Source organism: Leifsonia sp. Root1293, assembly GCF_001425325.1.
Lineage (GTDB): Bacteria > Actinomycetota > Actinomycetes > Actinomycetales > Microbacteriaceae > Orlajensenia.
This window is the reverse complement of the sequence record NZ_LMEH01000002.1, coordinates 565,065-677,559: the sequence shown is the minus strand read 5'-3', so window position 1 is coordinate 677,559 and position 112,495 is coordinate 565,065. Positions and strand designations below refer to the sequence as shown.

109 protein-coding genes and 3 tRNA genes (2 of these 112 only partly in view) are annotated in these 112,495 nt (G+C 68.9%); 56 read left to right on the top strand and 56 right to left on the bottom strand.

Features of this window, described 5'->3' with window-relative positions; translation table 11 throughout:
• Both aceA and ASC59_RS15035 read right to left on the bottom strand, forming a co-directional pair.
• On the bottom strand, positions 1-234 hold the 5' portion of the coding sequence (gene aceA / locus ASC59_RS15040; protein WP_055824617.1) for an isocitrate lyase. The gene continues 1,092 nt to the left of window position 1, outside the view; 234 of the gene's 1,326 nt are visible here — the first part of the coding sequence; it begins with the start codon at positions 232-234; its stop codon lies beyond the left edge, outside the window.
• Between the two features lie 171 nt (positions 235-405).
• A complete protein-coding gene (locus ASC59_RS15035) occupies positions 406-723 on the bottom strand; it encodes a hypothetical protein (RefSeq protein WP_055824615.1) in 318 nt (105 codons plus the stop codon).
• Between ASC59_RS15035 and ASC59_RS15030 the strand changes: the two genes are divergently transcribed.
• Both ASC59_RS15030 and ASC59_RS15025 read left to right on the top strand, forming a co-directional pair.
• Positions 722-961, top strand: coding sequence for a hypothetical protein (locus ASC59_RS15030; RefSeq protein WP_157488165.1), 240 nt, complete (start codon positions 722-724; stop codon positions 959-961). The two genes, ASC59_RS15035 and ASC59_RS15030, sit on opposite strands and share 2 nt — an antisense overlap.
• 168 nt (positions 962-1,129) lie before the next feature.
• Complete coding sequence (locus tag ASC59_RS15025) at positions 1,130-1,600, top strand: SRPBCC family protein (protein ID WP_055824612.1); 471 nt, start codon at positions 1,130-1,132, stop codon at positions 1,598-1,600.
• A 30-nt stretch (positions 1,601-1,630) separates the two neighbouring features.
• On the opposite strand, the gene ASC59_RS15020 is transcribed toward ASC59_RS15025, so the two are convergent.
• Positions 1,631-3,289 (bottom strand): amidohydrolase, encoded by a 1,659-nt coding sequence (locus tag ASC59_RS15020; RefSeq protein WP_055824610.1) that lies wholly within the window; start codon positions 3,287-3,289, stop codon positions 1,631-1,633.
• Positions 3,290-3,437: 148 nt separating this feature from the next.
• Here ASC59_RS15020 and ASC59_RS15015 point away from each other — a divergent pair, with 148 nt between their 5' ends.
• Positions 3,438-3,983: a cysteine hydrolase family protein gene (locus ASC59_RS15015; RefSeq protein WP_055824607.1), complete on the top strand. Its 546-nt coding sequence runs from the start codon at positions 3,438-3,440 to the stop codon at positions 3,981-3,983.
• 105 nt (positions 3,984-4,088) lie between these two features.
• Here the strand turns inward: ASC59_RS15015 and ASC59_RS15010 are convergent, their stop codons facing one another.
• On the bottom strand, positions 4,089-4,619 hold the full coding sequence (locus ASC59_RS15010) for a hypothetical protein (RefSeq protein ID WP_055824606.1): 531 nt from the start codon (positions 4,617-4,619) through the stop codon (positions 4,089-4,091).
• Positions 4,620-4,849: 230 nt separating this feature from the next.
• Between ASC59_RS15010 and ASC59_RS15005 the strand changes: the two genes are divergently transcribed.
• From ASC59_RS15005 to ASC59_RS14975, 7 genes are all read left to right on the top strand, one after another.
• Positions 4,850-6,334, top strand: a complete 1,485-nt coding sequence (locus ASC59_RS15005; RefSeq protein ID WP_055824604.1) for a helix-turn-helix transcriptional regulator — start codon at positions 4,850-4,852, stop codon at positions 6,332-6,334.
• Between the two features lie 129 nt (positions 6,335-6,463).
• Positions 6,464-7,894 carry an NAD(P)/FAD-dependent oxidoreductase gene (locus tag ASC59_RS15000; protein ID WP_055824602.1) on the top strand — a complete coding sequence of 477 codons (1,431 nt, stop codon included), beginning with the start codon at positions 6,464-6,466 and terminating at the stop codon, positions 7,892-7,894.
• A gap of 100 nt (positions 7,895-7,994) precedes the next feature.
• The gene (locus tag ASC59_RS14995) at positions 7,995-9,113 is read left to right on the top strand and encodes an ABC transporter ATP-binding protein (protein ID WP_082513723.1); all 1,119 of its coding nucleotides are present in this window, start codon (positions 7,995-7,997) and stop codon (positions 9,111-9,113) included.
• 1 nt (position 9,114) lies between these two features.
• The gene (locus ASC59_RS14990) at positions 9,115-10,278 is read left to right on the top strand and encodes a polyamine ABC transporter substrate-binding protein (RefSeq protein ID WP_055824600.1); all 1,164 of its coding nucleotides are present in this window, start codon (positions 9,115-9,117) and stop codon (positions 10,276-10,278) included.
• Positions 10,278-11,234 carry an ABC transporter permease gene (locus tag ASC59_RS14985; RefSeq protein WP_055824598.1) on the top strand — a complete coding sequence of 319 codons (957 nt, stop codon included), beginning with the start codon at positions 10,278-10,280 and terminating at the stop codon, positions 11,232-11,234. Before ASC59_RS14990 ends, ASC59_RS14985 begins: the two co-directional genes overlap by 1 nt.
• Positions 11,231-12,160 carry an ABC transporter permease gene (locus ASC59_RS14980; RefSeq protein ID WP_082513722.1) on the top strand — a complete coding sequence of 310 codons (930 nt, stop codon included), beginning with the start codon at positions 11,231-11,233 and terminating at the stop codon, positions 12,158-12,160. The genes ASC59_RS14985 and ASC59_RS14980 overlap by 4 nt, the downstream gene beginning before the upstream one ends.
• 2 nt (positions 12,161-12,162) lie before the next feature.
• Positions 12,163-12,528, top strand: coding sequence for a cupin domain-containing protein (locus tag ASC59_RS14975; protein ID WP_055824596.1), 366 nt, complete (start codon positions 12,163-12,165; stop codon positions 12,526-12,528).
• A gap of 124 nt (positions 12,529-12,652) precedes the next feature.
• Here the strand turns inward: ASC59_RS14975 and ASC59_RS14970 are convergent, their stop codons facing one another.
• Positions 12,653-14,329 carry a PucR family transcriptional regulator gene (locus ASC59_RS14970; RefSeq protein WP_082513721.1) on the bottom strand — a complete coding sequence of 559 codons (1,677 nt, stop codon included), beginning with the start codon at positions 14,327-14,329 and terminating at the stop codon, positions 12,653-12,655.
• Positions 14,330-14,422: 93 nt separating this feature from the next.
• On the opposite strand from ASC59_RS14970, the gene ASC59_RS14965 reads away from it, so the two are divergent.
• Together ASC59_RS14965 and ASC59_RS14960 are read left to right on the top strand one after the other, a co-directional pair.
• On the top strand, positions 14,423-15,907 hold the full coding sequence (locus tag ASC59_RS14965) for a CoA-acylating methylmalonate-semialdehyde dehydrogenase (RefSeq protein ID WP_055824592.1): 1,485 nt from the start codon (positions 14,423-14,425) through the stop codon (positions 15,905-15,907).
• 108 nt (positions 15,908-16,015) lie between these two features.
• Positions 16,016-17,419, top strand: a complete 1,404-nt coding sequence (locus ASC59_RS14960; RefSeq protein WP_055824590.1) for an aspartate aminotransferase family protein — start codon at positions 16,016-16,018, stop codon at positions 17,417-17,419.
• Between the two features lie 103 nt (positions 17,420-17,522).
• Here the strand turns inward: ASC59_RS14960 and ASC59_RS14955 are convergent, their stop codons facing one another.
• Genes ASC59_RS14955 through ASC59_RS14945 form a run of 3 tightly spaced genes read right to left on the bottom strand, consistent with a single transcriptional unit; the run spans position 17,523 to position 21,522 of the window.
• Positions 17,523-19,019 (bottom strand): aldehyde dehydrogenase (NADP(+)), encoded by a 1,497-nt coding sequence (locus ASC59_RS14955; RefSeq protein WP_055824588.1) that lies wholly within the window; start codon positions 19,017-19,019, stop codon positions 17,523-17,525.
• Positions 19,016-20,221, bottom strand: a complete 1,206-nt coding sequence (locus ASC59_RS14950) for an acyl-CoA dehydrogenase family protein (protein ID WP_055824586.1) — start codon at positions 20,219-20,221, stop codon at positions 19,016-19,018. Before ASC59_RS14950 ends, ASC59_RS14955 begins: the two co-directional genes overlap by 4 nt.
• Positions 20,218-21,522, bottom strand: coding sequence for a CaiB/BaiF CoA transferase family protein (locus tag ASC59_RS14945; RefSeq protein ID WP_082513720.1), 1,305 nt, complete (start codon positions 21,520-21,522; stop codon positions 20,218-20,220). The genes ASC59_RS14950 and ASC59_RS14945 overlap by 4 nt, the downstream gene beginning before the upstream one ends.
• Before the next feature lie 90 nt (positions 21,523-21,612).
• Here ASC59_RS14945 and ASC59_RS14940 point away from each other — a divergent pair, with 90 nt between their 5' ends.
• From ASC59_RS14940 to ASC59_RS14930, 3 genes are all read left to right on the top strand, one after another.
• Positions 21,613-22,422: a FadR/GntR family transcriptional regulator gene (locus ASC59_RS14940; protein ID WP_055825705.1), complete on the top strand. Its 810-nt coding sequence runs from the start codon at positions 21,613-21,615 to the stop codon at positions 22,420-22,422.
• Positions 22,391-23,113 carry a cache domain-containing protein gene (locus ASC59_RS14935; protein WP_055824584.1) on the top strand — a complete coding sequence of 241 codons (723 nt, stop codon included), beginning with the start codon at positions 22,391-22,393 and terminating at the stop codon, positions 23,111-23,113. Before ASC59_RS14940 ends, ASC59_RS14935 begins: the two co-directional genes overlap by 32 nt.
• 118 nt (positions 23,114-23,231) lie before the next feature.
• Positions 23,232-24,599: an NAD-dependent succinate-semialdehyde dehydrogenase gene (locus ASC59_RS14930; RefSeq protein WP_055824583.1), complete on the top strand. Its 1,368-nt coding sequence runs from the start codon at positions 23,232-23,234 to the stop codon at positions 24,597-24,599.
• 672 nt (positions 24,600-25,271) lie between these two features.
• On the opposite strand, the gene ASC59_RS14925 is transcribed toward ASC59_RS14930, so the two are convergent.
• Genes ASC59_RS14925 through ASC59_RS14915 form a run of 3 tightly spaced genes read right to left on the bottom strand, consistent with a single transcriptional unit; the run spans position 25,272 to position 27,539 of the window.
• Complete coding sequence (locus tag ASC59_RS14925) at positions 25,272-26,042, bottom strand: amino acid ABC transporter ATP-binding protein (RefSeq protein ID WP_055824582.1); 771 nt, start codon at positions 26,040-26,042, stop codon at positions 25,272-25,274.
• Positions 26,029-26,694: an amino acid ABC transporter permease gene (locus ASC59_RS14920; RefSeq protein WP_055824581.1), complete on the bottom strand. Its 666-nt coding sequence runs from the start codon at positions 26,692-26,694 to the stop codon at positions 26,029-26,031. Before ASC59_RS14920 ends, ASC59_RS14925 begins: the two co-directional genes overlap by 14 nt.
• A 35-nt stretch (positions 26,695-26,729) precedes the next feature.
• Positions 26,730-27,539, bottom strand: coding sequence for an amino acid ABC transporter substrate-binding protein (locus ASC59_RS14915; RefSeq protein ID WP_055824580.1), 810 nt, complete (start codon positions 27,537-27,539; stop codon positions 26,730-26,732).
• Positions 27,540-27,781: 242 nt separating this feature from the next.
• On the opposite strand from ASC59_RS14915, the gene ASC59_RS14910 reads away from it, so the two are divergent.
• The gene (locus ASC59_RS14910; protein WP_157488163.1) at positions 27,782-29,290 is read left to right on the top strand and encodes an APC family permease; all 1,509 of its coding nucleotides are present in this window, start codon (positions 27,782-27,784) and stop codon (positions 29,288-29,290) included.
• 191 nt (positions 29,291-29,481) lie between these two features.
• On the opposite strand, the gene ASC59_RS14905 is transcribed toward ASC59_RS14910, so the two are convergent.
• The 7 genes from ASC59_RS14905 to ASC59_RS14875 form a co-directional block, all read right to left on the bottom strand.
• The gene (locus ASC59_RS14905) at positions 29,482-29,673 is read right to left on the bottom strand and encodes a hypothetical protein (RefSeq protein WP_055824579.1); all 192 of its coding nucleotides are present in this window, start codon (positions 29,671-29,673) and stop codon (positions 29,482-29,484) included.
• A gap of 141 nt (positions 29,674-29,814) precedes the next feature.
• Positions 29,815-30,186 (bottom strand): iron chaperone, encoded by a 372-nt coding sequence (locus ASC59_RS14900; protein ID WP_055824578.1) that lies wholly within the window; start codon positions 30,184-30,186, stop codon positions 29,815-29,817.
• Between the two features lie 85 nt (positions 30,187-30,271).
• Positions 30,272-30,961, bottom strand: coding sequence for a 50S ribosomal protein L1 (rplA, locus tag ASC59_RS14895; protein WP_055824575.1), 690 nt, complete (start codon positions 30,959-30,961; stop codon positions 30,272-30,274).
• Between the two features lie 117 nt (positions 30,962-31,078).
• The gene (gene rplK / locus ASC59_RS14890) at positions 31,079-31,507 is read right to left on the bottom strand and encodes a 50S ribosomal protein L11 (protein WP_055824574.1); all 429 of its coding nucleotides are present in this window, start codon (positions 31,505-31,507) and stop codon (positions 31,079-31,081) included.
• A gap of 129 nt (positions 31,508-31,636) precedes the next feature.
• Complete coding sequence (nusG, locus tag ASC59_RS14885) at positions 31,637-32,614, bottom strand: transcription termination/antitermination protein NusG (RefSeq protein ID WP_055824573.1); 978 nt, start codon at positions 32,612-32,614, stop codon at positions 31,637-31,639.
• An 80-nt stretch (positions 32,615-32,694) separates the two neighbouring features.
• The gene (gene secE, locus ASC59_RS14880) at positions 32,695-32,967 is read right to left on the bottom strand and encodes a preprotein translocase subunit SecE (protein ID WP_055824572.1); all 273 of its coding nucleotides are present in this window, start codon (positions 32,965-32,967) and stop codon (positions 32,695-32,697) included.
• Positions 32,968-33,010: 43 nt separating this feature from the next.
• Positions 33,011-33,083, bottom strand: a tRNA-Trp gene (locus ASC59_RS14875).
• A 164-nt stretch (positions 33,084-33,247) separates the two neighbouring features.
• On the opposite strand from ASC59_RS14875, the gene ASC59_RS14870 reads away from it, so the two are divergent.
• The 5 genes from ASC59_RS14870 to ASC59_RS14850 all read left to right on the top strand — a co-directional run bounded on the left by ASC59_RS14870 (position 33,248) and on the right by ASC59_RS14850 (position 37,016).
• Positions 33,248-33,682 carry a YbaB/EbfC family nucleoid-associated protein gene (locus ASC59_RS14870; RefSeq protein ID WP_055824570.1) on the top strand — a complete coding sequence of 145 codons (435 nt, stop codon included), beginning with the start codon at positions 33,248-33,250 and terminating at the stop codon, positions 33,680-33,682.
• On the top strand, positions 33,679-34,005 hold the full coding sequence (locus ASC59_RS14865; protein WP_055824568.1) for a hypothetical protein: 327 nt from the start codon (positions 33,679-33,681) through the stop codon (positions 34,003-34,005). The genes ASC59_RS14870 and ASC59_RS14865 overlap by 4 nt, the downstream gene beginning before the upstream one ends.
• Positions 34,005-35,384, top strand: a complete 1,380-nt coding sequence (locus tag ASC59_RS14860) for a hypothetical protein (protein WP_055824567.1) — start codon at positions 34,005-34,007, stop codon at positions 35,382-35,384. The genes ASC59_RS14865 and ASC59_RS14860 overlap by 1 nt, the downstream gene beginning before the upstream one ends.
• A complete protein-coding gene (locus tag ASC59_RS14855; RefSeq protein ID WP_055824565.1) occupies positions 35,381-35,644 on the top strand; it encodes a hypothetical protein in 264 nt (87 codons plus the stop codon). Before ASC59_RS14860 ends, ASC59_RS14855 begins: the two co-directional genes overlap by 4 nt.
• A 172-nt stretch (positions 35,645-35,816) precedes the next feature.
• Positions 35,817-37,016 (top strand): pyridoxal phosphate-dependent aminotransferase, encoded by a 1,200-nt coding sequence (locus tag ASC59_RS14850; protein ID WP_055824563.1) that lies wholly within the window; start codon positions 35,817-35,819, stop codon positions 37,014-37,016.
• Positions 37,017-37,182: 166 nt separating this feature from the next.
• On the opposite strand, the gene ASC59_RS14845 is transcribed toward ASC59_RS14850, so the two are convergent.
• Positions 37,183-37,869 (bottom strand): TetR/AcrR family transcriptional regulator, encoded by a 687-nt coding sequence (locus tag ASC59_RS14845; protein ID WP_055824561.1) that lies wholly within the window; start codon positions 37,867-37,869, stop codon positions 37,183-37,185.
• Between the two features lie 89 nt (positions 37,870-37,958).
• On the opposite strand from ASC59_RS14845, the gene ASC59_RS14840 reads away from it, so the two are divergent.
• The gene (locus tag ASC59_RS14840) at positions 37,959-38,681 is read left to right on the top strand and encodes a DUF4386 family protein (RefSeq protein WP_055824559.1); all 723 of its coding nucleotides are present in this window, start codon (positions 37,959-37,961) and stop codon (positions 38,679-38,681) included.
• Positions 38,682-38,760: 79 nt separating this feature from the next.
• Here ASC59_RS14840 and ASC59_RS14835 read toward each other — a convergent pair whose 3' ends face one another.
• Entirely contained in the window at positions 38,761-39,663 is a 903-nt protein-coding gene (locus ASC59_RS14835; protein WP_055824557.1) for a LysR family transcriptional regulator ArgP, read from the bottom strand.
• 72 nt (positions 39,664-39,735) lie between these two features.
• Between ASC59_RS14835 and ASC59_RS14830 the strand changes: the two genes are divergently transcribed.
• From ASC59_RS14830 to ASC59_RS14795, 8 genes are all read left to right on the top strand, one after another.
• Positions 39,736-40,497, top strand: coding sequence for a LysE/ArgO family amino acid transporter (locus ASC59_RS14830; protein ID WP_055824556.1), 762 nt, complete (start codon positions 39,736-39,738; stop codon positions 40,495-40,497).
• A gap of 114 nt (positions 40,498-40,611) precedes the next feature.
• Positions 40,612-40,959, top strand: coding sequence for a YciI family protein (locus ASC59_RS14825; RefSeq protein WP_055824554.1), 348 nt, complete (start codon positions 40,612-40,614; stop codon positions 40,957-40,959).
• A 5-nt stretch (positions 40,960-40,964) separates the two neighbouring features.
• A complete protein-coding gene (locus tag ASC59_RS14820; RefSeq protein WP_055824552.1) occupies positions 40,965-41,312 on the top strand; it encodes a YciI family protein in 348 nt (115 codons plus the stop codon).
• Positions 41,309-42,598 carry an RNA polymerase sigma factor gene (locus tag ASC59_RS14815; RefSeq protein WP_235492748.1) on the top strand — a complete coding sequence of 430 codons (1,290 nt, stop codon included), beginning with the start codon at positions 41,309-41,311 and terminating at the stop codon, positions 42,596-42,598. The genes ASC59_RS14820 and ASC59_RS14815 overlap by 4 nt, the downstream gene beginning before the upstream one ends.
• A 139-nt stretch (positions 42,599-42,737) precedes the next feature.
• Positions 42,738-43,613, top strand: a complete 876-nt coding sequence (locus tag ASC59_RS14810) for an ABC transporter ATP-binding protein (protein WP_055824550.1) — start codon at positions 42,738-42,740, stop codon at positions 43,611-43,613.
• Entirely contained in the window at positions 43,610-44,419 is an 810-nt protein-coding gene (locus ASC59_RS14805; RefSeq protein WP_055824547.1) for an ABC transporter permease, read from the top strand. The genes ASC59_RS14810 and ASC59_RS14805 overlap by 4 nt, the downstream gene beginning before the upstream one ends.
• 44 nt (positions 44,420-44,463) lie before the next feature.
• Positions 44,464-45,642, top strand: a complete 1,179-nt coding sequence (locus ASC59_RS14800; RefSeq protein WP_055824546.1) for a sensor histidine kinase — start codon at positions 44,464-44,466, stop codon at positions 45,640-45,642.
• A complete protein-coding gene (locus ASC59_RS14795; RefSeq protein ID WP_055825697.1) occupies positions 45,623-46,297 on the top strand; it encodes a response regulator in 675 nt (224 codons plus the stop codon). Before ASC59_RS14800 ends, ASC59_RS14795 begins: the two co-directional genes overlap by 20 nt.
• Before the next feature lie 97 nt (positions 46,298-46,394).
• On the opposite strand, the gene ASC59_RS14790 is transcribed toward ASC59_RS14795, so the two are convergent.
• The 3 genes from ASC59_RS14790 to ASC59_RS14780 are packed head-to-tail and all read right to left on the bottom strand — an operon-like array spanning position 46,395 to position 48,727.
• Positions 46,395-46,781 (bottom strand): DUF1304 domain-containing protein, encoded by a 387-nt coding sequence (locus tag ASC59_RS14790; RefSeq protein ID WP_055824544.1) that lies wholly within the window; start codon positions 46,779-46,781, stop codon positions 46,395-46,397.
• A gap of 43 nt (positions 46,782-46,824) precedes the next feature.
• On the bottom strand, positions 46,825-47,490 hold the full coding sequence (locus tag ASC59_RS14785; RefSeq protein ID WP_055824541.1) for a LuxR C-terminal-related transcriptional regulator: 666 nt from the start codon (positions 47,488-47,490) through the stop codon (positions 46,825-46,827).
• Positions 47,483-48,727, bottom strand: a complete 1,245-nt coding sequence (locus tag ASC59_RS14780) for an ATP-binding protein (protein ID WP_082513718.1) — start codon at positions 48,725-48,727, stop codon at positions 47,483-47,485. Before ASC59_RS14780 ends, ASC59_RS14785 begins: the two co-directional genes overlap by 8 nt.
• A 114-nt stretch (positions 48,728-48,841) precedes the next feature.
• On the opposite strand from ASC59_RS14780, the gene ASC59_RS14775 reads away from it, so the two are divergent.
• Together ASC59_RS14775 and ASC59_RS14770 are read left to right on the top strand one after the other, a co-directional pair.
• A complete protein-coding gene (locus tag ASC59_RS14775) occupies positions 48,842-50,746 on the top strand; it encodes a PspC domain-containing protein (RefSeq protein WP_055824539.1) in 1,905 nt (634 codons plus the stop codon).
• A gap of 86 nt (positions 50,747-50,832) precedes the next feature.
• Entirely contained in the window at positions 50,833-51,177 is a 345-nt protein-coding gene (locus ASC59_RS14770) for a hypothetical protein (RefSeq protein ID WP_055824537.1), read from the top strand.
• 180 nt (positions 51,178-51,357) lie between these two features.
• Here the strand turns inward: ASC59_RS14770 and ASC59_RS14765 are convergent, their stop codons facing one another.
• From ASC59_RS14765 to gabT, 5 genes are all read right to left on the bottom strand, one after another.
• A complete protein-coding gene (locus tag ASC59_RS14765; protein WP_082513717.1) occupies positions 51,358-52,929 on the bottom strand; it encodes an APC family permease in 1,572 nt (523 codons plus the stop codon).
• 11 nt (positions 52,930-52,940) lie between these two features.
• Complete coding sequence (locus tag ASC59_RS14760) at positions 52,941-53,816, bottom strand: universal stress protein (RefSeq protein WP_055824534.1); 876 nt, start codon at positions 53,814-53,816, stop codon at positions 52,941-52,943.
• A complete protein-coding gene (locus ASC59_RS14755; protein ID WP_268765499.1) occupies positions 53,813-55,207 on the bottom strand; it encodes a flavin monoamine oxidase family protein in 1,395 nt (464 codons plus the stop codon). Before ASC59_RS14755 ends, ASC59_RS14760 begins: the two co-directional genes overlap by 4 nt.
• A 119-nt stretch (positions 55,208-55,326) precedes the next feature.
• Positions 55,327-56,805, bottom strand: coding sequence for an NAD-dependent succinate-semialdehyde dehydrogenase (locus ASC59_RS14750; RefSeq protein WP_055824531.1), 1,479 nt, complete (start codon positions 56,803-56,805; stop codon positions 55,327-55,329).
• Entirely contained in the window at positions 56,802-58,184 is a 1,383-nt protein-coding gene (gene gabT / locus ASC59_RS14745; protein ID WP_055825688.1) for a 4-aminobutyrate--2-oxoglutarate transaminase, read from the bottom strand. Before gabT ends, ASC59_RS14750 begins: the two co-directional genes overlap by 4 nt.
• A 101-nt stretch (positions 58,185-58,285) precedes the next feature.
• Between gabT and ASC59_RS14740 the strand changes: the two genes are divergently transcribed.
• Entirely contained in the window at positions 58,286-59,854 is a 1,569-nt protein-coding gene (locus ASC59_RS14740; protein ID WP_235492747.1) for a PucR family transcriptional regulator, read from the top strand.
• Here ASC59_RS14740 and ASC59_RS14735 read toward each other — a convergent pair.
• The 3 genes from ASC59_RS14735 to ASC59_RS14725 are packed head-to-tail and all read right to left on the bottom strand — an operon-like array spanning position 59,851 to position 61,895.
• Positions 59,851-61,029, bottom strand: coding sequence for a UDP-N-acetylmuramate dehydrogenase (locus ASC59_RS14735; RefSeq protein ID WP_055824528.1), 1,179 nt, complete (start codon positions 61,027-61,029; stop codon positions 59,851-59,853). The two genes, ASC59_RS14740 and ASC59_RS14735, sit on opposite strands and share 4 nt — an antisense overlap.
• A gap of 3 nt (positions 61,030-61,032) precedes the next feature.
• Complete coding sequence (locus ASC59_RS14730) at positions 61,033-61,449, bottom strand: MaoC family dehydratase (protein ID WP_055824526.1); 417 nt, start codon at positions 61,447-61,449, stop codon at positions 61,033-61,035.
• Entirely contained in the window at positions 61,449-61,895 is a 447-nt protein-coding gene (locus ASC59_RS14725; protein WP_082513716.1) for an FAS1-like dehydratase domain-containing protein, read from the bottom strand. The genes ASC59_RS14730 and ASC59_RS14725 overlap by 1 nt, the downstream gene beginning before the upstream one ends.
• A gap of 128 nt (positions 61,896-62,023) precedes the next feature.
• Between ASC59_RS14725 and ASC59_RS14720 the strand changes: the two genes are divergently transcribed.
• The gene (locus tag ASC59_RS14720) at positions 62,024-62,797 is read left to right on the top strand and encodes an SGNH/GDSL hydrolase family protein (protein ID WP_055824520.1); all 774 of its coding nucleotides are present in this window, start codon (positions 62,024-62,026) and stop codon (positions 62,795-62,797) included.
• Between the two features lie 249 nt (positions 62,798-63,046).
• Here the strand turns inward: ASC59_RS14720 and ASC59_RS14715 are convergent, their stop codons facing one another.
• The 6 genes from ASC59_RS14715 to ASC59_RS14690 form a co-directional block, all read right to left on the bottom strand.
• Positions 63,047-64,243 (bottom strand): hypothetical protein, encoded by a 1,197-nt coding sequence (locus ASC59_RS14715; protein WP_055824518.1) that lies wholly within the window; start codon positions 64,241-64,243, stop codon positions 63,047-63,049.
• 157 nt (positions 64,244-64,400) lie between these two features.
• Entirely contained in the window at positions 64,401-66,497 is a 2,097-nt protein-coding gene (locus tag ASC59_RS14710; protein WP_055824516.1) for an alpha-galactosidase, read from the bottom strand.
• Positions 66,498-66,504: 7 nt separating this feature from the next.
• On the bottom strand, positions 66,505-67,833 hold the full coding sequence (locus ASC59_RS14705; protein ID WP_055824513.1) for an ABC transporter substrate-binding protein: 1,329 nt from the start codon (positions 67,831-67,833) through the stop codon (positions 66,505-66,507).
• An 82-nt stretch (positions 67,834-67,915) separates the two neighbouring features.
• Positions 67,916-68,851 (bottom strand): carbohydrate ABC transporter permease, encoded by a 936-nt coding sequence (locus ASC59_RS14700; protein WP_082513715.1) that lies wholly within the window; start codon positions 68,849-68,851, stop codon positions 67,916-67,918.
• A complete protein-coding gene (locus tag ASC59_RS14695; protein WP_055824510.1) occupies positions 68,848-69,756 on the bottom strand; it encodes a carbohydrate ABC transporter permease in 909 nt (302 codons plus the stop codon). Before ASC59_RS14695 ends, ASC59_RS14700 begins: the two co-directional genes overlap by 4 nt.
• The gene (locus ASC59_RS14690) at positions 69,753-71,795 is read right to left on the bottom strand and encodes a beta-galactosidase (RefSeq protein WP_055824508.1); all 2,043 of its coding nucleotides are present in this window, start codon (positions 71,793-71,795) and stop codon (positions 69,753-69,755) included. Before ASC59_RS14690 ends, ASC59_RS14695 begins: the two co-directional genes overlap by 4 nt.
• Before the next feature lie 163 nt (positions 71,796-71,958).
• Here ASC59_RS14690 and ASC59_RS14685 point away from each other — a divergent pair, with 163 nt between their 5' ends.
• Entirely contained in the window at positions 71,959-72,981 is a 1,023-nt protein-coding gene (locus ASC59_RS14685; RefSeq protein WP_055825680.1) for a LacI family DNA-binding transcriptional regulator, read from the top strand.
• A gap of 141 nt (positions 72,982-73,122) precedes the next feature.
• Here the strand turns inward: ASC59_RS14685 and ASC59_RS14680 are convergent, their stop codons facing one another.
• Positions 73,123-73,614 carry an FBP domain-containing protein gene (locus tag ASC59_RS14680; protein WP_055824506.1) on the bottom strand — a complete coding sequence of 164 codons (492 nt, stop codon included), beginning with the start codon at positions 73,612-73,614 and terminating at the stop codon, positions 73,123-73,125.
• Between the two features lie 110 nt (positions 73,615-73,724).
• Here ASC59_RS14680 and ASC59_RS14675 point away from each other — a divergent pair, with 110 nt between their 5' ends.
• The 3 genes from ASC59_RS14675 to ASC59_RS14665 all read left to right on the top strand — a co-directional run bounded on the left by ASC59_RS14675 (position 73,725) and on the right by ASC59_RS14665 (position 76,272).
• The gene (locus tag ASC59_RS14675) at positions 73,725-74,066 is read left to right on the top strand and encodes a hypothetical protein (RefSeq protein ID WP_055824505.1); all 342 of its coding nucleotides are present in this window, start codon (positions 73,725-73,727) and stop codon (positions 74,064-74,066) included.
• A gap of 117 nt (positions 74,067-74,183) precedes the next feature.
• The gene (locus ASC59_RS14670) at positions 74,184-75,797 is read left to right on the top strand and encodes a molybdopterin-dependent oxidoreductase (protein WP_082513714.1); all 1,614 of its coding nucleotides are present in this window, start codon (positions 74,184-74,186) and stop codon (positions 75,795-75,797) included.
• Positions 75,798-75,954: 157 nt separating this feature from the next.
• Positions 75,955-76,272, top strand: a complete 318-nt coding sequence (locus tag ASC59_RS14665) for a ferritin family protein (protein WP_055824503.1) — start codon at positions 75,955-75,957, stop codon at positions 76,270-76,272.
• Between the two features lie 31 nt (positions 76,273-76,303).
• Here the strand turns inward: ASC59_RS14665 and ASC59_RS14660 are convergent, their stop codons facing one another.
• From ASC59_RS14660 to ASC59_RS14645, 4 genes are all read right to left on the bottom strand, one after another.
• On the bottom strand, positions 76,304-76,678 hold the full coding sequence (locus tag ASC59_RS14660; protein WP_235492745.1) for a putative quinol monooxygenase: 375 nt from the start codon (positions 76,676-76,678) through the stop codon (positions 76,304-76,306).
• Entirely contained in the window at positions 76,675-77,478 is an 804-nt protein-coding gene (locus tag ASC59_RS14655) for an ATP-binding cassette domain-containing protein (protein ID WP_055824501.1), read from the bottom strand. The genes ASC59_RS14660 and ASC59_RS14655 overlap by 4 nt, the downstream gene beginning before the upstream one ends.
• Positions 77,475-78,521 (bottom strand): ABC transporter permease, encoded by a 1,047-nt coding sequence (locus tag ASC59_RS14650; protein ID WP_055825671.1) that lies wholly within the window; start codon positions 78,519-78,521, stop codon positions 77,475-77,477. Before ASC59_RS14650 ends, ASC59_RS14655 begins: the two co-directional genes overlap by 4 nt.
• Positions 78,522-78,630: 109 nt before the next feature.
• Positions 78,631-79,728 (bottom strand): substrate-binding domain-containing protein, encoded by a 1,098-nt coding sequence (locus ASC59_RS14645; RefSeq protein WP_055824499.1) that lies wholly within the window; start codon positions 79,726-79,728, stop codon positions 78,631-78,633.
• Positions 79,729-79,895: 167 nt separating this feature from the next.
• Here ASC59_RS14645 and ASC59_RS14640 point away from each other — a divergent pair, with 167 nt between their 5' ends.
• From ASC59_RS14640 to ASC59_RS14615, 6 genes are all read left to right on the top strand, one after another.
• Positions 79,896-80,894, top strand: a complete 999-nt coding sequence (locus ASC59_RS14640; RefSeq protein WP_055824497.1) for a LacI family DNA-binding transcriptional regulator — start codon at positions 79,896-79,898, stop codon at positions 80,892-80,894.
• Positions 80,881-81,813, top strand: coding sequence for a PfkB family carbohydrate kinase (locus tag ASC59_RS14635; RefSeq protein WP_055824495.1), 933 nt, complete (start codon positions 80,881-80,883; stop codon positions 81,811-81,813). Before ASC59_RS14640 ends, ASC59_RS14635 begins: the two co-directional genes overlap by 14 nt.
• A 101-nt stretch (positions 81,814-81,914) precedes the next feature.
• On the top strand, positions 81,915-82,268 hold the full coding sequence (locus ASC59_RS14630; RefSeq protein ID WP_055825669.1) for an iron chaperone: 354 nt from the start codon (positions 81,915-81,917) through the stop codon (positions 82,266-82,268).
• A gap of 130 nt (positions 82,269-82,398) precedes the next feature.
• Positions 82,399-82,968, top strand: a complete 570-nt coding sequence (locus tag ASC59_RS14625; RefSeq protein ID WP_055824493.1) for a hypothetical protein — start codon at positions 82,399-82,401, stop codon at positions 82,966-82,968.
• Between the two features lie 50 nt (positions 82,969-83,018).
• Positions 83,019-83,330 carry a DUF6412 domain-containing protein gene (locus tag ASC59_RS14620; protein WP_055824491.1) on the top strand — a complete coding sequence of 104 codons (312 nt, stop codon included), beginning with the start codon at positions 83,019-83,021 and terminating at the stop codon, positions 83,328-83,330.
• A 72-nt stretch (positions 83,331-83,402) separates the two neighbouring features.
• Entirely contained in the window at positions 83,403-84,224 is an 822-nt protein-coding gene (locus tag ASC59_RS14615; protein WP_082513713.1) for a YidC/Oxa1 family membrane protein insertase, read from the top strand.
• Positions 84,225-84,345: 121 nt separating this feature from the next.
• Here the strand turns inward: ASC59_RS14615 and ASC59_RS14610 are convergent, their stop codons facing one another.
• Together ASC59_RS14610 and ASC59_RS14605 are read right to left on the bottom strand one after the other, a co-directional pair.
• Entirely contained in the window at positions 84,346-85,116 is a 771-nt protein-coding gene (locus ASC59_RS14610) for a 3-hydroxybutyrate dehydrogenase (protein WP_055824489.1), read from the bottom strand.
• Positions 85,109-86,515 carry an MFS transporter gene (locus ASC59_RS14605; RefSeq protein WP_055825666.1) on the bottom strand — a complete coding sequence of 469 codons (1,407 nt, stop codon included), beginning with the start codon at positions 86,513-86,515 and terminating at the stop codon, positions 85,109-85,111. The genes ASC59_RS14610 and ASC59_RS14605 overlap by 8 nt, the downstream gene beginning before the upstream one ends.
• 151 nt (positions 86,516-86,666) lie before the next feature.
• Here ASC59_RS14605 and ASC59_RS14600 point away from each other — a divergent pair, with 151 nt between their 5' ends.
• On the top strand, positions 86,667-87,614 hold the full coding sequence (locus ASC59_RS14600) for a LysR family transcriptional regulator (protein ID WP_055824487.1): 948 nt from the start codon (positions 86,667-86,669) through the stop codon (positions 87,612-87,614).
• A gap of 34 nt (positions 87,615-87,648) precedes the next feature.
• Here ASC59_RS14600 and ASC59_RS14595 read toward each other — a convergent pair whose 3' ends face one another.
• Both ASC59_RS14595 and ASC59_RS14585 read right to left on the bottom strand, forming a co-directional pair.
• Positions 87,649-93,093: a CARDB domain-containing protein gene (locus tag ASC59_RS14595; RefSeq protein WP_157488159.1), complete on the bottom strand. Its 5,445-nt coding sequence runs from the start codon at positions 93,091-93,093 to the stop codon at positions 87,649-87,651.
• Between the two features lie 349 nt (positions 93,094-93,442).
• The gene (locus tag ASC59_RS14585) at positions 93,443-94,321 is read right to left on the bottom strand and encodes an LLM class flavin-dependent oxidoreductase (protein WP_055824481.1); all 879 of its coding nucleotides are present in this window, start codon (positions 94,319-94,321) and stop codon (positions 93,443-93,445) included.
• A gap of 111 nt (positions 94,322-94,432) precedes the next feature.
• Between ASC59_RS14585 and ASC59_RS14580 the strand changes: the two genes are divergently transcribed.
• Entirely contained in the window at positions 94,433-95,047 is a 615-nt protein-coding gene (locus ASC59_RS14580) for a flavodoxin family protein (RefSeq protein WP_235492744.1), read from the top strand.
• A 43-nt stretch (positions 95,048-95,090) separates the two neighbouring features.
• On the opposite strand, the gene ASC59_RS14575 is transcribed toward ASC59_RS14580, so the two are convergent.
• From ASC59_RS14575 to ASC59_RS14565, 3 genes are all read right to left on the bottom strand, one after another.
• On the bottom strand, positions 95,091-96,752 hold the full coding sequence (locus ASC59_RS14575; RefSeq protein WP_055824476.1) for an alpha-amylase family protein: 1,662 nt from the start codon (positions 96,750-96,752) through the stop codon (positions 95,091-95,093).
• Positions 96,749-97,717: a TIGR03885 family FMN-dependent LLM class oxidoreductase gene (locus ASC59_RS14570; RefSeq protein ID WP_055824473.1), complete on the bottom strand. Its 969-nt coding sequence runs from the start codon at positions 97,715-97,717 to the stop codon at positions 96,749-96,751. The genes ASC59_RS14575 and ASC59_RS14570 overlap by 4 nt, the downstream gene beginning before the upstream one ends.
• Before the next feature lie 130 nt (positions 97,718-97,847).
• A complete protein-coding gene (locus ASC59_RS14565; RefSeq protein WP_055824471.1) occupies positions 97,848-98,306 on the bottom strand; it encodes a hypothetical protein in 459 nt (152 codons plus the stop codon).
• A gap of 169 nt (positions 98,307-98,475) precedes the next feature.
• Between ASC59_RS14565 and ASC59_RS14560 the strand changes: the two genes are divergently transcribed.
• On the top strand, positions 98,476-98,955 hold the full coding sequence (locus ASC59_RS14560; protein ID WP_055825660.1) for an SRPBCC family protein: 480 nt from the start codon (positions 98,476-98,478) through the stop codon (positions 98,953-98,955).
• Positions 98,952-100,415, top strand: a complete 1,464-nt coding sequence (locus ASC59_RS14555) for a phytoene desaturase family protein (protein ID WP_055824469.1) — start codon at positions 98,952-98,954, stop codon at positions 100,413-100,415. Before ASC59_RS14560 ends, ASC59_RS14555 begins: the two co-directional genes overlap by 4 nt.
• A gap of 207 nt (positions 100,416-100,622) precedes the next feature.
• On the opposite strand, the gene ASC59_RS14550 is transcribed toward ASC59_RS14555, so the two are convergent.
• Positions 100,623-101,015: a (R)-mandelonitrile lyase gene (locus tag ASC59_RS14550; RefSeq protein WP_055825657.1), complete on the bottom strand. Its 393-nt coding sequence runs from the start codon at positions 101,013-101,015 to the stop codon at positions 100,623-100,625.
• A gap of 156 nt (positions 101,016-101,171) precedes the next feature.
• A complete protein-coding gene (locus ASC59_RS14545) occupies positions 101,172-102,041 on the bottom strand; it encodes a helix-turn-helix transcriptional regulator (protein WP_055824467.1) in 870 nt (289 codons plus the stop codon).
• 163 nt (positions 102,042-102,204) lie between these two features.
• Between ASC59_RS14545 and ASC59_RS14540 the strand changes: the two genes are divergently transcribed.
• The 4 genes from ASC59_RS14540 (at position 102,205) to ASC59_RS14525 (ending at position 105,831) form a co-directional block, all read left to right on the top strand.
• Positions 102,205-102,585 (top strand): DUF2255 family protein, encoded by a 381-nt coding sequence (locus tag ASC59_RS14540; protein WP_055824465.1) that lies wholly within the window; start codon positions 102,205-102,207, stop codon positions 102,583-102,585.
• Positions 102,586-102,690: 105 nt separating this feature from the next.
• Positions 102,691-104,121, top strand: coding sequence for an ATP-binding protein (locus ASC59_RS14535; RefSeq protein WP_082513711.1), 1,431 nt, complete (start codon positions 102,691-102,693; stop codon positions 104,119-104,121).
• Positions 104,118-104,627, top strand: a complete 510-nt coding sequence (locus ASC59_RS14530; RefSeq protein ID WP_055824463.1) for a hypothetical protein — start codon at positions 104,118-104,120, stop codon at positions 104,625-104,627. The genes ASC59_RS14535 and ASC59_RS14530 overlap by 4 nt, the downstream gene beginning before the upstream one ends.
• A 163-nt stretch (positions 104,628-104,790) precedes the next feature.
• Positions 104,791-105,831, top strand: coding sequence for an NAD(P)-dependent alcohol dehydrogenase (locus tag ASC59_RS14525; RefSeq protein ID WP_055824461.1), 1,041 nt, complete (start codon positions 104,791-104,793; stop codon positions 105,829-105,831).
• A 68-nt stretch (positions 105,832-105,899) separates the two neighbouring features.
• Here ASC59_RS14525 and ASC59_RS14520 read toward each other — a convergent pair whose 3' ends face one another.
• A complete protein-coding gene (locus ASC59_RS14520) occupies positions 105,900-106,499 on the bottom strand; it encodes a fasciclin domain-containing protein (RefSeq protein ID WP_055824458.1) in 600 nt (199 codons plus the stop codon).
• A 379-nt stretch (positions 106,500-106,878) separates the two neighbouring features.
• Here ASC59_RS14520 and ASC59_RS14515 point away from each other — a divergent pair, with 379 nt between their 5' ends.
• The 4 genes from ASC59_RS14515 (at position 106,879) to ASC59_RS14500 (ending at position 109,921) form a co-directional block, all read left to right on the top strand.
• Positions 106,879-107,433: an RNA polymerase sigma factor gene (locus ASC59_RS14515; RefSeq protein ID WP_055824456.1), complete on the top strand. Its 555-nt coding sequence runs from the start codon at positions 106,879-106,881 to the stop codon at positions 107,431-107,433.
• Positions 107,414-108,163, top strand: coding sequence for an anti-sigma factor domain-containing protein (locus ASC59_RS14510; RefSeq protein ID WP_082513710.1), 750 nt, complete (start codon positions 107,414-107,416; stop codon positions 108,161-108,163). Before ASC59_RS14515 ends, ASC59_RS14510 begins: the two co-directional genes overlap by 20 nt.
• A gap of 100 nt (positions 108,164-108,263) precedes the next feature.
• Entirely contained in the window at positions 108,264-109,493 is a 1,230-nt protein-coding gene (locus ASC59_RS14505) for an AI-2E family transporter (protein WP_082513709.1), read from the top strand.
• A gap of 2 nt (positions 109,494-109,495) precedes the next feature.
• Positions 109,496-109,921 carry a DUF1801 domain-containing protein gene (locus ASC59_RS14500; RefSeq protein ID WP_055824452.1) on the top strand — a complete coding sequence of 142 codons (426 nt, stop codon included), beginning with the start codon at positions 109,496-109,498 and terminating at the stop codon, positions 109,919-109,921.
• A 34-nt stretch (positions 109,922-109,955) separates the two neighbouring features.
• Here the strand turns inward: ASC59_RS14500 and ASC59_RS14495 are convergent, their stop codons facing one another.
• The 4 genes from ASC59_RS14495 to ASC59_RS14480 all read right to left on the bottom strand — a co-directional run.
• Entirely contained in the window at positions 109,956-110,357 is a 402-nt protein-coding gene (locus ASC59_RS14495; RefSeq protein ID WP_055824450.1) for a hypothetical protein, read from the bottom strand.
• Between the two features lie 91 nt (positions 110,358-110,448).
• Positions 110,449-110,522: transfer RNA gene (locus tag ASC59_RS14490), tRNA-Met, on the bottom strand.
• A gap of 36 nt (positions 110,523-110,558) precedes the next feature.
• Positions 110,559-110,630 (bottom strand) — tRNA-Thr (locus ASC59_RS14485).
• 98 nt (positions 110,631-110,728) lie between these two features.
• Positions 110,729-112,495, bottom strand: partial view of a glycoside hydrolase family 13 protein gene (locus tag ASC59_RS14480; RefSeq protein ID WP_157488157.1) — the 3' portion only. Its footprint extends 198 nt past the window's final position; only the last 1,767 of its 1,965 coding nucleotides appear in the window; its start codon lies beyond the right edge, outside the window; the stop codon is at positions 110,729-110,731.

The following is a 112,495-nucleotide window of genomic DNA, read 5'->3' as shown; positions in this document are numbered from 1 at the left end:
CGCGAAGGCCGTTCCGGAGGTCTGCTGGATGAGCTCCCAGAGCTTCTCGGCACCGCGCCTGGCGAGGGTGCGCTCCTCACGAACGGGACCGCGGAGTTCGATGACGTCTGCTGCGCTGTAGTCACGACGGATGCCGTCCCATCGCGGGTCGGCCTGCCACTCGAGTTCGAGTTCCGTTGCGCTCTGCGTCTGGTCGCCCGGGCGGCTCTGCGTGGGGCGGGGCGAGGTGCTCATGGGGTGTGCCTTTCGGATCGGACGCCGCCAGGAGGCTGCGGCGCTGGTGTGTTGCACCAACACTGCGGCCGGGCGGTATCCGTCGATCCGAAAGCGTGCACAGAAATAGAGCCGGTCTTCTGCCGGAGAGAAGAACCGGGGCTCGACGCGGCTGCGCGAGCCTCATGGGTGCTACTCGGTGACTCCGCAGAGCTCCTGGACGCCCACGATGCTGTCGGAGAATGCCGTGAGCTGGTCGCCGAATGCGTCGACGTCGATCGACTCCGGATCGGTCGAGAAGGCGATCAGGTAGTCGAAGTACGACTGGCTCGAGGCGACGACGGCGTCGGCGGCGGGCTTCACGTCGGCGTTGGTGACCTTCGCCGCGGCGGCGGTCAGGTCGGCGCTGGCCGCGTCGATGGCGGCCTGCGCTGCGGCAGGATCCGTTCCGAGCATGTCCATGTTCTCGTCGGTGTCGAGACCCGACAGCGAGGTGATGGCGTCGTTCATGATGACGCAGGCCTCCTCGACCGTCTGCGCGGCCGCGGCAGGTGCGCTCGCCGACGGCTCCGGTGGAGTGCTCGCCCCATCGGTGGCCTCGGGAGTGGCAGTCGAACTCGGCGTGGCGGACGGCTTCGGTGTGGCCGATCGGGACGATGCCGGTGATGACGTCGGCTCAGGGGACCCCGAGCATCCGGTGAGCACGAGCGCCCCCGACACGACGACGACGGCGATGACACTGCGATAGCCCACGGATCCCCCTGATCAACTTCGTTCCGATGTACTGCCGACCCTATGTCAGGGGGCAGTCCTCTGCCAGTGCGAGGGTCGCGGATGCTGCGAGAAAGCGCACTGACCCCCGAAAGGGGGTTGCCCCCGATGACTCCATCCGGCCGTGCGCATAGCGTCAGAGATCATGCCGACCCGAAACTCCCGCCTCATCGCAGTGCGCGCCGAGCGCCTCATCCCCCTCGACGCATCGACCGTCTGGACGATGCTCGCCGACCACAGGTTCGACGCCCTCTGGCGCGAAGGGGTCGAGGAGATGAGCCAGGACACGATCGGGACCGTCGGCAACGGCACCCGCACCGTCGAGCAGTTCCGCGTGCTCGGCCAGCGCATGACGACCACGGCCATCGTCAGCCGCGTCGACCCCGGAGTCGCCTTCTCCTGGGCGACGACCTCGGGAACGGATGCCGACGGCGAACGCCGGATCGAGCCGTTCGAGGGCGGCGTGCGCGTCGTGATCACGACGACGTCCCGGCCCGGCACCCGCATCGAGCGGATGCTGAGTCCGATCATCACAGCGTCACTCCAGCGCGCACTCGACCGCAGTCTCGAGCGTTTCGAGGACCTCGTGCTCGACTCCGCGTCTCTGCGACGCTGATCTCGGTCGCTGGCTCCCCGTCAGGGAACCTCAGTCGGCGGAGTACACCTGCACGCCGTCGACCCAGGTGCTGAGCACCCGCGTGTCGGCGATCTCCGTCGCCGGTCCGGAGAACGGATCCCGGTCGAGCACGACCAGGTCGGCGAGCCGGCCGGGCTCGATGCGGCCCGTCGACTCGTCCCGGCCGTTGATCCAGGCGCTGCCGGCCGTGTAGGCGGTGAGTGCCGTCGCGAGGTCGAGCCGTTGCTCCGGCGCACCCAGCGGTGCGGCATCCGAGCCGGGACCGACGCGGTTGACGGCGACGTGAACGGCGGCGAGTGGATCGGCCGTCGACACCGGCCAGTCGCTGCCGGCGCCCAGCAGCACCCCCGCGCCAGCGAGCTCGCCGAACGGGTAGTGCCGCGCCTCGAGGTCGGCGTCCAGGAACGGCAGGGCCAGCTCGTCGAGCTGCGGCTCGTGGCAGGCCCAGAGCGCCTGGAGGTTGGCCGCGGCACCGAGCTCTGCGAAGCGGGCAACCTCGACCTCGTCGACGATCTGCAGGTGGGCGAGGTGATGGCGGCGCGGCGAGGCGTCATCCGCACGGGAGGGCAGCGCTTCGAGGGCGTCGAGCGCCTCACGGACGGCCCTGTTGCCGAGGGCGTGGAAGTGCACCTGGAATCCGGCGGCGTCGGCTTCGAGCACCGCGGCGTTCAGCGCCTGGGTCGTGAGGAACGAGTGCCCCGTGTTCGCGGTCGGATGACCGTGCGCGTCGCGGTAGGGGGTGTTCATCGCCGCCGTGAAGTTCTCCGCCACCCCGTCGACCATGATCTTCACGCTGTCGGCACGCAGCCGCTCCGGCACCCCCAGGGCGGCGACCTGGTCTCGGCGGCGCGACATCTCGTCGAGCTGACCGGTGTCTCGGTCCCGCTCCCACCACAGCGCCGCAACGACCCGGGCGATGAGAGTGCCGTCGGCGACGGCCCGCAGGTACACGTCGAGCGTGTCCGGCAGCCCGAGCACCTCACCCACCATGGCGTCCTGCCACCCGGTGACGCCCTGGGCGAGCAGGGCCTCCTGGGCGCGCAGCAGTCCGCGGTAGGCCAGGTCAGGGTCGACGTCCGGGGCGTGCGCCTCGACCAGGGCGACGGCGCCCTCATGCAGGGTGCCAGCGGGTGACCCTGCGGCATCCCGCTCGATGCGGCCGTCAGCCGGGTCCGGTGTCTCGGCGGTGATCCCGGCGACCGACAGTGCCAGCGAGTTCGCCCACGCGCCGTGGTGATCACGGTTGCTGAGCAGCACCGGGCGATCGGCCACAACGGCGTCCAGATCGGCTGCCGTCGGCGTTCCGCCCGGGAAGAACTCCATCGACCACCCGCCTCCGCGGATCCACGGCTCGTCGGGGTTGGCCGCCGCGTACTCCGCGATCATCCGGAGGCAGTCGGCGGCATCCGACGCGCCGGTCAGATCGCACTGGAGGATCTCGACTCCGGCACCGATCGGATGCACGTGGGCGTCCTGGAAGCCGGGAACGAGCAGCCGACCGGAGGTGTCGACGAGGGTCGTGCCGTCGCCGATCCAGTCCCGCAGCTCGGGCGAGGGGCCGACGGCGACGATGCGTCCGTCGAGCACGGCGACGTCGGCGGCGACGGATGCCGGCAGGCCGGCGCTGAACACGGCTCCTCCCGTGAAGACGACGTCGGCATTCGGCATGGGGCCTCCTCGAGTGCGGCCCGGTGCGGGCCCTTCTGCGAGCGTAGGCAGGTGGCGGTGCCGGTGGCCAGCGCACACCGGCGGATAGTCGGCCGACCGTCGGTCAGAGTGTCAGGATGGAAGCCGCATCCGTCTCGAAAGGCTCCCAGTGTCTCGTCTGCTGCTCATCATCGACATCCAGAACGACTACTTCCCCGGTGGAGCGTTCCCGCTGGTCGAGCCGGAGGCTGCTGCCGCACGCGCCGGTGAGCTGCTGGCGGCGTTCCGTGCTGCCGGGGACCCGGTCATCCATGTGCAGCACGTCTGGGATGCCCCGGATGCCACCTTCATGCGACCCGGTACACCGGGGGTCGAGATCTCCGACCTCGTCGCGCCGCTCGCCGACGAGCCCGTCGTGACGAAGGCGTCGCCGAACTCGTTCCTCGACACCGACCTCCTCGAGCGGCTCTGCGCCGCCGAGCCCGATGAGCTCGTCGTCGTCGGCATGATGAGCAGCATGTGCGTCGACGCCACCGTGCGAGCCGCGAGCGACCTCGACTTCACCGTGACCGTCGCCCACGACGCCTGTGCAGCTCCCGACCTCGAGTTCGACGGCGCCGTCGTGCCCGCGGCCCAGGTGCACGCCTCCTTCATGGCTGCGCTCTCCGGAAGTTACGCGACGGTGACGACCGTCGGCGAGTTGCTCGGTCGCTAGCACCGCACCCGAAAACGGGCCCAGGCGTCGAGAACAGGCCAGACGGGCCTGTACTCGCGGCGGATGCTTGCTCCGGCCTGTTCTCGCGTGCGGGCCTCGTCGGCGTCAGCTGGTGCAGGCGGTCTGCAGGTCCATCATCGCGGTCGTGAAGGTCGTGACCTGGCCGCTGAACGCGGCGGCGTCGAAGCCGGCGGGATCGGCGGTCACGTCGGCCAGGAACTCCGCATAGCTCGTCGTCGCCGTGGCTGCGGCAGCAGCCGCGGTCGCGATCTCCGCATTCGTGACGCTCGACGCCGCTTCGCTCATGGCCGTGGCCGCATCCGTCATCAGCGTGACCCCGGCCGCCGGGTCCGCCTGCATCGCCGCCAGCTGCTCGGGAGAGTTGAGGGAGGCGAGGGCGTTGACGGGCTCGTACATGATGTTGCACGCCGCGACGGCGGACTGCGCCTCTGCTGCCGGCTCCACGGCATCCTCGTCGCTGGGCGCACTGGCTGCCGTCGTCTTCGGCGCGGTGGGCTCGGCCGAGCCAGACCGAGCGGCACCGGCGATCGCATCCCCAGCCCCCGAAGTCGTGCAGCCGGAGAGCAGGACGGCCAGCAGAGCAGCCGCGCCGATGGCGCCGAACGTTGTCTTCATGATGTCCCCCAGGAGTCGGCGCAGGCGATCCGCGACCGATGACAGCCCATTCCAGCACAGGGTTCCCCTCCCCCGCGCCGAGGGCGCCACCCCCGATGCGGGGACGAGGGGAGCGGTGGTCAACCGAGGCGGGTGAGCTACCGGAGCTCGACGCGCGATGTCACCTGAGCAGCAGAAGAACTGCGCTTCTTCTGGTTGCCGCATCCGTGGGGCCGTGGCACGATCGGTCCATGATCAGCGCGGATGAGCTCGCTTCCGAGACCCTCGACGAGGAGTCGGGTGTCGACGCGCTCACCCTCGGTCGCCGCATCCGGGCCCGTCGACTGGCCCGCGAGCTGACCCTCGAGCAGCTCGCCGCGGCCGTCGACCGAGCACCGTCGCAGGTCTCGATGATCGAGAACGGCAAGCGCGAGCCCCGGCTCTCGATGCTGCGCGCCATCGCGCTCGCCCTCGGAACCACGGTCGACGACCTGCTGCGAACGGATGCGGCCCCCGATCCGCGCGATGCCCTCGAGATCGCGGTCGAACGCGCCCAGCGCGGCCCCGTGTTCGAAGCGCTCGGAATCCCCCGCATCCGCGTCAGCAAGGGCCAGAGCGACGAGACACTGCAGGCGATCCTGTCGCTTCACAACGAGATCTCCCGACTCCATCGGGAACGAGCGGCGACCCCAGAGGAGGCCCGCCGGGCCAACGTCGAGCTGCGCGCGACCATGCGTGCCCGCGACAACTACTTCTCCGAACTCGAGACCCTGGCCACCGAGCTGCTCACGGCCGTCGGCCACAACGGCGGGCCGGTGTCGCAGCAGGTCGTGGCCGACATGGCCAGCCACCTGGGCTACTCGCTGCACTACGTCGGCGACCTGCCGCACTCGACACGGTCGGTGACGGACAAACGCAACGGGCGCATCTACCTGCCCACCGAGCAGTCGGCATCGCGCGACTCGAGGTCGCCCATCCTGCAGGCTTTTGCGACGCACCTCTGCGGTCACGACGAGCCGCGAAATTACGCAGACTTTCTGCGGCAGCGGGTGGAGACGAACTACCTGACCGCGGCGATCCTGCTGCCGGAACGCGACGCCGTGAAGGTACTCACCGAGGCGAAGAACCTGCGGCGCATCTCGATGGAGGACCTGCGCGACGCCTTCGCAGTGTCGTACGAGACTGCAGCGCATCGCTTCACCAACCTCGCCACGGCGCGGCTCGGGATCCCCGTGCACTTCATGAAGGTGCACGAGTCCGGCACCATCATCAAGGCCTATGAGAACGACTCCGTGCGGTTCCCGAGCGATGCCCTCGGCGCGGTGGAGGGCACGACGGTCTGTCGCAACTGGACGGCCCGCACCGTCTTCGACGTCGAGGACCGCTTCAGCCCCTGGTACCAGTACACCGACACCAGCACCGGAACCTTCTGGTGCACCTCGCGCATCGAGAAGGCCAAGGAGGGCGAGTACTCGGTGAGCGTCGGCGTGCCGTTCGAGCACGTCAAGTGGTTCCGCGGTCGGGAGACCCCGCATCGGGCGGTGAGCCACTGTCCGGACGAATCGTGTTGCCGACGGGCGCCCTCCGGCCTCGCCGACCGCTGGGCCGATCAGTCGTGGCCGGCTGCCCGCACCCCGACGAGCCTGCTTGCGGCGCTGCCCACCGGCACCTTCCCGGGCGTCGACCAGACCGAAGTGTACGAGTTCCTCGAGCGGCACGCTCCCCAGACGATCTGACCGGAACCGTCTCGATCCCGAACGTTTTCGCGAACGACGAGCGAACCCGGCTTGGCAGAATGTCAGAAACGGTCGAGGGAGACCAGCAGGTCCCGTCCGGCTTCATCCTGCAGAGAGCGTGATCGAAAAGTGCACACCACAGTCTTCGAACGAGGCCGGCCAGCGGCATCCGTCGTGAGCCATGCCCTGACCGGGACCAGGCAGGCGTCCTTCTGGCTCGACGACCTGGCAGGGGCGACTCCCACCTTTCCCCGATTGAGGGGCGACCTGGTCGCCGACCTCGTGGTGGTCGGCGGCGGGTACACGGGCCTCTGGACCGCCCTGCTCGCCAAGCGGGAGCGGCCGGAGGCTCGGGTCGTGCTGCTCGAGGCGAAGACCGTCGGGTGGGCGGCATCCGGACGCAACGGCGGCTTCTGCGAAGCGAGCCTCACCCACGGCGACGAGAACGGCACCAGCCGGTTCCCGCAGGAGTTCGACAGGCTGCAGGAGCTCGGGCTCGCCAACCTCGACGAGATCGAGACCACCCTCGCGGAGTTCGGCATCGACGCCGAGTTCGAACGCAACGGCGCGATCGACCTCGCCGTCGAACCGCACCAGGTCGAGTGGTTGCGCGAGAGCGCCGGTGAGCACGCGCTCTTCCTCGACGAGACGGCGGTTCGGGCCCAGGTGAACTCCCCCACCTACCTCGCCGGCGTCTGGCACACCCGCACGTCGGCGCTGGTGCATCCGGCAAAGCTCGCCTTCGGCCTGGCGCAGGCCGCGGTCGCCGCCGGTGTCGAGATCTTCGAGAACTCCCGGGTGCTCGGCCTCGACACCGCGGGCCTCAGCGTCGCCCAGGGAACGGATGTCCGCACGGCGACGGGCACTGTCCGGGCGGTTCGCACCGCCCTCGCGACCAATGTCTTCCCGAGCCTGCTCAAGCGCAACGCCCTGCAGACGGTCCCGGTCTACGACTACGCGCTCATGACCGAGCCGCTCAGCCTCGACCAACTCGACGCCATCGGTTGGGCGAACCGACAGGGCCTCGGCGACTCGGCCAACCAGTTCCACTACTACAGGCTGAGCCGCGACAACCGCATCCTCTTCGGCGGCTACGACGCGATCTACCACTACGGCGGCCGCATCCGTGCCGAGTACGAGAATCGCCCCGAGACGTTCCGCACCCTCGGAGAGCACTTCTTCACCACGTTCCCGCAGCTCGAGGGGCTGAGATTCAGCCACCAGTGGGCCGGAGCGATCGACACCTGCAGCAGGTTCTGCGCCTTCTTCGGCGCTGCCCGCGGCGGCCGCATCGCCTATGCCACCGGATACACCGGACTGGGGGTCGCCGCCACCCACTTCGGCGCGAAGGTCATGCTCGACCTGCTCGCAGGGCGGAAGACCGAGATCACCGAACTCGAGATGGTGAAATCGCGCCCGCTGCCGTTCCCGCCCGAACCTCTCGCGTCTCTCGGCATCCAGGCCACCCGGTGGTCGCTGGATCGTGCCGATCACAACCGCGGCGAGCGCAACCTCATCCTCAAGACCCTCGACGCCGTGGGGCTGGGCTTCGACTCCTGACCCCACGCGCAGCCACCACCCGCCCGCGCCCCATCCGCACCGACACCAGCGCGCCGGCCAGCCAGCCGCCCTGCCACCCCAGCCGAGAGGACCAGCCGCAGTGAGCTCTCCATCCCCAGACACCGCCGACGCCCACGTCACCGCCGCCCCAGCAGAAGCCACGGGCTCGGTGAGCCTTCGCGGAGTCACCAAGATCTTCGGCTCGGCCACGGCTGTGGACTCCATCGACCTCGAGGTGCGTTCGGGCGAGTTCATCTCCCTGCTCGGTCCGTCGGGCTGCGGCAAGACGACGCTGCTGCGCATGATCGCCGGCTTCGAGCATCCGGATGCCGGAGACATCGTCGTGGGCGGACAGTCGGTCGTCGACCTGCCGCCGCACAAGCGACCGGTGAACACGGTGTTCCAGTCGTACGCTCTGTTCCCGCACATGACCGTGGCCGAGAACGTGGCCTACGGGCTGCGTCAGAAGCGGGTGCCCAAGGCCGAGATCGCCCAACGCGTGCTGGACTCCCTCGGGCTGGCACAGATGGTGAGCTTCGCCGACCGCAAGCCGTCGACCCTGTCAGGCGGCCAGCAGCAACGCGTCGCCCTCGCGCGCGCCCTGGTCAATCGTCCGAAGGTGCTCCTGCTCGATGAGCCGATGAGCGCCCTCGACCGCAAACTCCGTGAGGAGATGCAGATCGAGCTGAAGCTGCTGCAGAAGGAGCTGGGCATCACGTTCATCTTCGTCACCCACGACCAGCAGGAGGCGCTCTCGATGAGCGACAGGGTAGTCGTGATGCAGAGCGGCAGCGTGCAGCAGGTCGGCAGCACCCAGGACGTCTACCTGAAGCCGGCCAACGCCTTCGTCGCCGGCTTCATCGGCAAGCAGAACTTCATCGAGGCATCGGTCTCCGGAACGGATGCCCTGCTCGCGGCAGACGGCACCTTCGCCGTCGCGGCCCTCCCGCAGGGCGCCGGGCCAGGAAGCGCGGTTCGTGCTGCCATCCGCGCCGAAGCCGTGCACGTCTCGGCCCGACGTCCCGCTGGCGGAGGACTCGAGGGCACCCTGGCAGGCATCTCCTTCCTCGGCGACGCGATCCAGTACGTCGTGGTGACCGGCTCCGGGCTCGAGCTGATCGCCAGGGCCACCCCGGATCGAGCGGAGCCGCTCGGCACCGGCGACACGGTGTGGTGCTCGTGGGACTCCAGCGAGCTGCGCGTGTTCGAGGCGGCCTGAGATGGCGGATCGCTCGCACATCCGCGCCCTCGTTCCGCGGGCGGCATCCGCCCAGCTCAGCCGACGAGCCCTGCTCTCCGGCTTTCTCGTGGTGGGCGCGACCAGCGTGCTCGCCGCCTGTTCGAAGAGCACGGGCTTCGCCCCCTCGAAGCTGCCCGACGGGGTGATGGAGAACCACCTCAACGTCTACAGCTGGGGCGACTACGACGACCCCGCGAACGTCGCCGCCTTCCAGAAGACGGGAACGAGCGTGCAGTTCGACAGCTACGGCTCGAACGAGGAACTCATCGCCAAGCTCGGTGCGACGCGTGGAACAAGCGGCTACGACGTGATCGTCCCGACGGGCAGCTACATCCCGATCATGTCGGAGAACGGCCTGCTCGAGAAGCTCGACCACAGCAGACTGAAGAACCTCGGCAACGTCGATCCGCTCTACCTCGACCAGAGCTGGGACCCGGGCAACGTCTACTCCGTCTGCAAGGACTGGGGAACCACGGGCTTCGCCTACGACACCCGCGCGATCCCCGGTGAACTCACCTCGTGGGCCGACTTCCTCGAGGCCGCCACCGGCGCGGCCAGCGGCGACGTGTCGCTGCTCGAAGACCCATGGGAGGTCGCGAGCATCTACTTCGCCGCCAACGGCATCGATCCGAACACCACCGAGAAGTCCGACCTGGCGGCCGCCGAGGACTACCTCGTGAACACGCTCGCGCCGCACGTCAAGGCGTTCAACTCCACGGCCGTCACGAGCGGCATCCCCGAGGAGACCTTCACCCTCATGCAAGCGTTCAACGGCGACGCCAGGCAGGGGCTGCTGGCCAGCGACGATCCAGACAACTGGCGGTTCGTCTATCCGACGCCGACAGCCAATCTCTGGATGGACACCTGGGCCATCGCGAAGGGCGCGCAGAACATGGACGCCGCCTACGCCTTCATCGACTACGTGCTCGAACCGGAGGTCTCCTACCGTGAGGTCGACTACATCGGCTACAGCACGGGAGTGACGGGCATCGACGAGCTCGCGAAGGAGAACGAGTTCGACTTCCCCGAGCTCGTCTTCCCGTCCGCCGACGTGATCGAGCGCCTGACGCCCGCCCAGCTCAACGACGCAGCCGGAGCGCTCGTCAAGACCCTCAACCGCATGATGGCGAAGGCAGGTTCGTGATGACGACGGATGCCGCTCCTCCCGCACCCCGGACCGGAACCCGCCGCGTCCGGCGTCGCATCTCCGGGTACGAGGCGCTGGGCTTCCCCACCTGGGCCTACGTGGTGTTCTTCTTCGTGGTGCCGCTCGGCCTCGTGCTCTGGTACTCCTTCGGCTACAAGCCCGACCTGTTCAACGCGCACGCGAACGACGTGCTGAGCTTCGACCGCTACGTCGAGGCCCTCGACGCCACCTTCATCGGCACGTTCTGGAACACCCTGCGGATCGGCGTCGTGGGCACCCTGATCTGCCTGGTCATCTCGGTTCCGTTCGCCTACTGGCTGGCCGTGAAGCTCGACCCGAAATGGCGGCCCCTGGCGCTCGCCCTCGTGCTGGTGCCGTTCTGGACGAACTTCCTGGTGCGCACCCTCGGCTGGCAGATCATCCTGTCTCCGCGCGGCTTCGTCTCCGACGCCCTGGCGAACCTGGGCATCATCGACGGCAGGCTCGACGTGCTCTACACCGCCGGTGCGGTGCAGCTCGGCGTGGTCTACAACTACCTGCCGCTCATGATCCTGCCGCTCTACGTCGCCATCGACCGCGCGGGCCCAGCCCTCAGGGAGGCCAGCGCCGACCTGGGCGCGAACCGCTGGAGGACGCTGTGGAACGTGACCCTTCCGCTCGCGGCTCCGGGGATCGCATCCGGATGCCTGCTCGTGTTCATCCCGTTGATGGGCGACTACATCACGGCATCCGTGCTGGGCGGAGCACAGGGCAACATGATCGGCCAGCTCGTGGCCAGCCAGTTCAACACGGCGCAGAACTGGGCACTCGGGTCGGCCATGGCCGTGCTGCTGATGCTCTTCATCGCCGGTGCCGTCGCGGTCTTCGGCGGGGCGGCCCTCATCGTCAGGGCGCTCGTGCGTCGAGCACGGCGCGTCGATCTGCAGGCCGAGCTTCCGGGAGGTGCGTCATGAGCGCGAACACGGCGACGGCGGCTGTGGCCGCGAGCGATCCGACGAGGGTGCGCAGTGCGGCATCCGTTCCCCGGCGACGTCGACGCGTCGACCCCGTGCGTGTCGGGCTGGCCATCTGGGGCGTCGTGGTGTTCGCGTTCCTGTTCCTGCCGATCATCGTGATGTTCGTCTACTCGTTCAACACCGGGCGCCTGCTGGCCTCCTGGCAGGGATTCGGCTTCACCGCCTACACCTCAGCCCTCGCCAATCCCGTGATCGTCGGTTCGGTCATCACCTCCATCTCGGCGGCGGCCGGGGCCGCACTGCTCTCCACCGTGCTCGGCACGCTCGGCGGCATCGCCCTGGCGCGCTCGCGTGCGAGTTCGCTCACGGTGGTCGTGGCCACGGCGATCCTCGCCATCACCCTGTTCACCCCGGAGATCGTCGACGCCGTCTCGATGCTCCCCTGGTTCGTGAGCCTCGGAACCGATGCCGGCATCGGCCTGTTCAACAACGGCCTCGTGCGTCTGGTGGTGGCCCACGCCGTGTTGTCGGTGGCCGTGGTGACCTTCATCATCCGGGCTCGGATGGCGGGGCTCGACGCCTCCCTCGAGGAGGCAGCGGCCGACCTCTACGCGACGCCGTGGCGCCGCTTCACCCAGATCACGCTGCCCGTCGCGAGCCCGGCGATCTGGGCAGGCGCCCTCATGTCGTTCACCCTGAGCCTCGACAACACCATCGTGTCGAGCTTCGTGCAGGTGCCGGGATCGACGCCGTGGCCCGTGTACATCTTCGCGTCGCTGCGGGTCGGGCTCCGGCCCGAGATCGCCGCGGTGTCGACGGTGATGTTCCTGCTCACCCTCCTGGCGCTCGGCGTCGTCGCCTATGTGCTTCGCCGGGGCGACCAGAGCGCCGAGGACATCGCGAAGACCTTGGCGGCCGGATAGCCATGATCGATCACACACTCAGGACGGCGGCGCTCGCGCTGGAGATCCCCCTGGAACCCGTGCCGGGCGAGCAGGTCGTCGAGGGAACCCCGCAGACTGGTTACATCGAGCTGGCGCCCGTGGGGGCTGTCGCGGCCACAGGTGTCGACATCGGCGTGTGGGAGATGACGGCGGGGGCGATGAGCGACGTCGAGACCGACGAGGTGTTCGTGGTCATCGCCGGGTCGGCCGAGGTGGAGTTCGAGTCCGGGCAACGGGTGGCCTATGCCGTCGGTGACATCGGCCGGCTGCGGGCCGGCCAGCGCACGATCTGGCGCGTTGGCGAGCGCATCCGCAAGGTGTACCTCGCCCCGTCGCCGATCGAGTAGGCCGCGAGCGCAGCGAGCAGCCGTATCGAGATCACTCGTCCGCGGGTGCTACGAATTGCGCGCCGAGGTGCGATCTCGATACGTGTCCGACTTCGTCGGACACTACTCGATCAGCGAGCCGGTCTCACCGCCGCGCCAGGAGCGCCGCATGCAGGGCGCTCACGGTCTCACCGTCGTCGAGGTCGACGTCGAGCAGGTCCTCGATGAGCGCGATGCGCTGGTAGAAGACCGAGCGCGACAGGTGGCTGGCGAGTGCTGCCTTGGTGCGGTTGCCCGGATGCGACACATAGGCCAGCAGCACCGCGAGCAGGTCGCCGTCCACCTCGAGGTCATGCTCGATGAGCGGTCGCAGCATCTGCTCGCTGTGCGCCTGCAGCCGGGGATCGCCCGCGAAGGCCGCGACCAGTCGCAGCAGCGGACGGTTCTCCGCGCGCAGCACCGTCACGCCGCGTCCGCGCTCCTCCCGCGGCGAGCGCAGCAGTTCCTGCGCCTCCTCGATCGAGGCGATGAGGCCGCTGAGATCGCGCGCCACGGCTCCAACAGCGACGACCGTGCCCGTGCCAGCGGGCGACACGCGTCGCGCGAACTCGTCGAAGACGGCATCGGTCAGCCGAGCCCCACGCGGAACTGACAGAGCCAGCACCTGGGAATCAGCGCGCTGAGCTGCGATGACAGGGCCGCCGAGCAGTCGGGCCGCCGCGGCCGCATCCACCGCATCCACCGCGTCGGGAGCGGCGCCGCGCATGCCGGTTCCGCGCCCATCGACTCTCGACCCGCCGTCGCTCACGGCGATTCCGACCAGGGCGCGCCCGCGCACCGGCAGCCCGGCCGCCTCGAAGCGCGCCGCGATGCCGGCATCCGAGGTGTAGCCGGCGCCCAGCAGGTCGGCGAGCAACTGCTCGTTTCCGAGCCTGGTCCACTCGTCGGCATCGCCCTCCGCGAGCCGGCCGATGGCGAGCGCGACGGCCGCCTGCTCCATGACCTGAGATCTCCCGGCCGTATGCGGCTCCCCGGGCAGGGCGATGAGGGATCCCCATCGGATGCCGCGGGCCTCGACGACGACGGTGTCCCAGCCTCGGGCATCCGTCGCCTGAGGCTCGAGCGTCGACTGCTGACCTGTCGTGTCGCGTCGCAGCGAGCGCGAGGTCGACTCCCAGTCGGCGAGGGCCTCGTCGCCGGCGTCGAGCATCTCGGCCGCGACGACCCGGTGATTGAGGTCTTCGAGGACGACTGGCGCGCGCAGCACCCTGGCGAGCTGTTCGACGATGTACTCGGCCGTGCTGCCGCGCAGGCTCAGGCCGATGAACAGTTCGTGCAGGCGGTCCCTCTCGCGCAGCGCATCGGCCTGCTCGAGGATGATCCGGCTGTGCACGGCCTCGGTCACCGCGACGAACTTCACGATGCGGCGCAGCACGATCAGAGGAAGACCGGCCTCGTCGCAGGCCTCGGCCAGGGCCTGCGGCACGGCATCCAGCCGACCGCCGAGTTCGAGCACCAGGCCGGCGATGCTGACCCTGGCGAGGCGCTCGACGAAGGCCGTCAGTCCGGCCGAGTCGTCCGACCAGCCGGCTCCCGTCGAGAGAAGCAGTTCACCGCCGTCGAGGAGGTCGGCGGCATCGAGGTTGTCACTCACGTGGACCCAGCGGACGGCCCGGTCGAGTGCCCGGGCACCGGCGACGATCTCGGGATCACCGGCCTGCAGCACTGGCAGCCTGATGATGTCGAGCACTGTGGGAAGCGAGGCTCCGAAACCACCCGGACGATCTGTAGCATCCGTCGACGAACCACGACGTTCTGGCATGGATATCATCCTCGGAGCTCTGTGATCATAAGGAAATCCAGCATAGGCCGGAGTCGGGCAGACCGTTCGACGGATCCAGAAAGCGAGATCGCCATGGCGCTCGTCCAGCACTTCATCAACGGCGTCGAGACCGGCGAACCCGAGCGCACGGGTCCGGTCTTCAACCCGGCCACGGGCGCCAGGCAGCATGACGTGGTCTACGCCTCCGTCGCCGACGTCGAGCAGGCGATCGCTGCGGCCAAGGCCGCCCTTCCCGGCTGGCGTGCCACCAGCCTGATCAAGCGCGCCGACGTGTTCTTCCGCCTGCGTCACCTCCTCCGTGAGCGCACACCCGAGCTCGCCGCCATCGTGACGAGTGAGCACGGCAAGGTGCTCTCCGACGCCGCCGGCGAGATCTCCCGCGGCCTCGAGAACGTGGAGTTCGCCTCCGGCCTCGTCCACCTCCTGAAGGGCGAGCGCAGCGAGCAGGTGGCGACCGGCGTCGACGTGCACTCCGTCAAGCAGCCCGTCGGGGTCGTCGGTGCCATCACCCCGTTCAACTTCCCCGTCATGGTGCCGCTGTGGATGGTCGCGAGCGCCATCGCCTGCGGGAACACCGTCGTGCTCAAGCCGAGCGAGAAGGACCCGTCCGCCTCCCTGTTCCTGGCCAGGCTGTTCCAGGAGGCCGGCCTTCCCGACGGAGTGCTGAACGTCGTCAACGGCGACAAGGTCGCGGTCGACACCATTCTCGACAGCCCCGATGTCGCCGCTGTCTCCTTCGTCGGGTCCACCCCCATCGCCCAGTCGATCTACCGCCGCGCCAGCGACAACGGCAAGCGCGTGCAGGCCCTGGGCGGCGCCAAGAACCACATGGTCGTGATGCCGGATGCCGACGTCGACGCCGCAGCCGACGCCGCCATCTCGGCCGCCTACGGCTCGGCCGGAGAGCGCTGCATGGCCGTCTCGGTGCTGGTCGCCGTCGGAGACGTCGCCGACGACCTCGTCGAGGCCGTGCGTTCCCGCATGGGGTCCCTCGTCATCGGCGACGGAACAGACGGCGCCAGCGAGATGGGGCCGCTCATCACCCGCGAGCACCGCGACAAGGTCGCCTCCTACGTCACCGGCGCCGCCGCTGAGGGAGCATCCGTGGTCGTCGACGGGACCCTGCAGCAGTTCGACTCCGACGGCTTCTTCGTGGGCGTGAGCCTGCTCGACCACGTGACCACCCGGATGAAGGCGTACACCGACGAGATCTTCGGCCCGGTGCTCTCGGTGGTCCGCGTCGATTCCTACGAGGCCGCGGTCGCCCTGATCAACGCCAACCGATTCGGCAACGGCGTCGCGATCTTCACCCGCGACGGCGGAACGGCCCGCCAGTTCGAGTTCGAGGTCGAGGTCGGGATGGTCGGGGTCAACGTGCCGATCCCCGTGCCCGTCGGCGCGTACTCGTTCGGCGGCTGGAAGGACTCGCTGTTCGGAGACTCGCACATCTACGGCCCCGAGTCGGTGCACTTCTACACCCGCAGCAAGGTCGTGACCACGCGGTGGCCCGACCCGTCGGAGTCGCAGGTCGACCTCGGCTTCCCGAGCAACCACTGAGACCCGCCGCCCCTCCCCCGCTGGTCGAGTAGCCCGCGAGCGCAGTGAGCAGGCGTATCGAGACCACCTCGACTTCGCCACTCGATCACCGAAGCAGAAGGAAAGACCATGACCGCCGCTCCCACCTACACCGACCGCAACGGCACCTCCCACCAGTTGCCGGATGCCGCAGCCGAGGCGCAGGTGCGCGCCGACGATCGCGGCCACGTCTTCCACTCCTGGAGTGCGCAGGCGAAGATCGACCCCCTGCCCATCGCGGCCGGTGACGGTTCGACCTTCTGGGACTACCAGGGCAACGCCTACCTCGACTTCTCCTCCCAGCTGGTGAACCTCAACCTCGGCCACCAGCATCCGGATCTCGTCGCCGCCATCCAGCAGCAGGCCGGCCGGCTCTCCACGATCCAGCCGATCCTGGCGAACGACGTGCGCGGGGAGCTCGCCCGGCGCATCGCCGAGGTGGCTCCGGGAGACCTGAACAAGGTGTTCTTCACGAACGGCGGTGCCGACGCCAACGAGTACGCCGTGCGCATGGCGCGCGCCGTCACGGGTCGCCGCACCGTGCTCTCGATGTACCGCAGCTACCACGGCGGAACGGCGAGCGCCATCTCTCTCACCGGCGACCCGCGCCGGTGGGCGAACCAGCAGGGTGACGGGTCGGTGGCGCACTTCTTCGGACCCTACGCCTACAGGTCGGCATTCCACGCCACGACCGAGGCGCAGGAGACGGAGCGGGCTCTGGAGCACCTCGAGAACCTCATCGTGCTCGAGGGCGCGAACACCGTCGCCGCGATCATCATCGAGACGATCGTGGGCACCAACGGTGTTCTCGTTCCGCCGGCCGGCTACCTGCCCGGCGTGCGCGCCCTGTGCGACAAGTACGGCATCGTCTACATCGCCGACGAGGTCATGGTGGGCTTCGGCCGCATCGGCGAGTGGTTCGCCGTGAATCACTTCGGCGTCACCCCCGACCTCATCACCTTCGCCAAGGGCGTGAACTCGGGCTACGTTCCGCTCGGCGGAGTGGTCATCTCCGACCGCATCGCCGCGCATTTCGACGACGTCGCCTTCGCGGGAGGGCTCACCTACTCCGGCCACCCGCTGGCGTGCGCCGCCGGGGTCGCCACCTTCGAGGTGTTCGAGCGCGACGCGATCCTGGAGCGGGTGCGCGACCTCGGATCGCGCATCGTCGAGCCGGCACTGCGCGCGATGGCCGAGCGGCATCCGTCGGTCGGAGAGGTGCGCGGCGTCGGCCTCTTCTGGGCGATCGAGCTGGTGCGCGACGCGCAGACGCACGAGCCCCTCGTCCCCTTCAACGCCTCGGGCCCGGATGCCGCCCCGATGGCCGAGCTCGCCGCTGCGTGCAAGGCGGCCGGCCTCTGGCCGTTCACGCACTTCAACCGCGTGCACGTCGCTCCTCCGCTGATCATCTCCGAGGAGGAGCTGGTGCGCGGACTCGCGATCCTCGACGAGGCGCTCGACGTGGCCGACCGCTACGCGTCACCCGCTCGCTGAGGCCCCGACGAATACTGCGTCACCCGCTCGCTGAGGCCCGGACGAAGTCCGCGGTCGAAGCGCACCGTGCTGCACGCTTCGACCGCGCGCTGCGCGGCGGGCCTCAGCGAGCGGGAGCGTCGTCGGTCGGCACCGGCACCACGAGCACCCCGTCCTCGCGGCGGGGGATGCCCAGCGGATTGCCGTCGGCGAGTTCTGCCGGCAAGACCGATGCCGGTGCATCCTGGTACGCGATCGGCTGGAGGAAGCGCCGGATGGCCGAGGCTCCGACCGACGAGTGCAGCGAGGCCGTCGTCGCCGGCCATGGACCGCCGTGCTGCTGGGCCCACGCGATCGCAACCCCAGTCGGCCACCCGTTGAAGATCACGCGACCGGCAATCCGGGAGAGCGCGGCGGCCAGGGCGGGAACATCCTCGTCCGGAGCATGGTGGATGCTCGCCGTGAGCGATCCGTCGAGCGCGGCGAGCGCCGCCCCGAGCGCAGCAGGGTCGGCATCCGGATACCGCACGAGAACCGTCAGCGGCCCGAAGTGCTCCTCGAGGAAGACCTCGGGGTCGGCCACGAAGGCGTCGAGCGTCACGGCGACGACCAGCGGCGACGCGGCATCAGCCCCCGATCCACCGTCGAAGACCACCTCGACGTCGTCGCGCTCGAGCAGCGCCTCCGAGCCACGGGCGAAAGCCGACTCCATGCCGTCGGTCAGCAGGCGATGGCTCGGAACGCCCGCGAGGGCGGCGGCCAGTACGGACTCGAAGCCCGTCTCCACGGGAACGAACACGAGACCGGGCTTCGTGCAGTACTGGCCGCCGTCGCGGGTGAACGATGCTGCGAGCCCCGAGGCGATGGCGGCGACTCCGTCGGGGGTCGACGCGGCTGTCGGCGTCACGACCACGGGGTTGATGGAGCCGAGTTCGCCGTAGAACGGGATCGGGGCCGGGCGCGCACACGCGAGGTCGAACAGCGCCCGGCCGACGCGCGTCGATCCGGTGAATCCGACGGCCGAGACCAGCGGATGCTGCACCAGAGCGACCCCCGCGTCGATGCCCTCCACCAGCGCGAAGCATCCGGCCGGCGCACCGGAGTCGGCGAGCACCCGCTCGGCCAGACCGGCGACACGTCGTGACAACTCCGGATGCCCCGGATGGGCCTTGACGATCACCGGGCAGCCCGCGGCGAAGGCGGACGCCATGTCATTGCCGAGCACCGAGAAGGCGAACGGGAAGTTCGACGCAGCGAACACGGCGACGACGCCAAGAGGCCGGAGCATGCGTCGCAGGGACGGGCGCGGGGGCAGCAGCGAGGCGTCGGCCGAGTCGATGGTCGCCTCCAGGTAGCTGCCCTCGATGGCGACGCCGGCGAAGAAACGCAGCTGGTTGACGGTTCGGGTGATCTCGCCGTCGAGACGCCCTTCGGCCAGGTGCGTCTCGATGCGGGCGATGGCCAGCAGCTCGGCCCGGTCGGCGTCGAGAGCATCGGCGAGCGCGTGCAGCCAGAGAGCCCGGTTGGCGCGATCGGTGAGCGAGAACTCGGATGCCGCGGCAGCAGCCACGATTGCGGCGAGTTCGTCACCCGTGGTGTCGGTGTGGATCACGGCGCTCATGCGACGGCAGCCGATGAGAAGGCGGCGATGCCGGTGAGTTCGCGGCCGAGCACCAGCTGGTGGATCTCGTCAGTGCCCTCGTAGGTGCGCACGGACTCGAGGTTGGCCATGTGCCTCATCACCGGGAAGGCGCTGGTGATGCCGTCGCCGGCGAGGATCGAGCGCGCCTCGTGTGCGATGTGCAACGCCTCCCGCACGCTGTTGAGCTTGCCGACGCTGATCTGCGCCGGTGTGAGCGCACCGCGTTCCTTGAGTCTGCCCAGGTGCAGAGCCAGCAGGACCCCCTTCTCGTATTCGACGAACATGTCTGCCAGCTTGCCCTGCACGAGCTGTCTGGCGCCGATCGGCTCGCCGAACACCTCACGGGTGCGTGCACGGCCGAGTGCGGCCTCGAGGCAGCTGCGGGCGGCGCCCATCGCTCCCCACACGATGCCGTAGCGCGCCTCGTTCAGGCAGGAGAACGGGCCGGACAGGCCGCGGGCACCGGGCAACATCGCGTCGGCCGGAAGACGCACGCCGTCGAGGCTCACGTCGCACTGGATCGAGGCGCGCATCGACAGCTTGCCGTCGATGGGCGTCGCCGTGAAGCCTGCGGTGTCCGTCGGGACGACGAAGCCCCGCACCGCCGTCGAGCCGTCGCTGTCGGTCGCCTTCGCCCAGATCACGGCGACGTCGGCGATGCTGGCCAGGCCGATCCAGCGCTTGGCGCCGTCGAGCACCCACTCGTCGCCCTCGCGGCGTGCCGTCGTGGTCATGGCTGCCGGATCGCTGCCGCCACTCGGTTCGGTGAGTCCGAAGCATCCGATGGCCTCCCCCGTCGCCATCCGCGGAAGCCAGTGCTGCTTCTGCTCCTCGCTGCCGTGCTTGTAGATCGCCGACATGGCCAGGGACCCCTGCACCGACACGAAGGTGCGCCACCCGCTGTCGGCTGACTCGAGTTCGAGGCACACCAGCCCATAGGCGACGGCGCCGGCCCCGGCGCATCCGTAACCCTGGAGGTGCATGCCGAGGAACCCGGCAGCTCCCAGTTCGGCGACCAGCTCACGGCGGAAGTGCTTGTTCTCGAAGTCGTCCTCGATGACCGGCAGGATCCGCTCCGTGGCGAAGGCCCGCGCCTTCTGCTGCCAGCCGCGCTCCTCATCGGTGAGCAGGGCGTCGAGATCGAACACTGTGTCGACGATGAGGGTGGAGTCGGTGGTCATGCTCTTCCTTCGGTGCTGGATTCGAGAGGCGGTTCGGTGACGGATGCCGCGGCCGACGCGTTGGCGTCCGCCGCGTCGAGCCAGTCGGCGCCGTCGTGCTCGCCGAGCCGCGGCGGCCCCGAAGCGTAGCCGGCCGGGTCGCCGGCGAGATGGATGGGATTGGCGATGGAGCGACTGCGATCGATCTCGACGACCGGCGAGAGCCCGAGCGCCTCGGCGAAGTCGATGGCCTCGCCGATGTCGTTGACGAGTCCGCCCGGCACACCGACCGCGCTCAGCTGGGCGACCCAGTCGGCGGCCGGAGCCGTGCGCAGGTGCAGCTCCATGATGGAGCGCAGTTCATCGCGGTGGGCGACCCTCAGAGGGTTCGTGGCGAACCGCGGATCGTCGCCGATCGGATCACCGGAAGCAGCGCTGCCGGAGAGCGATTCCAACACGCCGGCCAACGCCCGGAACTGCCTGTCGTTGCCGACGGCGATCACGAGATCGCGGTCGGCTGCACGGAAGGACTCGTAGGGGGCGATGCTCGGATGCGCGTTCCCCATCCTCTGGGGCGGGATGCCCGTGGCCAAGGTGCTCGATGCCTGGTTGACGAGGCCGGAGAGGAGGCTGGAGAGGAGGTCGACCTGCACGAGCGACCCCGAGGCCGGGAGCGACCCCGCGGGCGGGAGTGACCCCGCGGGCGGGAGCGAGCCGGAGCCGGCACGTCCGTGGGCGGCATCCCGCGAACGCAGAGCCAAGAGGATGCCAGACAGCGCGTTCATCCCGGTGAGCACGTCCACCAGGGCGACGCCGGCCTTCGTCGGCTCGCCGTCCCGCGCCCCGGTGACGCTCATGAGCCCCCCGACGGCCTGAACGAGGAGGTCGTAGCCGGGCAGCGCGGCCCCGTCACCGGCGCCGAAGCCGGTGATCGAGCAGTAGACGACGCTCGGGTTCGCCGACCTCACGGCCTCGAAGTCGAGACCGAAGCGTTCCATCACCCCTGGCCTGAAGTTCTCGACGACCACGTCGGCGGAGAACGCCAGCCGTCGAGCTTCGGCGAGGCCGGCATCCGTCGCCAGATCCAGCACCACCGAGCGCTTGTTGCGATTGACGCCGGCGAAGTAGGTGGAGGCGCCGGAGGCGTCGACGGGGGGAGCCCACGAGCGGGTGTCATCACCGGCCGGAGACTCGATCTTCACGACGTCGGCACCGAAGTCGGCGAGCATCATCGTGGCGTATGGACCGGCGAGCACCCGGGAGAAGTCCGCGACGCGCACGCCGGAGAGCGGCCCTCGCCGTTCCCCGTCGTCGCTGGTCATCCATCCGCCTTCGCATGTACCCGATTTCAATTCATCCTAGACCGAATGATTTTGGGAGGGCCAGCCCTCCATTCGGTTAGGGTGATGGCCATGGGCGATTCACAGGGGAGGGCGCAGTCGCAGGCTCCGCGGGTCGGATCAGCCGCTCGCGAGGCGATCTTCGCGCAGCTGGCCGACACCGGCCGCTCCGAACAGGTGGCCCAGCGGCTGACCGACGCCATCATCCTCGGTGTGCTCGCTCCGGGCGAGCGCCTGCCCAGCGAGCCCGACCTCTCCCGGCGGTTCGGTGTCGCCCTCATCACCGTGAGGGAGGGTCTCGGCATCCTGCGCGACGCCGGACTGGTCGAGACGCGCCGCGGCCGCGAGGGCGGGAGCTTCGTCACCGGCGACGCCCTGCACGGCGGGCTGCTCGACGCCAGGCTGCACGCCCTCACGCAGGTCGAGCTCTCCGACATGGCGGTCTACTTCGCGACCATCCTGGCCGGCTGCGCCGAGCGTGCTGCCGTGCGGGCGACGGATGCCGAGGGTGAGCGCCTGGCCGCCCAGGTCGCGGGCATCGACGTCGCCACGGCGGCCGCTGCGCGTTTCGACATCGGCGGGCTGTTCCTCGAACTGGCCGTGCTCAGCCAGTCGGCGCGCCTGGTTCGTGAGCAGATCCGGGTGCAGGCCGAGTTCGGACCTCTCCTGCTCCTCGCGCTCGATGACGACGAGACCCGCGTGTCGGTGCTCAGCACCAGCACGGCCATCGCGGCCGCCGTGAGCGCCCACGCTCCGGCGGTGGCGCGCGAGCTGGTCTCGGCCATGGTCCAGACGCTCGCCGAAGGGCTGCTCGCCGCGAAGACCCGCCTGCACCGCGAGGAGGTGCGCCGTGACCGCCACCCTGCCGACGACGTCGCCTGAGCAGTGCGCCGCCGCCGTCAGCGAGCTGTTCTCCGGTGTCTTCGAGCAACTCGCCGGCTGGCGCGAGGAGGTCGTGCACCTGCTCGCGGATGCCGCCGTGCCGTCGTCGTCGGCATCCGTCGACGATCTCGTCTCGTCGCGGGTGCTTCCGGAACTCGTTCGGGACAACCCTCTCCTCGTCGGAGCCGGCTTCATCGCCGCCCCCGGCGTCGTCGCCGGGCGCGCCGTGCGCTTCGCCTGGTGGCTCGGCCCCCTCGACGCCGGGCCCCTCTTCGGCAGCACGACGGAGCCCACCCGCCTCGACCTCACCACCCGATCCCATGCCGAGTACCTGCGGGACGTGCGCGCCCTCGAGTGGTACGCGACGCCGGCCGAGACGCAGGCGACCCATGTCACGGGTCCCTATGTCGATCACCTCTGCACCTGCGACTACATCCTCACGCTGACCATGCCGGTGACGCTCGGAGAACGGATGCTGGGCGTCGTCGGCGCCGACATCGCGGTGCGCCGCCTGGAGCGTGAACTCCTGCCCCTGCTGCTGCTCATCGACGAGCCGCTCGCCCTGGTGAACGCCGATGGGAGGGTCATCATCTCGACCGACGCCGTCGCCCAGCCGGGAGCTCTCGTCAGCAGCGTCGCCGAACGGTTCGTCTGCGCCGGGACTCCGCTCGCGATCGATCGCCTGCTCTGAATCATTGCAAACCGGATGTTTTCTGGCGGCCAGTGATTTAGGCTGATCCTCGTGCAGGCAGTGACGCGGCGCCACCGCGGATCCGCATCCAGCACGTTCTCGTCACGAAGGGACTGGCATGACCGACTACGCAGTGATCGATCCGGCAACCGGGGAGACCGTCCAGAGTTACCCCACGATCACCGATGAGGCGCTGAAGGCCGCCATCGCCTCGGCGGATGCCGCACACTCCGGATGGGCGCGCTCCACGAGTCCCGCCGAGCGCGCAACGCTCATCCGCCGCGTGAGCGAACTGCACACCGAACGTCGCGAGGAACTCGCCAAGATCATCGTGCGCGAGATGGGCAAGCCCATCGAGCAGGCCCTCGGCGAGGTCGACTTCGCCGCTGACATCTACGCCTACTACGCCGACATCTCCCCCGACGTGCTGGCCGACGAACCCGTCAAGCTGCTGGCCGGAGAGGGCAGCGCCGTCATCCGTCGCAGCTCGCTGGGCGTGCTGCTCGGCATCATGCCGTGGAACTTCCCGTACTACCAGGTCGCCCGCTTCGCCGGCCCCAACCTGATCATCGGCAACACCATCCTGCTCAAGCACGCCCCGCAGTGCCCCGAGTCGGCTGCGGCCATCGAGAAGATCTTCTCCGACGCTGGCTTCCCCGAGGGCGCCTACGTCAACATCTACGCGACGAACGAGCAGATCGAGACCGTCATCGCCGACCGCCGTGTGCAGGGAGTCTCTCTCACCGGATCGGAGCGCGCCGGTGCCGCCGTCGCCGAGATCGCCGGCCGCAACCTCAAGAAGGTCGTGCTCGAGCTCGGTGGATCCGACCCGTTCGTGCTTCTCAGCACCGACGACCTCGACAAGGTCGTGGAGGACGCGGCCGCCGCGCGCCTCGACAACACCGGCCAGTCGTGCAACGCGGCCAAGCGCTTCATCGTGATCGACGACCTCTACGAGGACTTCGTCGCCAAGCTCACGGCGAGCTTCGCTGCCACCCAGCCGAGCGACCCGACCTCGGAGGAGAGCAAGCTCGGCCCGCTCTCCTCCGCTGCTGCGGCAGACCGCCTGCAGGACCAGCTCGACCGCGCCGCAGCCCAGGGCGTCACGGTGCACGCCACGGGCCAGCGCAGCGGCAACTACTTCGCACCCGTGGTGCTCACCGACATCTCCCGCGACGCCGACGCCTACCACGAGGAGTTCTTCGGCCCCGTGGCATCCGTCTACAGGGTGGAGTCCGAGGAGGCCGCGGTCGAACTGGCCAACGACACCCCCTTCGGCTTGGGCTCCTACGTCTACACGACGGATGCCGACCAGGCCGCACGGGTCGCCGATCGCATCGAGGCCGGCATGGTGTTCGTCAACGTCGTCCTCGCCGACGGGGTCGAGCTTCCCTTCGGCGGCGTCAAGCGTTCCGGCACCGGTCGTGAGATGGGTCGCCTCGGCGCCGACGAGTTCGTGAACAAGAAGCTCATCCGCGTCGGCTGACGCCCCGGCCCCGCCGCCCTCCCCCCGCTGGTCGAGTAGCCCGCGAGCGCAGCGAGCAGGCGTATCGAGACCATCCGCCCACCCGTGAAGGTGGTCTCGATACGTGTCGTCGCTGCGCGCCGGCACTACTCGACCAACGGCATCCCCGCTGGTCGAGTAGCCCGCGAGCGCAGCGAGCAGGCGTATCGAGACCATCACCTGGCACTCCGAGGTGGTCTCGATACGTGTCGTCGCTGCGCGCCGGCACTACTCGACCAACGGAACTCCTAGCTGCGCGCCGGCACCACTCGACCAACGGCATCCCCCGCCGGTCGAGTAGCCCGCGAGCGCAGCGAGCAGGCGTATCGAGACCACCCGCCGACCCGTGAAGGTGGTCTCGATACGTGTCGTCGCTGCGCGCCGGCGCTACTCGACCAACGGAACTCCTCGTTGCGCACCGGCGCTACTCGACCAACGGCATCCTCCCGCTGGTCGAGTAGCCCGCGAGCGAAGCGAGCAGGCGTATCGAGACCATCCGCCCACCCGTGAAGGTGGTCTCGATACGTGTCGTCGCTGCGCGCCGGCACTACTCGACCAACGGAACTCGTCGCTGCGCGCCGGCACTACTCGACCAGCGGAACTCCTCGTTGCGCACCGGCGCTACTCGACCAACGGCGGAGCGTGCGAGCGGCGCTAGTCGAGCGGCCGCAGGATGCGGTCCAGGAACTTCCGCGTGCGCTCGTGCGCCGGGGCCGTGAACAACTCCGCCGGCGCACCGCGCTCGACGATCACCCCGCCGTCCATGAACAGCACCTCGTCGGCGACCTGCCGGGCGAAGCTCAGCTCGTGCGTGACGACGACCATCGTCCAGCCCTCGTCGGCCAGCCCCTTCATGACTCCGAGCACATCGCCCACCAGCTCGGGATCCAGCGCACTGGTCGGCTCGTCGAAGAGCAGCAGGTCGGGCTTGAGCGCCAGCGCCCGAACGATGCCGACCCGCTGCTGCTGACCTCCGGAGAGCTCATGCGGGTAGGCGTCACGCTTCTCGGCGAGGCCGACACGCTCCAGCAGCGCCTCGGCCTGGGCGACGGCATCCGACCGGCGCACCTTCTGCACCTGCACGGGCCCCTCGATGACGTTCTCGAGCACCGTGCGGTGCGGGAACAGGTTGTGCTGCTGGAACACCATCGCCGAGCGATTGCGCAGCGCGTCGCGCTCCGCCTTCGCCACCGGCCGGGAGAAGTCGACCGACGGACCGTTCGAGAACGCCACGACTCCGGCGTCCGGGGTCTCCAGGCCGTTCAGCGACCTCAGGACGGTGGTCTTCCCCGAGCCGCTGGGGCCGATGAGCACGACGACCTCGCCGCGGCGCACCTCGAGGTCGATGGAGCGCAGAACCTCGTTGTCGCCAAAGCTCTTGCGCAGCGCCGAGACCGTGAGCAGGGGATCGTCAGTGGGCGACATAGCGGTCCAATCTCTTCTCGATCCTGCTCTGGCCGCTCGACAGCACGAGGCAGATGAGCCAGTACACCAGGCCGGCCTCCATGTAGACGATCAGGAACTCGCTGCTGAACGCCGCGATGTTCTGGGCCACCCGGAACAGCTCGGTGACGAGGATGATCGACGCGAGCGAGGTGTCCTTGACCAGCGAGATGAAGGTGTTCGACAGCGGCGGCACGGCCACCCGGGCGGCCTGCGGCAGGATGATGCGGCGCAGCGTCTGTCCGCTCGACATGCCGATGGTGTAGCCGGCCTCCCACTGTCCCTTCGGAACGCTCAGGATGGCGGCACGGATCACCTCGGCCGCGTAGCCGCCGACGTTCAGCGAGAATGCGATGACGGCGCTCGGCCACGGGTCGATGGTCCAGCCGATCGACGGAAGGCCGTAGAAGATCACGAAGAGCTGCACCAGCAACGGAGTGCCGCGGATGATCGAGATGTAGACCCGGGCGATCCCCGACAGCACGCGGCTCTTCGAGAGCCGCATGAGCGCGATGACGAGCGCCAGCACGATTCCGATGGCGAACGAGATGAGCGCCAGCGGGATGGTGCCCGTGATGCCGCCCCAGACGATCGGCCAGAACGAGTCGAGGAGCAGCTGCAACCGATCGTCCATCAGCGCAGGCTACAACCTGGAGCAGCCGTCATGGGCTACTTCGAGACGTCTGCGCCGAAGTACTTCTCACCGATCGACGCGATGGTGCCGTCGGCTGCGAGGTCTTCGAGGGCCCCGTCGATGGCGGTGACGAGCTTGGTCTTGTCCTTCGCGAGAGCGAAGGCGCTCAGCGACGGGTCGTCGGTCTCCGCTGCGACCCGGATGCCGCTGTCGCCCTGGGTGTTCACATAGTCGAGGTAGGTCAGCTTGTCGTTGATGGTCGCGTCGACGCGACCCTGCTCGAGCAGGGCGACCGCCTGTGCCCAGCCCTCGACCGCCTCGACGTCGGCGCCGTTCTCCTCGGCGACGGCATACCAGTTGCTCGTGAGCGACTGAGCGGACTTCTTGCCCTTCAGGTCGGCGAAGTCGGTGATGTCCTTCGTCGAGTCCTTCACCACGAGCACGCCGGGCGAGGAGGTGTACGGCGTGCTGAAGAGGTACTTCTTCTCGCGCTCCGGGTTGATGGACACCTGGTTGGCGATGAGGTCGGTGCGGCCGGCGTCGAGTCCGGCGAAGATGGCGTCCCACTGGGTCTCCTGGAACTTCACCTTCAGGTCGAGCTTCTTCGCGACGGCGTTGATGATGTCGACGTCGTAGCCGGTGAGGTCCCCGGAGCCGCCCTCGTGGAAGCTGAAGGGTCGGTAGGTGCCTTCCGTCGCCACCGTCAGGGTGCCCGGCGTGACCAGGCCGTACTCGTTGCCGCCGTCGGAACCCGAGTCGGATCCGGCAGACGATCCGGCGCACCCGGTTAGGGCGATGGCGACGGCCGCTGCTGCGGCGAGGACGGCGAGAGGTGAGCGACGCATGAGAGGAGCGAATTCCGATCTGTGGAGCTGGAGGCGCGAGTTCTGCGCCCCCGAAGGAAACCGCAAGCCCAGCACAGGCATTCCCGTTCGCGCGAATTCGATGACATTCCGTTGCACGCAGATCAATCATCCGGCGCTATAGCTTTGCGACCGGATGATTCGCTATCGTTGCGGCACACACAGTGAGGTGGTGACGGATGCCGGCGGCATCCGCGGCTCCTCTCGGCTTTCACCGAAAGGTCATGATGTCCCTAGAACCGCAACCACGCGAGGCGATCACCGACCAGGAGCACCTGAGCGTTCTCGGCTACGAGGACTCCTTCAACCGCTCGATGTCGCTCTGGGCGAACTTCGCCCTCGGCTTCACCTACCTCTCGCCGCTCGTGGGCGTCTACTCGCTGTTCGCGCTCGCGCTCAGCGTCGGCGGACCGCCGTCCATCTGGTGGATCATCATCGTCGGCGCCGGCCAGCTGCTCGTCTCGCTCGTGTTCGGCGAGGTCGTGTCGCAGTACCCGATCCATGGAGGCATCTATCCGTGGACGCGGCGACTGTGGGGCCGCCGCTACGCCTGGATGGCCGCTTGGGTCTACATCTGGGCCATGATCGTGACCATCACGGCTGTCGCCGAGTTCGGATCCGGCTTCGCGGCGAGCCTGTTCGGCATCGAGGCGAACTCCACCTCGACGCTGCTGATCACCCTCGCGTTCCTCATCGTGGCGCTCGTGATCAACTTCACCGGCACGAAGTCGCTCGCCCGGGTCGCACGCATCGGCCTCGCCGCCGAGCTCATCGGCGTGATCGGTGTCGGTCTCTACCTGCTCATCTTCCAGCGTCACCAGGAGTTCAGTGTCTTCTTCGACACGATGGGAGTGCAGGGCGACGGGAGCTACGGCCCGGCGTTCCTCGGCGCCGCCCTCGCCGGCCTGTTCCTGTTCTACGGCTTCGAAGCCTGCGGCGATGTCGCCGAAGAGGTCGAGAACCCGGCGAAGCGCATCCCGGTGGCCATGATCATGACCATCCTGGTCGGCGGGGTGTCGGCGCTCTTCGCGTTCGGCGGCTACGTGCTCGCGGCTCCCGACCTCGCCTCGATCGTCGCCGGCGAGGATTCCGACCCGATCCCGGGCATCCTCGAGGCATCGCTCGGCGTCGTGGGCGCGAAGATCTTCCTCGTCATCGCGATCACCGCGTTCCTGTCGTGCGTGCTCAGCCTGCAGGCGGCAGCGAGCCGACTGCTGTTCTCCTTCGCGCGCGACGGAATGATCCCCGGGCACGTCTGGCTCTCGAAGGTCTCGGCCACCGCCAAGGTGCCGACGAATGCGCTGATCGTCGCCTGCACCATCCCGGCCCTGATCGCCGTCCTGGTCTGGATCAACGCCGACCTGCTGGTGCCGGTCACGTCGTTCGCCGTTCTGGGCATCTACGTCGCCTTCCAGATGGTCGTCCTCGCCGCTCTCCGTCAGCGGTTCAAGGGCTGGAAGCCGGCCGGGCCGTTCTCACTGGGAGCATTCGGTTTCGTGGTGAACGTCGTGGCCCTGGCCTACGGCATCTTCGCGATGGTGTTGCTGGCCACGCCGGGAGCATCCGGAGACTTCTTCACCGACTACGTCGTCATCATTGGCCTCGGGGTCGTGCTGATCACGGGACTGCTCTACCTCTTCATCGCCCGCCCGGACCGCAAGTCGACGGCACCCGCCGACGACGCCATCGAGGTGGCTGAGAAGCTGCGGGCGCACGGCGCCCTCGTCCGCTGATCGGTCCCGCTCGCTGAGCGTCGGCATCGGCCGAAGCGTTTCGGGTTCGCTTCGATCATGCCCGAACGTCAGCGAGCGGAGCCGACAGAGGTGATGCCCCCGGCCCTGAACTGCCGGGGGCATCGTGCTGGAGTCACGGGAGCGCTCCAGCGACCGGGCGGTCCGACGGGAGGCGGACGGCCCGGACGTCTCTATTCGAGGTTGTCGGCCGGGGTCGAGTCATCCATCGGGTCGCCGTCCTTGCTGGAGAGCCCCAGGGTGTCGTCGGGCTCCGTCTGGCGCCAATCGGCCTCGACGGGCTCCTTGTCGCTCTCGTCGGGCTGCACACTCGCATCAGGCTGCTCGAGCACGTCGGGCTCGTCTGCTGTCGTGGGGTCGCTCATGGCGTCTCCTCTCATGAGACGGATGCCGTCTCTCATCCCCGACGCTACGCAACCGAAGTGATCGGCTCTAGGGATTGACAGGCGTGGCTGTCGTCCCCATTCCGCGGCGCGCCCGGGCCGGTGAGCGTCCGCCCGCGGCGGTCAGCGGGCAGCCGGCGCGCCGCCGAGCGCGGCATCGATCTCGTCGCGGCGCGCGATCACGAGTCGCGTGACCACGTCCTCCGGCAGCGGCTTCTCGGCACTGAACCGGATCGTGCCCTTCGACAGGGAGTAGCCGGTGAGATCGTCGGCCACGGCAGCGACGACCTCGGGGCTGAAGGGGAAGACCGACAGGTGCGTGGCTGTCGAGCGCACGCTGATCAGCGGTCTGCCGCGGTAGCGGAGGGCCGCCATGCCGTAGCTCATCCCCTGCTCGGCATCCGGAACGATCTCGAGGGCTCGATCACGGATGCCGCTCAGCGCCTCGCGATCGGCGCCGTCGAGAGTCGCCAGGTAGTCGTCGAGCTCGCCCATGCCGCCATCCTGCCACCGGCACGGGAACGCAGGAAGGGCCCGCCGAGATCGACGGGCCCTTCCTGGTGCTGCGAGCAGCTGGTGCTTACAGAGCGTTGATGTCCAGCGGGATGCCGGGGCCGAACGTGGTCGACACGGCGCCCTTCTGGATGTAGCGACCCTTGGCGCTCGAGGGCTTGAGGCGCACGATCTCCTCGAGAGCGGTCTTGATGTTCTCGTCGAGCTGCTCGGCGGTGAAGCCGGCCTTGCCCACGACGAAGTGCACGTTGGCGTGCTTGTCGACGCGGAACTCGATCTTTCCGCCCTTGATGTCGGAGACGGCCTTGGCCACGTCGGGCGTGACGGTTCCGGTCTTCGGGTTGGGCATGAGGCCACGCGGGCCGAGCACCTTTCCGAGACGACCGACCTGGCCCATGAGCTCGGGGGTCGAGACCGCCGAGTCGAAGGAGGTGTAGCCGTCGGCGACCTTCTGGATGAGCTCGGCGCCGCCGACCTCATCAGCACCGGCCGCGATCGCAGCCTCGGCGGCCGGACCGGTCGCGAACACGATGACGCGGGCGGTCTTGCCGGTTCCGTGCGGGAGGATGACGGTGCCGCGCACCATCTGGTCCGCCTTGCGCGGGTCGACACCGAGCTTCAGCGCGACCTCGACGGTCGAGTTGAACTTGGCGGAGCCGGTCTCGCGAGCGAGCGTCACTGCCTCGGTGGGGGTGTAGAACTTGCCGTCTTCGATCTTCTCGGCCGCGGCGCGGTAGGCCTTTGACTTCTGTGCCATGTTGTTTCTCCTTGAGAGAGTGTGGTCGTCTGCGCCTGGCGGGCGCTGCCACGAAATGTCTAGTGGTGTGGTCTCGATACGCGACATGGTTCGCACGGCGCTACTCGACCCGAGCGACTACTCGACCGTGATGCCCATCGAGCGGGCGGTGCCGGCGATGATCTTCGACGCTGCGTCGATGTCGTTGGCGTTCAGGTCGACCATCTTGGCCTCGGCGATCTCGCGCACCTGAGCCTGCGAGAGCTTGGCGACCTTGACGGTGTGCGGGGTTCCGGAACCCTTGGCGACGCCGGCGGCCTTCTTGATGAGCTCCGCTGCGGGCGGGGTCTTCAGGATGAACGTGAACGAGCGGTCCTCGTAGACGGTGATCTCGACGGGGACGACGTTGCCGCGCTGCGACTCGGTGGCCGCGTTGTAGGCCTTGCAGAACTCCATGATGTTCACGCCGTGCTGACCCAGAGCCGGGCCGATGGGCGGGGCCGGGTTGGCTGCGCCGGCCTTGATCTGAAGCTTGATCAGACCAGTGACCTTCTTCTTCGGTGCCATTGTTTTCTCTCTTTCCTTGACGAACGCTCCGCATGCCGGAGCACTCTCCCGCGCGCCCGATCTGGACGGCGGTGATCTGTCTGCGCGAACGCGACCTTCGATTCTATCGAGGTCGCCCTGCGAAATTGCCTAGAGCTTGGTGACCTGGTCGAAGCTGAGCTCGACCGGGGTCTCGCGCTCGAACAGGGAGACGAGCACGGTGAGCTTGCCGCTCTCGGGCTTGATCTCGCTGATCGAACCGGGCAGGCCCGCGAACGAGCCTTCCTTGATCGTGATGGTCTCGCCGATCTCGAAGTCGACCTCGGCCGCGATGACACGGGCCTGGGTGGCGCCGCCGCGAGACGAACCGCCCTTGGCCGCGGGGGCCTCGACGATCTGCACGAGGCTCTTCAGCATGCCGAATGCCTCTTCGAAGCGGAGCGGGGTCGGGTTGTGCGAGTTGCCGACGAAGCCGGTGACGCCCGGCGTGTGGCGAACGACCGACCAGCTGTCCTCGTTGAGGTCCATGCGGACGAGCACGTATCCGGGGATGCGCACGCGGGTGACCATCTTGCGCTGGCCGTTCTTGATCTCGACGACGTCTTCCATCGGAACCTCGACCTGGAAGACGTAGTCCTCCATGGCCATCGACTGGCGACGGTTCTCGATGTTCTGCTTCACGCGGCGCTCGAAGCCGGCGTAGGAGTGGATGACGTACCACTTGCCGGGCTGGAAGCGCAGTTCCTGGCGGAACTCCTCGTAGGGGTCGACCTCGGTGGGCTCGGCGTCGGCCGCGGCCTCGGCCGCGTCCTCCTCTGCGAACACCTCGGCGGCGTCCTCGGTCGCCTCGAAGGCGGCCTCGGCCTCGTCGATGGAGTCGATCTCGAGGGCGTCGTCGACGACGGCGTCAGCCTCGGGGTCGTTGCTGTCCGCGATGGCGTCGAGCGCGGCATCCAGGTCGATCTCGACACTGTCGGCGTCGCCCTCGATGTGGATCGCCGAGTGCTCGGCGGCCTCTACGGAGTCCTCGTCGTGCGCGAGGGTGTTGCCCTCCTGCGCCTCGTCATCCTCGGACGACTGCTCTGCAGCCGTTGCCCAGTCGACGTCGTCGTGCTCAGTCTTAGCCACTTGCTCTCAATCCTTCGTTGTGTGCGTACATCCGTGCGATGTCTGCCCGTGCGGCTCGGGAGGCCGCGGTGTCGAACTCGTTACTGAGGGGTGCCGAACACGTAGGCGACCACGAGGGCGAACACCCAGTCCAGCCCGGAGACGAGCGCCATCATGATGACCACGAAGACCAGCACGACACCCGTGTAGCTGAACAGTTCCTTGCGGGTCGGGGTGACGACCTTCTTCAGTTCCCCGATGACCTGGCGAATGAAGAGCGCCATACGGGCGAACGGACCGCGCTTGGCGTCGCGGTCGCGCTTGGCGTTCGCGACGACATCTTCGCTCGGCTCGTCGATAACTTTTCGGGCCACCTCAGTTACACCTTTCGTGGGCCGGTACGTCAGCACCGACTTGCAGGGCGGACAGGACTTGAACCTGCAACCTGCGGTTTTGGAGACCGCTGCTCTACCAATTGAGCCACCGCCCTATGGCATCCGTCGGATGCCGTGGATCGCGAGCCCTGCTCGAATCCCGGTCACCCGAAAATGGGCGCAGAGAATCTTGCTGAATTCACAACACGTACGAGTGTACGCGACGGGACGGAGAGAGTAAAACCGCCGCCGAAGCCACGCTCGTGGTTATCATCGCTGAATGACGTTCATCGATCCTGACGACGCCACTGGGGGCACTGTCTGGGGGGATCCCGACGCGGCCATCGCGCGGGTCAACGCCCAGATCGCCGAAGCGGCGGAACGAGCCGAACGAGCCGAAGGCGTGCGCCGCGACATCGATGCCCTTCGGGTACGAGCGACGTCCCCGGGCGGCGAGGTGAGCGTCGAGGTCGACGCCACCGGCCGGCTCACCGACATCGAGTTCGACTCCGGCACCCGGTCCCTCCGGCCTGATGCGCTCGCGCAGGCCGTGCTCAAGGCAGCGGCATCCGCCCAGCGTCAGGCCGGCGAAGCGGCAGTCGCTCTCGCCGCCGATGCGTTCGGCGACGACTCCGAGGTGACGGCACACCTCAGGGCAGAGGTCGAGGACCGGATGCCGCCGGTCACCGACGACACGACACTGGGGTACCGATGAGCGATCGCATCTCCATCGACTTCGATCGCATCCAACAGCACGCCACTCGGGTCGGCACGGTCGCCTCCGACGTGAGGAACGCGAAGGACGCGGCCGGCTCCATGAACCTGGGCGGCGGGGCTTTCGGACTCATGTGCAGCTTCCTCGTCGCGCCGGCGAGCATGATCACGGGGGTCGCGAGCACCATGATCGGAACCGCCGGCGCCCTCGTCGAACGCAGTGCCCGTGAGATCCGCGGCGTGGGATCCGACTTCACGGCTCTCGAAAGCCACATCACCGAGGAACTCGCTCCCCTCCTGGCCGCCGTCGACCAGGTGCGTTGATGGCCGCCATTTCGCTCGTAGCCGGCCCCGTCGACATGTCGACGCCGTTCTCGGGGACGTTCCTCCTCGAAGACGGCGAAGCGCTCGTCCAGGCCATCCAGTCCGGCGACTGGGTCTCCGGAGGTCTCGCCGCGTTCTCCGCCATCGCCGACACCGTCGCCGCCGTCATGGACCCGTTCGGCTCCCTCATCGCTGCGGGCCTCGGCTGGATCATGGAGCACCTGGAGCCGCTCAAGGGCTGGCTGAACGATCTCACCGGCGATGCAGGCGAAGTCGCAGGATTCGCCGCGACCTGGGCCAACATCGGCGCTTCCCTTGCCGCATCCGGCGACAACCTCGTGAGCGTCCTCGGCGACCTCGACGCCTCGGAGGGCGACGCGATCGACGCATACAGGCGATTCCAGCAGGAGACCGCCGAGCACCTCCGCGCCGCCGGCAGCTGGGCCGAGGCCATCGGGGTCGGCATGAACATCGCCGCCACGATCGTCAAGATCGTGCACGACCTGACCCGCGACGCCATCGCGCAGATCGTCGGATCCGTGGTGAGCTACGCGGCCACCCTCGTTCTCACCCTCGGTGCGGCGACCCCGCTGATCATCTCGCAGGCGACCAGCCGCGTCTCCTCCCTCGCCGCCCGCATCGGCAAGACCGTCACCCGGCTGCTCGAATCCGCGAAGCAGCTCACGAAGCTCATCGACCAGCTCGCCACCCTCTTCAAGCGCTTCGACGCAGCCGCCGGGCGGATGCTGCCCGGCGGCCGCACGCCGAACGCTCCCGGATCACGTACCCCCGAGCTTCCCGGTGGTCGCTCCCCGGACGGGCCCGACGCACCGGGATCACCCGGCCACGAGCCCGACGGGCCGGTCGCGCCACGCGGAGACGACCCGCCCATCCCCGACGACCTGCGAGACGAGATCATCTCGATGGACAAGGGCACACGCCCCGACCCCGAGACCTACCTCCCTCCCGAGTACATCCGGCAGCACCTCGATCAGTTCGAGGACGGAGGGACCCGGTTCATGACGCAGTCGAACCTCGACAAGTACGGCATCGCCCAGCGCGACGGCACGGCATTCGTCATGCCGAAGAGCGAGGTCGACGAACTCGTGCGCCAGACCAATGGGAATCCGCGGGCGATGGAGCAGGCGCTCGGCCTGCCGGAGGGTTTCTTCGACAACGGTGCTGTTCGCGTGGACATTCCGCCGACACCCGGCGACGGACTGCGGATGCCGTCTGGGAACGAGGCAGGGGCGAACCCGCAGTGGGTTCCCGGCGGCAAGCTTCCCGGCGGCTTCTCCGAGGCCGTGATCGACGCCGGCGACCTCGGCCCCGGCGACTACAGCACTTCCACTATCGGCGGACCGAAGGATGCCAGATGAAGCCCAACGATGAGTACGTCTCCCGCGCCGACCACTTCTCCCTGGGCGTCGACGCTGATTCCGGGCGCCCCTACGTCTCCTTCCCCGTGAGCAATGGCGTGGTCGACTACGAGGAGTACTACGAGCTGACCGACGACCAGTACGCGCGATTCCTCGCCGCGCCGGTCTCGGCCCTGCCGTTCGTCGAGGAGTGCCGGCGGCACGAGCACGACGAGCTCCTGTTGCAGAAGCCGGGGTGGAACCGTGGAACCCCGGTGTGACGCCGTGACCGACGGCGCGGGAGCGAGTGACGGGTTCCAGAGATCGATCGCGCTCGGGCCGACCCACGATGGTCATGCCCCGCACGCTCTGTCCTGCCGACGGGGCCATACGCAGACCTTCTGATCGGCGGCATCCGGCGCCAGGGCCGAGGCCCGTGGCTAGGATTGGACCGTGGCCGAACTGCGTCGAATCTCCTCGAAAATCTCCGCGATCGCCGAATCGGCGACCCTCAAAGTGGATGCGAAGGCGAAGGCCCTCCAGGCCGCCGGGCGTCCGGTGATCAGCTACGCGGCGGGCGAGCCCGACTTCGCCACGCCTGCGCACATCGTCGAGGCGGCCCTCGCCGCCGTGCACGACCCCAAGAACTACCGCTACACGCCGGCCGCCGGGCTTCCCGAGCTGCGTGAGGCCGTGGCCGCGAAGACCCTGCGCGACTCGGGGCTGGAGGTGTCGCCGAGCCAGGTCATCGTGACCAACGGCGGCAAGCAGGCGGTGTACCAGGCGTTCCAGACGCTGCTCGACCCGGGCGACGAGGTGCTCGTTCCCACGCCGTACTGGACCACGTACCCCGAGGCCATCAAGCTCGCCGACGGCGTGCAGGTCGACGTCTTCGCCGGCAGCGAGCAGGGATACCTCGTGACGGTCGACCAGCTCGAGGCTGCGCGCACCGATCGCACCAAGGCCCTGCTCTTCGTGTCGCCATCCAACCCCACCGGTGCGGTCTACTCCCCCGAGCAGACGAAGGCGATCGGTGAGTGGGCAGAGGCCAACGGCCTCTGGGTGATCACCGACGAGATCTACCAGAACCTGGTCTACGACGGCGTGAAGGCGGTGTCGATCGTCGAGGCGGTTCCGGCTCTCGCCGACCGCACCATCCTCGTGAACGGCGTCGCCAAGACCTATGCCATGACCGGATGGCGAGTGGGATGGATGGTCGGCCCGGCCGACGCCATCAAGGGAGCCGCCAACCTCCAGTCGCACCTCTCGAGCAACGTGTCGAACATCTCGCAGCGCGCGGCGATCGCGGCCCTCACCGGCCCGCAGGACACGGTCGAGGTCATGCGCCAGGCCTTCGATCGCCGGCGCAAGACGATCGTCGCCGAGCTCAACAAGATCCCCGGCATGCACACGCCGACCCCCGAGGGCGCCTTCTACGTCTACCCCGACGTGAGCGGTCTGCTCGGCCGCGAGTGGGACGGCGTCACGCCGACGACCTCGCTCGAGCTCGCCGACCTCATCCTCGAGAAGGCCGAAGTGGCCGTCGTTCCCGGAGAGGCCTTCGGTCCGAGCGGATTCCTCCGGCTCAGCTACGCCCTGGGAGACGAGCCGTTACTCGAGGGCGTTCAGCGCCTGCAGCGCCTGTTCGCGTAAGGGCGGCTGCGCACTCCCGCCGCCGGCTCGCCAGTTGTGGTCGCCCGGCCGGCGCCCGCTCGCCAGTTGTGGCCGCCCGACCGGCGCCCGCTCGCTAGTTGTGGTCGCCCGGCGCTCCGGCACACGACCACAACTGGCGAGCGGATGGCCGACGCCGACCCAGTGCTCAGGAACGGGTCGCGAATCCCTCGAGGCCGTCCAGAAGCCGGTCGAGGCCCCAGATGAACTGCTCGGTCCCGATGTAGCGCGCCATGACGTCGGCGCTGGCGGCGGACAGCGGGAAATGCTCAGCGGGCACGGCGTCGAAGCCGCGACGCCTGATCGCGATGCGCTCCTTCTCCGGAGGAACCGCAGCAGTCTGGTCGACCTCCGCCGCCTCGAGGGCGATCGCGCCGAGAACGTAGACGATGATCGCGTACGAGGCACGAGCCGCCTCGTCCGGTGAGAGTCCCGCTGCGGCGAGCAGGCCGAGCATCGCCTCGCCGAGGGCGAGGGAGTTCGGTCCGTCGATCGGCGAGCTCATCAGCAGCGCCGCGGAGCCCGGATGAGCCAGCAGGACGGCACGGATGTCGAGAGCTACCGCGCGGAGACGCTCGCGCCAAGGCAGCTCAGCGGATCGGAGCACCGCCGTGTCGTTCTCGCCGATGAGCCGATCGACCACGGCCCGCAACAGGGCCGCCTTGTCGGGGAAGTACGTGTACACGGCGTTCGGCGCCACCCCCATGCGTGCAGCGATGCGACGGATCGAGACGGCATCCGCTCCACCCTCGTCGAGCAGGTTCAGTGCGGTCGTCACCACCTGAGCGTCGGTGAATGCGCGCTCGGGGCCGGGCCGTCGCTTCTCGTCCACCACGAAGATCTCCTCTTGACAGGATCACTGTACACCGTGCAGGCTTAGCCCATTCACATCACTGGACGCCGTACAGAAATCAGGAAGCGCTCATGAAGAAGATCACCATCGCCGGCCTGCTGCTCATCAGCAGCGCCGTTGTCGTTAACACGGCGTTCGCGCTGCTGGGCACGACATTCGACTACCCCGAGATCCTGCAGCGACCTGCCGCAGAGGTGCTCGCACGGTTCGGCGCGAATCCTGTCGTCATCGGTGCCGGCTTCGCGGTGCTCGCGGCCGGCGCCGCCATGATGGCCCCGATCGCCGTGCGCATCTCCCGTCAGCTCCCATCGGGTCGCGTCGGTACCGTCGCGGCGGTCGTCGGAGTCGCAGCGGCCATCGTCCAGGTCATCGGACTCCTCCGGTGGCCGCTGGTCGTGCCGTTCCTCGCGACGGCGATGGATGGCGCCTCAATCGCCCGTCAAACCGACATCACCGCATGGTTCATCAGCCTCAACGCCGTCCTTGGCCAGGGCATCGGCGAAACCCTCGGCTACCTCTTCACCGCGGCCTGGACAGTGCTCGTCGCCATCGCCCTGCGCCAGTCGAGGGCGATCGGCCTGCTGCTCGCCCTGCTCGGCTTCGCATCAGCCGCGCTCATCCTGACGGGCGATCTCATCCCGTTCGGAATGCCCGGCGCGGATGCGGCCAACTTCATCGGCTACGTGCTCTGGAGCGTGTGGCTCGTCCTGCTGGGCATCACGTTCATCAGGCGCGGCATCCGCAGTGCGTCCGCCGCTCCCGGCACGCAGCCGACGCCGACTCTCGCCTCCTAGCGGCACCGAATGCAGGATGAGACGCGACATGAACGCGTATCGCGGACATGTCGCGTCTCATCCTGCATTCGCGAAGGCGTCAGGGCCGCAGCGCGCCCCGCGCGGCATCCGCCACGGCATCCGCCACGCTCGAGAGCAGTTCCGAGCGCAGGTTCCACTGCTGCCAGTAGAGCGGCACGTCGATTGCGCGGTGCGGGTGCAGCCGCACCAGCTCGCCGGCCGCAAGCGCGTCGGCGCACTGCGCCTCGGGCAGCATCCCCCACCCCATCCCGAGCAGCACCGCTCGCGCGAAGTCGGCGGATGCCGGCACGTAGTGCAGCGGCGGATCAGTGAGCACGCCGTACTCGCGCAGCGCCAGCGCCTGCAGGTCGTCGCGACGGTCGAAGTAGACGCTCGGGGCCAGCGCGTAGGCAGCGGCATCCGGATGCCCGGAGCGGCCGGGGCGGCTGGGCAGCCAGCGGTCGCGGAACGCCGGTGAGGCGACGGCCAGGTAGCGCATGGCCCCGAGCCGGCTCGAGGTGCAGCCGGCGACCGGCGCCTCCCGCGAGGTGACGGCGGCCATCACTGCGCCGGTCTCGAGGAGCTCGGCCGTGTAGTCCTGATCCTCCCGGTGAAGGTCGAAGACGACCGGAAGGGATGCCGCCACCTCGGCGAGCGGCGGCAGGATCCAGGTGGCCAGGCTGTCGGCGTTCACGGCCAGCGGCATGCGGGTCACCTGCTTCTCGTCCAGTCCGACGGCGGCGAGCGCGTCGTGCTCGAGCAGCACGGTCTGGCGAGCCAGTCGCACGACGGCGGAACCGGCGTCCGTGGTCCTCACCGGCTTGGAACGCACGAGCAGCACGCGGCCGAGACGCTGCTCGAGCGCCTTGACGCGCTGGCTCACCGCGGATGGTGTGAGTCGCAGTTCGCGCGCAGCCGCCTCCAGAGTGCCGGCGTCGACGACGGCGAGCAGTGTCCGAGCCAGGTCGAGAGGGATCTCCATGTGAAGCAACGCTAATGCAGATGCAGAATATTGAGCTGGATTGATGGAAAGGCGGCCCGTAGCCTCGAGGTCATGATCCCTCTCGTGCCCCTGCTCGCCGGTCTCGGCGTCGGCTTCTCGCTCATCATCGCCATCGGCGCGCAGAACCTCTACGTACTGCGGCAGGGCATGCGCCGGGAGCACGTGCTCATCGTCATCGCCATCTGCGCGCTCTCCGACGCGCTGCTCATCGCGGTGGGCGTCAGCGGCATCGGCGCCGCCCTGCAACACGTGCCGTGGCTGGTGATCGTGGTGCGCTGGGCGGGAGCCGCATTCCTCGTGACGTACGGCGTGCTCGCGGCCCGCCGGGCCTGGAGCGGCGAGGGCGGCCTCGTCGACGCGTCCGAAAGTCCGGCACCGGTGGACGGCACGACGGATGCCGCCACCGATGACACGACGGATGCAGCGACGGATGCAGCGGGCACGGGCGCAGGCACGACCGCCCTCCCGGCACCGAGCGGCGTCAAAACGGCGACGCGGGCGCCCAGCGCACCTCGCGTCTCCGCATCCGTCACAGCCGTCGTCACGACGACCATCGCCCTCACCTGGCTGAACCCGCACGTCTACCTCGACACGCTGTTCCTGCTCGGGTCGGTGGCCAACAGCTACACCGACGAGCGCTGGTGGTTCGCGGCCGGCGCGATGGCCGCGAGCGTCATCTGGTTCTCGGCGCTCGGCATCGGTGCGCGCCATCTCGGGCGGGTCCTGCGGTCGCCGCGTGCCTGGCGCATCCTCGACGGCGTGATCGCAGCCGTGATGATCGTGCTCGGTGTGATGCTCGTGCTGCCGTTCTGAACACCCCGGGAAGTTTTCTCGGGAGCTGTCGATTCGGTCATTCCCCTGTTCGTCGTACTGACGTAGCGTGACGAGAGGTCGCGCGATGAAGACGACGAGATCAGGAGACACCAGATGCGATACATGTTGTTCGTGGCCACGGACCCGGAGGCCGAGCCGTATGACGCTGGGAAGGACGACATCAAGGACTGGGTGAAGGACGTCTACGGACGCGGCATCGGCGTGCTGGGCGACCGTCTGCGGGAACCTCAGGACGCCCGCGTCGTGCGCGTGCGCGGTGATGAGCTGCTCGTCACCGATGGGCCGTTCACCGAGTCGAAGGAGTGGATCGCCGGATTCGACATCCTCGAGTGCGGCTCGCTCGATGAGGCCGTCGAGATCGCGTCGCGGCATCCGATGGCCAGGTTCGGACGCATCGAGGTGCGCGAATTCTGGACGCTGGGCCTCGAGTCGGAGGCCTGATCCCCATGCAGTACGTGATGTTCGTGGTGGTGGATCCCGATGGCGAGCCCTATGTGGCCGCCGAGGACGACTACGCCGACTGGGACGCCGACCTCGAGCGGCGTGGGGTCATGCTCGACAAGCGGCGGCTGCGTCCGGCCGACGAGGCAACCACCCTGCGGGTGCGCCGCAATGAGCTGATCGTCACCGACGGGCCGTTCACCGAGGCGAAGGAGTGGATCGCCGGGTTCGCCGTGCTGGACTGCGCCGATCTCGACGAGGCAATCGGCATCGCGCGCACGCACGCCATGGCTCGCTTCGGCCGCATCGAACTGCGGCCGCTGGCACAGGCGAACGGGGATCCGCAGGCGTGACGACGGCCGAACAGGATGCCGTGGCCTCGACCGGTGCCGTCGCAGCGGCCATCTCGGAGACCCACGCGGCGGAGTGGTCGCGCATCGTGGCCAGCCTGATCCGCGTGACCCGGGACTGGTCGCTGGCCGAGGACGCCGCCCAGGACGCGTTCGCCAAGGCCATCGAGCGCTGGCCGGTGGAGGGGGTTCCCCGCAATCCCGGCGCCTGGATCACGACGGTGGCGCGCAACGGCGCGCTCGACCGCATCCGTCGCTCGGCGAACGAGGCACTGAAGATGAGGGAGGTGGCCATGATGGACGAGATCGGCCGCTCCGACGACTCCGGCACCGACATCGACGACGACCGCCTGCGCCTCATCTTCACCTGCTGCCACCCGGCACTCGCCATCGAGGCTCGGGTGGCGCTCACCCTCCGCACCGTCGCCGGGCTCACGACCCCCGAGATCGCGCGAGCGTTCCTCGTGCCGGAGGCCACCATGGCGCAGCGCCTGGTTCGGGCCAAGCGGAAGATCCAGAACGCGGGCATCCCCTATCGCGTGCCACCGGCCGAGCTCCTCGAGGAGAGACTCGCCGGCGTGCTCGCGGTGCTCTACCTCGTGTTCAACGCCGGATACACGCTGACGGATGACGCCGCCCACGACGAGGCGCTCTCGGCCGAGGCGATTCGCGTGGGCAGCCTGCTCACCGAACTGCTGCCCCGGTCCGCCTCGGCGCACGGGCTGCTCGCCCTCATGCTGCTGCAGCATGCGCGGCGGGCCGGACGAAGTGATGGAGCCGGCGAGCTGGTGTCGCTCGAGGAGCAGGATCGGACGCGATGGGATGCGCTGGCGATCCGGCGGGGCCTGAACGCTCTTGAGGCCTCGTATCGTCTGGAGCCCGTGCCCGATCGCTACCAGGCGCTGGCCAGCATCGCCGCCTGCCACGCGACGGCGGCAACGGCCGACGCCACCGACTACGCGCGCATCGCGGCGCTCTACGCCGGCCTGGCCGCGGCCGATGCCTCTCCCGTCGTCGCCTTGAATGCCGCCATCGCCCGCGGCATGGCCGACGGGCCGGAGGCCGGACTGGCGGCTGTCGATCGCGTCGCGGCATCCGGAGCCCTCGACGGCTACTACCTGGTGCCCGCCGCCCAGGCCGACTTCCTGCGCAGGCTCGGGCGAACGGATGCCGCAGGCGAGCGCTACGACGCTGCCATCGCTCTCGCGCCGGCCGGCCCCGAGCGGCGCTACCTGCAGCGTCGGCGCGCGGCGCTCGGGCTCCCGAGTCGCCCGACTACGTCGCCATGACGACCTCCGAGGGCGCGCATGGCGACGTATTCGGGCGACTCGAGTGTCACGAGGGTCACGAGGGTCCATCGACCGGTGGATGCCGCCGCTCACCCGATCGGTTCTGCCGACAGCTGGCGCACGCTGCCAGTCTGGGAGCATGACCGATCCTGAAGCCGTTGTGAGCGTGCGCGACCTGCGCAAGAAGTACGGACAGCACGACGCCGTCGACGGCGTGAGCTTCGACATCCACCGCGGTGAGACCTTCGCGCTCCTCGGCCCCAACGGCGCCGGAAAGTCCACGACGATCGAGATCCTCGAGGGTTACCGCGACCGCAGCTCGGGCGAGGTGAGCGTGCTCGGAGTCGACCCCGGCAAGGGCGGACTGGCGTGGAAGGCTCGGCTCGGCATCGTGCTGCAGTCGGGCGGCGAGTCCGGCGTGATGACGGTCTCGGAGCAGATGCGCCATTTCGCGGGGCTGTACCCGAACCCGCGCGACGTCGACGAGGTCATCGCCGCCGTCGGGCTGCAGGAGAAGGCGAAGACCCGCATCACCAGGCTCTCCGGCGGCCAACGGCGCCGCGTCGACGTGGCGCTCGGCATCATCGGCCGACCAGAACTCCTGTTCCTCGACGAGCCGACCACGGGATTCGACCCCGAGGCGCGGCGCGATTTCTGGACTCTCGTCCGCCTGCTGAAGTCGGAGGGCACCACCATCCTGCTCACCACGCACTACCTGGACGAGGCGGCGCAGCTCAGCGACCGCGTCGGAGTGATCGCCGGCGGCAAGCTCATCGACATCGGCCGCCTCGACGAGATCGGCGGTGACGACGCCCGCATCCCCCGCGTTCGCTGGCGTGACCGCGACGGAGTGCGCGAACGCCGTACGACGGAGCCTGGCGCTCTCGTCGGCGCCCTGTGCAGCGAGTTCGGCTCCGAACCACCAGAGCTCGAGGTCATCCGGCCCAGCCTGGAGGACATCTACCTGCGCCTCGTCGCCGAATCTCAGGCCGAGACGGCGGAGGTGCTGGCATGAGCATCGTCACCCTCGGCGCATCGCGGGTGCGCTACGAGACCATCGGCTACTTCCGCTCCCCCGACGCGGTGTTCTTCACCTTCCTGTTCCCGCTGATCATGCTCGGCATCTTCACCACGGCGTTCAGCTCGTCCGGGGATGTGAGCGCCGGGCCCGGAACCACGAGCATCAGCGTCGGCGCCTACTACCTCCCCGGAATGATCGCGGCCGGCATCCTGCTGTCCGGAGTGCAGAACCTCGCCGTCGACATCGCCGGCGAGAAGGGCGACGGCACGCTCAAGCGACTCGGCGGAACCCCGCTCTCCCCCGTGAGCTACTTCCTGGGCAAGATCGGTCAGGTGTTCGTGACGGGCACCATGCAGGCGGGCCTGCTGCTGCTCGTCGCCGGGACGGTGTTCGGGATCGCCCTGCCGACCGATCCGTCGTCGTGGGCCACCTTCGCCTGGGTGTTCGTCCTCGGCATCATCACCTCGGCGTTCCTCGGCATCGCCCTCTCGGCCCTGCCCCGTTCCGGCCGCAGCGCCACGGCTGTCGTCATCCCGATCGTGCTGATCCTGCAGTTCATCTCGGGCGTTTACCTGCAGTTCTACCTGCTGCCCGAATGGATGCAGAACATCGCCAGCATCTTCCCCCTCAAGTGGATGGCTCAGGGCATGCGATCGGTGTTCCTGCCCGAGGACTTCCAGGCGCTGGAGGTCGGCGGGTCGTGGGACCTCGGCGCCGTCGCCATCGCCTTGCTGGTCTGGCTCGTCATCGGCCTCGTGCTCAGCCGCATCACGTTCCGATGGATCCGCAAGGATGCCTGACGCCGATCCGGGAGCGAGCGGTCTGCGGCTGACAGAGTAGAGCCGTGCAGAATCGACGCTGGTGGGACCTCGCCGCTGTTGCGGTCGCCCTCGTGGTCGCCGGAGTCTCCGTCATCGCGTCATCGCCGGATCCGGCCGACTGGGCGGCGGCCGCGGCATTCCTCGTCGTCTACTTCGCGTACGGGCGCTGGCGCATCATGGCGCCGCCGAGCCCTCACGACGCCGTCGCCGTTCTGCTCTTCGCGGTGATCCTCGCCGTCGGAGTCGCTCTGGAGCCGTCGTTCGCCATCCTGCAGACCTTCCTCTATCCCTACGTCTGGTCGATCGCGACGAACACGCGCAGCGCCGTGTTCGCGAACCTGCTCATCGGCTCGGCCGTCGTCGTGGGCTACACCGCCCGCTACGGCATGGGCGGCCTCGCGAACGGGATCGCGATCGCGGCGCTGTCGGTCGTGTTCTCGCTCGCCCTCGGTCTGTGGATCACCCGCATCGCCGCCTACGGCGAGGAGCGTGCGCAGCTGCTCGCCGAGTTGCAGGCCGCCCAGGGCGAGCTGGCCGCCTTGTCGAGGGAGTCCGGCGTGGCCAGCGAACGCGAGCGCCTGGCCCGGGAGATCCATGACACCATCGCGCAGACCCTGACCGGGCTGGTCATGGTGGCACAGCGCGCCCGAGGCGAGGTCGGGGCGCTCGAGGGATCGGAACGCGCCGCGGAGAGCATCGACATGATCGAGGCGCTGGCCCGGGAGTCGCTCACCGAGGCCCGCTCGCTCGTGGCGTCGATGGCTGCCGTGCCGTCGGGTTCGACGCTGGCCGAGGCGATCGACCGGCTGACGACGCACTTCCAGCGGGAGACCGGGGTGATCGTCGCCAGCTCCGTCGACGCGACGGGACTCGACCGGGAGCGCGAAGTGGTGCTGCTCCGCTGCACGCAGGAGGGCCTGGCCAATGTTCGGAAGCATGCGCGGGCGGTGACGGCTTCCGTTCGGGTCGAACGCGTCGACGATGCGGTCGTCCTGACCATCAGCGACGACGGCTCGGGACTCGCCGGAGACGCTGATGACGGTGCCGGAGGCTTCGGCCTGGCCGGCATGCGCGAGCGGGTCGGCCTGGTCGGCGGGAGCCTCTCCGTCGGTGAGACGCCCGGTGGTGGTGCGACCATCACCGTCATGCTGCCGGTACCGTCGAAGGCGGAGGGTGATGCTGATGCCGACACCGCACGCTGAGCCCGTGATCAGGGTCGTGGTCGCCGACGACCATCCCATCGTGCGGAGCGGCATCGTCGGGCTGCTCGCCACCGCCGCCGACATCGAGGTCGTGGGAGAGGCGTCAGACGGCGACGAGGCCCAGCGGATGGCCGCCGAACTGCAGCCGGACCTCGTGCTGATGGACCTGCGCATGCCCGGGGTCGGCGGGGTTGAGGCGACGGCCCGCATCCTGGCCGCGGGCACCGTATCCGGAGCCTCGACGCGAGTGCTCGTGCTCACGACCTACGAGACCGACGACGACATCATCGGCGCGATCGAGGCCGGGGCCAGCGGCTACCTGTTGAAGGCCGCTCCCCAGGCCGAGATCATCGAGGGAGTCCGTGCCGTCGCCCGCGGCCAGACCGTGCTCGCACCCAACATCGCCGCGATGCTCGTGCAGCGGGTGCGCGAGGGCACGCCGGATGCCGATGCGCCGAGCACACCGCGACTCTCAGCGCGCGAACTGCAGGTGCTCCGGCTGGTCGCCGCCGGGCACAGCAACCCGCAGATCGCCGCAGCCCTCTTCATCGGCGAGGCCACGGTGAAGACCCACCTTCTGCACGTCTTCGAGAAGCTGGCCGTGAACGACCGCACCCGCGCCGTGACGCGGGCGATGGAGCTGGGCCTGCTCTAGGGCCGGTTCCGCCCGTCTACGCGGGGAAGCAGGCCGGATCAGGCGGTCGGGTTCAGAACAGGCCCGTCGGGCCTGTTCCGGGCCATCGGGCCTGTTCTCAGAGAGCCAGCGCGATGAGCAGGAGCACCAGACCGAGCAGCGGGGCCGTCGCCTGGATCATCGCGGCACGGGCCTTGGTGCGGTCCGAGAGGATGAGCACCAGCGCGGCGGCCACCATCGAGCCGGCGCCGGCGAAGGCGAGCGCCGCACCGATCTCGATCGAGCCGGCTGCGAGGAAGACGATGCCGATCGCGAGCACGATCGCCAGGAACAGGTTGTAGAAGCCCTGGTTGAAGGCGAGACCCTTCGTGATCTCGGCGGTCTCCGCCGTGGTGCCGAAGGTCTTGCGTGTCGACGGCTCGGTCCAGCGCACCGACTCCAGCACGAAGATGTAGACGTGGAGCAGGGCGGCGATGGCGAGCAGGACCAGACTGGCGATGAGCATGGTTTCACCCTATGGCCGCGATGGATGCGGCAGCTACGCCCGGCTAGAGCAGCTTGCGCGCCGTCGCCCAGGCCGTGAGCTCGTGGCGCGACGACAGCTGGAGCTTCCGCAGCACGCTCGAGACGTGCGTCTCCACGGTCTTCGTCGAGATGAACAGCGTCGCCGCCACCTCCTTGTAGGCGTAGCCGCGGGCGATGAGGCGCATCACCTCCTGCTCACGGGCCGACAGCCTGTCGAGTTCCTCGTCCGTCGACGCGATCTCGCCGCCTGCGGCCCCGAAGGCGTCGAGCACGAATCCCGCGAGCCTGGGCGAGAAGACGGCGTCGCCGCCGGCGACTGCGTGCACGGCGCGGCTGACGTCGGATCCCGAACTGCCCTTGGTGATGTAGCCGCGGGCACCAGCGCGGATGACCCCCACGACGTCCTCGGCCGAGTCCGAGACGCTGAGCGCCAGGAAGCGCGTGCCCGGCACGAGCGCGGCCGTGCGCCGGATGACCTCGGCGCCGCCCGATGAGGTGGCATCCGTTCCTCCCGGAAGATGCACGTCGAGGAGCACGACGGTCGGCGCCGCCGCCGTGATCACCGCGATGGCGGAGTCGACGTCGTCGGCCTCGCCGACCACGAGCACCGAGTCGTCGAGGTCGGCCCGCAGCCCGGAGCGGAAGATGGAGTGGTCGTCGACGACGACCACGGTGATCTGGTCAGCCACGCTGCGCCTCCCCTGTCTCGAACCGCAGGTGCACCTCGGTGCCCACGCCTCCTGCGCCAGGGCCGACCGTGCCGCGGCCGCCGGCTCGCCGCATCCGGCCGATGATCGACTCGCGAACCCCCAGGCGATCCGAGGCGACGGATGCCACGTCGAAGCCGGGTCCTCGATCGCGCACGAACACGTCGACGGCGGTCGCAGCGCCCTCGATGTAGACCGAGACGTCTCCGCCGGCGTGCCTGGCCGCGTTGAGCATGGCCTCGCGCGCGGCAGCGGCGAGCTCGCCGCTGGCACGCTCGGTCGACGACCCGACGGCGACGACCTCGATGCGCACCGGATAGTCGAGTTCGAGCGCGGAGGCGAAGTCGCGCAGGTCGGTGGCGAGATCGCTGTCTGCGGGAGAGTCCCCCTCGAACAGCCAGCTGCGCAGCTCGCGTTCCTGCGCGCGGGCGAGGCGGCCGGCCTCGCTCGACGCTCCGGCACGGTTCTGGATGAGGGCGAGGGTCTGCAGCACGGAGTCGTGAAGGTGTGCCGCGATCTCGCTGCGCTGCTCGTCCCGGATGCGGGCGACTCTCTCCGTGGCGAGATCGTTCCAGAGCGTCACGAGCGACGGCGCGTAGAGCAGACCGATGCCGACGACGACGAATAATGCGGCGAGGAACACGATCGTCGGGCTCTGGCCGTAGTTCGGCCCGCTCAGCAGCACCACGGCGAGCACCGCGAGAGCGCCCGTGGCCACGAGCCGCACCGCCAGTTCGGTGCGACGCCCGCGCGCGGGGTCGCGCCGGTCGATGAAGCCGGCCCAGGCCGCAGCGGCCACGGCGAGGAGGACCGTGACGACGACCGTCGGGATCCAGGGGATCGGGTCGCCGACCGCGAGGTCGTAGGAGGTGCGTGCCTGGCCGATCGCCGTGGCCGCACCGCCGATGGCGAGGGCGACGAGGATCCAGGCGACAGGGGCTCTCCGTGTGACCCGAGGGGCGGCATCCGTCGGCTCAGCCCAGGGAGTCAGCGCCCAGAGCCAGATGTAGAGCAGCACTCCAGCGCCGAACAGGCCCGTGACGACGAAGATGATGCGCACCACGAGCGGAGGCCATCGCAGATGCGTCGCGAGGCCGCCGGCGACCCCGGCGACGTAGCAGTCGCGGTCGCGCACGAGCGCTGGCACAGGGCCGGCGCCGCGGGGAGCGCTCGGCCGCGCGTTCTGCGCGTCGAGACGGCGAGCGGATGCTGTTGACACCCCTGAATCCAATCACGCGATCCTCGACCCCGGGAGGGCGGCGCTGAGAAGTCAGGGTGCGGTCAGGGTCGTACCTGATAGCGAGCCGAGTGCCCGGAGCGGCACCATCGAGTCATGGCAGTGAAACAGACCCCATCAGAAGAATCGTTCGGCTCCGAGTCCGAGGCACCGGACACGCACAGCGGCACGACGGATGCGGCGTCGACTGCCATCATCCCCGCGGATGCTGCGGCACCGACGGGAACCACGGCCGGCGGATCGTCGGGGGGCGAGTCCGCCGGCCGCATCCAGGACGAGGGCGCAGACGAACGCAGCGGTGGGGACACCGCTGGGGACGGCGCAGGCGACGGCGACGCTGGATCTGGCGACGCTGGATTTGGCGCCGGCAGCGGAGGGACAGCCGGCGGAAGCGGCAACGGCACCGGCACCGGAGGCACATCAGGCGCACCCGCCTCCGGGCCGGCTCCGCTCGTTCCGGACACCGGGTTCTTCGGCTGGATGCGCTCGCTCGGCGTCCCGCGCCTGCCGGGGTGGCTCGGCGGCGTCGCGGCCGGTGTGAGCGCCCGCCTCGGCATCGACCCTGTCATCGTGCGCGGTCTCCTGGTCGTGTGCGCCCTCTTCGGCGTTCCCGTCTTCCTCCTCTACGGCCTCGCGTGGCTTCTCCTGCCCGACACCACGGGCCGCATCCACCTCGAGCAGATGCTGCGCGGAGTCTTCGACAAGGCGCTCGTGGGCATCGCTATCCTCGTGCTGCTCGGCCTCTCGCCCTTCGCCATCGGCGGCGACCCGTTCTACGGCGACGCCTGGAACGACATCCAGTACGGCAGCTTCTGGACGTCGAGCCCCTGGGTCTACGGCATCCGGTTCCTCTGGACCATCGCACTCATCGGCGCCATCACCGGCCTGATCGTCTGGCTGGTGCGTCGCAACCGCGTCTCGGGACCGCGGTCGGCCTCCACGAGCCCTGAGGCCGCTTTCGCCCAGTACGAGGCGGAGGCGGCAGCCGGAACAGCTCCGGCCGCATACGGCGCCCCGGCCACCGCAGCATACGGTGGAACGACTCCGCCCGCGTACGGCGCGACGCAGGCTCCTGCGGCACCGGATGCCGCAGGAGACGGCGCGGAGCCCGTGGCCCCGACGCAGCCAGCGGGCACCGACCCCGGCACCGACGAGTACGAGGCGTGGAAGGCGCAGCATGCTGCCTGGCGCGTCGACCACGAGGCGTGGCGGCAGTCGCAAGCCGATGCCAACCGTGCCGCGCGAGCCCAGCTCGTCGCCGAGAACAAGGCCCGCGCCGCCGCCTTCACGGCCCGGGCCGACGAGGCCAGACGCCTGCGCAAGCTCACGAGGCCGCGCACCAGCTTCGCCTACATCGTCGCGACCCTCGGCGCCGGCCTGGTGGCGGGCTCCATCGCCGCGCTCGTCGCCCTCGGCGGGGCGAACGGTTCCTACGCCGTCACCATCGGACTCGCCGTCGCCGCGCTCGTGTCGGCGATCTCCATGATCATCGCCGGCGTGCTCCGTCGACGCAGCGGCTTCCTCGCCTTCGTGACGATCGCGGCCCTGGTACTGGCAGTCGGGTCGGCAGCCGTACCCCGCACGGACCAGCTGCTGCTCGGCGACAGCGGCATCAGCCTCGACGGATCGACGAGCTACCTCATGCCGGCAGGCACGGCCTTCATCACGGCCGCGGCGAGCACGGCGAAGCTCCCGGGCACGCAGAAGGTCGACATCACCATGGGCGCCGGCAACGTCTACCTCGACGTCTACGACGGAGCCACCGTGAAGATCGACGCCGAACTCGCCTCGGGCTACTCCTCCGTCTGGACCGTCGACGCCGATGGCGAATACACGAACGGCAAAGAGCTCAGCCGGGTGAACGATGCGGACGGCGACATGCATCTCGTCGGCGTGGTCGGCGAGGATCCCGGAATCGGCAACGCGCCAGACGCTGCCATCACCCTGCGCGGCCTGACCGGCGGCATCCAGGTCACCATCCACGAAGAAGACCGACCGTGAGCGACGAGCAGAGCGCCCAGAGCCGCCATCACCGTTCACAACCCGGCCGGTTGAATCCGGGCCACCGATCACGAGGGACACAGACCATGAGCACAGACTCCAACCCGACGACGCCCTACGATCTCGGCGTCGACGGCATCGGCACGACGGACCTCGGTGCGACGGGGCACGACGCGACGGCGACGGATGCCGCCCCAGCCGGGCCTGTCATCCGGTGGGCCGCGATCGTCTGGGGACTCGCCTTCGCTGCGCTCGCGACCGTGCTGCTGGTGATCGTCACCGACATCGGGCGCCGCCAGGACTTCTCGTCGTGGCTCGAGACCCTCACCCCGGGCACGTTCGCGCTCTACGCCGTGCTGGCGCTCGGTGCGCTGCTGCTCGTGGCCGGTCTCGCCGGCATCCTGCGGCGCGCTACGCGATCGCGGGCCTGACCGCCACTACGACGCCTCCTCCGCTCGCCACCTGTGGCCGCTCTCCGCGCCCCGGCTCGCCACTTATGGTCGGTCGATTCCCGCGGAGGCGGCCACAGGTGGCGAGCGGATGCGTGGGTGAGGGCGAGCGGATGCGTGGGTGAGGGCGAGCGGATGCGGGGTGAGGGCGCGGCGGCCGCGCTACTCCGGGATCTCGGCGTCGGCCGCCGTCAGCGTCTCACCGCGGAAGAAGGCCGGGCGCTTGCGCCACTGCCAGAGCATGACGACCACACCGCCCAGCAGCACCACCATGCCGAGCACGAAGACCAGGCCGAGGCCGCCGACCGACGAGCCGCTGCCGTAGTCGGGATCCATGCTGTCGATGAGCGTCGTGAAGAACAGCACGGCGAGGATGACACCGCCGATCAGCGGGAACAGCAGGGTGAAGAACACGTTCCGCACCGAGCGGAACCACTGGGCTCGGAAGTACCACACGCAGGCGAACGCCGTGATGCCGTAGTAGAAGCAGATCATCATGCCGAGAGCCGTGATCGTGTCCCACAGCACGTTCTCGCTGAGGAACCGCATGACCGTGTAGAACACGGATGCGACCACGGCGGAGACGATGGTGGCGTAGCCCGGCGTGAAGAACCGCGGGCTCACCTGCGCGAACTTCTCCGGAAGCGCCCCGTAGTGGCCCATGGCCAGCAGGGTGCGCGCCGGCGACACGAAGGTCGACTGCAGGCTCGATGCGGAACTGGTGAGCACCGCCAGGGAGACCAGCACCGCGAGCGGCCCGAGGATGGGACCGGCGAGGTGGAAGAAGACGTTGTCCTGGATGTCGGGGTTGCCCAGGCCGAACTCCCCGTCGCCGACTCCGGCGAAGGCGATGAGCGAGACGGCGATGAGGAGGTAGAGGATCACGATCGTGACGACGGTGATGGTGGCTGCCTGTCCCGGCGTCTTGGAGGAGCCCTTGGTCTCCTCGTTCATCGTGAGCGTGACGTCCCAGCCCCAGAAGATGAAGATCGAGAGCGAGAGTCCGGCCGCGAAGGCGCTGAAGGAGTCGACGGCGAACGGGTTGAACCACGACAACTCGATGGCCGTGGCGTCGAAGGCGTTGCCGTTCGCCACCTCGACCAGCGCCGCGACCGAGAACAGCACGAGCACCAGCACCTGGAAGCCCACCAGCCAGTACTGCAGCTTCTGCGTGGTCTGCATGTCGCGATAGGAGATGAAGGTCGCGCCCAGCATGAACAGCAGGCAGGTCACGACGTTGACGAACGGGTTCATCGCGATCTCGGCCAGGTCGGGATTGCCGGCGATCTGGGAGATGAGCAGGAACAGGAAGTCGACGGCGATGCCGGCGAGGTTCGACAGCACGAGGATCGTCGCAGCGATGAGGCCCCACCCCGCCATCCAGCCCACCCAGGGTCCGAAGGCCCGCGTCGCCCAGGTGAACGAGGTGCCGGAGTCCGGCATCCGTCGATTCAACTCGCGATAGCCGAAGGCCACGAGCAGCATCGGGATGAATCCGACGAGGATGATGGCGGGTACCTGAACCCCCACCTCGGAGACCGTCGGACCGAGCGCGGCGGTGAGAGTGTAGGCCGGGGCGATGCAGGAGATGCCGATGACGATGGCGCCGATGAGCCCCACCGACCCCGCACTCAGGCCCTTGCCCTTCTTCGCGGTGTCGCTGCCGGCCGCTGTGCCGGGGATGGCGGCGCTGGCTGCCGTGAGCGGTGCCTGCGGGTCTGAGGGGTGCGTCATTGCTGCCTCTTTCAGGCGGTGGTGCGGGGCACCACGATCATGGGAACAGGGAGTTCGCGCAGCATCTTGGCGGCTGTCGAACCGAGGAACAGGTGCCGTGGCGCGGCGAGGCGGCTCGAGCCGACGAGCACGATCTCGCCTGGCTGCCACTCGAGGGCGCGCACGGCATCCTCGATGCTGGAGCCCGTCGCCGTGGCGGCGGATGCCGCGATGCCCTCCGGCAGCGAACGGCGGGCCTCATCGAGCACCTCCTCGGCGTGTGCGCTTCCGGTGAGGGCGGCCAGGTGCTCGTCGAGGCCCGCAGGCAGGTCGATGGAGGCCAGCGAGAGCAGCCGCAACGGGGTCTCGGTCTGACGGGCCAGGCGAACGGATGCCTCGAGCAGCGCATCCGCCCCCGGACGCGTTCCGATCATCGTCGTCACACGTGTCACTCCGAGGTCGAGGGGAACCTCGCGCGACCCGGCCGGGGCCAGGGCAACGGGAACGTCGGAGGAGTGCAGCAGCTCATCGGCGACGGAGCCGATCCGCGACCTGCCGAAGAGACCGCCGCGAGCGGCACCGACCACGATCACGCCGGCGCCGAACTCGTGCGCCGCGCGGATGAGCCCCTCGGCGAAGGACTCGGCATAGCGGATGTGCAGCGCACGTTCGACATCGTCGCCCAGGGCGCGCGACGCCGTGGTCAGCCAGCTGCGGGACTGCTCCTTGAGGAATCTCTCGTAGCCGGCATCCGTCGGCACCGAGGCATTGTGCGCTTCGCTCGGAAGCACCATGACGACCTCGAGCAGCGCACCGCTGGCCCGGGCGAGCCGGCCGGCGAGAGCCAGGGCGTCGGCCCCGGAGTCGTCGGCCGTGTACCCGACGACGATGCGGGGCGTCGCGCTCATGCGCCCGCCCGCTCCACGATGGCGGCTGCCGTCTCGATGCCCATGCGGATGGCTCCGTCGACGTGCTGGTAGCCCTTGCCAGCCAGGTCGCTGCAGGAGAAGTGGATGGGACCGACGGGAGTGCGCAGGTCGGCGCCGTACCGGGCCAGGCCTCCCATGTCGAAGCTGGCGGCGTAGGCACCGCGGGTCCACTCCTCGCTGCCCCAGTCGCTGAGGTAGAACACCTCGGGTGTGAGCGCCTCGTCGCCGTAGTAGTGCGACAAGGACTCGAGGATGCGCAGCTTGCGCTCCTCTTCGCTCATGGCGAAGACGCCGTCGGCCGCCTCATCGGCCACGAAGCCGACGAGAGTGCCGCGGGGGTCGCCGTGGTAGCTGTTGTCGTAGGCCTCGTGCACGAGCTCGTAGGGGCTGAACGCCGTACCCGACAGCCCGTTGGTGCGCCAGAACGGCGTGGAGTACACGGCGTGCACCTTGATGACGAACCCCATGGACAGGTGCTGGTGCAGCTGCTGCTGGCGGCGCGGGAGAGGCGGCTCGTAGGAGATGCGGCTGATCAGGATGGGCGGCACAGCGAGTACGGCGAAGCGGGCGCTGACCTCGATGTTCTCGCTGATCGCGGTCACGCCGTCCGGCCCCCACCGCAGGGTGCGCACCGGGGCGTTCAGGTGCACGTCGTCACCGAGGCGCTCCGCGAGCAGAAGGGGCACCTGCTGCAGCCCTCCGACCACGCGCTTGTCGAGGATGAAGTCGGCATCGACGAGGTTGGAGAAGCTGCCGGCGGACGCCGCCATCAGCAGCGCCTGCAGGGCGGAGAACGCGTGTGCGGGCTTGGTGAGCATGGCGCCGGCGATGAACATGCCGATGTTCTCCCGCGCCTCCTCGTCCTCGGTCTGGGTCTCGAGCCAGCGGCTGAAGGAGATCTCGTCGAGGTCCTTGGCGAGCGGATGCGCCCACGGCTGGTCGGGGTCGATCTCGGCCACCAGGGCATCGAGCTTCTCGATGAGAGTGACGATCTCCTGCTCGGTCTGAGCCGCGACCGGGAAGATCTCGCCCTCGAAGGTGCGCTTCTCACCGCTCGGACCGATGTAGACGTTCAGGCCTTCGCGGTAGCGCTCGTAGGTCTCGAGCCCGAGGTCGTCCAGCGTCTCGATGAGGGCGTCCTGGTCTGGGGAGACCCACTGGCCGCCGATCTCGAGCGTCGCGCCGTCGATGTCGTCCGTCCAGAGGCGGCCGCCGACCCTGTCGCGGGCTTCGAGCACGGCGACGGTGAGGCCCGCCTTGCGCAGCTCGGAGGCCGCGGTGAGTCCGGATGCTCCGGCTCCGATCACGACGACGTCGCGTTCGATCTTCTGCATGGTGCGTGTGTTCCTTCTCTGCGTTGATCGAGTGATGCCCGGCGAGTCTTCCGCTGATCGAGTAGCGCCCGGCGGAGCCGGACGCGTACGAGATCACTGTGGTCTCGATACGGCTGCTCGCTCCGCTCACGGCCTACTCGACCAACGGAAAGGGACTACGAGACGGGAATGAGCGTGTACTTCGTCGAGAGGTACTCGTGGATGCCCTCGAGCCCGCCCTCACGGCCGATGCCCGATTGCTTGACGCCGCCGAACGGTGCGGCGGCATTGGAGACGACGCCGACGTTCAGACCCATCATGCCCGTCTCGAGGCGTTCGATCATGCGGTGTCCGCGTGCCAGGCTCTCGGTGAAGACGTACGACACGAGGCCGTACTCCGTTCCGTTCGCGAGGCGCACAGCCTCATCCTCGTCGCTGAACGACGTGATGCCCAGCACCGGACCGAAGATCTCCTCGCGGAGCATGCGGCTGTCGGCCGGAACGTCGGTGACGACGGTCGGTTCGAAGAAGCTGCCGACGCCGTCGACGGCACTGCCGCCGGTGAGCACGGAGGCACCGCGCGAGACGGCATCCGTCACCAGCTCCAACGAGGTCGAGACCGCTGCGTCGTTGATGAGCGGACCGATGGTGACGCCGTCCTCCGTGCCACGGCCCACCGCCATGGCCTTCACGCGCTCGGAGACCCTCGCCGCGAACTCGGCCGCGACGGCCTCGTGCACGATGAAGCGATTGGCAGCAGTGCAGGCCTGGCCGATGTTGCGGAACTTCGCGAGCATCGCTCCGTCGACGGCCTTGTCGAGGTCTGCGTCCTCGAACACGACGAACGGGGCGTTGCCGCCGAGTTCCATCGACGTGCGGAGGATGCCGGTGGCCGCCTGCTCGATGAGCTTTCGGCCGACTCCGGTCGAGCCCGTGAACGAGAGCTTGCGCAGCCGCGGATCGGCGATGATCGGAGCCGAGACCGCAGACGACGATGACGTGGTGATCACGTTGACGACCCCGGCCGGCAGGCCGGCCTCGACGAGAAGCGCCACGAACGCCAGCGTCGTGAGCGGGGTGAGTTCTGCCGGCTTCACGACGACAGTGCAGCCTGCCGCGAGCGCCGGCGCGATCTTGCGGGTCGCCATCGCCAGCGGGAAGTTCCACGGCGTGATGAGGAAGCACGGTCCGACAGGCTGCTGCGACACGAGCATGTGCCCGGTGCCCTCGGGGTTCAGCCCGTAGCGACCGCTGATGCGCACGGCCTCCTCGCTGAACCAGCGCAGGAACTCGCCGCCGTAGGCGACCTCGCCACGCGCCTCGGCGAGGGGCTTGCCCATCTCGAGCGTCATCAGGAGGGCGAAGTCCTCCTTGCGCTCCTGCAGCAGGTCGAAGGCCTTCCGCAGGATCTCTCCGCGCACCCGGGGCGCCGTCGCGGCCCACTCGGCCTGGGCGGCAACGGCCGCGTCGAGAGCCCGGGCGCCGTCCTCCACCGAGGCGTCGGAGATCGTCGCGATGACGGCGTTGGTTGCGGGGTCGCGCACGTCGAGGGTGGCGCCGCCGGCTGCATCCGTCCACTCTCCGCCGATGAAGAGCTGGGAGGGAACGGATGCGAGCAGCTCGGCCTCGCGCGACGCGGTCACTGTGGCGCTCATGCTGCGACCGCCCCTGTGTCGGCTGCGAGCGCTTCGGCGATGACGCCGAGCCCCTCGAGGAGCAGCTCGTCGCCGATCGTGAGTGGTGGGAGGAACCTGATCACGTTGCCGTAGGTGCCGCAGGTGAGCACGATGACGCCCGCCTTGTGGGCCGCCCCGGCGACGCGGCCGGTGAGCGCTGCATCCGGAGCCCCAGTCGTGGGGTCGACGAGCTCGATGGCGACCATCGCGCCCCGACCGCGTACGTCGCCGATGCGGGCGTCGGCTGCGGCGAGCTCGCCGAGCCGGCCGAGGAGCACGTCGCCAATGGCGGCGGCGCGCTCGATGAGGCCGTCGTTCTCATAGGCGTCGATGGTGGCGAGGGCGGCAGCGCAGGCGATGGGGCTGCCGGCGTACGTGCCGCCGAGGCCGCCGACCTGGGCCGCGTCCATCATCTCGGCGCGACCGGTGACAGCCGAGAGCGGGAGGCCGCCTGCGATGCCCTTCGCTGTCACGATGATGTCGGGAACGATGCCCTCGGCGTTGCTGGCGAACCATTGCCCGGTGCGGCCGAAGCCCGTCTGCACCTCGTCGGCGATGAACACGACGCCGTTGGCGCGGGTCCAGGCCAGAAGCGTGGGGAGGAAGCCGTCTGCCGGCACGATGAATCCGCCCTCGCCCTGGATGGGCTCGATGATGAGCGCCGCGAGGTTCTCGGTGCCGATCTGCTTCTCGATCTGCAGAATGGCGCGCTCGGCCGCCTCCACGCCGTCGAGACCGCCGTCACGGAAGGGGTAGGAGAGCGGGGCGCGGTAGATCTCCGGGGCGAAGGGACCGAAGCCGTTCTTGTACGGCTGGTTCTTGGCCGTGAGGCCCATCGTCAGGTTGGTGCGCCCGTGGTAGGCGTGGTCGAAGGCCACGACGGCCTGCTTGCGCGTGTAGTGGCGCGCGATCTTCACGGCGTTCTCGACGGCCTCGGCGCCGGAGTTGAACAGCGCGCTGCGCTTGGGGAAGTCGCCGGGCGTGAGGCGGTTGAGCGCCTCGGCCACCTCGACGTAGGAGTCGTAGGGGGCAACGGTGAAGCAGGTGTGGGTGAAGCGCTCGAGCTGCTCGGCGACGGCGGCGACGACGCGTGGGTTGGAGTTGCCGACGCCGGTGACGGCGATGCCGCTGCCGAGGTCGATGAGGGAGTTGCCGTCGACGTCGACCACGACTCCCCCGCCGGCCGCAGCGGTGAACACCGGAATGGTGGCGCCGACGCCGGCCGCGACGGCCTCGGTCTTGCGGCTCATCAGCTCGATCGACTTGGGGCCCGGGATGGAGGTGACGAGACGACGCTCCTGGGGCAGGCTCGGGCCGCCGGTGAGGGCAGACGGTGGCGCGGATTCGACGAGGGTCATGTGCGGTCTCCAGATGGTGCGAGGGTGACGTGCGATGTGGCGATGGTAGACCCGCAGCGGTCGCGAGCCGATGGCCGCGGCGTACACTGGAGGTTCCTGAAGTGTCCGCGACGTCCTATGCCGGAGGCAGCGTGCTCCCCACCCTCGCAACGCTGCTGCACCTTCCCGACCTCGCCCTCAGTCTGGTGAGCGGCATCGACGACCTCCCGATCGGCGCACTCGAGCGCGGGGTGCAGTGGACCCACAGCACAGACCTCGTCGACCCCACCCCGTTCCTCGTCGACGATCAGGTGCTCCTGACGACGGGCACGCAGTTCGGAGATTCCCCGACGGATGCCGATGCCTACGTCGCTCGGCTCGTCGATCGCGGAGTGGTCGGACTCGGCTTCGGCACCGAGGTGGTGCGCGCTGGAACCCCTGCCTCCCTGGTCGACGCCTGCCGCCGCTACGGGCTGCCCCTGTTCGAGGTGCCCTACCGCGTGCCCTTCATCGCGATCGCACGCGCCACGGCCGACCTCATCGCCGAGGACGCCTACGCCAGGCACTCCTGGGCCCTCGATGCCCAGCGCGCCATCTCGTTGGCGGCACTGCGTCCTGACGGACTCCGCGCCGCTCTCGCTGAACTCGCCCGCAGCCTCGGGCACGGCGTCGCCCTCTTCGACGCCGCCGGGGCGGTCGATCGGGTCTTCCCCGCCGACGCCATAGACCCGAGCGCGCTCCGCGGCGTACGGCAGGACGCGACCCTCCTCCTCACGCGGGGAACCCGGGCGAGCGCGACGTCGGTGGCCGGCGATGACACCATCACCCTCCACACCCTCGGGCGCCGCGGGCGACTCCGCGGAGTGCTCGCCGTGGGCGGTGGAAACACTCTCGACCAGTCGGCGAGAGAGGTGGTGGCCTCGGTCGTCGGGTTGGCGAGCCTCGCCCTCGAGCAGAACCACGAGCTCGACGCCTCCAGGTCTCGACTGCGCACGGGACTGCTGCGCCTGCTGCTCGCCGGGGAGGTCGAGTTGGCGACCACGACGGGCACGGAACTCTGGGGCGGGATGCCGTCGGGCGACGTGCGGATCGCCGCCATCGCCGTCGACACCGATCGGCGGGGTGCGCTCGAGGAGGTGCTCGAGAGCGAGACCGGCCGGAACGCGGCGGAGTTGTTCTTCGGCGCCGTCGACGGCGAACTGCTGGCGGTTGCCGGCGCGGGGGCCCTCCCCCTGCTGCGCCGGCTCGCGACGACATTCGACGCCCGCATCGGACTGTCGGGGACCGGCGGTCTGAGCGAGTCGCCCCGACTGGTGGCGCAGGCGCAACGCGCCCTGGCGGCCGCATCCGGTGCCGAAGCCCCGACCGGATCGGTCGTCGACTTCGAGGCCATCGCCGCCAGTGGGGTGCTCGCATCGCTCGGGGCGACGGATGCCGCCGAGATCGCTCGCGCCGCGCTCGCGCCCCTGACCTCGCACGATGCCGAGAACGGCACGGCGCTCGTGGCGACCCTGCGCGCCTGGCTCGAGAACGACGCTCAGTTCGACGCTGCGGCTCAGGCGCTCGGTGTGCACAGGCACACCGTGCGGAACCGCGTCGGAGCCGCCGAGCGCGTGCTCGGTCGCGACCTCTCCTCGTTCCCGGCACGGGCCGAGCTGTGGGCGGCGCTGGTGGCGTCGCGAGCGAGCTAGATCTCCAGCCCCACGATCACCGGCTCCGGCTGCAGGATGATGCCGAACTCGGCCTGCACGCGCTGCTGCACGTAGCGGGCCAGCTGGGCGACCTCCTCGCCCGTCGCCTTCCCGCGGTTCGTGATGGCGAGGGTGTGCTTGCTCGAGATGGCGGCCTGCGTCCCGGGCAGCCCGAAGCCACGACGGATTCCGGAGTGCTCGATGAGCCAGGCAGCCGACAGCTTCACGAAGCGCGGCGTCGGATCGGCAGAGGGAGTCGGGGCCGCGAGCGCCTGCTGCGCAGCCTCCCACGGGTCGAGGGACGCCCGCTCAAGCGGCTCGACGACATCGGGCTCGTCGGCCGCCATCGGCCAGCGCGGCGCATCGGACGGAAGGGTGCGCGCGAAGCTCTCGCGCACGATCGGGTTGGTGAAGAACGATCCGGCGCTCCAGGTGTCGTTGTCCTCGGCGTTCAACACCATGCCCTTTGACGCCCGCAGCGCGAGCACCGCGGCACGCACCTGCGAGATCGCGACCCTGTCTCCGGGCTGGACACCGAGGGTGCTCGCCAGCTGCGCGTAGGCGATGGGCCGGCCGAGCTCCTCACCGAGCACGTCGCGCTCGTGCGCGGTGTCGTGAAGCTCGAGCTCGATGGACACGACGACACCCTGGCGGCCCTGCTTGATGACGGAGGTGCGGTATCCGAGACCGAGGTCGGCCGCCTCGATGCGCTCGACCTCGCCGCTGTCGTAGTCGAGGAACTCGATGGCGGTCAGCGCGCTGGCCACCTCCTGGCCGTAGGCACCGATGTTCTGGATCGGAGCAGCGCCGGCGAGACCGGGAATGCCGCTGAGCGCCTCGATGCCAGCCCAACCGTGTCGAACCGTGTAGGCAACCAGGTCATCCCACGGTTCGCCCGCCTGCACGCGCAGTCGCACGAGACCGGGGCCGGAGGACTCAGGCAGCAGCTCGATGCCCCTGGTGGCGATGCGGATCACCGTGCCGTCGAACGGCTCGTCGCTGGCGACGGTGTTCGAGCCGCCGCCGAGGAGGAGCCAGTCGCCACCCTCGGCCCAGACGGCGAGCGCCGCGTCGACGAGGTCGCGCTGGGTCGTCGCCGTGAGCATCCGTTCCGGCGAGCCACCGACGCGCATGGTGGTGAGGTCGCGGAGTGCGACGATCGAGGTCTCCGCCATGGGCTAGAGCTGCACCCGCACCTGGGCCTTGCCCAGTACGGTCGCGTCGTCGAAGCTGACGGTGAGGTCGATGCGCGCGACGGATGCCTCGGCATCGACCGCGCCGACCTTGGCGATGACGCTCACGACGGCGCCCTGCTGCGGGTCGACGAGCACGGGTCGAGTGAAGCGCACCTGGTAGTCGACGACGCGGGCGGGGTCGCCGACCCAGTCGACGACGGGCTGCACGGCGAGACCCATGGTGAGCATGCCGTGGGCGAGGACGCCGGGCAGGCCGACCGATGCCGCGACGTCATCGCGGTAGTGGATCGGGTTGAAGTCGCCGGATGCACCGGCGTAGCGCACGAGCGAGTCGCGCGTGAGGGTGACGGAGCGTTCGGCGACGATGTCGCCCACGGCCAGATCGGTCAACTGGGGCATCACTCGTCTCCTCGCACGACCAGGGTGGAGATGGCGGTGACGACGTGCTCGCCTGCTGCATCCGTGATGGTGGATTCTGCGGTGACCATCGAGTGACCGCCGAGGGTCTTGACGCCGGTGACGGCGAGCTGGGCCGTGAGTTCGTCGCCCGCGACGATGGCGCGCGACGCGGTGAAGCGCTGGTCGCCGTGCACGACACGGGTGAAGTCGATGCCCGAGTCCTCCTCAGCCAGCAATTGGGCCAGCGTGATCTCCTGGACCACGATCGCGAACGTCGGCGGAGCGACGACATCGGCATGCCCGGCGGCGCGGGCGGCATCGACGTCGAGGTTGATGGGGTTGGTGGCGAAGACGGCACGCGAGAACTCGCGCACCTTCTCACGACCGACGAGATAGGGGGGCGCAGGCGGGAACGTGCGTCCCAGCAGCTCGGGGTTCACAGGCACTGGGCCAGTCTACCGACGCACCTCCCCGCTCGCTGAGGGCCGAGCGCAGCGAGCGCCCGAAGCGCGCGGCGACAGGTCTAGGCTCGACGGGTGCCCGGCCGAGCCGGCACAGGATCTGGGGAGAGTACGTGTTCAGCAGCTACGTGGCCATCGGGGACAGCTTCACCGAGGGCGTCGGCGACGAGCAGCCCGACGGCACGGTGCGCGGCTGGGCAGATTTCGTGGCGGTCGGGCTCGCCCAGCACGCCGCGGCATCACCGGGCGGTGGAATCGTCACCTACGCGAACCTCGCCATCCGCGGCCGCAAGCTCGTGCCGATCATCGACGAGCAGCTGCAGCCGGCCATCGACCTGCGCCCCGAGGTGATCAGCTTCAACGGCGGAGGCAACGACATCCTCCGGCCGCGCATGGACGTTGAGCTCATCGCCGGCCGCTTCCGCGGCGCCATCGAGCGCATCCGTGCAGAGGGCATCCACGCGCTCATGCTCTCGGGGGCCAACCCGCTCGACCACCTGCCGCTCGGATCGGCTTTCGACCGCCGCGGCCGAGACCTGACGACGGCACTGCGCGACCTGGCCGAGCTGCCCGGCGTGACCTTCGTCGACAACTTCTCCGACGTCGGACTGCGCGACATCCGCTACTGGTCGGCCGATCGGCTGCACCTGAACGCCCTGGGCCATGCCCGCGTCGCCAGCAACGTCCTCACCGAGCTCGGCGTTCCGGTGCCTGCCGACTGGGGTGTCGAGGAGGTGGCGGCGGCTCCCGCCGGACCGAAGTCGCGCAACACCGCCGCGTACTACCGGGAGTTCGTGCTGCCGTGGATCGGCCGTCGCCTCACCGGTCGCTCGTCCGGCGACGGGCGCGCGGCGAAGCGCGCTGTGCTGGAGCCCGTGCGGCTGTAGGGCGCGGACCCGCCCGCTCCGCTCCGCTGATCGAGTAGCGACCGAGCCCCCCAGCTTCCGCTGATCGAGTAGCGCCCGAGCGGAGCGAGGCCGCGTATCGAGATCACGCCGACGGCAGGTACCCACTCGATCTGGCTCGACCGCGCGCAGACGGGGAGAAGTGGTCTCGATACGGCTGCTCGCTGCGCTCCCGCCTACTCGACCAGCGGCGCTGGGTGGCCGTCGGCGAGCGGGCGGGGTCTGGCTCGGCTAGTCCTTTTCGAGCGCTACCGCAGCCGCATCCGTCGCCGCAGCCGACACCATGCGGATGAGCACGATCAGCCAGGTGAAGATGAGCGCGAAGGCGATGATCTCGACGGCCGTCAGGTTGTAGTACCCGATGGCGAAGAAGACCGCCGACACGGCGATGACCGCGATGAAGATGAAGCCCACCACGAAGAAGGCCCGCGGCAGACCAGGCACGACCCAGGGCATCCTGAACACGAGCACGCAGAACACCACGGCCATGCCGGTCGCCACAGTGTTGTGGATCCAGAAGTGGTCGTCGACATGGAAGATGCCGACGCACGCGAGGAAGATGCCGATCAGCACCAGCGACCACTTCACGTATCGGGCGCGATGCAGTGCCACCGCATCCGTCGTCGAGGCATCGGTGCGAGTGAGCGGGCCGGACTCGAGTTCGGCGGTCATGTAGTTCGCCATGGTCGTCAGCACGATGCCCGCTATCAGCAGGGTGAAGTTGAAGACGTGGCTGGAGAGGTCGTCGTTCATGCCGAGGGCGCTGATGTTCATCGTCCACCAGAGCGGATCGGCCGCCGTCAGCATGCTGGTGAGCAGGCCGAGCACGAGGAAGACGGCCATGGTGCCGGCGACGCGCGACGTCGTCATGTGCACCGCTGAGAGGTAGACGAAGTAGCTGCTCGTCGCGCACGCGGCGCCGAGCAGCAGGGCTGCTGGGATGGGGAAGACGACGGCGCCGAGGAAGGCATCCTGGAGCAGCTTGAACAGCACTCCGTAGGCGAGATAGCAGAGCACGGCATGGGCGAAGGCGAGGCCGCCGATGTCGAGGAACTGGCGACCGAGCCGTACGTCGCGCAGCCAGGCTCGCGACGGTTCGGCGTAGGAGAGCACGTATCCGGACACGAACACGAGCAGCGCGATGACGGCGCTCACGATCGCCGTGACGTTGCCGAGCGAGTCCGCGCCGGCCAGCGGGATGTCGTGGGTGCCGAAGAGGATGAGCCCGATGACCCCGGCGGAGACGAAGCCGCCGATCGCGAACAACAGGGCACGCGACTCGACATCCGCGGCGGTGGTGGCTCCGGTCGGGCCGGACGACGACGCGTCAGGCGCTTCGGGGACCGCGGATGCCGTGGTGGCGGATGCCGCGGTGGCGGATGCCGCCGGCCCGGCGGGCGGCGACTCGGCTGGGGTGTGCTGGCTCACGGCCCCGAGCCTAGTGAGATGGGCTCACCCGCAACCCGCGACGCGCGCGCTCTCGTTCCTTCGTTGCGCTGTCGAAAGAACGGCAGCGCTCGCGAGAAACGACAGCGTCGGCCGCGCGTAGAGCAGTCGCCACGCTCGGCGCACACCGACGGGGCGATCAGCCGACGGCGTCGAACTCCACCAGCACGGTGTTCTCGGGGGCGATCAACGGCATCGGCAGCCCGACCTCGCCCAGGAGTGCTCCCGGGAGGACCACCTCGCCGGCCGCCCACCATGCCGGGGCGGCATCCTGCACCGCGAAGACGTCGGTGCCGAGCACGAGGGGACGCACGCGATAGCTCCGGGCAGCGTCGAGGCCGGGGAAGCGCTGCGGAGCGGGAATCGCCGCCGCCGGTGCCGTCAGGGCTGCGTAGCTGAACAGCGCCCGCGACCCGTCGGCGCCCACGACTCCGGAGCACACGATCGCGGAGTCGCTGGCATCGGCACGCACGACGCGGCCACTGTGCAGCAGGCCGCGCTCGCGCTTGTAGACGGCGATCCACTCGGCGACGCTCGCGCGCTCGGCCGGCGTCGCCTCGGCGATGTTCCATTCGATGCCTGCGTGCCCGAACAGCGCCGTCGCCAGCCGGAACGACAATGCGGCCGTGCGACCGGTGGTGTGCGCTCGCGCGATGCCGAGGTGTCCACCCAGATACTCCGGCGGCACCACGAGCGAGGTGTACCGCTGGATCGACTGCCGTTCCAGCGGATCGTTGGTGTCGCTCACCCACACGCGATCGGTGCGCTCCAGGATGCCGAGGTCGATGCGCCCGCCACCCGAGGCGCACGACTCGATCTCGACGTTCGGGTGCGCCGAGCGCACGGCGTCGATCAGGCGGTAGAGCGCAGCGGTCTGCCGGTGGGCCGACCCGCCGAGGAGATCCCGATTGTGGTCCCACTTGAGGTAGGCGATCGGGTATTCGGCGAGCAGGGCGTCGAGCCGCCCGAAGACGTAGGAGAAGGCGTCGGGGTTGTCGAGGTCGAGCACGTTCTGCCAGCGCCAGGTGATCGCATCCGCCGCCCCGATGATCCAGTCGGGGTGCGCTCGGGCGACATCGGAGTCGCGGTTGACCATCTCGGGTTCGACCCAGAGGCCGAAATCCATGCCCGATGCGGCGACGCGTTGGATGAGCGGATGCAGGCCATCGGGCCACGCCGCCGGGTCGACGAACCAGTCCCCGAGCGCCCGGCGGTCGTCGGAGCGGCCGGTGAACCATCCGTCGTCGAGGACGAAGCGTTCGACGCCCACCTCGGCTGCTGCGTCGACCAGGGGCGTCAGCCGCTCGAGGGAATGATCGAAGTAGACGGCTTCCCAGGTGTTGAGGATGACGGGGCGCTTCGAGCGGATGGTCGACCACGATCGCACCCACGGATGCAGCCGGTCCGAGATGCCGTCGAGGCCGGAGTCGGAGTACACGAACACGGACCACGGGCTCAGATAGGAGGCGCCGGCCGCCAGGCTGAGCTCCCCCGGCGCGAGCAGTTCGCCGGCGCCGATCGTCGCCGGGCCCAGGGGCGAGCGCTCCGCCCAGACCACGCCGTCGCCGCTCCACGCCAGGTGGGTCGCCCAGACCTCGCCATCGCGGAATCCGAAGCCCGGCGTTCCCGCGGCCAGCAGGTAGGCGTTGTCGTGACCGGGACGCCCGTGCCGAGACTCGCGCGACCACACGCCATGACCGAGGATGCGACGCTGCGGGCGGCGCTCATGGGTCCACAACCCCGAGAAGTCGAGCACCTCGGCGGCGCGGTCGGGAACGGGCACGATGACGGATGCTGCGGCCAGTCCGAGCGCCGAGTCTGCCGTGTTCGTCACAGTGTGCCGAACCCGCAGCACGCCCTGGGCGCTGAGTTCGAGCTCGATTCCGACGTCGACGCCGCCCGCGGCATCCGTCAGCGTGATGACGAGACGGGAGGCGGCTCCGCTGGCCGATGCCTCGACTCCCCTGAGCCTCAGGGCCAGGTCGAGAGACCCGTCCCGGAAGACGGCGAGCGCCGGGCGCCCGCTCCAGCCGTCTCGCAATGACGGCAGAAGGCTCAACCGCAGAGGCACGTCGATGGACGACGGCGAGACGGCGGGCACCGACGCCTCGGCGAGTGCGATGAGTTCGCTCTGCGAGAGGGCGCCGAGATCACGCCCCCAGTGGATGATGCCGGGCACGCCCGTGCCGCGGGTGTCGAGAAGGAGACTGACGCCCGCGGCACGGAGGTGATGCATCAAATGACTATCCCTTGACCGGAATCGACTGGGCCTTCAGCGCCTCGATGGTCGTCTTCTGACCATTGGTGAGCGCATCGAACAGGGTACCGTCGCCGGTCACCGCTGCCTTGAAGCCGTCCGAGACGTCGGCGTAGGTCTGCGTCATGGTGGGGCCCCACACGAAGTCGGGGTTCACCTCGGTCGCAGCCTCGGCGAAGACGTCGTAGATCTTCTGGCCGCCGTAGAACTCGACACCCTCCTGCAGCGACGGCAGCTTGAGGCCCTCGGTCGTCGCGGGGTAGATGTTCGCCGACTTGTTGAGCAGCGTAAGCGACTCGTCGGAGGTGTTCAGCCAGAGTGCGAACTTCGCCGCCTCGTAGAGGTGCTCGGTTCCCTTGAAGACCGCGACGGATGATCCGCCCCAGTTTCCGGCCTTCTTCTCGCCGGCGTTCCACTGCGGGGCGGGAGCGACGGACCACTTGCCTGCGGTGTCGGGAGCGCCGCTCGCGATGGAGTTGGCACCCCAGACGGCCGAGTTCCAGCTCCAGACGTTGCCCGAGTTGTAGGCGTTGTTCCACTCGTCGGTCCAGGCCGGAACCGTGGAGACCAAGTCCTCGTCGATGAGCTCCTGCCAGTAGTCGGCGATCTGCTTGGAGGCGTCGCTGGTGAGGTCGACGGTCCACTCGTCACCGTTGTTCTGGAACCACTGGCCATCGGCCTGCCAGACGAAACCGGCGAACTGGTTGATGTCGCTCTGCGAGAAGTTGGTGATGTACCCGCCGGCGGCGCGCACCTTCTTGGCGGCATCCTTGTACTCGGCCCACGTGGTCGGCACGGGGATGTTGTTCGCCTCGAACAGGTCGGACCTGTAGAACAGGGCCATGGGGCCCGAGTCCTGGGGAACGCCGTAGACGCTCTTCTCGGTGCCGAGGCCGACCTGGCCCCAGGTCCACGGCACGAAGGAGTCCTTCGCGGCGGCGACCTCGGAGCAGACGCCGATGTCCTCGAGGCCGTCCTGCACCCGGAAGTTCGGCAGGGCGTCGTACTCGATCTGGCCGAGGTCGGGCGCGTTGCCCGCCTTCAGCTGGTTGAAGAAGTTCTGGTACGTGCCGGAGTTGCCGTTCGGCCCGGTCTGCACCTTCACCTGGATGTCGGGGTTCTCGGAGTTCCACAGGGCCACGGCATCCTCGATGCCGGGAATCCACGAGGTGAACTCGAGATCGACCTTGCCCGTCGACGGCTTGCAGGCATCGGCGTCGGCCGCAGTGCCGTCGCCTCCGCCCGTTGCCGAGCAACCGGCCAGTGCGAGCGTTGCGAGCAGGACTACGCCGACCGCTCTCTTCATGTGCTGCATGCTGATCCTCTTGTCTACTGATGGGTGATTACTTGGTGGGGCATCCGCTCGGCCGGGAGATGACTCGGCCGCACGGTGGGTCCTACTTCAGGGATCCGGTTCCGAGGCCGGAACGCCAGAAACGCTGGAGCAGGAGGAATGTGACGATCAGGGGGATGATCGAGAGCAGGGCGCCGATGAGCACGTACGGGCGCAGTTCCGGCACCTGGTTGAGCTGGGTGTTCCAGGCGTAGAGGCCGAAGGTCACCGGGAACAGCTCCTCGCTGCGCAGCATGATCAGCGGCAGGAAGAAGTTGTTCCAGATGGCCACGAACTGGAACAGGAAAACCGTCACCAGTGCCGGTGCCATGAGCCGGATCGACACCGTGAAGAAGGTGCGGATCTCACCGGCGCCGTCGATGCGGCTGGCCTCGATGAGCTCGTCGGGCACGGACTGCGCGGCGAAGATGCGGGTGAGGTAGACGCCGAACGGGCTCACGATGCTGGGCAGGAACACTGCCCAGAAGGTGTTGGTCAGCTGCGCCTGGCTGAACAGCAGGAACAGGGGCAGCGCGAGCGCCGTCGCCGGGACCAGCACTCCGCCGAGCACCACGTTGAAGATGACCTCGCGCCCGGGGAAGCGGTACTTGGCCAGCGCGTAGCCGCACATGCCGGCGATGATCGTCGCCACCAGGCCGCCGAGGCCCGCGTACAGAACGCTGTTGCCCATCCACTTGAGGAAGATGCCGTCACGGTACGCGAACAGATCGCCGATGTTCTGGAACAGGTTGAAGTCGGCGAACCAGAGCCCGTTCGTCGTGAGCAGCTGGCCCTGGCTCTTGCTCGACGCGACGAACAGCCACCAGATCGGGATGAGGAAGTAGAGCGTGAAGATGCCCATGATGAGCATCGCGCCCGACCGGGAGAGCAGGCTCTCCTTGAGGGATCCGGCCGAGGCAGACGGTGCCGAGGCCTTGGAGGGCTTCAGCGATCGCGGCTGCTTGGGTGCCGTGTTCTGGTCCAGCGTCGTGGAACTCATTCGGCTTCCTTCCGCTGGGTGAACTTGAGGAACGTGAACGACAGGATGAACGTGGCCAGCGCCAGCACCACCGAGAAGGCGGCGGCGAGCGAGGCGTTGGGCACGGATGCCGTGGCGTAGACGGTCATGTTGGGGGTGAACGTGTTCGTGACGGCCGAGCTGAACGAGCGGAACACCTGGGGCTCGGCGAGCAGCTGCAGGGTGCCGATGATCGAGAAGATCGCGGTCAGCACGATTGCCGGTCGCACCAACGGGATCTTGATCGACCAGGCGATGCGGGCCTGCCCGGCGCCGTCGAGCCTGGCCGCCTCGTAGATCTCGGTCGGGATCGCCAGCAGGGACGAGTAGATGATGAGCATGTTGTAGCCCACGAAGACCCAGGTCACCACGTTGGCGATCGACCAGAGCACCAGGTCGGCGCCGAGGAAGTCGATGTTCTGGGTCACGGCGGTGAACGGCGACAGGTTGGGTGAGAACAGGAAGCCCCACATGATGGCCGCGATGACGCCGGGAACGGCGTACGGCACGAAGAAGGCGAGCCTGAAGAACTTCTTGCCGCGCACCAGGGGCGAGTCGAGCAGCAGAGCGAACAGCAGTGCCAGTCCGAGCATCACCGGCACCTGCACGATTCCGAAGAGCAGCACGCGGCCCACCGAGCGCCAGAACGGTCCGTTCTGGAACACCAGCACGTACTGCTGGAACCAGCCGAAGACCTCCTGCGCCTCACCGAAGGTGCCGTCGCGCTGCACGACCAGCATCGACTGGTAGATCGCGTAGCCGATGGGGATCAGGTAGAACAGCGCGAACAGCACGCCGAACGGGAGGATGAAGAAGGCGATGGCGCGTTTGTGCTGCACCACACGCCGTCGGCGGGGAACCGCCGCCACGGTCGACCTCGTTGTCATGCTGTGCCCTCCTGGGTGGTGTTGCTCTCGCGCACGATGCGCACGGTTCCGCCGGGCACCCGCAGGATTCCGGAGACGGATGCGCCTGTCACGATCTCCTCACCGGTCGCCTGGAGCTCCAGGTCGTCCGAGGTGTGGTTGATGACGAAGAGGTGGGATCCCGCATCGCCGACGCGGCGGACGATGTCGACGTTCTCGCCGCCGGGGTGGCGCGCGACTCCAGCAGCAGCGGCGACCTCGGCGAGAAGGCCGCGGTAGGCGCCGGCCTCGAGCATGGTGGCCACGTACCAGGCGGTGCCTGACCCGTGGGCGTTGCGGGTGACGGCGGGGATGCCCGCTGCCGGTCCGTCGGCGAAGGAGTCGAGCACCTCGGCCGACGTCGCCTGCAGTCGCTCGGTCCAGAGTCGAGCACTCGCCCCGGAGGCGAGGCCGACGGACTGACCGGGCAGCAGTGGCGCGAACTCCTCGACGCGGATTCCCAGCAGATCGCGGAACGCGCCGGGGTAGCCGCCGAGGCGCACCCTGTCGTCCTCGTCGACGATGCCGCTGTAGAAGGTGATGAGCACGTGGCCGCCGCCGGCGACGTAGGCGTCGACGCCGGCCGCATCGGCATCCGTCACCAGATGCAGACCCGGAAGCACGACGAGCCTGTAGCCGTCGAGGTCGGCGCCCGGGGGCACGATGTCGACGGTGATGCCGAGGTCGTGCAGCGCGTTGTAGGCGGCGTGCACCTGGTCGAGGTAGGCGACGGAGTGGCTCGGGCGGTTCTCGCCGTCCCCGGCCCACCATGCATCCCAGCTGAACACCAGGGCCGCCTCGGCGATGACTCGGCTGCCGGCGACCTCGCCCAGGCGATCGATCACCCCGCCGAGTTCGACGACCTCGCGCCACACGGCGGAATCGGTGCCGGCGTGGGGAACGAGTGCCGAGTGGAACTTCTCCGACCCCTGCGCCGATGCGCGCCACTGGAAGAAGCAGATGCCGTCGGCACCACGGGCCACGTGGGCGAGCGCGTTGCGAGTGAGCTCGCCCGGCGCCTTGGCGATGTTGTGGGGCTGCCAGTTGACCGCGCTGGTCGCCGTCTCCATCAGCAGCCACGGCGCTCCCCCGGCGAGCCCGCGGGTGAAGTCGGCGGCGAACGCGAGTTCAGCCGTCGGCTCCTCCAGGCGGTGGTCGAGGTAGTGGTCGTTCGCGACGATGTCGACCTCCGGAGCCCAGCTCCAGTAGTCGAGGTTGCGGATGTGGCTGGTGACCATGAAGTTCGTCGTGATGGCGACGTCGCTGAACCGCCTGATGACGGCGGCTTCGGAGCGGTAGTAGTCGAGCAGCTCGTCGGAGCTGAAGCGGTGGAAGTCGAGCATCTGGCCGGGGTTGCGGCTCGAGATGGTCTGGAGCGGGGGCAGGATCTCGGCGAAGTCGCTGTAGCGCTGGCTCCAGAAGCTCGTGCCCCACGCGCGGTTGAGTTCGTCGATCGAGCCGTAGCGGTTCTCGAGCCAGCCGCGGAACGCCGTGGTGCTCTCGGCGCAGTAGCAGAGAGCGTTGTGGCAGCCCAGCTCGTTCGACACGTGCCACAGCTCCACAGCGGGGTGCGCGCCATAGCGCTGCGCGACCTGCTCGACGAGGGCCAGCGCGTAGCGACGGAACACCGGCGAGCTCGGGCACCAGGCCTGGCGTCCACCGGGGTAGCGGGTGGTGCCGTCATCCGCCACGGGCAGGATCTCGGGGTGCAGCGTCGTGAGCCACGGAGGCGGCGACGACGTCGCCGTGCCGAGGTTGATCCGGATGCCGCCGGCATGCAGCAGGTCGATCACGGTGTCGAGCGCACTGAAATCGAATACGCCCAGGCCCGGGTTGATCTGCGACCAGCCGAAGATGTTGATGGCCACGAGGTCGACACCGGCGATGCGCATCAGCTCGACGTCTTCGGTCCAGATGGCCGGGTCCCACTGCTCGGGGTTGTAGTCGCATCCGAATGCGATCCCGTCGTGAGCGAAGTCCCGGGCGGAGGCCCGTGGCTTCTCGTGCGCTGCTCGCGACATGACTCCCTTTCAGCGACGCTGCTTCTGTGAACGTGCACAGATCGGCGACGAAGACATCGCCCGAAACTTTCTGTGAACGTGCACAGACTATCCACACGCTTTCGCGGATGTCAACACGAGAGGCACGCGGGCACCGGGTCCGCCACCCAATACAGTGGGTCTCGTGTCGAATCCGCCCCTCCGTCGCAAGCGCGCAACAGTGCACGACGTCGCCGTCGAGGCCGGGGTGTCCCGCGGCACTGTGAGCCGGGTCGTCAATGGTGAGCGCTACGTCTCAGAGGAGGCGCGGCTGGCCATCGAGGCGGCCATCGTCAAGGTCGGCTACGTGCCGAACAACGCCGCTCGCAACCTCGTCATGCAGCGCACGCAGGCGATCGGCTTCATCGTGCACGAACCGCACTCGCTGTTCCTCGAGGACCCGAACATCGGCGAGATCCTGCTGGGGGCCAACACCGCCCTCTCCGATGCCGACTATCAGATGGCCTGCCTCATCGTGGACTCCGAGCGCGACACCGACAGGGTCGCGCGCTATCTGAGCGGCGGCTTCGTCGACGGCGTCATCATCGTCTCCGCCCGCCAGAACGACCCGATCACCCGGGTGGTCGAGCGCCTCGAGATCCCGGCGGCCTTCGTGGGGCATCCGCCCGATCTCGCCCGTGCTCCCTTCGTGGGCATCGACAACCGAGGCTCGGCCAGGACCATCACCGAGCGCCTGCTCGCCACCGGCCGCAAGCGCGTCGGCATGATCGCGGCAGCTCTCGACCGCGATTCGGGCGCCGACCGTCTCGCCGGCTTCTCGGATGCCCTCGGGTCGCGCTTCGATCCGGAACTCGTCGAGAGCGTCCCCCTGTACTCCTACGCCGCCGGCCGCGCCGGCATGCACGCCCTGCTCGAGCGCGCACCCGACATCGACGGGATCTTCGCCGCATCGGATGCCGTCGCCGCAGGAGTGCTCGACGCCCTACGCGAGGCCGGACGCAGAGTGCCTGTCGACGTCGGCGTCGTCGGCTTCGACGACAGCGCCTGGGCCGTGCGCGCCCAGCCGGCGCTCTCCACGGTGCACCAGCCGGCCGAGGGCCTGGGACGCGCCGTCGCCGAGAGCGTGCTCTCCCAGTTGCGCGGCGAGGACCAGCCCAGCGGGGGCATCCTGCTCGAGACGCCGATCGTCTGGCGCGACTCGGCGTAGGGCGCTCGCCCGCTGCGCCACTGTTCCACGCGCGCGCTGTCGAAACAGCGACCGCGCAGCACGGGGAAACGGCAGCGCGGCGCAGCAGGCGGCGAGCGGCGAGCGGCGAGCGGCGAGCGGCGAGCCGCTAGCCGCTAGCGATCAGCCGAGCACGCGCCCGATGAAGCCGTTCGTGCGCTCGACCAGTCCGGAGATGCGTGCCTCGGGGTGACCGTCCGGCACCACCTCGTGCGGAGTCAGCGGTGCCCCCAACCGAACGTTCTCGGTGCACGAGAGATCGGCGCAGATGTATGTGCCGACGGAGTCACCGCGCTCCCCCGCCTCGCCGGCCTTCCTCGCGGTGAACATCGACACCTGATCAGCCGGCTGCAGGGTGTGGCACAGGTTGCAGTACGCGGGTCGATGGTGCGACATGCTCGATTCGGATGCCCGCAGCACGACGCCCACGGGCTCGCCATCCTGCTCCACCACGATGTAGCCGCGTCGCGGGGCCTTCGGATCACGCCAGCCGAGGAAGTCGATGTGATCCCACTCGATGAGGAGGTAGTCGATGGGGAGACTCAGCGTCTCGACCTCGTCGACAGATCCGTTCACCAGTGAAGCGCGGATCTCGTCGTCCGTCAGCGGGCGCATGGGCCTCCCCCGAGAGTGTTCGTTCGTCAGCATCCAGTCTAGGCAGGAGGCATGCCGACGAGACCCAGCGGGCACTGTCGCCGACGAGCCGCCGGGCGTAGGCTCGCGGCATGGTCAACGATGACCCGGTCGTGACGAATCCCGACCACTACAGCGTCCTGTTCGAGAACGACTTCGTGCGCGTTCTCGAGTACCGCGACGATCCCGGTGATGCCTCGAAGCCGCACGAGCATCCGAATAGCGTCATGATCACTCTCACCGCCTTCCGTCGCCTGCTGCAGTCAGGGGATGCCGAGCGTGAGGTGGCGCTGCCCGCCGGCGTCGCGACCTGGCTCCCGGCCCAGCGGCACTCGGGCACGAACATCGGAGAGACCCAGACGCACACGATCTTCGTCGAACTCAAGGGCGAGTCGGCCGGAGAGCCGGGCGTGGCGGTGCTCGGTCCCCACTGACGCCGGCACCGGCGTCGCGGCGGCCGCACCTGACGAATCGCTGCTCATCCTCCCCGAAACACAACCGTGCCAGAACGACGGACTTACGCTTGACGCGTGTCGACAGCCGCTGATTCCATGACGGATGCCCGCGAGCCCGGTTCCGGCGGCCGCGCGGCGGGTGCGACGGCATCCGCGCCGCCCGACGGCGGCACGTTCTGGCTCTCCGCCCTCGTCGGCGTGATCGCGGCCGGCGTCACCCTGGGGGTCGCCGAACTCGTCGCCGTCTTCGTGGGGGCAGCGAGCAGCCCGATCTTCGCCGTGGGCGCCTGGGTGATCGACCTCGTGCCCGGGTGGTTCAAGACGCTCGTCATCGACCTGTTCGGCACAGCGGACAAGGCGGTGCTGCTGCTGAGTCTCGCCCTGCTCATCCTCGTGCTCGCGGCCCTCGCGGGAGTGCTCGAGTACCGCCGACCCCCGTGGGGCATGGTGGTGCTCATCGTCGTGGCGGGTGTCGCCGCCCTCGCCGTGGTGACGCGGCCGGAGGCCAGCGGCATCCTGGCCCTGTCGACCGTGGTCGGCATGGTCGCCGGCGTCGTGGTGCTGCGCGCCCTCACCCGGCGCCTGCACCGCTGGCGCGATCGCACCCGACCGATCTCGGCAGCGGTCCCCGGCACGGCGGCACTCGACCGGCGATCCTTCGTCGTCTACGCCTCGGTCGCCGCCGTGGGTGCAGCGATCGTCGGCTTCGGTGCCCGAATGGCCAATGCCGGATCGACCGCGGTCTCCACCGTGCGCACGGCTCTGAAGCTCCCAGCACCGGCGACGCCCGCCGAGGCGATCCCGGCCGGGGCAGAACTCGACCTCCCGAACCTGAGCACCTACGTCACACCGAACGCGGAGTTCTACCGCATCGACACGGCTCTGCAGGTTCCGTCGGTAGACCCGTCGACGTGGAAGCTGCGCATAGTCGGCATGGTCGAGAACGAGACCGAGATCACCTGGGACCAGCTCCTCGCCCTGCCGCTCACCGAGCATCTGGCCACACTGAGTTGCGTCTCGAACGAGGTCGGTGGCGGCCTCATCGGCAATGCCCTCTGGTTGGGATACCCCATCCGTGAACTGCTCGCCCTGGCCAAGCCGACGGCCGGTGCCGACATGGTGCTCTCGCGGAGCGCCGACGGCTGGACCGCGGGCACTCCCCTCGACGTGCTGCAGGATGCGGGTACCGAGGCCCTGCTCGCCGTGGGCATGAACGGCGAGCCACTGCCCATCGAGCACGGCTTCCCCGTGCGCATGGTCGTGCCCGGCCTCTACGGCTACGTCTCGGCCACCAAGTGGGTCACGGAGCTGAAGGTCACGACCTTCGCCGACGACTTCGGCTACTGGAGCGACAAGGGCTGGTCCGAGAAGGGCCCGATCAAGACGGAGTCGCGCATCGACACTCCCCGCGGCGGCACCGTGCCCGCCGGCACCGTCGCCGTGGCCGGCGTCGCCTGGTCGCCGCACACCGGCATCGACGCCGTCGAGGTGCGCATCGACGATGGACCGTGGCAGAAGGCCAGACTTGCCGACACGGCGTCGGCCGACACCTGGCGACAGTGGGTCTTCGAGTGGGACGCACCAGCCGGCTCCCACACCATCGAGGTGCGAGCCACGGATGCCTCCGGCTACATGCAGACGTCGAAGCAGGCGCCGCCGGCCCCCGACGGCGCGACCGGCTGGCATCGGGTCGACGTCACCGTCTCCTAGCGGCGACGGCTCGCCCGGTCCCGACGACGCGCGCGGCTGAATCGGAGCCCGGGACGTGCGCTACAGCATCCGTTCGCCCCTGTCCATCGGTGGGCAGGATGCAGCCTCCGGCGTAGCGTTGCCGACGACCGACCCATCCGGCGAAGCAGGAGGAACGATGTCGACCGATCAGTACCACGAGCCGCCCGGCGAACTCCCCCAGGCCACCAGGACCTTCGCCCGCATGTGCGCGAGCCTGTCGGAGGAAGCCGAGGCGATCGGCTGGTACGAGCAGCGCATAGCCGTCGAGCAGGACGACAGCGCGCGAGCCATCATGCTCGACTCGCTCGCCGAGGAGTACAAGCACTTCAGCATGGAACTCGAGTTCCTCATGCGCCAGAAGCCGCTGTGGCGGGAGACCGCGCGGGGCGTCCTGTTCCAGGACGGCGACATCGTGGAGAACGGCGAGGCCGCCGAGTCCGCCGCCGGCGGCTAGGCTCACCGTCACTCAGGGCCCGACAGCCCTGTCAGTCGGCGCCGACGAGGGGCGACAGGAACTCGAGCTGCGATCCGTCCTCGACGATGAGCGGCGCCAGTGCGGCGTTGAACACCGCGCCGTAGTCGGCTGCGATGTGCGCCTCGAACGCCGCACGATCCTCGTACACCTCGTAGACGGTGAACCGGTCGGGATCGCCGGCCCCGCGCGATGGATCGAACACCAGGTTTCCCGGCTCCGCGCGCACTCGTGCCGTGAGACCGAGGAGGAGCTGCTCGACGGATGCAGCCTGCCCGGGCCGGGCGGTGAAGGTGGCGAGGAGCGCCACCCTGCCCGCCTGGGCAGGCCCGGCCGCCACGACGGGCGCGGCCACCACACCGCGCCCGTCGGACTCTGAGGCGCTCACGCCGTGCGTGCGCCGGTCATGATGGCAACGGCATCCGTCATCGAATGCGACTGCGGCGTGATGGTCGCCGCACGCTTGCCCAGTCGCTGGATGTGGATGCGGTCGGCCACGTCGAAGACCTGCGGCATGTTGTGGCTGATGAGGATGACCGGGATGCCCTTGTCGCGCAGGTTCTTGACCAGCTGGAGCACCTGGCCGGACTCGCGCACGCCGAGTGCCGCCGTGGGTTCGTCGAGTACGACGACCTTGGATCCGAAGGCCGCGGCTCGGGCCACGGCGACGGCCTGGCGCTGCCCACCGGAGAGGTTCTCGACCGGAACGGTCACGTCCTGCAGGGTGCTGATGCCGAGTTCGGTCAACTCGTCGCGGGCCATCTTGCGCATGCCCTTGGCGTCGACCACCCGGAACAGCGAGCCGAGGATGCCCTTCTTGCGCACCTCGCGCCCGAGGAACAGGTTGGAGGCGACGTCGAGGGCCGGCGACACGGCGAGGTTCTGGTACACGGTCTCGATACCGGCGGCCCTGGCGTCCTGCGGGCGCTTGAACGAGACCGGGTTGCCGTCGAGGAACAACTCGCCCTCGTCGGGGATCTCGGCACCGGTCAGGCACTTGACCAGGGTCGACTTGCCGGCTCCGTTGTCGCCGATGATGGCGAGCACCTCTCCGGGGTAGAGCTGCAGGCTCACTCCGTCGAGGCCGACGACCCTGCCGAAGGTCTTCACGAGGCGCTTGGCCTCGAGGATGGGCTTGCGCGTCTCCGCCGGCGCCGGAGCTGCCGCGGTGTCTTCTGCGATGGTCATTTGCGTACCTTTCGGATCCACTGGTCGACGGCGACGGCCACGATGATGAGCACGCCGACCGCGAAGGTCTGCCAGAGCACGTCGAGTCCGGCGAGCGAGAGCCCGTTGCGGAAGACGCCGACGATCAGCGCACCGAGGAGGGTGCCCCAGACCGTGCCGCGCCCACCGAAGAGGCTGGTTCCGCCGATCACGACGGCTGTGATGGAGTCGAGGTTGAGATCGACGCCCGCGTTGGGGGATGCGGCATTGGTGCGCCCGATCTGGATCCAGGCACCGATCGCCAGGATCGCTCCGGCCGCGAGATACACGCTCATGAGCACCCTGTTGACGCTGATGCCGGCCAGTCGGGCCGACTCCTTGTCGTCACCGACGGCGTACACGTGGCGGCCCCAGGCCGTCTTGCCGAGGATGAAGGCGATGGCGATGTAGAGCACCAGCATCATGACCACGCCCACGGTGAAGTTGACGCCGCCGATGTTGAACGTCTCACCGGTCCAGGTGAGCAGGGCGGGCATGTCGTTGCCGCGCACGGTCGCACCGCTCGAGTACAGCAGGGTGAGGGCGACGAACACGTTGAGCGTTCCCAGCGTCACGATGAACGGCGGCAGCTTGAACCTCGTCACGAGCCAGCCGTTGAAGGCGCCGGCGGCGAGGCCGACGATCAGGCCGAGCAGCAGCCCCACGACGGCCGGAACGCCGGCCTGCACCGTCGACTGCGCGATGACCATGGAGGACAGCACCATGACGGCGCCGATCGAGAGGTCGATGCCGGCCGTGAGGATGATGAGGGTCTGCGCGATGGCGAGGGTTCCGACCACGGCCACCTGCTGCGTGATGAGCGACAGGTTGGCCGGATTGAGGAAGCGGTCGTTGAGGAAGCCGAACACGATCACGGAGAGCACCAGCACGATCGCCGGGCTCAGGGCCGGGTAGCGGTGCAGGGCCCCGCGGATGCGGGTGAGCGGCGTCGTCCTGTCGAGGAACTCCTCGGCCAGGTCGAGGGCTCCCGTCGAGGGCGCCGGCTCGGTCTTGGGGTGACTCACGGTGAACTCCATTGATCGGTGGTGCGAGGTGCCGGACCGGCCGCTGGGCGTGAGGCGCTCAGCGGCCGTCCGGCGGCGGTCCAGAAGGGGACGGGACCGCAGTGCTGGATCAGCCCCAGCAGATGTCCGCCGCTGCGGCGGTGTCGATCGACTCGACGCCGTCCTGCGCGTCATCGGTGACGAGGGCGACTCCGGTGTTGTAGAAGTCGAGGCCCTCGGTGACCTCGGGCTTCTTGTCCGTCTTGACGAGGTCGTAGATGGCCTGAACACCGAGATCCGCCATCTTCACGGGGTACTGCTGGCTGGTGGCGCCGAGGGTGCCGTCGGCGACCTGCTGCACGCCGGCGCATCCGCCGTCGACCGAGACCATGATCAAGCCCTTCTCGGTGCCCGCTGCCTTGAAGGCCTCATAGGCTCCGGATGCCGCGGGCTCGTTGATCGTGTAGACCACGTTGATGTCGGGGTTCTTGCTGAGCAGCGTCTCGGCGGCGGTGCGCCCGCCGTCCTCAGCACCCTGCGATGCCTCGTTGCCGACGATCTCGTAGTCGCCGCCGCTGTACGTGCCGGACTTGGCCTCGTCGCCGTTCTTCTCCTTGTCGGCGGTGTCGATGCCCATGCCGTCGAGGAAGCCCTGGTCGCGGTTGTAGTCGACCGAGACCACCTTGTCGTCGAACAGGTCGATGAGGGCGATGGTCGCCTTCTCGCCGCCGAGCTTGGCCGCGGTCCACTTGCCGATGTCCTGACCGGCGAGGTAGTTGTCGGTCGCGAAGGTGATGTCGACGGACTCGGGGTCGGACGGCGGGGTGTCGAGGGCGATCACGTAGAGCCCGGCATCGCGCGCCTTCACCAGGGCGTCCTCGACGCCCGGCCCGTTGGGGGTGATGAGGATTCCGGCGTCGCCCTTGGAGATCGCGTTCTCGATGGCCTGGATCTGGGTGTCCTCGTCGCCGTCCTCCTTGCCTGCGGCGAGAGTGAGGTTCACGCCGAGCTTGTCGGCTGCCGCCTTGGCGCCGTCCTCCATGGCGACGAAGAAGGGATTGGACGTCGTCTTCACGATGAGCGAGACGCCGATCTCATCGCCCGAGGCGGCCGATGACCCTCCCCCGGAACCGGAGGAGCAGGCGGTGAATGAGAGGGCAGCCAGGGCTGCGATCGAGCCCGCTGCGACGAGGCGTCGAGCGAGCGGACGGGGAGCTGTGCGATTCATCGGTGAATCTCCTTGAGTGGGGAACGCTGTCCGTTGACAACGATGTCAATGACTGTTGTAGCCCGAATTTGCGTTATAGTCAACTCGTTCCCCACATTGGAGTCAGAATCGTGACATCGTTGTCAAGCGCTAGCGCCGAGACCGGCGCCACGACGGCACGCCCGACCATGAAGCAGGTCGCTGCGCTGGCCGGTGTCGGCATCAAGACCGTGTCTCGGGTGATCAACGGGGAGCCCAACGTCTCGGCCGCGACGATCGCGCGGGTCACGGATGCTGCCCGCGCCCTCGACTACCAACCCGACCTGCATGCCGGCAACCTCCGCCGCGCCGACGGCAGAAGCCGCACTCTCGGACTCCTCGTGGGAAGCGTGAGCAACCCCTTCTCGGGCGCCGTGCACCGCGCCGTCGAGGAGGCAGCCATCGAGCGCGGCGTCGCGGTCTTCGCGTCCAGCCTCGACGACGATCCGACCCGCGAGGAGCAGAGCGTGTCGGCATTCCTCCGGCGTCGGGTCGACGGGCTCATCCTCACCACAATCTCCCCCAGTCAGGGCTACCTCTCCGCCGAGATCCGACGGGGAACACCCGTCGTCTTCGTCGACCGCGAACCGTCGGGCGTCACCGCAGACACCGTCGTGAGCGACAACGCCGCCGGCGCCGCCCTCGCCGTGAGGCACATGCTCAGCCACGGTCACCGGCGGATCGCCTACCTCGGCGACCGCGGCGACATCCAGACCGCGCGGGAACGTCGCCGCGGATTCCTCGAGGAACTGGGCCGTGCCGGTGTTCCGACCTCCGGCGTGCCCGTGATCGAGAACCTCCACGACGAAGCCACCACCTTCGACGCCCTGCTCGGGCTGCTGTCGTCCGACGATCCGCCCACCGCCGTCTTCAGCGCCCAGAACCTCGTCACCATCGGTGCCATCAGGGCTCTCCGCGCGCGCGACCTGCACCACACCGTCGCCCTCGTCGGCTTCGACGACGTGCCGCTCGCCGACCTTCTCGAACCCGGCGTCACCGTGGTGGCGCAGAATCCCCAACGCATCGGTCAGCTCGCGGCCGAACGGGTCTTCGCACGGCTCGACGGCGACGACGCCCCCGGCACCAGGCACATCGTGCCCACCCGACTCATCGTGCGTGGAAGTGGAGAGATAAATGCCATCGACTGATGCGACATCCGTGCCCGAATCGGTCGGAGAGGCCGAACCCCGTGTCGTCGTCATCGGCGACGCCCTCATCGACGAGATGCGCGACGCCTCGGGTTCGCGCGACTTCGTGGGCGGGGCGGCTCTCAATGTCGCCGTAGGCCTCTCCGTGCTCGGTGTCCCGACGACGCTGCTGGCGATGGTCGGCGACGACGACTCGGGCACCGTCATCCGTGATCACCTCGCCGCGTACGGCGTCGACCTCATCACCAGCGACGCCCCCCTCGGCTCCGCTCGCGCGGTCTCGGATCGCACCGACGGCGAACCGCGCTATGCGTTCAACGACGCCGCCAGGTTCCGCCGTTTCCCTCTCGACGGCGAGGCGCGCAGGGCGATCGAGGCCGCGCCGCTGGTGGTCGTCAGCTGCTTCCCCTTCGACGACACGGCTCAGACGGATGCTCTCCTCGAGGCCGTCTCCACCGGCGAGCGCCGCCTCATCGTCGACCCGAACCCGCGCTCGGGCATGCTCAGCGACCGCGATGCGTTCCTGGCGAACTTCGTGCGCGTCGCCGCCGACAGCCTGCTGTCGAAGGTGGGCGATGAGGACGCCGCACTGCTGCTGGGCGACTCCGTCGACGAGTTCGCCAGCCGCCTGCTCGACGCCGGAGCCGAATCCGTCCTGGCCACGGCGGGATCGCAGGGCGCTGCGGTTCGCCTGCCCGACGGCCGCTCGGTGAGAGCGGGCATCGCGCACCTGCCCGGACCCGTCATCGACACCATGGGAGCGGGGGACGCCACATTGTCCGCGACGGTGCGCGACATCGCCCAGTCCGGCCTGCCCGAGTCCGACGAGGAGTGGGGCGCCCTGCTCGCCGACGCCATGCTCATCGCCGCGGCGACCTGCCGCGCGGAGGGCGCACTGCTGCGGGTTCCCGGCGCCTGACGTCTGTTCCCGCAGGCTCTTCTCAGGCTAGATTCGCACCACGGAGCCGAGTGCGACCGGCGGCCGGGATGCATGCGAGCGCGCCGACGGAGGGAGTCGTGATGTCAGACAGGACCGTCACCGTCGAGGAGTACATCGCCCGGTATCCCGACGACATCCAGGAGATCCTCCGCCGCGTGAGGCAGGTCATCCTCGACGCCGTGCCGAGCGATGAGGAGAAGGTGCGCTACGACATCCCGGCCGTCATGCTCGGAGGCCGGTACGCACTCCACTACGCAGCCTGGAAGAGGCACCTCGGAATCTACCCCGTGGCCGCGGCCGAGCCCGAGCTGGAGGAGGCCATCGCGCCGTACCGCTCGGGCAAGGATTCGCTCACCTTCCCGTACTCGAAGCCGATCCCCTATGAGCTCATCGGGCGGGTCGCCGCGTTCGTCGCCGAACGCAGCGCACGCTGACCGGCGGAGGGGTCCCGCGCTGACGAGCGGACTCGCCATATACCTTGGCCGACGCATCCGTCGGCGACAACCCCTGTTGCCTTGCATGCCGCGGAGAGAATAATGGGGGCTTCCCGCTGATTGGAGTGCAATGGCTGCACAGGATGCAACACCCAAACCCGCGCTGGTCGCGATCCTTGCGATCGTCATCCTGGCCGTCGTCGCCGTCTCCGGCGTCTACCTGCTGATGGGGCCTCTCCCCGACGGCTTCGAGAGGCCGGCCCTCACCGACGTGCTGGCGATCACAGCGTCGGTCATCGCACCGATCGTCTCGATCGCCGCCGCCTACTACGGCATCACCATCGCCCTGAAGGCCACCACCGAGAGCGCCGAGCTGACGCGGCGTGCCACGGAGACGTCGCTGCAGGCAGCCGAGAACTTCACCACGGCGATCACCAACATCACCATCGACCTGCACAACCAGAACGTGCAGCTCATCGAGACCCTGCAGCGCGGGGGCACGTTCGCCGACGTGTCGTCGACCACGGATGTCGCCCCATCCGCCGCACGCTCCGTGCCCACGGCCACCGGCGCGATCCACGTCGTGCCGACGACCGGACCGAACTCCACCGTCGACACCCCGCAGCCGACCCCGGCGGGGCAGCACGCCAACGCCGACGACATCGGCCTCGGTCAGGATCGGCCGCAGACCGCGTCGTAGACACCGGGCGTTCCACCGCGCGCTGGCGTACGCTCGTGGGAGGAGGAACCATGCCGGACACGCTGCTGAAGGCGCTCGTGCTGATGCGCGCATCGACGCTGCTCGGCGCCGCGTTCCTCGTGCTCGCCCTCGCGCAGCCCAGCACGCCGACCACCCTCGTCGCCGGAGCCGCCATCCTGGCGACTGCGGGACTGCTCGCGACGGTGTCCCTCGCCCTGCAGGCACCGGCATCCGAGCTCACGGTGGGCTCCCGCTCGCACCAGCACCGCGAGGTGCTCTCGAGCATGCCAGCCCCACGGCATCCGAACACGGCGGGCCGCCCCCGCACCCGCGCGCCGTCTCTCCCCGAGACGGCCGCGTAGTCCTTCGTAGAACGAGGGTCTCGCGACCACCCATCGCGACCACTCTCACCCCTTCGACAAAGGACTCCTTTCGTGAACCTCTATGCCTTCGGGCCCATCGCGGCCATCCTCGACTCCGCCTACCGTCTCCTCCTCGGTTTCGCCTCGTTCATCGAACCGTTCGCCGGCGAGCTGAGTGCCGCGCTGGCCATCGTCACTCTCACCCTGGTCATCCGGTCGCTCCTCATTCCCGTCGGACGGTCCCAGGTGCGCGCCGAGTTCACCCGCCGTCGGCTCGCCCCGCAGCTGAGCGAACTGCAACGCCGCTACAAGGCCAGGCCCGAGGTGCTGCAGCGCAAGATGATGGAGCTCTACGCCACCGAGAAGACCTCGCCGTTCGCCGGCATCCTGCCCGCACTGGCGCAGGCGCCGGTTCTCTCCCTGCTCTACGGGCTCTTCGTGCTCGCCGTCATCAACGGCCACACCAATGCACTGCTCGGCATGCACCTGTTCGGGGTGCCGCTCGGCACATCGCTCGTCGCCTTCCTCGGGGCCGGGATGCCGCCTCTCGGCCTGATCGTGTTCGCGGCGCTACTGCTCGCGATCGCCGCGACCGCCTGGACGGCTCGGCGACATGCTCTGAAGATCGCGGCCGAGAACCCGCCGATCCCGCCGATCGCATCGCCCGCACCGGGAGCAGCCGCACCGGGGAGGACCGGAGGCGCCGGTGCGGCATCCGCGGCCCCTGTGCCGACTCCGCCGGCATGGCTGCCATCGGCCCTCAGTTGGCTACCGTTTCTCACTGTCGTCTTCGCGGTCTTCGTGCCGCTGGCGGCCACGCTGTACCTCGCGGTGACGACGGCGTGGACCCTGGTCGAGCGCGCGTGGCTGCGGAGGGCACTCGCGCCGCGCTGAGCCAGCTGCACCGCTCGCGGAGACAGGCCGGACGACCGAGAACAGGCCCGATCGGCCTGTTCTCGGTCGCAAGGCGTGATCTGGCCTGTTCTCGCGGAGCTGGTCCAGCCGTGCGGTCGCGCTACCGCGCCGACCAGCCGCCGTCCATCGTGTAGCTGGCGCCGGTGACCATCGCCGAGTGCGGCGAGGCGAGCCAGGCCACCAGCTCGGCCACCTCCTCGGGCTCGACGAGGCGCTTGATGGCGCTCTCGGCCAGCATGACGCTGGCGAGCACCTCGTCCTCGGGGATTCCATGAGCCTCGGCCTGGTCGGAGATCTGCTTCTCGACCAGCGGGGTGCGCACGTACCCGGGGTTCACGCAGTTGCTCGTCACACCGTGCGGCCCGCCCTCGAGGGCGGCCACCTTCGACAATCCCTCGAGTCCGTGCTTGGCGGCGACGTACGCCCCCTTGAACGGCGATGCCCGCAGTCCGTGCACGGACGACACGTTGATGATGCGCCCGAAGCCCTGCTCGTACATGTGCGGAAGCGCGGCACGCACCAGCAGGAAGGGAGCCTCGAGCATCAGCGCCAGGATGCGCCGGAACGCGGCGGGCTCGAACTCCTCCAGCGAGCTCACCCTCTGGATGCCGGCGTTGTTCACCAGGATGTCCACGTCGAGCTCGAGCGTCTCGAGCGCCGACACGTCGAGCAGATCGACGGTCCAGCTGGAGCCGCCCACCTCCTCGGCGAGCGCCGCGGCGCCACGCTCGTCCACATCCGCCACCACGACATGGGCTCCGGATGCCGCCAGCGCACGCACGCACGCCGCCCCGATGCCGCTCGCCCCGCCCGTGACGAGCGCGCGACGCCCCTCGAGCCCGGGCACCGCCGGCGCACCCGACTCAGGCATGCTTCACTCTGGCCGCGGGCGCAGCTCCGAACTTCTCCTCGTCGACGGCGTCGACCTCGCGCAGCGACTCGCCACGGGTCTCCTTGAGGGTGACGACCGTGACAGCGGTGATGGCGCAGGCGATGACGAGGTAGATGGCAACGGGCACCCACGAGTCGTAGGCCTGCAGCAGCGCCACGGCGATGATCGGCGCCAGCGAGCCGGCGATGATCGAGGTCACCTGGTATCCGAGCGAGACGCCGGAGTAGCGCATCCGGGTCGGGAACATCTCGCTCATCACCGCGGGCTGCCCGGCGTACATGAACGCGTGGAAGACCAGACCGATCGTGATGGCCAACACGATGAGCGCCGGGCTCGCCGTGTCGAACAGCGGGAAGGCGAAGAACGCCCAGCTCGCCCCGAGGACCGCACCGATGAAGTAGATGGGCTTGCGTCCGAACCTGTCGGAGAGGCGACCCACCTGCGGGATGGCGGCGAAGTGCACCACATGCGCGATGAGCAGGGCCAACAGGAGTTCACTGGTGTTGTATTCCACGACCGTCGAGAGGTACACGATCGAGAAGCTGACGATGATGTAGTACAGGATGTTCTCCGCGAACCGGAGTCCCATCGCCTGCAGGATCTTGACCGGGTAGCGCTTGATGACAGCACCCACGCCGTAGCTGGCCGCCTTCTGCTTCTCCTGCTCGGCCTTGGCCTCGAGGAAGATCGGGGCATCGGTCACGTGCGTGCGGATGTAGTAGCCGATGATCACGATCACGGCGGAGAGCCAGAATGCGACGCGCCATCCCCAGCTGAGGAACTGGTCGCTCGGCAGGATCCACGACATGGTCAGCAGAACGAGGGTGGCCAGCAGGTTGCCGACGGGAACGGCGGCCTGGGGCCAGCTCGACCAGAAGCCGCGCGACTTGTCGGGGCTGTGCTCGGCCACGAGCAGCACGGCGCCGCCCCATTCCCCGCCCACAGCGAAGCCCTGGATGAAGCGCAACGCCACCAGCAGTGCCGGCGCCCAGTAGCCGATGGTGTTGAACCCGGGCAGGCAGCCCATGAGGAAGGTGGCGACGCCGACGAGGATGATCGTCGCCTGCAGGGTGTGCTTGCGACCGAACTTGTCGCCGATCTGGCCGAAGACGATGCCGCCGAGGGGGCGGGCGACGAAGCCGACGGCGTAGGTGAGGAAGGCGGCGATGATGCCGTCGAGCTGGGTGCCCGCTGCCGGGAAGAAGAAAGTGCCGAACACCAGGGATGCGGCCGTCGCATAGAGGAAGAACTCGTACCACTCGACGACGGTTCCGACCATGGACGCGGAGACGATCCGCTTGAGTCCTGCGAGCGAGGTGCCCTCGCCGGTTCCGGATGCCGGAGCCTGAGCCCCGGTCTGCTGGTGTTGAACGCTCATGGCGTCTCCTTCGGTGTCGTCATTGACCCTGATGGCGAACGGCGTGCCGACGCGCGACGCTCGCTGGTGAACGTGGTTTCGTCGAGTGTGCATGACGACGGATGCTGCATCAATGACCAATCGCGCGACCTCGATGTGCATAATTGCAGATATGGCAGCGCAGCCCACATCGAAGCCCGGCTCATCTGAGTCGCAGGCCGACGACCTCCTCATCCTTCTCGCCGTAGCCCGCTCCGGCCGCTTCACGACGGCGGCCGACAGTCTGGGCGTCAACCACACGACGGTGTCGCGCCGCATCGCCGCCCTCGAGCAATCGCTCGGCGGACGGCTGCTGGCCAAGGCCGTCGGCGGTTGGGAACTCACCGAACTCGGTCGACGGGCTGCACGGGCGGCCGAGGGCATCGAGGTCGCCATCGCCGGGCTCTCCGCTGACGACGATTCAGCGGAGCACGAACTCTCCGGCGTCGTGCGCATGTCGGCGACCGATGGCTTCAGCGCCTACATCGCCTCCCCCGCCGTCGCCGCGCTGCAGCGGCGGCATCCGCGGCTCTCCGTGGAGATAGAGACCGTCACCCGCCGCGTCCGGCAGTACCGCTCTGGGCTCGACATCGAGGTCGTCGTCGGCGAGCCCCAGGTGCACCGGGCGTCGGCCTTCCTGCTCGGCGAGTACATGCTCGGCATGTACGCATCGCGGGCCTACCTCGACGAGCACGGGGTTCCGGCATCGATCGAGGAGCTCACACGGCATCCGCTGGTCTACTTCGTCGACTCGATGCTGCTGGTCGACGACCTCGACGCCCCGCGCAGGCTGGTGCCGACCATGCGCGACTCGATCAGCTCGACGAACGTGTTCGTGCACGTCGAGGCGACGCGGGCGAGCGCCGGCATCGGGTTCCTGCCGTGCTTCATGGCCGATCGGCACGACGACCTGGTGCGCCTGCTGCCGGAGCGCTTCGCCGAGAGGCTGCCCTACTGGATGGTGCTGCGACCCGACTCCCTGCGGCTGCCCGCCGTGGCCGCGGTGGCGGACGCGCTGCGAGCACAGACCGCCGGCTTCGAGCGCGAGTTGTTGGGCCGGCGGCCATCCGCGGTGGAGTGATGCCCGACGGCAGCGACGACGCGGCGCTGGTCCATCACCGGAAGCGTGCGCCGCTTCGACGCCGCAGCACCAGGCCGGCTCCCCCGAGCAGGATCAGCGCGAAGGCCAGCGCGAGAGCCGACGCGGCGTTCACACCGGTGCTCACGAGTCCTGCGCTGTCGACACCGGACGGGCCGGCGGCCGGACCGGCCGGACCGGTCCCCGGATCGCCGGGAGGGGGTGTTCCCGGCGACGTCGTCGGCGGATCCGTCGGCGGTGGATCCGTCGAGGGCGGGTCGGTCGGAGGCGGTGGCTCGGCGACCGCGAGCAGAGTCACCAGCGCGGTGGCCTCGTTGTCTGGCGTGCTCGGGTCGAGCGCACCCGACCCGATGAAGCCGGTGTTGGAGAAGGTCGTCGTGGCGAGGTCCGCGGTGTCGACGGTGAGGATGACGGTCGACGTGCCACCGAGCGGAAGAGCTCCGACGGGGCAGGTCACGACGATGTTCCCCTCCAGCTCGACAGTCGTGCAGACGGATGTCGACCCCTCGACCACCGCGGAGATCAGGGTGGTTCCTGCCGGGAGCGTGTCCGTGAAGACAGTCGCGGGCGCGGTGGCCGGCCCGAGGTTGACCGCTCTGAGGCGGAATGTCACCGGCTCGCCGATCGTCGGGCGCGGAGTGACGACGGTCTTGGTGATGGCGGTGTCGGCGACCACCTGGAGGTCGACGATCGCCGAGGAGACATTGTTCCCGGCATCGGCATCCGTCGTGTCCGACGTCGCCGTTGCGGTGTTCTCGATCGCACCGGGGAGCGAGCCGTCGGGGAAGAGCACCGTGATGGCGACGCCCTGAACCCCGCCGGCCGCGAGCCCCGCAGCGGTGCAGGTGACCACGACGGGGGCCGGCGACGTGACGCACTCCATGGCGGACGGCGTCACGTCGACCAGCTCGGCACCGTCGGGCAGTGCATCCACGATCGAGGTATTGCGTGCATTCGATGGCCCGTCGTTGTCGAGCGTCAGGGAGTAGGTCACCGGAGCTCCGGCCGGAGGCGTCGCGCTGTCGACGGTCTTGTGCAGCCGCAGGTCTGCGTTGTGCACCACAGGAGTCGTGATCGTCGTGTTCTCGTCGCCTGGAGTCGGGTCGAACGTGTCGGAGGCGACGGATGCCGTGTTCGAGAGCTCTGCGACCGTGGTCGCCGGATCGAGGCGTCCGGCGACCCGCACCGTCAGCGTCTCGCCGGCCGGGATGGTGTCCAGAGTGCAGGTCACGTCTCCATCGGCCTGGCTGCACGAGGGATCACTCGCCTCGGGAATGAAGGCGATGGCGCCGTCGAGCACGTCGGTGAGAACTACGCCGGTGGCGTTCGAGGGACCCGCGTTGGTGATCGTCACGGTGTATGCGGCGCTGCCGCCCGCCACGAGCGGGTCGGTGTCTGCCGCCTTCGTGATCGAGAGGTCGGCCCGAGCCTCGACGGTCGAGGTGACGAGCACCTCATTGTTGCTGTCGTCCGGGTCCGGCGTCGAACTCTCCACGTCGGCATTGTTGCCGACGGACCCGCTCAGCTGCGAGTCGACCGTTCCGCTGACCGTCACGGTCACCGGCGGCGAGGGCTCCGCCGCCACCTGACCGGGGACCACGCCCAGGTCGCAGGTCACCTGGGTCGCTGACACAGAGCAGCTGCCCTGGCTCGGAGACGCGCTCGTGGCTGTGAGCCCGGGCGGGAGGTCATCCGTCACCACGACGTCGGAGGCGTCGGACGCGGCCGTCGCCGACCGGACGTTGCTCACCTCGAGTTGGTAGCTGAAGGTTCCACCGGCGACGAGAGGGTCGCTCAGCAGCGTCTTGACGACGGCCAGATCGGCGACGGGATCGGTGATGGTCTCGGTGAAGGTCGCGACATTGTTCGAGGCGTCGGACTCCGGCGTGGATGTCGACGCCCGCACGGTGTTCAGGTAGGTGCCCGGCTGGGCTGAGGAGGGAGCGATGATGCCGATGTAGACCTGCGTGCTCGCGCCGGGCGCGAGATTCAGCCCGTCGATCGTGCAGGAGAGGTCTCCGCTGGTGATCTCGCACGTGCCGCCCTGCAGCACGACAGCACCGGCGCTCAGTTCGAAGGTGTCGGTGAAGGAGACCGCGCGGGCGGTCGATGGCCCGCTGTTGGCCAGGGTGATGATGAAGACGTCCTGTCCGCCCGGGGCCGTCGATCCGAAGAAGGCCTCCTTGGTGACCGACAGGTCGACGATGGCCGTGGTCTCCGTCACAGCGGTGCCACTGTTGTTCGCCTGGCTCGGGTCCGGGGTCGACGAGCCCACGGTCGCGGTGTTGCTGAGAAGGGTGCGGATGTTCACGTTTCCGCCGACCTGCACTGTGACGGTCAGGTCGGGGTCCTCGCCGGGATCGAGGGTGCCGAGGTCGCAGGTCACGACGCCGCCTGCTGCCGTGCACGGGGAGGTCGCCGACACGAACGTCACGTCGGCGGGCAGAGGGTCGCTCACGATCGTGTCGGCCGCACTCGATGGCCCGGCGTTCCGCGGGCTGATCGTGTATGAGAACTGCGATCCGGATGCGGCCGTCGCCGGCGCCTGCTTCGAGATGCTGAGGTCTGCGCTGACCTTTGTCGTGGCCGTCCAGGAGGCCGTGTTGTTCGTGTCGTCGGGATCACTGGTGTCGCTCGTGGCGCTGACGGTCTCGACGGCATCCGGAGCACCCGTGTAGTCGGTGGGGATGTTCATGACGACGTCGAGCGTGGCGGCCGCACCGTTCGCGATGTCGCCGATGTCGCAGACGAGGGCGGAGGCGTCGGGGACGGCGCAGCTCCCCTGGCTGGGTGCGGCTGAAGCGAAGTCGAATTCGGGCGGCAGCAGGTCGTCCAGCACGACGCCGCGTGAGGTCGATGGGCCGGTGTTCGCCACGGTGATCGTGTACGTGATCGGGCTCCCCGCGACGGCGGGGTTCGGCGTCGCCGTCTTGGTGACGACGATGTCGGCGACACCCGTCACATCCGTTGAAGCACTCGCGGAGTTGTTCGAGGTGTCGGTGTCGGACGTGGATGATGTGACGGTTGCGGTGTTGGTGGCCGTTCCGATCGGGGCGCCACCGTCGGCGACCGCCTGGATCGTGATCACCGCTGTTGCGCCGGGCGAGCCCGAGATCCCAGCAGACAGGACCGGGATGCTGCACTCGACGGATGCGGCGAGGGCGCAGGTGCCGCGGGTCGAGGCGACCGAGGTCGCGATGACTCCGGTCGGCAGCAGGTCGGACACCTGCACGTCAGCGGCATCCGACGGGCCGTCGTTGCTCACGGTGATGGCATAGGTCAGAGTGCGACCGGCCACGACCGACGCAGGGCCGGTCTTCACGATCGAGACGTCGGCCTGCGGTTGCCCGGCGGTCACGGTTGCGGTGGCCTGGTTGTTGTCCACGTCAGGATCGGGGGTGACCGAACTGACCGTCGCCTGGTTCGTGACGGTTGTGCCGGCGGCCGATCCCGGCGTCAGCAGTGCGTCGAGGGCCACGGTGACCGACGCACCGGGTGCGAGTTCGGGGATGCTGCACTGCACGGCGGGCAGGGGCTGGGAGCAGGTCGCACCCTCGCCTCCGGCATCGAGCAGCGCGAGAGCGGTGGTGTCGTCGACGGCGTCGTTCACTGTCACGTTGCGCGCCGTGGAGGGGCCCGTGTTGGTCACGGTGACCGTGAAAGCCGTGGTGCCACCCGGGACGACCGTCGTCGGAGCTGCCGTCTTGGTGATGATGAGGTCGGCGGCCTGGGCGAGCTGGGCGGTGGCGCCAGCGGTGTTGTCGCTCAGATCGGGATCGGAGGTGGCCGACGAGACCGAGGCGATGTCGGTGACCGAGGTCTCGGTCGACCCGGGGTCACTGGTCCCGGTGACGACGACGGTGGCAGTGGCGCCTGATGCCAGCGTGCCGAGGGTGCAGGTGACAGCATCCGCGTCGGAGTCGCATGTCCCTTGGGTCGACGTCGCATCGGTGACGGAGATCCCGGTCGGGATGGGGTCGGTGACGACCACATCGTCGGCGGGGCTCGGTCCATCGTTGGCCACGGTCATGGTGAATGCGACAGGACCTCCCGCCTCAGCAGGATCGGGCGATACCGTCTTTGTGAGGGCGAGATTCGCCACCTCGTCGACCGGGGTCGACACCGGACGGAGGCGGTACGTGAAGCGACTTCCCACTGTCTGGGCGACGTAGTCGAGCTGGGCTTCATTGGTGACGGTGGTTCCGGCGGCGGCATCCGTGACGGCAGCGGAGAATCGCACCGTCGTCGCTGCCCCGGGTGCGAGGATGCCGCCGGCCGACCCATCAGCACCGGCACCGACCCGGAACCGCACGCTGCGCGTGGCCTCGTCGTACTCGGCCTGATCGTCGCCCGCGTCATCGGTCTGCGCACCTGCACCGGCACCCGCGACGACCTCGAGCGACCCGGGCACGTAGCTCGTGCCTGCGGGAAGCGGGTCAGAGGCGACGGATTCGGCTGCGGGGTCGCCACCGACATTGCTGAAGTTCAGCGTGTATTGCAGCGTGTCCCCCGGGCGCGCCGGCGAATTGCCGTCGAGGTTGACGACCGACTTCGTCGACGGGGTGAAGTCGGGGGCGAACAGGGTGATGGCGGTGGTGAGCACGCCGGGGAAGTATCGGTCTCCACTGCTGGTGAAGCGGAAGTCGGCTGAGGTCGCACCGTTCGGGATGACGCCTGATGCGCCGAGCTGCTTCACGTCGAAGCCGAGCATGTTGCGATCGGACGTCGAGCGGGTCGCGACCGAGACGCCACTGCGATCATTCGAGCCGTTGAAGAAGTTGGTGCCGGGAGACACCGTGGTGCCCAGCTGGGTCGAGTTGAGGGAAGCGCTGTCGCCTGAAGCCGAGAAGTCGCCCTCGTAGGCGACCATCCCGAGCTGGGCGTCGACTGGCCCGGTTCGAGGAGCCAGGAAGCCGCTCACCGTGACAGTCTGCGGCTCACCCTGCCCGACATCGGCGAATCCGTCGAAGACGGTGAGGTTGCGCAACGGCAGGTCGGGCGAACGGAACACCACGGCGAGCGACCACCCGGCATAGCGGTCCTCGCCGGTGCCACCGCGCACGTTGGCGCCCCAGTAGTCGCCGGCGCCGGCGGATCGCACGAGAGCCGTCACGTCGGCGAACTCCTGGTAGGCGCGGTCGGCCGAGGTGGTCGGTCCGAAGGTCGCCTGCGACGTCACGGCCTCATACCCGGACGCGCCCGGAACCTTGAAGGCCATGGTGCGCCGGTCCCCGGTCGCCGCCGTACCGCCCGGCCCCGCCGACAACCGAGCCCCCCAGTACAGGCCGGCCCAGAGCACGTCGCCATCAGCGGGCACTTCGAGGGCGGCGCTCGAGGAGTTGATCGTCGAGGGATCGGAATCGACGTCGAGGTTGACCATGGAGAAGGAGTTGTTGTTGAAGCGCGCCGTCCCGGCGCGGGCGCCGATGCAATTGGCTGCCGCCGCCTGGCAGGTCTGCAACTGGTTGCCGACGATGGCGATCGCGCCATTGTCGTTCGTCTGGAAACGGACGCCGAACGGGGCGACGGTCGCGCCGATCGCAGACGTGGTGAGACCGACGAGCGCGAGGGCCGATACCGCGACGAGGAGGGCCGCGACCCACGATCAGACTCGTCGCTTCACGTGCACTCCCCGTTCGCTCGTCCCCCAAACGTACGGCGCAGAACCGGATAAGTGAATAGTTCTCAGTCACGGATGCCGAACGGAAGCCCCCTCCCGCCCGCTGAGGCCCGGACGGCGTCCGCGGCCGAAGCGCACGGGGAGCCCCCGCTCGCTGAGGCCCGGACGGCGTCCGCGGCCGAAGCGCACCCTACCGAGCCGTCCTCGGCGGACCAGCGATCACCCGAGCCCGGGCATAGGACGCCACCTCCTCGGACGGCACCTGCCAGTTCGAGTCCAGCCACCAGGTGACACCGGCATCAGCCCACGGCTGCACGAGTGCGGCGTCGGCAGCGGCATTCGTTCCCGTCGTGGTGCCCTCCTGGATCACATCGAACGGCTGGTCCGCCAGGCCGAGCCTCGCTCGTTCGTCCTGGAGCCACGCGATGGCCTCCGCGGCGATCTCGGGCGTGTAGTGCTCCTGCTGAGCTTCGGGGCCGGCGACACCCGTCGCACCCGGCGGCGCGTAGTTGGGGATCCAGCCGTCGTAGCGCGCGACACGCCGCATCGACCGCAGGCGCGGCCAGACGCCGACGACCCAGGTGGGAATGCGCGGGTGCTGCACGATGGGCGGCGGCAGCATCTCCTCGGTGCGTTCCGCACGGAAGTGCGCACCGCTGTGCTCGAACGGCTCGGCCTGCCACAGCTTCTGCATCAGTTCGAGGCTCTCGTCGAGCTGTTCTGCGCGCACCCGTCGCCCGGGATCGCTCTCGAAGATCCAGAATCGCGCTTCGACGTCTTCGGGAACCCCCAGACCGGCCGACAGGATGACCCTGCCACCCGAGAGCCTGTCGACGGTCATGGTCTGACCGGCGAGCTCCCACGGCCGCCGCCGCGGGACGGGGGTGAGCATGGTGCCCAGACGGATGCGCTCCGTCGCCACGGCAGCAGCTGCGAGGGTCGACCAGGGGTCGGTCGCCCAGATGCCCTCCCAGACGAAGAAGCCGTCCCAGCCGCTCTGCTCGGCCAGCCCAGCCAGCTCGACGGCGAGCGACGGATCACTGCCGGTGAAGATGAACCCGTACTTCATGCGACCGACGCTACTGCCCACCTCCGACAGGTCAACCCCCTGCTGCGACGGCGCTGGGCCTCGTAGCGTCGGATGGGATGACCCGAGGAAACCCAGAATGAAAGGCACCCCATGCCCGCCGAGATGACCGTACTCGCTCTGAACTGCACCCTGAAGCCGTCGCCGGCGCCGTCCAGCACCGACCTCATCGTGCGCCAGGTGCTCGACCTCTTCGCCGCCGATGGCATCGCAGGCGAGGTGGTGCGCGTCGTCGACCACGACGTGCGCCCCGGCGTCGAGGCCGACATGGGCGATGGAGACGATTGGCCCGCTATCCGCGAGAAGGTCCTCGCCGCCGACATCCTGCTGCTCGCGACTCCCACGTGGGTGGGGCACATGTCGAGCGTGGCCCAGCGCGTCTTCGAGCGCCTCGACGCCGAGATCTCCGAGACCGATTCCGAGGGCAGGGCCATCCTCGCCGGCAAGGTCGCCGCCGTCGCCGTCGTCGGCAATGAGGATGGCGCCCACGCCATCATCGCCGACGCCTATCAGGGCCTGATCGACGTCGGTTTCAGCATCGCGTCACAGGCGGCGACGTACTGGAACGGCGAGGCGATGAACACCGTCGACTACGCCGACCTGGCCTCCACTCCGGATGCCGTCGCCACCGCGAACGCACTCCTGGTGCGCAACACGGCTCACCTCGCCCGAACGCTGAAGGCGACCCCGTTCCCGGCGCCGGCGTGACACCGGCGGTCGGCAGCGCCGGAAACGGCGCCGGCGAAGACCATCAGGTCAGCCGTCTGTCCCCCGGCCCCACCAACCGCAGCCAGCGGTAGCCGTAGGCGTCGAGGTGCACCTCGGCGCGTCCACGCTCGTCGACCGGGATGCGGGTGACGGCGAAGAGATCGGACAGCTCCCAGCCCTCGCCATCGACCTGGAGCGCGAGCGGCACGACCACGGGAGTGTTGGCGAAGTTGTGCAGGGCGATGAGGCGGCCGACGTCCGCGGTGACCTGGTGGGCGAGCACCGACTTTTCCGGCTGCTCGAGGATCTCGAGGGCGCCCCATCCGATCTCCGCCGACGCCCGGTAGCGGGTGGTCAGCCGGCGGATGAACAGCAGCATCGACTCCTCGTCGTGCATCTGGGCCTCGACGTTGACGTGCTCCGGCGCGTAGCCGTCACTGGGCGGCCGGGCCACGAGGCGTGAGGGGATGGCACGCGAGAAGCCGCCGTTGCGTTCGCTCGTCCACTGCATCGGCGAGCGCACCGTCAGCCGGCCGCCCAGCTCCTTGTTCTCTCCCATCCCGATCTCCTCGCCGTAGAACAGCACCGGCGTTCCCGGCAGGGAGAACAGGAGGCTGTAGACCAGCTTCATCCTGCGTGGGTCGCCGCCGAGCATGGGTGGCAGGCGCCGTGCGATGCCCCGCCCGTAGACCCGCATCCAGTCTTCCGGGGCGAACGCGTCGAAGACCTCCTGGCGTTCGGGATCACTGAGCTTGTCGAGGGTGAGCTCGTCGTGATTGCGCACGAAGTTCGCCCACTGCATCTCGGGCTCGAGCGCCGGTCGACGCGCCAGCGTCTCGGCGAGCGGCGTCGCGTCGGAACGCGCGAGCGCGAGGTACATGCGCTGCATCGCCTCGAAGTCGAACTGCATCGTGAGCTCTGCGGAGCGGCTCCCGCCGAAGTACTCGATCTGCTGCTCGTACGGCAGGTTCACCTCGCCCAGCAGGATCGCCTCGGACGACCGACGCTCGAGGAACCGGCGGATGTCGCGCAGGAACTCGTGAGGGTCGCCGATCTCTGTACCGGCAGGCGGCTCGATGAGAAACGGCACGGCGTCGACCCTGAAGCCGGAGACGCCCAGCGCGAGCCAGAACCCGACGGTCTTCGCGATCTCGTCCCGCACCTTCGGGTTGGCGATGTTGAGGTCGGGCTGCTGCTTGTAGAAGGTGTGCAGGTAGTACTGGCCGGCCTTCTCATCCCAGTCCCACACGCCATCCTCCTCGCCCGGGAAGACTGTCTCCGGCTGCGTCGCCGGCGGCTCGTCGCGCCAGACGTAGTAGTCGCGATACGGCGATGTCGGGCTGCTCCGAGCCGACTTGAACCACGGATGCCGGTTCGAGGTGTGGTTCATGACGAGATCGATGATGACCCTGATGCCCCTGTCGGTGGCGGTGCGGATCAGCTCGGCGACATCGCCCAGGCTGCCGAAGCGCGGGTCGACGCCGTAGAAGTCGGTGATGTCATAGCCGTCGTCCCTGTCGGGCGTCGGCTGGAACGGCATCAGCCACAGGCAGGTGACCCCGAGCTCGGCGAGGTAGTCGATGCGGTGCACGAGGCCCTCGAAGTCGCCGCAGCCGTCATCGTTCCAGTCCATGTAGGTCTCGATGTCGAGGCAGTAGACGACGGCGGTCTTCCACCACAGGTCGCTGGTGTCGGTGATCTTCACGCGTGCACCCCCGCCAGCTGCGGGAGCACCTCGGCGCCGAAGACGTCGATGAAGCGATCCTGATCGCGTCCGACGTGGTGCAGGTAGAGCCTGTCGAACCCGATCGACGCGAGCGATTCGAGGTGGGCGAGGTGCGCCGCAACGTCAGCCGACACGAACACCGGGCCCCGGATCGCGTCCGGGGCGGCATCCGCCGTCTCGGCGACGAAGTCGGACGGATCGTCAAGGTCCCAGGACCGCAACGGCGGCACCAGGCCGTTGCGCCACTGCTCGTTCGCGACGGCGAGAGCCTCGTCCTCGGTGGCGGCGTAGCTCAGGTGCACCTGCAGGCAGACCGGACCGGAGCCCCCGCTGTCGCGATAGGCGTCTACGACGGAGCGCAGCTGCTCTGGGGGCTGCGCCACGGTGATGAGCCCATCGGCCCACGTGGCGGCCGATGCGGCCTTCTCCACGCTGACGGCGGCGGCGAAGATCGCCGGCGGCTCCTCGGGGAGACTCCAGACACGCGCCCGGTCGACGGTGACGAGCCCGTCGACCGACACCTCATCTCCGGCGAGCAGCCGCCGGATCACGTCGACGCACTCCACGAGCCGCGCATCGCGCACGGGCTTCTCCGGCCAGGCGTCGCCGGTGATGTGCTCGTTCATCGCCTCCCCGCTGCCGAGGGCCGCCCAGAACCGCCCCGGATACATCGCGGCGAGAGTCGCCATGGCCTGGGCGATGATCGCAGGGTGGTAGCGCTGACCGGGCGCCGTCACGACGCCGAACTCGAGCCGCGTCGACTCGAGCGCCGCGGCGAGCCAGCTCCAGGCGAAGCCGGAGTGGCCCTGTTCCGGCAGCCAGGGCGCGAAGTGGTCCGAGCACATGGCCGCCTGGAATCCGGCCTGCTCGGCCCGCTGCACGGCGGTGAGCAGTGCGCCGGGGTGGATCTGTTCGTGTGACGCATGAAATCCGACGAGCGGCATGGTGTCCTCTCCGAACGGCGCTCTGCCGCATCTGCCTCCACCATCGCGGAGTGCATCCGGAGCCCACAACCCCTTGCCGTGTGCCGGTGGATGCGCTGCGGAGGCGCTCAGACCACCCTCGGTGCAGCGGTCACTCGGCCGGTCTCGCCTCGTGGTGTCTGCGACCCTGGCTGCGCCGCTCCTCCTTCATCTCAGCCTCGAAGAGATGCCTGCGGCCGGCGACGAGGTCGTCTCGCGCCCGCCGTTCAAGCTCGACGAACGCGGCGTGGTAGCCGTCGTCGTACTCCTCGACGATCTGGAAGGTCCACCGCCCCTCGATGACGTTGCGGCCGACGAGCTCCGACTCGATCCTGTCGGCCAGGTCGCTGTGGCCGGCATCGCGCAACTGCTCGACGGCCTCACCCAGAGCGAGGTCGGCCTGGCCGGTGAGCCTGTGGAAGGCGTACAGATGGCCGCGCGCGTCTTCGGCGACCTCCAGCGCCTCGGACAGCTTGCCGAGCGCCGAGATGGTCTCGTCGGAGACTCCCTCGGGTCGGAGGTGGGCACGATCCGGTCCGTCGCCGGCGGTGGAGTGGCTGCTGGCAGTCATGAGGAGACTCTGCGCCGACCCGAGCGGAGAGTCAACGGGTTGCGACCGCCGTGTAGCGCCCTGTCAAGCACTGTCGCCACTGGTCGGCGCCCCGTACTGTCGAAGTCAGGTCGCGCAGCGCGATCCAGCCGTGACGTGCGTCGTCATCGGCGCCGGAAGGAGTGCAATCGTGTCTCGCAACGTCAAGCGGATGTCGTGCCCGCCGGCTGCCGTGTTCGAGGTGCTCGCCGACGGATGGCTCTACCCGGTCTGGGTGGTCGGGGCATCCAGGATGCGCGCGGTCGACAAGGCGTGGCCTTCACCCCGGAGCACGCTCCAGCATTCCGTCGGCGTGTGGCCGGCGCTGATCGATGACGAGACCGTGAGCGAGGAGTGGGCGCCACCCCACCGCGCGGTCATGCGCGCGAAGGGCTGGCCGATCGGCGAGGCCCGCGTCACCATCGACGTCAAGCCGTGGGGAGACGGATGCCTGGTGCGCATCCAGGAGCACCCCGTCGCCGGGCCGGGCGACTGGGTTCCCCGCATCCTGACCGAGCCGATGCTCTACCTCCGGAACCGCGAGACGCTGCGCCGACTCGCCTACATCGCCGAGGGCCGGCAGCCGTCGACGTTCCATGGGGCCCACGCGGAGACGGTTCCCCCGCAATGAGCGCAACGACCGAGTTCGACGCCGTGGTCGTCGGAGCCGGCCCCAATGGGATGGCCGCGGCCGTCACCCTGGCCCGCGCCGGCCTGCGTGTCGTCGTCTACGAGCGCAACTCGACGCCGGGGGGCGGCGCACGGTCCGCCGAGTTGACGCTGCCTGGCTTCCTGCACGACGTCTGCTCCGCGGTGCATCCGCTCGCCCTCGCATCGCCGTTCTTCCGCGAGTTCCAGCTCCATCGGCGCATCGACCTGCGGTTGCCCGGGGCGTCGTTCGCGCATCCGCTCGACGACGGTCGCGCCGGGGTCGCCTACGTGGACCTGGAGAGGACGGCCGCTGAACTCGGCCGAGACGGTCGCGCCTACGCCGCACTCATGGGGCCGCTCGTGGAGAGGGCGGACTGGGTCGCGAGCCTCACCGGCGACACCCTGCTCCGCGTTCCCGAACACCCGGTGCTCGCAGCCCGCCTGGGACTCCGAGTGCTCGAGCAGGGCACTCCGCTGTGGAACCTGCGCTTCACCGACGACGTCGCCCCGGCGATGCTCAGTGGCGTCGCCGCGCACGCCATCAGGTCGATGCCGAGTCCGACGACCGCCGGAGCTGGACTCTCCCTCGCCGCACACGCCCATGCCCGCGGCTGGCCGATCCCCATCGGTGGCACGCAGGCGATCATCGACGCCATGGTCGACGACCTCATCGCCCATGGCGGTTCCCTGGTGACGGATGCGGAGGTCACCGACCTGCGCGCCCTCCCGTCGAGCCGCGCGGTCATCCTGGACACCACACCCCGGACCCTTCTCGAGCTCGCCGGAGACAGGCTGCCCGGCGCCTACGCCCGACAGCTGGAGTCATTCGAGTACGGCAACGCCGCGGCGAAGGTCGACTTCGCACTCGATGCGCCCATCCCGTGGGCGAACCCGGCCGTGGGCGACGCCGGTACCGTGCACCTCGGCGGCAGCCGCGCCCAGATCGCCGCGGCCGAGCGCACTGTCGCCTCGGGGCGGCACAGCGACGCTCCCTACGTCCTGATCTCGCAGCCGAGCGTCGTCGACGGGTCGCGGGCACCGGACGGCAAGCACACGGCCTGGGCGTACACGCACGTTCCAGCAGGATCCGACATCGACCAGACCGATGCGGTCACGGCCCAGATCGAGCGTTTCGCACCCGGATTCCGCGACACCATCCTGGCGTCGTCGAGTCGAACGGCGATGGACCTGGAGGAGTACAACCCGAACTACATCGGCGGCGACATCGCCTCCGGGGCTGCCAACATCCTGCAGTTGCTGAAGCGGCCGGTGTTCGCTCCAGACCCGTGGCACACCCCTCTCGACGGCGTCTACCTGTGCTCGGCATCGACATCTCCGGGGCCGGGCGTGCACGGTTTGAATGGCTGGCACGCCGCGCGTTCGGCGCTGCGCCGCACGTTCGGGATCGAAGCCCAGCCCGATCTGTCGATCGGTGCCTAGAAACTGTCTGCACAGATTTTGTCAAGCCGTCGTGCCGGCGCCGAAAGCCGACGTATCCTTAGGGCAGAGACCAGCCATGCTGGCATCTGTCGCGACGCGATCCGGGTCGAGCACAATGACGTGCGGGCTTGATGCTCCCGTCCGACGCCGTGGCCCCTCAGCGCATCGCGCCGAGGGGCTGCGCTGTCTCCAGCCCGAGCAGCTCGATCAGCCTGCCGCCCCGGCTCCGTACTCCTCGTCTGTCACGTGGTCGCCCCACGTGGCGTCGTCGTCCTCCCACATCGCCAGGTGGCTCATGAAGGAGTCGCCAGACGCCCCGTGCCAGTGCCACTCGCCGGGCGGCGTGTAGACGGTGTCACCGGGGTGCATCGTGACGACCTCGCCGCCGCGCGACTGGATGAAGCCGACGCCGTCGGTGACATGCACCGTCTGCCCGAGCGAGTGTTTGTGCCACGCCGTGCGGGCACCCGGCGCGAACCGCACCAGGTTGACGCGCAGACGCGAGGGCGCCTCGCCGCGAGCGATCACGTCGAAGTAGACGTCGCCGGTGAACATCTCGGCTGGTCCCTTCGTCGTCGGGGTCTTGGGGAGGAGGTGCATGGTGTTTCCCTTCATTCGTCGCTGGTCTCAGCCGCCGCTGATCGAGTAGTGCCGGACGAAGTCCGACACCCACCGCTGATCGAGTAGTGCCGGACGAAGTCCGACACGTATCGAGATCACCCCGCCGTCTCGACGCATCCGTGCTCCACTCGTCTGCTACTCGACCAGGGAGTCGTCCTGCGTCATCGCCCAGCTGCCGAGGAGCTTCAGCGCGTCAGCCGTGGGCGAACCGGCCGGCGCCGTGTAGACGAGCAGCGTGAGGTCGGCATCGCTCGAGAGCTCCATCGCCTCGAAGTTCAGCTCCAGGGCTCCCACCACCGGATGGTGCAGCCTCTTGAACCCCGTGCGATGGAAGCGCACATTGTGCTTCGCCCAGCGCTGCCTGAACACCTCGCTTCGCGTGGAGAGCTCGCCGATGAGGTCGGAGAGCGCCCTGTCATGCGGATGCTGCCCGGCTTCGAGGCGCAACATCGCGGCGATGTCGTCGGCGGCGCGCTCCCAGTCGGTGAAGAACTCCTGCGACGCCGGGTCGAGGTACACGAAGCGGGCCGAGTTCGGCGGCTGCCGCGCATCCGTCAGCATCGGTGAGTACAGCGCTCGTGCCATCCGATTCGAGGCGAGCATGTCGTGACGGGCGTTGCGCACCCAGGCCGGTGCCTCGGTGATGGCGTCGAGCAGCTGCTGCACGGGCTCGCGCACACCTCTCGCCGTCGGTCGACGACGCGGTGACGACGACAGCGTCGGCACGGAGGCCCTGGCAAGGTCGAAGAGGTGGGCGTGCTCGGCGTCGTCCAGCTGCAGTGCTCGACCCACGGCCTCGAGCACGCTGTCCGAGACGCCGCCGAGATTGCCGCGCTCCATGCGCACGTAGTAGTCGACGCTCACACCGGCCAGCATCGCGACCTCTTCACGACGGAGTCCGGTCACGCGTCGGTTGCCGCCGTAGGCGGGGAGCCCAGCCTGCTCGGGGGTGATCCGCGCCCGGCGGGTGCTCAGGAACTCGCGGATCTGCGCTGTCTGATCCATGGATTCGACAGTACGCCCGGCCTCGGCGGGAAGGGAGGCACTGGTGTTACCCGGAACAGCAGGGACTCCCGCGAGCGAGCGCCGACGAGTTCACTGGTATCGCAGCATCCATCACCACCCACCCACTCGCACAGCAGACCGAGACTCCACGAAAGGACCAGCCATGACCTCATGGACGAATGACGATCTCGCTCGCATCGGAGGCGCTGACGAGCTCGAGCTCGCCTCGCTGCGGGCCGACGGCACTCTCCGGCCCTACGTCACCATCTGGGTGGTGCGCGTCGGAGACGAGCTCGTGGTGCGCTCGGCACACGGCAGCACGAACCCCTGGTTCCGCCGGGCCAACGCGAGCGGCATCGGCCGCATCCGCGCCGCTGGACTGGAACGCGACGTCACCTTCTCGACACCGACCGGAGCCGCTCCGGCGGAGGTCGACGCGGCATACCACTCGAAGTACGACCGCTACGGACCGCGCATCGTGGGAGCGGTCGTCGGCGCAGATGCCGCGGACGTGGCGTTGAGCCTGCAGCCCCGTACGACCTGACGCCTGCGGCTCCGTCCGCGGTTCTCGTTGTGACCGGCGCCGTTGCGCCATACAGTGACGAGAGTCGACCCACCCGGCTCGCGCAGAGGCAAGGAGCAGGAGCACATGACGGTTGCCGACGCAGGCAGAACGGATGCCGCCACCTCGGCCGTGTCGCTCGATGGCAGGCGGTTCCAGTTCCGGGGCACCGTCGACCAGCCGTTCGAGCCCGGCGACTTCGTGTCGGTCTTGGATCCCTCCGGCCGTCAGCACGTCGGCCAGGTCGACGAGGTCACCTTCACCATGGAGGGGTCGCTGCGCGGAACCGGACGCATCTTCGGTGTGACCGATGACGCAGGAGCCTTCGACGCCCGCAGGTCAGCTCCGTTCTCCTCGGGGATCCTCCAGCGTGCGGACGCCGACACGATCGACCTGGTGTTCGAAGCGGCCGACCTCGGCATCGGCGGCATCACCGGCACGGATGCCGTGTCGGCTCGTCTCCTCTCGAAGCGATTCAACCGCCACACGTTCTGGTGCGGCCAGAGCGGGTCCGGCAAGACCTATGCCCTCGGTGTCCTTCTCGAGCAGTTGCTCCTGCACACGGCATTGCCGATGGTGGTGTTCGACCCCAACGCCGACTTCGTGCGCATCCACGAGCCGAATCCGAACAACCCGACGATGGATCCCGCCGCCAGCGAGGTCCTCGCGAGCCGCGACATCCGTGTGCTCCGACCGAGGGTGGAAGGCAGCGACGGGCTGCGCGTGCGCTTCACCGCCATGTCGATGCCGAGCCGCGCGGCCGTGCTGCGGCTCGATCCGCTCACCCACCGCCAGGAGTACAACGAGCTGCTCCACCTCGAGGAACGCCTGGGGAGCATCGAGGCGTCGCAGATCGTCCCGACCCTGGCGGGCCGGAACGTCGAAGCGGCCACCGCGCTGCAGGCGCGCATCGAGAACCTCCGCACGGTGGACTGGAGCATCTGGGCTGGCGAACACGAGGCCGCCACCGAGATCCTCGACCGGCGACCGGATGCGACAGTTCTCGACATCGGCGGCTTCACCTACCCGGAGGAGCACCTCGTCGTCGCACTGGCCGTCCTCGACGATCTCTGGGCGAAGCGGGAGTCGCGCAGGCCTCTCCTCATCGTCATCGACGAGGCGCACAACCTGTGCTCACCGGAGGGCACGTCGCCCCTGCAGACCGCGGTGCGGGAACGCATCATCCAGATCGCAGCCGAGGGTCGCAAGTTCGGCCTCTGGCTGCTGCTCTCGACACAGCGGCCGTCGAAGATCCACCCGGGCATCATCTCGCAGTGCGACAACCTGGTGCTCATGAAGATGAATTCGCCGCTCGATCTCGCCGAGCTGGGTGAGATCTTCGGCTACGCCCCTCCGGGAATGCTCGCGCGCGCGCCGCAGTTCCGCCAGGGCGAGGGCCTGTTCGCCGGAGGATTCGTACCGGCACCTGTGATCGTCTCCGTGAACCCGCGCTTCACCCGTGAGGGCGGAATCGATGTGGACGTGCCGTCCCGGAGCACGGAGGTCGCCGACGCATGAGCCGCGACGTCGTCGGCCCGTTCGTGCAGCGCACCGGGTTCGTCACCGAGGAATCCGTCTACGGGATCGTGCTCGTCAGCGGCATGATCACCGCCAGTGGGGGCCATGGAGAGGATCCGTGGCAGGTATTCACCGCTGTCTTCGTCACGGTGATCGTCTTCTGGGCCGCCCACGTCTACGCAGGCACCATCGCCGGTCCGCGGCGCGCCCCGCAGGAGACTCGCGGCTCCTTGGCGGTCGACTTCCGCCGATCGCTGCGCCGGTCCCTCGGGTTCCTGACTGCCGCGCTCATCCCATCGGCGATCCTGCTGCTCGGCGCACTGCGGGTGGTCGACGACGAGCTGGCCATCTGGGCCGCTCTCTGGGTCGGCGTGCTCATCCTCGCCGTGCTCGGCTACGTCGCCTTCACTCGCTACGGGCACGGCCGGCCCATGCGCATCCTCGGTGCGTTCATCACGGCGCTCTTCGGTGTCGCGATGATCGTGCTCAAGGCTCTCATCCACTGAGCCGCCTGAACGCACACCATGGGGGTACGGGCAACCCCTCCCAGTGTTCGGGGCCACGCGCCTACGCTTGAGACGTCGCCGTGATGTCGCGAGCAGCCCCGGCGCAGTCCGGCGCTGATCGGCCACGGCAGGCCACTCCCCCTCGAGAACCCCCAGGAGATCCATGCTCACCGTCGACGCCTATGCAGCGCCATCAGCCACCGACCCCCTCGTCAAGACCACCATCGAACGTCGCGCCGTCGGCGCGAACGACGTGCTCATCGAGATCGCGTACTCGGGCATCTGCCACTCCGACATCCACACCGTGCGCGGCGAGTGGGGACCGATCAGCTACCCGCAGGTCGTCGGCCACGAGATCGTCGGCACGGTCACCGAGGTCGGCTCCGCCGTCACCAAGCACAGCGTCGGGGACAGGGTCGGCGTCGGGTGCATGGTGAACTCCTGCCGCGAGTGCGAGAACTGCCTCGCCGGCGAAGAGCAGTACTGCCTCGCCGGCAACGTCGGAACCTACGCCGTCGTCGACCGCGACGGCACCATCACGCAGGGCGGCTACTCGACGCACGTCGTCGTCGTCGAGGACTTCGTGCTGAAGGTTCCCGAGTCCATCCCCTTCAAGAAGGCGGCTCCGTTGCTCTGCGCCGGAATCACCACCTACTCGCCGCTCGCCCACTGGAACGCCGGTCCGGGCAAGCGCGTCGCCGTCGTCGGCATGGGCGGGCTCGGCCACATGGCCGTGAAGATCGCGCACGCGATGGGCGCAGAGGTCACCGTGCTGTCGCAGACCCTGAGCAAGAAGGAGGATGGCCTGCGTCTCGGCGCCGACCACTACTTCGCCACCAGCGACGAGGCCACCTTCAGCGAGCTGAAGAACCACTTCGATCTCATCATCAACACCGTGAGCGCCTCGATCGACATCAACGCCTACCTGTCGCTTCTGCGCTTGGACGGCACCCTCGTGAGCGTGGGAGCACCGGCCGAGCCGCTGCCCGTCGGCGTCTTCACGCTGTTCGGCAACCGCCGCAGCTTCGCAGGTTCCAGCATCGGCGGCATCCGCGAGACCCAGGAGATGCTCGACTTCTGCGCCGAGCACGGCATCGCCCCCGAGACCGAGCTCATCTCGGCCGATCGCATCAACGAGGCCTACGAGCGCGTGCTCTCCTCCGATGTGAGGTACCGCTTCGTCATCGACGCCTCGACCATCTGACAGCTGATGCGGCGCGACGATGCTGCGCGACCCGTCCGCGGGCCGCGCAGCACCGTTCTCGTTCTGAGCTAGCTTCCCGGAACGAGCACGCGGTCGATCGTGTGGATGACGCCGTTCGACGCCTTGATGTTGATCGCCCTGAGGACCAGCTTCGGGTCCTTGAGGGTCGGGGACTCATCGCGCAGGGTGATGAGCCGCGGCTTCACGATTCCGCCATTGGCCATCGTGAGCTTGCCCGCGAAGATCACCTTGACCGGGCTCAGTGCTTTGCCCGCCACCACGTGGTACAGCAGGATGTTCTTGATCTCGTCGATGGTGAACGCACCCGTGATGGTCGTGAGCGCAGCGGCCTCGCTCGCCGGGGCGGTGCCGGTGAGGTCCTTCACGAGGCGGGCGAAGGCCCGGTCGTTGGGAGCGAACACCGTGAACTTCGTGCTGGTGTCGGCGAGCACGGGCACGAGCCCGGTCGCTGTGAGCGCCTGGATCAGGATGTCGTAGTCGGCGGGGTTGGAGTCGGGCGTTCCACCACCCGACGCGGCGACGGCCACGTCGACGATCGATCCGGACGGCGACGTCGTGGCAGTGCCGGCGTTGGCTGGAGCCACGGCCGTGAGCACCAGTGCTCCGGCGGTGACGAATGCGGCGGTGACCGCGATCAGCTTCTTCATGGGGGCATTCCTCTTCTCTGATGGCACTGACGTGCCGGTGTGTGGATGCCTCCGGAGACGACTATGCCCGTGTTCGGGGGGTACTGGCAAGGGTTCGGAAAAAAGTCGATCCGGTGCATCCGAAGTGCCCGTTGTGCCGGAAGTAGTGGGTGAAGAGCACCGCGCGAACCGATCGCGCATCGGGAAGGACCCCATGCTCCACGACTCGGCAGGGCTGTCGACGGATGCCTCCAGGGCAGCCCTGCCGGACCCATCACACGACGCGCTCGTGACTATGCTGGGGCACAGCAACGCCCCTGGAAACCGGCCACGGTCGGCTCGAGGAGCGACGCGGCGCGTCGAGCCGACGCGATCCCACCACGGAGGACGACTCGCCACTGTGCTCGACATCGATGACGACGCGGCCATCGCGCTGGCGTTCCGCGCCGGCGACGATCGTGCCATCGCCGCTGCCTATGCGCGCTGGTCGTCGCTCGTCTACACGCTCGCGGTGCGGTCACTCGGCATCGCGGCCGACGCCGAGGACGTGACACAGCAGGTGTTCGTCTCCGCCTGGCAGGGACGAGACAACTTCGACCCGGACCGCGGCCCCCTCCCCGCGTGGATCGTCGGGATCACGCGCCACCGCATCGCCGATGCGCTCGCCGCACGATCCAGGGCACTGCGCATCGTCGAGTCCAGCGAATCCATGGCCCACGTTCAGGAACAATCCGTCGAGGTGGACGTCGCCGAACGCCTCATGATCGCCGATGAGCTCGCACGACTCGATCCCGTGCCGCGAGAGGTCATGGCACTGGCCTTCTACGGAGACATGACCCACACCGAGATCGCCGACAGAACCGGGCTGCCGCTCGGAACGGTCAAGAGCCACATCCGCCGAAGTCTCGGGCGTCTGCGCACACGAATGGAGGTGGATGACAATGCATCTCGATGACGACACCCTGGCACTCATCGCCCTCGGTGATGCCGATCCCGACGGAGCACAGCGCTCCCACCTGGACTCCTGCGAGCGCTGCTCCAGCGAGCTCGATGGACTCCGTCGCACCGTGAGCATCGGCCGCTCGTCGCGGGACGTCGAACTCCTGACTCCGCCGCAGCGGGTCTGGGACGCCATCAGCGCAGAGCTCGGGCTCGGGCACGCCGATGCGAGGGCGGAAGCAGACACGGTCGAGACTCCGGATGCCGCTCCCCCCGCACCCGCATCCATCACCGAGCGGCGCACCCGGCCGACCGGCTTCGCGCGCTGGTGGCCCGTCGCCGCAGCCGCACTCGTGGTGGGCGTGCTGGCCGGCGTCGCCGGGGCGATCCTCTGGCCGATGCCGTCAGCCGACGTCATCGCTCAGGCGGAGCTCGATCCGTTCCCGTCGTGGAACGCCTCGGGCACCGCGCGGCTCGAGCAGAGCGGCTCCGCCGACTCCCGCGATCTGGTCATCGACCTCGATGCGCCATCGGGCACCGACCTGCGCGAGGTCTGGCTCATCGACCCGGCGACCAACGGGCTCGTCAGCCTCGGCCAGCTCTCGGGCGCGAGCGGCCGCTTCGTGGTTCCGGCGGGAATCGACCTCGCCCAGTTCTCCGTGGTCGACATCTCCGACGAGCCCGCCGACGGCAACCCGGCGCACTCGGGAGACTCCATCGTGCGTGGCCAGCTGCGCCAGCTCTGAGCCGCCGACCGGATGGGATCGTCGCCGCTGTGGAGAATCAGACGCGACGCCGCGTGTCCACCCCCGCAGCAGCTCCTGACCGGGCGGGTACCGTTGGGCCATGAGCCACAACGAGCCTGACTCCGTGCCCGACCCGGTTCCGCCGGCCCCCACGACGACTCCGGCACCGGGGCCAGACCTCGTGGCACCGGATGCCGCCCCGGCCGCCGCCTCGCCGTCCCGTCGCCGCCCCCACCGGCCCCTGCGATCGCTTCTCACCGACGGGCTCGGAGAGGTCGGCATCAGGAGCGCCCAGATCCTCCTCGGCCTCACCCTCGCGGCCGTCGTCGTCTGGGGCCTGGTGCAGCTGAAGCTGGTCGTCATCCCGGTGCTCATCGCCCTGATCCTCGCGGCCGCGCTGTCCCCGGTCATCGGCTGGATGCGTCGTCGCGGCCTGCCGGCGATCGTCGCCACCTGGATCACCCTCATCGGCGGCATCGTGATCTTCGGCGGCATCATCACCCTCATCGTGTTCGCGGTGCGCGGCCAGTGGGAGGAGCTGTCGAAGTCGGCCACCGACGGCATCGACGCCGTCGGCGACTTCCTGCAGAGCGGCTCACTGCCCATCGACCAGGACCAGCTCGACAGCCTCAAGGGAACGGTCACCGACTTCTTCACCAGCAGCCAGTTCGGCAGCGGCGCCATCGCGGGCGTCTCGGTCGCCGCGGAAGTCGTCACCGGCGCCCTCCTCGCCGTCGTCGTTCTGTTCTTCTTCCTCAAGGACGGCGACCGCATCTGGGCGTTCTTCCTGCGTCCGTTCAGCGGCCGCAGCCTCGAGCGCGGCCAGCGCATCGGCGCCACTTCTGTCAGGACTCTCGGCGGCTACGTGCGCGGCACGGCGATCATCGCGTTCGTCGACGCGGCCGGTGTCGGCATCGGCCTGGCGATCCTCCAGGTTCCCCTGGCGCTCCCGCTCGCCGTGATCGTGTTCATCGGTGCCTTCATACCGATCGTCGGTGCCACCGTCGCCGGCATCCTGGCAGCGCTCGTCGCCCTCGTCGCGAACGGACCCGTCGTCGCGCTGATCGTCGTGGGCATCGTCATCGCGGTCAACCAGATCGAGGGCAACTTCCTGCAGCCCGTCGTGCAGGCGCGGTCGCTCAAGCTGCATCCGCTGGTCATCCTCGTCGCCCTGACAGCTGGAACCATCCTCGGCGGCATCGTCGGCGCCGTGCTGTCGGTGCCGATCGCCGCGGTCGCCTGGGCCATCGTCAAGGCCTGGAACCCCGACGACGAGCCGGCTCCCCCGTTCGCCGAGCCATCACCGGCGGAGAAGACCGAGGCAGCCTGACCGTGACCGAGACCAACGAGGTCGGGGACTTCATCGCAGCTGTGCCGTCGGCCCGGCGACGAGCCGACGCCGAGACCCTCCTCGGTCTCTACTCGAGGGTCACCGGGGAACCGGCCCGTCTCTCCGGCACGATCATCGGTTTCGGCAGCCACCACTACCGATACGAGAGCGGCCGCGAGGGCGACGTCGCGGCCGCCGGCTTCTCACCGCGCAAGGCCGCCACGTCGATCTACCTGATGGACGGCATCTCGCGCTACCCCGACCAGCTCGCGCGCCTCGGTCCTCACACGACGGGCGTCGGATGCCTCTACATCCGCGACCTCTCGGCCATCGACCTCGGCGTGCTCGAGCAGATCATCGCCGAGTCGTACACGACGCTCACCAGCGACACCTACACGCTTCGTGCGCGCGCCGGAGAGCCGGGCTGAACGATCACCCGCTACGACGATCGGTGCTCCGCGGTCACGCCGTGAGGAAGGGAAGGAGCACCGAGACCACGAATGCCACGATCCCCACTGCGAGGAAGATCAGCGACAACAGCCACAACACGTGCGACGCCTCACTGTGCCGGTCGAAGCGCAGGCGTCCATGCTGGTCGGCGAATCCCTTCACGGCGTCGAGGTCGGGGATGCCGGCGGCCTCGGACGGCGCCAGTGCGCGCTCGTGCACCTGATCGACGGCGAACCAGCGCGCAGAGAGCGGACCGCCGCCTCCGATGGGCCCCACGATCTCGACGTCGACCCGCCGCCAGCTCCACAGGCCGGAACGCCAGATCCAGACGCCGAGGAACAACGGGATGCCGATACCCAGGCCGATCCACGAGAGCACCTCGACGGTGATCGCCAGTACATCGGAAACACTCACCGGCAGAGCCTAACGGCTGATCATGCTCCGACCCCGAAGACGCACTCCGGCATCCGGCAGAGAACGCGCTCGTCGAACGAGCCTCTTGTTGTAGCGGGAGCGGGACTTGAACCCGCGACACCACGATTATGAGCCGTGTGCTCTAACCACCTGAGCTACCCCGCCGCGGACCCCGACGCAGAACTTCACGTCGAGAGTCTGAGCCCCCTGTGGGAATCGGACCCACTACCTCTTCCTTACCAAGGAAGTGCTCTACCAATGAGCTAAGGGGGCCAAAGTGTGGGGCGCTCGAGAGCGCGCCACGTTTTTGGCACCAGTAGAGAATAGCATCCGCGGAGAGCGTCTCAGACCGCGGGCCACCCTCCGCGGTGCTACGCCGCCGTCACCGCCGACACTCCGGGCAGCACCCAGGCGGAGAACGACGGTCCGCTCCCCTGCAGGCGGATGCCGTCGACGGATGCCGCCAGATGGCCGGCGCCGAACGCCGACGTCGCGGCGTCCGCCCCGGCCAGAGCGGTCGGCGCGAGGGCCACGTCGTAGTCGGCGCGTGCGGCGACGCAGAGCACGGCCTCGGACGCCGACTCCCGCACGTAGACGAGAACGTCGTCGCCCACGTGCAGCCAGCGCATGCTGCCGGTCGAGAGCGCGAGGTGCGCGCGCCGCAGCCCGATCAGCGCCCCGTAGAGATCGATGCGTTCAGCCACCTCGACCTCGCCCGTCGTGCTCCACGGCATCGGCGTGCGAGACGCCTCGCCGTCTTCGCCCGTGAGGCCGAACTCGTCGCCGGCGAAGACGACCGGGATGCCCGGCAGCGTGACGGAGAGCCCCAGAGCCACCGGAGTGACGCCGGGCCGGGCCCAGGTGGCGAAACGCGGGGTGTCGTGGGTGTCGAGGGCGTTCATCGCGCCGAGCCTGGTGCGCCAGGGGAATCCGGCCGCGAACCTGGTGTGCGCCTCGACGAACTCCTGCCCGGTGAAGTCGGGCACCATCCCGAGCGCGAAGCCCAGGCCGCCGAACGCCGTGCTGCCGGGTACGAGCAGCCATGACCACAACGGCCGCGTGAAGTTCGCATAGGTCATGGCGCCGTGCCACGCGTCGCCCTGGAAGTCTCCCGCGGCGTCGTTGGTCGACTCCCCCAGAAGGATGGTGTCGGGGTTCACCTCGGTCATGGTGCGACGGATGATGCGACGCACCTCGGCGTTGTGGTCCTCGTCGAGGTAGCGGCCGGTCATGTTCGCCACGTCGATGCGCCAGCCGTCGAGGTTGAACGGCGGCCGCAGCCAGCGTGCCACGACGGACTCATCGCCCTCGATGAATCTGCGGCGCAGCGCCTCGGAGTTCCAGTTGAACTTGGGCAGGCTCGGCACGCCGAGCCACGAGACGTACTTCCGCCGGGGCAGGGCGGACGGGGCGGCATCCGTCACCGCGTAGCTGGCATCGACCGCGTCGGCTGCCGACGCCGACTCGTCGGGGGCGAGCTCGGCCTGCACGGCGTCGAGCCAGTAGTAGAACGCCGCCTCATCGGAATCCGCGTCTGCCAGGGCCGAGGTGAACCACTCGTGGCCGTCGCCGGAGTGGTTGGACGTGAGATCGCCGATCACACGGATGCCGCGTGCATGCGCAGCCTCGACGAGGCGCACCAGGGCCTCATCGCCACCCAACAGCTCGTCGACCTCCGCGAAGCTCCAGGCGTCGTAGCGGTGGTTGGAGCGTCCGGGGAAGACCGGGGTCAGGTAGAGCAGGTTGACGCCCAAGTTCACGAGGTGGTCGAGCTTCTCGCGCACGCCGTCGAGGTCGCCGCCGTAGAACTGCTGCGACCGGGCCGGAGGCTGGACGTCGACGGGGTCGTCCCATCCCGCGGCGATCGCCCAGTCCGGAGTCTGCCGCGAGTCCGCGGCATCCGAGCGGGCGAAGCGGTCGGGGAACACCTGGTACATCACGCTTTCGGCCGCCCAGTCCGGAGCGTCGGCTCCCGCCGCGATGCGGAAGTCCTCGCTGTCGAGGGTCTCGACCCGCGACAGCCCCCGGGCGTTCAGCCAGTGCTGGCGGCCGTCGGCTGTCACGATCAGCCAGCGGTAGTGGTGGACGGGGTTCTCGACCTCGATGCTCGCCTGCCACCAGTCCCAGCCGTCGGTGCT

Coding starts and splice junctions, on each gene's coding strand:
- ASC59_RS14675 (WP_055824505.1), top strand. CDS start 73,725: ATGGTCAACGATGACCCGGTCGTGACGAATCCCGACCACTACAGCGTC.
- ASC59_RS14830 (WP_055824556.1), top strand. CDS start 39,736: ATGATCCCTCTCGTGCCCCTGCTCGCCGGTCTCGGCGTCGGCTTCTCG.
- ASC59_RS14535 (WP_082513711.1), top strand. CDS start 102,691: ATGACGGTTGCCGACGCAGGCAGAACGGATGCCGCCACCTCGGCCGTG.
- ASC59_RS14710 (WP_055824516.1), bottom strand. CDS start 66,497: ATGCATCACCTCCGTGCCGCGGGCGTCAGTCTCCTTCTCGACACCCGC.
- ASC59_RS14580 (WP_235492744.1), top strand. CDS start 94,433: ATGCCCGCCGAGATGACCGTACTCGCTCTGAACTGCACCCTGAAGCCG.
- ASC59_RS14990 (WP_055824600.1), top strand. CDS start 9,115: ATGGCGGATCGCTCGCACATCCGCGCCCTCGTTCCGCGGGCGGCATCC.
- ASC59_RS15010 (WP_055824606.1), bottom strand. CDS start 4,619: ATGAAGACAACGTTCGGCGCCATCGGCGCGGCTGCTCTGCTGGCCGTC.
- ASC59_RS14985 (WP_055824598.1), top strand. CDS start 10,278: ATGACGACGGATGCCGCTCCTCCCGCACCCCGGACCGGAACCCGCCGC.
- ASC59_RS14795 (WP_055825697.1), top strand. CDS start 45,623: ATGCCGACACCGCACGCTGAGCCCGTGATCAGGGTCGTGGTCGCCGAC.
- ASC59_RS14605 (WP_055825666.1), bottom strand. CDS start 86,515: ATGAGCGTTCAACACCAGCAGACCGGGGCTCAGGCTCCGGCATCCGGA.
- ASC59_RS14640 (WP_055824497.1), top strand. CDS start 79,896: ATGAAGCAGGTCGCTGCGCTGGCCGGTGTCGGCATCAAGACCGTGTCT.
- ASC59_RS14570 (WP_055824473.1), bottom strand. CDS start 97,717: ATGCCGCTCGTCGGATTTCATGCGTCACACGAACAGATCCACCCCGGC.
- ASC59_RS14635 (WP_055824495.1), top strand. CDS start 80,881: ATGCCATCGACTGATGCGACATCCGTGCCCGAATCGGTCGGAGAGGCC.
- ASC59_RS14620 (WP_055824491.1), top strand. CDS start 83,019: ATGCCGGACACGCTGCTGAAGGCGCTCGTGCTGATGCGCGCATCGACG.
- ASC59_RS14825 (WP_055824554.1), top strand. CDS start 40,612: ATGCGATACATGTTGTTCGTGGCCACGGACCCGGAGGCCGAGCCGTAT.
- ASC59_RS15030 (WP_157488165.1), top strand. CDS start 722: ATGATGACGCAGGCCTCCTCGACCGTCTGCGCGGCCGCGGCAGGTGCG.
- ASC59_RS14770 (WP_055824537.1), top strand. CDS start 50,833: ATGAGCACAGACTCCAACCCGACGACGCCCTACGATCTCGGCGTCGAC.
- ASC59_RS14945 (WP_082513720.1), bottom strand. CDS start 21,522: ATGACCAGCGACGACGGGGAACGGCGAGGGCCGCTCTCCGGCGTGCGC.
- ASC59_RS14530 (WP_055824463.1), top strand. CDS start 104,118: ATGAGCCGCGACGTCGTCGGCCCGTTCGTGCAGCGCACCGGGTTCGTC.
- ASC59_RS14600 (WP_055824487.1), top strand. CDS start 86,667: ATGGCAGCGCAGCCCACATCGAAGCCCGGCTCATCTGAGTCGCAGGCC.
- ASC59_RS15005 (WP_055824604.1), top strand. CDS start 4,850: ATGATCAGCGCGGATGAGCTCGCTTCCGAGACCCTCGACGAGGAGTCG.
- ASC59_RS14680 (WP_055824506.1), bottom strand. CDS start 73,614: ATGCGCCCGCTGACGGACGACGAGATCCGCGCTTCACTGGTGAACGGA.
- ASC59_RS14655 (WP_055824501.1), bottom strand. CDS start 77,478: ATGACCATCGCAGAAGACACCGCGGCAGCTCCGGCGCCGGCGGAGACG.
- ASC59_RS14955 (WP_055824588.1), bottom strand. CDS start 19,019: ATGAGCGCCGTGATCCACACCGACACCACGGGTGACGAACTCGCCGCA.
- ASC59_RS15025 (WP_055824612.1), top strand. CDS start 1,130: ATGCCGACCCGAAACTCCCGCCTCATCGCAGTGCGCGCCGAGCGCCTC.
- ASC59_RS14810 (WP_055824550.1), top strand. CDS start 42,738: ATGACCGATCCTGAAGCCGTTGTGAGCGTGCGCGACCTGCGCAAGAAG.
- ASC59_RS14630 (WP_055825669.1), top strand. CDS start 81,915: ATGTCAGACAGGACCGTCACCGTCGAGGAGTACATCGCCCGGTATCCC.
- ASC59_RS14860 (WP_055824567.1), top strand. CDS start 34,005: ATGGCCGCCATTTCGCTCGTAGCCGGCCCCGTCGACATGTCGACGCCG.
- ASC59_RS14670 (WP_082513714.1), top strand. CDS start 74,184: ATGACGGATGCCCGCGAGCCCGGTTCCGGCGGCCGCGCGGCGGGTGCG.
- ASC59_RS14970 (WP_082513721.1), bottom strand. CDS start 14,329: ATGCCAGAACGTCGTGGTTCGTCGACGGATGCTACAGATCGTCCGGGT.
- ASC59_RS14765 (WP_082513717.1), bottom strand. CDS start 52,929: ATGACGCACCCCTCAGACCCGCAGGCACCGCTCACGGCAGCCAGCGCC.
- ASC59_RS14855 (WP_055824565.1), top strand. CDS start 35,381: ATGAAGCCCAACGATGAGTACGTCTCCCGCGCCGACCACTTCTCCCTG.
- ASC59_RS14505 (WP_082513709.1), top strand. CDS start 108,264: ATGAGCCACAACGAGCCTGACTCCGTGCCCGACCCGGTTCCGCCGGCC.
- ASC59_RS14760 (WP_055824534.1), bottom strand. CDS start 53,816: ATGAGCGCGACGCCCCGCATCGTCGTCGGGTACACGGCCGACGACTCC.
- rplK (WP_055824574.1), bottom strand. CDS start 31,507: ATGGCACCGAAGAAGAAGGTCACTGGTCTGATCAAGCTTCAGATCAAG.
- ASC59_RS14940 (WP_055825705.1), top strand. CDS start 21,613: ATGGGCGATTCACAGGGGAGGGCGCAGTCGCAGGCTCCGCGGGTCGGA.
- ASC59_RS14540 (WP_055824465.1), top strand. CDS start 102,205: ATGACCTCATGGACGAATGACGATCTCGCTCGCATCGGAGGCGCTGAC.
- ASC59_RS15035 (WP_055824615.1), bottom strand. CDS start 723: ATGAACGACGCCATCACCTCGCTGTCGGGTCTCGACACCGACGAGAAC.
- rplA (WP_055824575.1), bottom strand. CDS start 30,961: ATGGCACAGAAGTCAAAGGCCTACCGCGCCGCGGCCGAGAAGATCGAA.
- ASC59_RS14665 (WP_055824503.1), top strand. CDS start 75,955: ATGTCGACCGATCAGTACCACGAGCCGCCCGGCGAACTCCCCCAGGCC.
- ASC59_RS14965 (WP_055824592.1), top strand. CDS start 14,423: ATGGCGCTCGTCCAGCACTTCATCAACGGCGTCGAGACCGGCGAACCC.
- ASC59_RS15020 (WP_055824610.1), bottom strand. CDS start 3,289: ATGCCGAATGCCGACGTCGTCTTCACGGGAGGAGCCGTGTTCAGCGCC.
- gabT (WP_055825688.1), bottom strand. CDS start 58,184: ATGACCCTCGTCGAATCCGCGCCACCGTCTGCCCTCACCGGCGGCCCG.
- ASC59_RS14900 (WP_055824578.1), bottom strand. CDS start 30,186: ATGGGCGAGCTCGACGACTACCTGGCGACTCTCGACGGCGCCGATCGC.
- ASC59_RS14835 (WP_055824557.1), bottom strand. CDS start 39,663: ATGGAGATCCCTCTCGACCTGGCTCGGACACTGCTCGCCGTCGTCGAC.
- ASC59_RS14730 (WP_055824526.1), bottom strand. CDS start 61,449: ATGCCCCAGTTGACCGATCTGGCCGTGGGCGACATCGTCGCCGAACGC.
- ASC59_RS14695 (WP_055824510.1), bottom strand. CDS start 69,756: ATGACAACGAGGTCGACCGTGGCGGCGGTTCCCCGCCGACGGCGTGTG.
- ASC59_RS14525 (WP_055824461.1), top strand. CDS start 104,791: ATGCTCACCGTCGACGCCTATGCAGCGCCATCAGCCACCGACCCCCTC.
- ASC59_RS14805 (WP_055824547.1), top strand. CDS start 43,610: ATGAGCATCGTCACCCTCGGCGCATCGCGGGTGCGCTACGAGACCATC.
- ASC59_RS14700 (WP_082513715.1), bottom strand. CDS start 68,851: ATGAGTTCCACGACGCTGGACCAGAACACGGCACCCAAGCAGCCGCGA.
- ASC59_RS14735 (WP_055824528.1), bottom strand. CDS start 61,029: ATGGCGGAGACCTCGATCGTCGCACTCCGCGACCTCACCACCATGCGC.
- ASC59_RS14790 (WP_055824544.1), bottom strand. CDS start 46,781: ATGCTCATCGCCAGTCTGGTCCTGCTCGCCATCGCCGCCCTGCTCCAC.
- ASC59_RS14510 (WP_082513710.1), top strand. CDS start 107,414: ATGACAATGCATCTCGATGACGACACCCTGGCACTCATCGCCCTCGGT.
- ASC59_RS14980 (WP_082513722.1), top strand. CDS start 11,231: ATGAGCGCGAACACGGCGACGGCGGCTGTGGCCGCGAGCGATCCGACG.
- ASC59_RS14550 (WP_055825657.1), bottom strand. CDS start 101,015: ATGCACCTCCTCCCCAAGACCCCGACGACGAAGGGACCAGCCGAGATG.
- ASC59_RS14840 (WP_055824559.1), top strand. CDS start 37,959: ATGAAGAAGATCACCATCGCCGGCCTGCTGCTCATCAGCAGCGCCGTT.
- ASC59_RS14750 (WP_055824531.1), bottom strand. CDS start 56,805: ATGAGCGCCACAGTGACCGCGTCGCGCGAGGCCGAGCTGCTCGCATCC.
- ASC59_RS14870 (WP_055824570.1), top strand. CDS start 33,248: ATGACGTTCATCGATCCTGACGACGCCACTGGGGGCACTGTCTGGGGG.
- ASC59_RS14625 (WP_055824493.1), top strand. CDS start 82,399: ATGGCTGCACAGGATGCAACACCCAAACCCGCGCTGGTCGCGATCCTT.
- ASC59_RS14705 (WP_055824513.1), bottom strand. CDS start 67,833: ATGCAGCACATGAAGAGAGCGGTCGGCGTAGTCCTGCTCGCAACGCTC.
- ASC59_RS14645 (WP_055824499.1), bottom strand. CDS start 79,728: ATGAATCGCACAGCTCCCCGTCCGCTCGCTCGACGCCTCGTCGCAGCG.
- ASC59_RS14545 (WP_055824467.1), bottom strand. CDS start 102,041: ATGGATCAGACAGCGCAGATCCGCGAGTTCCTGAGCACCCGCCGGGCG.
- ASC59_RS14920 (WP_055824581.1), bottom strand. CDS start 26,694: ATGGACGATCGGTTGCAGCTGCTCCTCGACTCGTTCTGGCCGATCGTC.
- ASC59_RS14820 (WP_055824552.1), top strand. CDS start 40,965: ATGCAGTACGTGATGTTCGTGGTGGTGGATCCCGATGGCGAGCCCTAT.
- ASC59_RS14555 (WP_055824469.1), top strand. CDS start 98,952: ATGAGCGCAACGACCGAGTTCGACGCCGTGGTCGTCGGAGCCGGCCCC.
- ASC59_RS14915 (WP_055824580.1), bottom strand. CDS start 27,539: ATGCGTCGCTCACCTCTCGCCGTCCTCGCCGCAGCAGCGGCCGTCGCC.
- ASC59_RS14960 (WP_055824590.1), top strand. CDS start 16,016: ATGACCGCCGCTCCCACCTACACCGACCGCAACGGCACCTCCCACCAG.
- ASC59_RS14865 (WP_055824568.1), top strand. CDS start 33,679: ATGAGCGATCGCATCTCCATCGACTTCGATCGCATCCAACAGCACGCC.
- ASC59_RS14905 (WP_055824579.1), bottom strand. CDS start 29,673: ATGAGCGACCCCACGACAGCAGACGAGCCCGACGTGCTCGAGCAGCCT.
- ASC59_RS14975 (WP_055824596.1), top strand. CDS start 12,163: ATGATCGATCACACACTCAGGACGGCGGCGCTCGCGCTGGAGATCCCC.
- ASC59_RS14930 (WP_055824583.1), top strand. CDS start 23,232: ATGACCGACTACGCAGTGATCGATCCGGCAACCGGGGAGACCGTCCAG.
- ASC59_RS14690 (WP_055824508.1), bottom strand. CDS start 71,795: ATGTCGCGAGCAGCGCACGAGAAGCCACGGGCCTCCGCCCGGGACTTC.
- ASC59_RS14775 (WP_055824539.1), top strand. CDS start 48,842: ATGGCAGTGAAACAGACCCCATCAGAAGAATCGTTCGGCTCCGAGTCC.
- ASC59_RS14585 (WP_055824481.1), bottom strand. CDS start 94,321: ATGAAGTACGGGTTCATCTTCACCGGCAGTGATCCGTCGCTCGCCGTC.
- ASC59_RS14520 (WP_055824458.1), bottom strand. CDS start 106,499: ATGAAGAAGCTGATCGCGGTCACCGCCGCATTCGTCACCGCCGGAGCA.
- ASC59_RS14925 (WP_055824582.1), bottom strand. CDS start 26,042: ATGTCGCCCACTGACGATCCCCTGCTCACGGTCTCGGCGCTGCGCAAG.
- ASC59_RS14910 (WP_157488163.1), top strand. CDS start 27,782: ATGATGTCCCTAGAACCGCAACCACGCGAGGCGATCACCGACCAGGAG.
- ASC59_RS14610 (WP_055824489.1), bottom strand. CDS start 85,116: ATGCCTGAGTCGGGTGCGCCGGCGGTGCCCGGGCTCGAGGGGCGTCGC.
- ASC59_RS14565 (WP_055824471.1), bottom strand. CDS start 98,306: ATGACTGCCAGCAGCCACTCCACCGCCGGCGACGGACCGGATCGTGCC.
- ASC59_RS14950 (WP_055824586.1), bottom strand. CDS start 20,221: ATGACCACCGACTCCACCCTCATCGTCGACACAGTGTTCGATCTCGAC.